Source organism: Pantoea sp. X-Soil-OKNW-556, from assembly GCF_059730695.1.
Window position 1 is genome coordinate 3,448,132 of sequence record NZ_AP035990.1, and the last position, 115,343, is coordinate 3,563,474.

Sequence of the window (115,343 nt, forward strand, 5' to 3'; positions counted from 1 at the left end):
ACATCGTTCGTGCCAACGCCGGCTGATAACGCGGGAGGCTGTTATGGCACAAAAACCGCTTGAAGGCGCGCCGTTAGTCCTGATGACCATCGCCCTGTCGCTGGCGACGTTTATGCAGGTACTCGATTCGACGATTGCCAACGTGGCGATTCCCACCATCGCCGGGAACCTGGGTGCCTCTAACTCCCAGGGCACTTGGGTGATCACCTCTTTCGGGGTGGCAAACGCCATCTCGATTCCGATCACCGGTTGGCTGGCGAAACGCGTCGGTGAAGTGAAGCTGTTTACCTGGGCGACAATCCTGTTCGCCCTCGCCTCCTTTGCCTGTGGTGTCTCCGAAAGTCTGTCGATGCTGATTTTCTTTCGTGTCATCCAGGGGGTGGTGGCAGGGCCCCTGATTCCGCTGTCGCAGAGTTTGTTGCTGAACAACTACCCCCCCGCAAAACGCAGCGTGGCGCTGTCGTTGTGGGCAATGACGGTGATCGTGGCACCGATCTGTGGACCGATTCTCGGTGGCTGGATTAGCGATAACTATCACTGGGGCTGGATCTTCTTCATCAACGTGCCGATTGGCGTGGTGGTGGTGATGCTGACGCTGCAAACCTTGCGCGGTCGGGAAACACAAACGGCCAGCCGCCCGATTGACATGGTCGGTCTGGTGCTACTGGTGGTGGGTATTGGTTGCTTGCAGGTCATGCTGGACCGTGGCCGAGAACTGGATTGGTTTAGTTCCACTGAAATCATCACGTTAACCGTTGTCGCGGTCGTAGCCCTGGCGGTGCTACTGGTATGGGAACTGACAGATGACCATCCGATTGTCGATCTATCGCTATTTAAATCGCGCAATTTCACCATCGGGTGTTTGTCGATAAGCCTTGCCTATATGCTCTACTTCGGCTCGATTGTTTTGCTGCCGCAGCTATTGCAGGAAGTGTACGGCTATACCGCAACCTGGGCCGGGCTGGCTTCCGCGCCGGTGGGGATTATTCCGGTAATCCTGTCGCCGATCATTGGTCGCTTTGCTCATAAGCTGGATATGCGCCGTCTGGTGACCTTCAGCTTTATTATGTATGCGGTGTGCTTCTATTGGCGCGCGTATACCTTTGAGCCGGGGATGGATTTTGGTGCGTCGGCGTGGCCGCAGTTTATTCAGGGCTTCGCGGTGGCATGCTTCTTTATGCCGCTGACCACCATTACGCTGTCGGGCTTGCCACCAGAACGCATGGCGGCGGCATCCAGTCTGTCGAACTTTGTGCGTACACTGGCTGGCTCCATCGGGACGTCGATTACTACCACCATGTGGACCGATCGCGAATCAATGCATCACAGCTATTTGTCGGAATCGGTGAATCCGTATAACGCCAATTCGCAGCAGATGTACGATCAGTTGGAAAGTCTTGGCATGACCCATCAGCAGGCATCAGCGTATATCGCACAGCAGATCACCAACCAGGGGCTGATTATCTCTGCCAACGAGATTTTCTGGGCCTCGGCCGGGGTGTTTCTTATTCTGTTGGTGCTGATTTGGTTCGCACGTCCACCTTTTGGGGCGGGCGGTGGCGGCGGTGGTGCACACTAAGCAAAAAAAACGGGCCATAATGGCCCGTTTTTTTATGCGTTCTGTCGCCACCATTCGGCAAGCAGGATGCCAGTTGCTACCGACACGTTGAGACTTTCTACGTTGCCGGTACCGCCAATCGACAGGCTCATGTCACCCTGTTGGAAAGCGCTGTCGGACAGCCCTTCACGCTCCTGGCCCAGCACCAGCACCATTTTGGCTGGCAGCTCAGCTTTTGCCAGCGGTGTACCTTCATGGCTGGAGGTCGTGACGATGGTGTAGCCTGCTTTGCGGAAGGCTTCCAGACCGGCGGAGAAGTTTTCACCGCTGATTGCCTGGACGTGCTCCGCGCCACCTTCTGCGGTACGCACTGCGGCACCCGATTCCAGCAGTGATGCATCATTCACCAGCAGCCCCTTCACACCAAAGTGGGCGCAGCTACGCATGATGCCGCCGAGGTTATGCGGGTTGCTGACATCTTCCAGTGCCAGTACACAATCTTTGGCTTCGGCCAGGCTTAACCACTCAGATACCGCCATCCCCATGCGTTTTTTAATGATGAAACACACGCCGCCGTGATGTTCAGTTCCTGATGCTTTCGCCAGCTCGGCATCGTCCACCACATGGTAGGCTTTGCGGTTGGCGGCGAGCCAGCGCAATGTTTCACGGAAACGCGGCGTCACGCTCTGGACAAACCAGGCGCGGACGATGCTCTCGGGACGGCTCTGGAACAACGCCTGGCAGGCATTTTCCCCGTAAACACGCGTCTCTTCCTGACGCTGGCGGCGAATCTGCTCCGGGTCGATAGCAGGCTTGCTGACGCTACCCTCTTCCAGCGCGTTGTTTTCAGCTACCGGTGGGCGTGAAACGGTGCGCCACGGTGAATCCTCGAAGCTACGTGCTTTGCGATTATCATCGCCGCGATCGCTGCGACGACCCGCACCGCGACCGCCTTCTTCATTATTACGTCCAGTGCGGGGGCCAGAACGACGATTCTCTTCCTGGCGCGCAGCAGGACGGCCGCCTTTGCCGGTACGGGGGTTTGGCGCACGCGAGCCTTTCTGGCCCTCATCCTCACCACGTACATACATCACTTTGACCTTGCCGCTTTTGCCTTTAATTTCGTCGTTCATCTGTTCCTCCAGCATTGAGAGCGCGAAGATTACCTGATGTGTCGGCGCTTAGCTATCAACTATTGAACCTATCGAGCAATCCAGATTGAGCATAGCATTCAACCCTTTCATAATGCTCGGCAATCATAAATATACAGATCCGGTTTGAGGTAACTATGAATACGGTATGTGCCTCCTGTCAGGCAACCAACCGCGTGCCCGAAGCACGCATTGCCGATGGAGCCAAATGTGGCCGCTGCGGCGGTGAGCTGTTTAACGGCGAAGTGGTGAGCGCGACTGCCGCGACGCTGGATAAATATTTGCAGGACGATTTGCCCGTGGTGGTCGATTTCTGGGCACCGTGGTGTGGGCCTTGCGTCAACTTCGCACCGGTATTTAAAGATGTCGCCGATGAGCGGCGCGGCAAGGTGCGTTTTGTGAAGGTGAATACAGAAGCCGAACCAGCGCTGAGTTCACGTTTCCGTATTCGCAGCATTCCCACCATCATGTTGTTTAAGAATGGCGAGTTGGTCGACATGATGAACGGCGCGATGCCAAAAGCACCGTTCAACGAATGGCTCGACGAGTCGCTGTGATCCCCTCCGTGGCCAGCCGGGTGCTGGCCATATTACCTTTGCACGGCATTTCCATTACAATTACGTTTTTGCTGCCCGCCTGAGTGTTATGTCTGAGAATGCCGTCCTGCGTTTGCGCACGCAACGTCTTGCCCGCGCTACCCGTCCGTTTCTGGCCCGTGGCAATCGGGTTATCCGCTGTCAGGGTTGTCTCCTGCCGCATCAACATTGCGTATGCGCCACATTACAGCCGCAAACCGCCCGCAGCCGTTTTTGTCTGGTGATGTTTGATACCGAACCGATGAAACCCAGTAATACCGGACGTCTGATCGCCGATATCCTGCCGGATACGCTGGCATTTGGCTGGTCACGTACCGAGCCCGACGCCGCATTATTACAAGCGGTGCAGATGAGCGATTATCAACCGTTGGTCGTGTTCCCCGCGTCCTATGCCGATACCGGTCGCACCGTGCTGACGGAGCCGCCACGCAGCGGCAAGCCCCCGCTGTTTATTATGCTCGACGGCACCTGGACTGAGGCACGCAAAATGTTCCGCAAAAGCCCCTGGCTGGATGCATTCCCGGTGATGTCTTTGAATGTGACCAGCCCGTCACGTTACACGCTGCGCGAAGCACATGGCGAAGGTCAGCACTGCACCGCAGAAGTTGCCGCTGCATTGCTGGAGCAGGCTGGCGACGTCGCCGCTGCCGATGCGTTACAACAGCATTTCACGCGCTTCCGTCAGGCGTATCTGGCCGGTAAACCCCATCATCCGGCACACGCGTTATGTGACGAGGATAACTAACACTGTTCTTTTTTTGCACAGCGCACTGAACTATAGTAGAGCATCGCCACGGAGCTGGCTTTCAATCATGGATGATGCGCTATGAAACTCTTCGTGTTGGTTATTTTCCTGCTGGCCGGTTGCAGTACCGCGCCAAAACATCAACAGGGCTTTCCCCTGAAATTTCAGTCTGTCAGTACCCATCCTTCTGCGTTGATCGCTGCCGATGCACTGCAACCCGGCGATCTGCTGCTCTCATCAGCCACCTCGCTGCAATCCTGGGGGATTCGTCTGTTTACCCTGACGGGCGTCAGCCACGCGGCTATTTATCTGGGTGATCAGCGAGTTGCTGAAGCGGTGGGGAGTGGGGTCAACATTATCCCCCTCGATCGCGCGATTGCCGAAAGTAATAATCTGCTGGCTTTACGCATACCGGGCATCACCGTTGAACAAACGCTGCGGCTGCGCGAGTTTTCCGACCTGCAACAGGGCAAAAAATACAACTTTAAAGGGATTGTGATGTTTATGCCCTTTATGGTGTCGCGTCGTGTGTGTGAATTACCGCTGATAAATGAACAGGTGCGCAGCAACTGCCTGACGATACTGGCTAACATACAACTGGCCGACGAGGAAAATCCTGAATCTGACCGTTTTTTCTGTTCGGAATTTGTGCTGGCGGGTTACCGCTATGCCGGAATTGAGTTGCTGGCGGGCCAGGCAAACTGGGTTAGCCCGGCGGATTTATTGCATCTGCGTGAGGGGGATGTATCCGCCTGGCACGCACAACAGCCGATCGAATATATCGGTCATCTCAAACGCTGGAATTTGAAAGAGATCCTCAGCCTGCGATCGCCAGATCGGCAAGCGCAGTAAAAAGCGTTTACAATCACGCCATCCCCCATGTCAGGAGTGCATGATGAGCCAACGCGGACTGGAAGCGCTGTTACGACCTAAATCCATTGCGGTAATCGGTGCGTCGGTAAAACCGGGGCGCGCGGGTTATTTTATGATGCGTAACCTGCTGGCGGGCGGTTTTAGTGGCCCGGTATTGCCGGTAACGCCGAAGTACAAGGCGGTGAGCGGCGTGCTCGCCTGGCCCGATATCGCCAGCCTGCCTTTTGCCCCCGATCTTGCCATCATCTGTACTCATGCCAAACGTAATCTGGCGTTGCTTCAACAACTGGGGGAGAAAGGTTGTAAAGCGTGCATCATTCTTTCCGCTCCCCCAGAACAACTGGATGAATTGAAAGCCTGCGCCAGTCAGTGGCAAATCCGCCTGCTCGGCCCCAACAGCCTTGGCCTGCTCGCCCCCTGGCAAGGACTTAACGCCAGTTTCTCCCCGGTACCCATTGCCAAAGGTCGTATCGCGTTTATTTCGCAATCGGCGGCGGTATCCAACACCATTCTCGACTGGGCGCAGCAGCGTAATCTTGGTTTCTCCTGGTTTATCGCACTGGGCGACAGCCTCGATATCGATGTCGATGACCTGCTTGATTTCCTCGCTCGTGATGGCAAAACCAGCGCCATCCTGCTCTATCTGGAACATCTTAGCGATGCGCGCCGCTTTGTCTCAGCATCGCGTAGCGCCTCGCGCAATAAACCGATTCTGGTGATCAAAAGCGGGCGTAGCCACCAGGCACAGGCAATGATTGGTACCCGCAGTGGGCTGGATGCTGCCTGGGATGCAGCCATCCAGCGTGCCGGTTTGCTGCGGGTGCAGGATACTCATGAACTGTTCTCCGCAGTGGAGTCGCTCAGCCATATGCGCCCATTACGTGGCGATCGTTTAATGATTATCAGCAATGGCGCCGCCCCGGCGGCACTGGCGCTGGACGAGTTATACGCGCGCAATGGCAAACTGGCGACGCTAAGCGAGGAAACCTTGCAGGCGCTGGCAGCACAGTTGCCGGCCGGTGTCGGGCGTGGCAATCCGCTCGATCTGAAAGATGATGCCACCCCCGAGCGCTACGTCGCCTGCATTGAGAAGTTGCTGGATAGTCATGAACTGGATGCCTTGATGATCATTCACGCCCCCAGTGCCGTGTCACCGGCCAGCGAAACTGCCGAGCAGATCATTGCGGCGATAGCGCGCCATCCACGCGGCAAGCAGGTGACATTGCTGACCAACTGGTGCGGTGAATTTTCCTCGCAGGCGGCTCGTCGCGCCTTCACCCAGGCAGGAATTCCAACCTGGCGTACGCCGGAAGGGACAGTGACAGCCTTTATGCACCAGGTGGAGTACCGCCGTAATCAGAAGCAGCTACGGGAAACGCCTGCGCTACCGTTGGGCCTGACGCAAAACAGCGCGCAGGCGCATCAGCTTATTCAGCAGGCGCTGGACCAGGGCATCACCACGCTGGACACGCATGAAGTCCAGCCGGTGTTGCAGGCTTATGGCCTGGCAACCCTATCGACCTGGATTGCCGCTGACAGCTCTGCGGCGGCCAGCATCGCTAGTCAGATCGGCTATCCGGTGGCGTTGAAGTTGCGCTCACCGGATATCCCGCACAAGTCTGAGGTGCAGGGGGTGATGCTTTATCTGCGCAGCGCCAGTGAAGTCAAACTGGCCGCCGACGCGATTTTTGACCGTGTTCGGCAAACCCATCCCGAGGCACGGATTGATGGCCTGCTGGTGCAGAGCATGGCCAACCGCGCGGGTGCACAGGAGCTGCGCATAGTGGTGGAACAGGATCCGCTGTTTGGTCCGATTATTATGTTGGGAGAAGGCGGCGTGGAATGGCAGCCAGATAAACAAGCTGCCGTAGCTTTGCCCCCCCTGAACATGACGCTGGCGCGCTATCTGGTGATCCAGGCGATGAAAAGCGGCAAAGTTCGCAGTCGCAGTGCGTTGCGACCCCTGAACATTCCTGCACTCAGTCAGTTGCTGGTTCAGGTTTCTAACCTGGTGGTTGATTGCCCGGAGATCCAGCGGCTGGATATTCATCCGCTGCTGGCCGCCGGTGACGAATTTACCCTGCTGGATGTCACGCTACAGCTCGCCCCGTTCCAGGGCGATAACGAAGCGCGGCTGGCGATTCGCCCCTATCCTCACCACCTTGAGGAGCAGGTTGAACTGAAAGATGGTCAGCATTGCCTGTTCCGCCCGATCCTGCCAGAAGATGAGCCGCTACTGCGGGACTTTATTGCGCTGGTGACGAAAGAAGATCTTTATTATCGCTATTTCAGTGAGATCAATGAGTTCACCCACGAGGATCTGGCGAATATGACGCAAATCGATTATGACCGCGAGATGGCGATTGTCGCCGTCCGTCAGCACGCGGGTCATGATGAAATTATCGGGGTGACGCGTGCAATTTCAGACGCCGACAATATTGATGCTGAGTTTTCCGTGCTGGTACGATCGGATTTGAAAGGATTGGGCATGGGCAGACGTCTGCTGGAGAAGATGATCCGCTATACCCGCGATCACGGTCTGCAACAATTGAACGGTATCACCATGCCACACAATACCGGCATGATTACCCTGGCGCGAAAACTTAACTTTCGCGTGAGTATTCAACTGGATGACGGAATTGTCAGCCTTAATTTGCCGCTTAACGATGCCATCAACTAACCTTGTAGAGAAAGGTAAAAATCCTCCCTGTAGGCTCGGTTGATGTTATCATTTAGCGTTAGGATCATGATTTGATGGCAAAAGGCCATGCGATGAACAGAGAAGAAGTGCACCGTGATGTTGTCTAAATTCAAACGTAATAAACACCAACAACACCTCGCACAGCTGCCTAAACTGTCACAATCCGTTTCGGACGTGACCACGCTCTACTCGCCTGTTGAGTTCCGTGAAACCCTGCTGACGAAAATTGCCACTGCGGAAAAACGTATCTGTATCGCTGCGCTGTATCTGGAAAATGATGATGGCGGGCGTGGAGTTATGCAGGCGTTGTATGCTGCTCGTCAGGCTCGTCCAGAGCTGGATATCAGTATTTTGGTGGACTGGCATCGTGCCCAGCGTGGCCGCATTGGCGCAGCGCGTGGTCTCACCAATGCCGACTGGTATTGTGAAATGGCCGCACAACATCCGGATATCGCGATTCCGGTTTATGGTATTCCGGTCAATACGCGTGAAGCGTTAGGTGTGCTGCATCTGAAAGGCTTTATCATTGACGATACCTTGTTGTATAGCGGTGCCAGCCTCAACGATGTTTATTTGCACCAGCATGATCGCTACCGTTATGACCGCTACCAGCTGATTCGTAACCCGCAGTTGGCAGACACCATGTATCAATGGATTTGCGCTAACCTGAAGCAATCTGATGCGGTGCATCGTCTTGACCAGACCGAACGCCCATCCAGCCCGGAAATCAAAAACGAAACCCGACAGTTCCGCCAGGATCTGCGTGGCTTTAATTATCAGTTTTCCGGAAACTCGGGCAATGAAAGTCTGACGGTGACACCGTTGGTTGGCCTGGGTAAACGCAGCCTGCTGAATAAAACCATCTTCCATTTGATGCCCTGCGCTGAGCGTAAACTCACCCTGTGCACCCCATATTTCAACCTGCCTGCCATTCTGGTACGTAATCTGATCCATTTGCTGCGTCAGGGGAAGCAAGTGGAGATCATTGTTGGGGACAAAACCGCTAACGATTTCTATATCCCACCGGAGCAACCCTTTAAGATCATTGGTGCGCTGCCTTATCTCTACGAGATTAACTTACGTCGTTTCCTGAGCCGCTTGCAGTACTACGTCAACAACGGACAACTGACTGTGCGTTTGTGGAAAGATGGCGAAAATAGCTATCACCTGAAAGGCATATGGGTTGACGATGAGTGGATGATGATCACCGGGAATAACCTTAACCCGCGCGCCTGGCGACTTGATCTGGAAAACGCGGTACTTATCCATGATCCGCTAAACCAACTGGCTGAACAGCGAGAGAAAGAATTGGCGCTGATTCGGACTCATACCACGGTGGTGCAGCATTTCCGTGAGCTGGAAAGCATCGCCGATTATCCGGCAAAAGTACGCAAGTTGATTCGCCGTCTGCGCCGTATCCGTATCGATCGTTTAATCAGCCGCTTGTTGTGATGGCGGCTTCGCCAGCCGCCCGTCAGGAGCGGCTGGCCTTCTGTTACAACGCGATGCCCTTGCCTTTACGATGCAGCATCAGCGAAACCAGAAAAGCTAATGCCCCCATCGCCGAAACATACCAGAAGAAACTGGTTTCAATTCCTTCTTTTTTCAGCAATAGCGCGACGTACTCCGCTGAACCACCAAAGATAGCATTCGCCACCGCATAAGATAACCCAACACCAAGCGCCCGCACTTCAGGTGGAAACATTTCAGCCTTCAGAATGCCGCTGATGGCGGTGTAGAAGCTGGTGATTATCAATGCCAGCATCACCAGAACAAACGCCAGCCAGCCGCTCTGCACATTTTGCAGCAACGTCAGGATAGGTACGGTACAAATGGCAGCTCCTGCACCGAAAATCATCATGGAGGATCGACGCCCAATTTTATCCGAGAGCGCCCCAATAATGGGTTGAATCAACATAAAGACCAGCAGAGCGCCAGTCATCAACCCACTCGCCGCACGCGCATCCATTCCTGCGGTATTCACCAGATACTTTTGCATGTAAGTGGTGAAGGTATAGAAGCTGAGTGAACCGCCAGCGGTAAATCCCAGCACCATCAGAAATGCACGCGAATGGTTGCGTAGCAGGCCCAGGATACTGCCGGCATCACGATGCTCACGGTGTTTTTTCTCTGAAGTTTCGTTGAGGGAGCGGCGTAACCACAGCGCAACCACCGCCAGAATGGCGCCGAGGAAGAAAGGAATACGCCAGGCCCAACTGTGCAACTGCTCATCACTGAGTAGCAGCTGCAACACCACTACCGTGAGCACGGCCAACAATTGACCACCAATCAAGGTCACGTACTGGAATGATGCGTAGAATCCTTTACGTCCCTCCAGGGCTACTTCACTCATGTAGGTCGCGCTGGTGCCATATTCGCCGCCCACGGAAAGTCCTTGAAACATCCGGGCCAGCAGCAGGATAACTGGCGCTGCAATGCCGATTTCAGCGTAACCGGGCAGGCAGGCAATCACCAGCGAACCGAAGCACATCATGCAGACCGAGATCAGCATGGAGTTTTTGCGTCCGTGACGGTCGGCAATATAACCAAATAGCCAGCCTCCGATAGGACGCATCAAAAAGCCGGCAGCAAAGACGCCTGCGGTTTGCAGAAGTTGGGTGGTGGTGTCGCCCGATGGGAAAAAGATATGGGCAAAATAGAGTGAGAAGAAGGAGTATACGTAGAAGTCGAACCATTCAACCAGATTACCGGATGAAGCCCCAACAATCGCCCAGATGCGTTGTTTGCTGATGGCCGTCGTGTCGTGATGTACCACTTTTTGTTGTAGAGAGTCTGTCATCTTTACCTCTTTTCCTTGCGAATAATAAACGCTAAAGAATTCAGTAAAGCATTTGTTGGCCTGTTACGTGAACTGGATTCACGCCTGATGGCAAAATCTACGAATTTGTCGCAGCCTGCTCGCCCCACGTTTTACCGGGTGCGATTTATCGCATCATTACCCGTTGCGGCGCGATTTATCGCGCGGGTTTTAGTGTTCCGGACGCTGAAAAATGCGCGATAAATCGCGCCGCTACGGGGATATTGACTGGTTTCCAGACGTAAAAAAGCCCTGAACTTTCGTTCAGGGCTTCTTCACTTAATTGATGCCTGGCAGTTCCCTACTCTCGCATGGGGAGACCCCACACTACCATCGGCGCTACGGCGTTTCACTTCTGAGTTCGGCATGGGGTCAGGTGGGACCACCGCGCTACAGCCGCCAGGCAAATTCTGTTTATCCGTACCGCCCTCGCAGGCCATACGAATCAATCCGTTCGAACAATGCTGAAAATTCTCGCGTCTCTCAACTCAAAACGCCTCTGGCGTTGTAAGGTTAAGCCTCACGGGTCATTAGTACCGGTTAGCTCAATGCATCGCTGCACTTACACATCCGGCCTATCAACGTCGTCGTCTTCAACGTCCCTTCAGGACTCTCAAGGAGTCAGGGAGAACTCATCTCGGGGCAAGTTTCGTGCTTAGATGCTTTCAGCACTTATCTTTTCCGCACTTAGCTACCGGGCAATGCCATTGGCATGACAACCCGAACACCAGTGGTGCGTTCACTCCGGTCCTCTCGTACTAGGAGCAACCCCCCTCAATTCTCCAGCGCCCACGGCAGATAGGGACCGAACTGTCTCACGACGTTCTAAACCCAGCTCGCGTACCACTTTAAACGGCGAACAGCCGTACCCTTGGGACCTACTTCAGCCCCAGGATGTGATGAGCCGACATCGAGGTGCCAAACACCGCCGTCGATATGAACTCTTGGGCGGTATCAGCCTGTTATCCCCGGAGTACCTTTTATCCGTTGAGCGATGGCCCTTCCATTCAGAACCACCGGATCACTATGACCTGCTTTCGCACCTGCTCGAGCCGTCACTCTCGCAGTCAAGCTGGCTTATGCCATTGCACTAACCTCCTGATGTCCGACCAGGATTAGCCAACCTTCGTGCTCCTCCGTTACACTTTGGGAGGAGACCGCCCCAGTCAAACTACCCACCAGACACTGTCCGCAGCCCGGATTACGGGCCTACGTTAGAACATCAAACATTAAAGGGTGGTATTTCAAGGTTGGCTCCATGCAGACTGGCGTCCACACTTCAAAGCCTCCCACCTATCCTACACATCAAGGCTCAATGTTCAGTGTCAAGCTATAGTAAAGGTTCACGGGGTCTTTCCGTCTTGCCGCGGGTACACTGCATCTTCACAGCGATTTCAATTTCACTGAGTCTCGGGTGGAGACAGCCTGGCCATCATTACGCCATTCGTGCAGGTCGGAACTTACCCGACAAGGAATTTCGCTACCTTAGGACCGTTATAGTTACGGCCGCCGTTTACCGGGGCTTCGATCAAGAGCTTCTCCTTACGGATAACCCCATCAATTAACCTTCCGGCACCGGGCAGGCGTCACACCGTATACGTCCACTTTCGTGTTTGCACAGTGCTGTGTTTTTAATAAACAGTTGCAGCCAGCTGGTATCTTCGACTGGCTTCAGCTCCGGGAGCAAGTCCCTTCACCTAATGCCAGCGTGCCTTCTCCCGAAGTTACGGCACCATTTTGCCTAGTTCCTTCACCCGAGTTCTCTCAAGCGCCTTGGTATTCTCTACCTGACCACCTGTGTCGGTTTGGGGTACGATTTCGTGTTACCTGGAGCTTAGAGGCTTTTCCTGGAAGCAGGGCATCAGTTACTTCATCACCGTAGTGACTCGTCATCACGCCTCAGCCTTAAAGCATTCCGGATTTGCCTGGAATGCAAGCCTACACGCTTAAACCGGGACAACCGTCGCCCGGATAACCTAGCCTTCTCCGTCCCCCCTTCGCAGTAACACCAAGTACAGGAATATTAACCTGTTTCCCATCGACTACGCTTTTCAGCCTCGCCTTAGGGGTCGACTCACCCTGCCCCGATTAACGTTGGACAGGAACCCTTGGTCTTCCGGCGAGCGGGCTTTTCACCCGCTTTATCGTTACTTATGTCAGCATTCGCACTTCTGATACCTCCAGCAGACCTCACAGTCCACCTTCAGCGGCTTACAGAACGCTCCCCTACCCAACAACACATAGTGTCGCTGCCGCAGCTTCGGTGCATGGTTTAGCCCCGTTACATCTTCCGCGCAGGCCGACTCGACCAGTGAGCTATTACGCTTTCTTTAAATGATGGCTGCTTCTAAGCCAACATCCTGGCTGTCTGGGCCTTCCCACATCGTTTCCCACTTAACCATGACTTTGGGACCTTAGCTGGCGGTCTGGGTTGTTTCCCTCTTCACGACGGACGTTAGCACCCGCCGTGTGTCTCCCGTGATAACATTCTCCGGTATTCGTAGTTTGCATCGGGTTGGTAAGCCGGGATGGCCCCCTAGCCGAAACAGTGCTCTACCCCCGGAGATGAGTTCACGAGGCGCTACCTAAATAGCTTTCGGGGAGAACCAGCTATCTCCCGGTTTGATTGGCCTTTCACCCCCAGCCACAAGTCATCCGCTAATTTTTCAACATTAGTCGGTTCGGTCCTCCAGTTAGTGTTACCCAACCTTCAACCTGCCCATGGCTAGATCACCGGGTTTCGGGTCTATACCCTGCAACTTAACGCCCAATTAAGACTCGGTTTCCCTGCGGCTCCCCTATACGGTTAACCTTGCTACAGAATATAAGTCGCTGACCCATTATACAAAAGGTACGCAGTCACACCCGAAGGTGCTCCCACTGCTTGTACGTACACGGTTTCAGGTTCTGTTTCACTCCCCTCGCCGGGGTTCTTTTCGCCTTTCCCTCACGGTACTGGTTCACTATCGGTCAGTCAGGAGTATTTAGCCTTGGAGGATGGTCCCCCCATATTCAGACAGGATACCACGTGTCCCGCCCTACTCATCGGACTCACAATCTGTGCATTTTCATGTACGGGGCTGTCACCCTGTATCGCGCGACTTTCCAGACGCTTCCATTAACACACAAACTGATTCAGGTCCTGGGCTGTTCCCCGTTCGCTCGCCGCTACTGGGGGAATCTCGGTTGATTTCTTTTCCTCGGGGTACTTAGATGTTTCAGTTCCCCCGGTTCGCCTCGTTAACCTATGTATTCAGTTAACGATAGTGCATAAATGCACTGGGTTTCCCCATTCGGACATCGTCGGCTGTTGCGGTTCATATCACCTTACCGACGCTTTTCGCAGATTAGCACGTCCTTCATCGCCTCTGACTGCCAGGGCATCCACCGTGTACGCTTAGTCGCTTAACCTCACAACCCACAGACGTTTTCACGCATGCAGACTGCAAGCATTTGAGAGACTCGAACACATCGCTTTCATTTCTTATTACGGAGAAATGAAACAACGTGTCGTTTCAAATTTTCAGCTTGTTCCGGATTGTTAAAGAGCAAATACTTCGCAGCACACCGTTTCCGGTACGCTCTGAAGTATTGAAGTACTGTAATGGTGGAGCTAAGCGGGATCGAACCGCTGACCTCCTGCGTGCAAGGCAGGCGCTCTCCCAGCTGAGCTATAGCCCCATACAGTTACTGCAGAGACCACTACTACCACTCAACCGAGTTAACATTCTTACAGGAAGAATGTAATTTCTTCTCAGGCAAGGCATGCGGAAAGGAAGTTTACGTGAATAAACGACCGCGCATAACGCAGCATGAGGAGAAATTTGGTAGGCCTGAGTGGACTTGAACCACCGACCTCACCCTTATCAGGGGTGCGCTCTAACCACCTGAGCTACAAGCCTGTAGAGGTTTTTTCTGCTCGTTACTTTTTCATCAGACAATCTGTGTGAGCACTTCGAAGGAAGGTATCTTCAGGTAAGGAGGTGATCCAACCGCAGGTTCCCCTACGGTTACCTTGTTACGACTTCACCCCAGTCATGAATCACAAAGTGGTAAGCGCCCTCCCGAAGGTTAAGCTACCTACTTCTTTTGCAACCCACTCCCATGGTGTGACGGGCGGTGTGTACAAGGCCCGGGAACGTATTCACCGTAGCATTCTGATCTACGATTACTAGCGATTCCGACTTCATGGAGTCGAGTTGCAGACTCCAATCCGGACTACGACGCACTTTATGAGGTCCGCTTGCTCTCGCGAGGTCGCTTCTCTTTGTATGCGCCATTGTAGCACGTGTGTAGCCCTGGCCGTAAGGGCCATGATGACTTGACGTCATCCCCACCTTCCTCCGGTTTATCACCGGCAGTCTCCTTTGAGTTCCCGACCGAATCGCTGGCAACAAAGGATAAGGGTTGCGCTCGTTGCGGGACTTAACCCAACATTTCACAACACGAGCTGACGACAGCCATGCAGCACCTGTCTCACGGTTCCCGAAGGCACTAAGGCATCTCTGCCAAATTCCGTGGATGTCAAGGCCAGGTAAGGTTCTTCGCGTTGCATCGAATTAAACCACATGCTCCACCGCTTGTGCGGGCCCCCGTCAATTCATTTGAGTTTTAACCTTGCGGCCGTACTCCCCAGGCGGTCGACTTAACGCGTTAGCTCCGGAAGCCACGCCTCAAGGGCACAACCTCCAAGTCGACATCGTTTACAGCGTGGACTACCAGGGTATCTAATCCTGTTTGCTCCCCACGCTTTCGCACCTGAGCGTCAGTCTTTGTCCAGGGGGCCGCCTTCGCCACCGGTATTCCTCCAGATCTCTACGCATTTCACCGCTACACCTGGAATTCTACCCCCCTCTACAAGACTCTAGCCTGCCAGTTTCGAATGCAGTTCCCAGGTTAAGCCCGGGGATTTCACATCCGACTTGACAGACCGCCTGCGTGCGCTTTACGCCCAGTAATTCCGATTAACGCTTGCACCCTCCGTATTACCGCGGCTGCTGGCACGGAGTTAGCCGGTGCTTCTTCTGCGGGTAACGTCAATGATGATGCGTATTAAACATCACCCCTTCCTCCCCGCTGAAAGTACTTTACAACCCGAAGGCCTTCTTCATACACGCGGCATGGCTGCATCAGGCTTGCGCCCATTGTGCAATATTCCCCACTGCTGCCTCCCGTAGGAGTCTGGACCGTGTCTCAGTTCCAGTGTGGCTGGTCATCCTCTCAGACCAGCTAGGGATCGTCGCCTAGGTGAGCCGTTACCCCACCTACTAGCTAATCCCATCTGGGTTCATCCGATGGTGTGAGGCCCGAAGGTCCCCCACTTTGGTCTTGCGACGTTATGCGGTATTAGCTACCGTTTCCAGTAGTTATCCCCCTCCATCGGGCAGATCCCCAGACATTACTCACCCGTCCGCCACTCGTCACCCAAGGAGCAAGCTCCTCTGTGCTACCGTTCGACTTGCATGTGTTAGGCCTGCCGCCAGCGTTCAATCTGAGCCATGATCAAACTCTTCAATTTAAAGTTTGATGCTCAAAGAATTAAACTTCGTAATGAATTACGTGTTCACTCTTGAGACTTGATATTTTTTAAGTCCGTAGACTTTTGATATCAATCCTGCGAGTGCCCACACAGATTGTCTGATAAATTGTTAAAGAGCAGTGCGAGCAGCGGGTTAACCGTCTGTCGCGAGGTGGCGTATATTACGCTTTCCTCCTTCAGAGTCAATCTCTTTTTCGAGATTTTTCTCTGGCGGGATGAATCACTTCGTCCCTCGCTGACCGTCTGCGTTGCCGCTTTGCCGTGTCAGTGGAGGCGCATTATAGGGAGATAATTCTGACTGACAAGCGCTAATTTAAACTTTTTGCGCGACCGCTCACTTTCCAGGCAAGGCGTTGCAAAATGCAGCAAAATCCTGTGCGAAAGGCATAAAAAACGGGCCCGCAGGCCCGTTATCGTCATTTTATCTATTGATGCGCGACAATCGCATCATCTTTCACATCCATCTCGATGGTTTTACCCGGGACCAGCGCACCAGAAAGAATCTGTTGTGCCAGTGGGTTTTCAATCTGCTGTTGGATAGCACGTTTCAGCGGTCGTGCACCGTAAACCGGATCGTAACCATTTTCTCCCAACAAGCGAATTGCTTCGTCCGAAATATGTAGCTGATAGCCACGCTCCTCCAGACGTTTATACAACCGCTGCAACTGAATCTGCGCGATAGATGCAATGTGTTTTTCACCCAACGGATGGAAGACCACCACTTCATCAATACGGTTAATAAACTCCGGACGGAAATGATGACCAACAACCGACATCACCAGATCCTTCATTTCAGGATAATCCAGCGCACCAAACCGTTCCTGAATCAAATCCGATCCCAGGTTCGAAGTCATGATTACTACCGTGTTACGGAAATCGACCGTGCGACCCTGCCCATCGGTTAAGCGGCCATCATCCAGCACCTGCAGCAAAATGTTGAACACATCCGGATGCGCTTTCTCTACCTCATCCAGCAAAATCACTGAATAGGGACGACGACGAACCGCTTCAGTCAGATAACCGCCCTCTTCATAGCCGACATATCCCGGAGGAGCCCCCACCAAACGCGATACCGAATGTTTTTCCATAAATTCGGACATGTCGATACGCACCATGGCGTCGTCGCTGTCGAACAGGAAGTTTGCCAGCGCTTTGCACAGCTCAGTTTTACCCACCCCGGTCGGCCCCAGGAACAGGAAGGAACCAATCGGACGATTCGGATCGGACAACCCTGCACGACTGCGTCGAATGGCATTCGACACCGCTTCAACCGCTTCATCCTGTCCGATAACACGCGCATGCAGCTCCTGCTCCATCCGCAGCAATTTATCGCGCTCCCCTTCCATCATGCGGGCCACCGGAATACCGGTCCAGCGCGCCAGCACATCGGCAATTTCCACATCCGTTACGCGGTTACGTAACAGTTTCATGGTTTTGCCTTCTGACTGGGTTGCCGCTGCCAGTTGTTTCTCCAGCGCCGGGATTTTGCCGTACTGCAATTCAGACATCTGCCCCAAATCACCCACACGACGCGCCTGCTCCAGCGACAATCGCGCCTGCTCCAGTTCAGCCTTGATATTCTGCGTCCCGGTCAGAGACGCTTTTTCTGCTTTCCACTCTTCTTCCAGCTCGGCGTATTCACGCTCTTTCTGGTCGAGTTCTGTTTCCAGCATCTCCAGACGTTTAACACTGGCATCATCAGACTCTTTCTTCAGAGCCTGCTGCTCCAGTTTAAGCTGGATAATACGGCGGTCGAGTCGATCCAGCGGTTCGGGTTTCGAATCAATTTGCAGACGAATGCTGGACGCGGCCTCATCGATCAAGTCGATGGCTTTATCCGGCAATTGACGGTCTGCAATATAACGATGCGAAAGCGTTGCCGCTGCCACAATCGCCGGGTCAGTAATCTGCACATGGTGATGCAGTTCATAACGCTCTTTCAGGCCACGCAAAATAGCGATGGTGTCTTCAACACTCGGCTCAGCAACAAAGACTTTCTGGAAACGACGCTCCAGCGCAGCGTCTTTTTCAATGTATTGACGATATTCATCCAGCGTCGTGGCACCGACACAATGAAGCTCACCGCGCGCCAGCGCAGGTTTCAGCATATTACCGGCATCCATGGCGCCATCGGCTTTACCGGCACCCACCATGGTATGCAGCTCATCAATAAACAGGATGACGTTGCCTTCCTGCTTCGCCAGGTCGTTCAACACCCCTTTCAGGCGCTCTTCAAATTCACCACGATATTTCGCGCCAGCCACCAGCGCACCCATGTCGAGTGCCAGTACCCGACGACCTTTCAGCCCTTCCGGTACTTCACCATTGATGATGCGCTGTGCCAGCCCCTCAACGATCGCGGTTTTACCCACCCCTGGCTCACCAATCAGTACCGGGTTATTTTTGGTACGGCGTTGCAACACCTGAATGGTACGACGTATTTCTTCGTCACGACCGATCACCGGATCGAGTTTGCCCATTTCGGCACGCTCGGTCAGATCGATGGTGTATTTTTTTAATGCCTGACGCTGATCTTCAGCCCCCTGGTCGTTCACGTTCTCTCCCCCTCGCAATTGCTCGATGGCCTTAGCGAGTTTTTCTGAGGTTGCGCCGGCAGATTTAAGTAAATCCGCCAACGAACCGCGTGAATCCAGGGCCGCCAGAACAAATAATTCAGATGAAATAAAGTTATCGTTGCGCTTTTGCGCCAGTTTGTCGCACAGGTTGAGCACACGCACCAAATCGGCGGACGGCTGTACATCGCCATCCGTGCCTTCAACTTGTGGTAATCGATTAATAGCCTGATCAATGCCGGTACGTAGGCCAGCCACATCGGCACCCGCGGCACTGAGCAACGGACGCACCGATCCGCCTTCCTGATTGAGCAATGCGCTCATCACATGAAGGGGTTCAATGAATTGATTATCGTGTCCCAGAGCAAGGGACTGTGCATCGGCCAGGGCCAACTGGAATTTGTTGGTAAGACGATCCAGACGCATGATTCCTCCCGTTACAGGTCAAAATGCTACTGGAGATTAAATGAGGTCATCCCTCAAATTTTTCAAGGTTAATGACCTGAGTTGTGAGCAAAAAATACGCTACTGGATCGTCTTGTGGCGTAAGGTTATCTCAGCCAAATCAAAGTTGCCATACGCCCGGTGATACGATCGCGTCGGAAGGAGAAAAAATCGTCGTTTTCATGCCAGGTACAGCGCGATGATCCACTGATGGAGTGCACACCTGCCGCCTGTAGACGCTGACGCGCCAACAGCCAGATGTCGGCAAAATATTTTTCCCCGACCGGCCGAAATGCCGCATCGGCACGAATATCATGCGCCATAAATGCCGCTCGAACTTCGGCACCCACTTCAAAAGCCTGTGGGCCAATGGCCGGCCCCAGCCACGCATAAATCTCATTGGGGGGACAGTGAAATTGCGCCAGTGTCTGTTCCAGCACACCATTACACAAGCCACGCCACCCCGCATGGGCTGCGGCGACCTCACTGCCATCACGGGCGCAAAATAACACTGGCAAACAATCCGCCGTCATCACAGCACAAACCACACCTGCTTCACGGGTGATCGCCGCATCCGCATCAGGAATCAAGTTATCATGGGGCAGACGCACCACATCCTGACCGTGCACCTGATTGAGCCATTGTGGCATAGCGGGCAATTGTGCCCGCTCAACCAGACGCTGACGATTAAGCATCACATGATCTTCACTGTCGCCGACATGACCGCCGAGATTCAGTGAGTTCCAGGGCGCCAGGCTCACTCCGCCGTGACGCGTTGTGGAACATGCCCGAACCCGAGCCGGTGCAGGCCAGTCCGGGATGATCAGGTCACTCATAACCAGTCCAGCTGATCGCGGAACATATCGGTGTCGGCTTTCAGGGCGTCGATCAAATCAACCATATCCTGCGGCAGCGGCGCGTGCCACTCCATCTCAATACCTGTGATCGGATGGTAGAGACGCAGCATAGTCGCGTGCAACGCCTGGCGATCGAAGCCACGTAACGTCGCGATAAACTCGTCGGAAGCACCTTTCGGAGGACGAGGACGACCACCATATAGCGGATCGCCTACCAGCGGATGGTTGATATGGGCCATATGCACACGAATCTGGTGGGTACGCCCCGTTTCCAGCCGCAGACGCAAACGGGTGTGCGCACGGAAATGTTCCATGATGCGATAATGCGTGGTCGCTGGTTTGCCCATCGGATGCACCGCCATATGGGTACGTTTGGTCGAGTGACGCGCCATCGGCTCATTCACCGTACCACCCGCCGTCATGGTGCCAATCGCTACCGCTTCGTACTCACGGGTAATTTCGCGCAGTTGCAGGGTTTCAACCAGATGGGTTTGTGCCGGAACGGTTTTTGCCACCACCATCAACCCGGTGGTGTCTTTATCCAGACGATGGACAATACCCGCACGCGGTACATCAGCGATCGGCGGATAATGGTAAAGCAGCGCATTCAGCACCGTCCCATCCGGATTGCCTGCACCAGGGTGCACCACCAAGTCGCGGGGTTTATTAATGACGATGATATCGTCGTCTTCATAGACGATATTCAACGGGATATTTTGCGCTTCCCAGCGTTGTTCTTCTTCGATTTCAGCGCTGATCGACACCTGCTCGCCGCCCAGAACCTTTTCTTTCGGTTTGTCGACCACGGTGCCATTGACGCTGACGCGACGCTCGAGGATCCATTCTTTTATGCGAGAACGTGAATAATCAGGGAACAATTCCGCCAAAGTCTGATCTAAGCGTTGTCCAAGTTGTGCTTCGGACACCGTTGCGGTGAGTTGAACTTGTTGTGCCATATACAGCTTCTTCGTTAACGTTGGGTTTTCACGGCGATGCCGTTTAATATAATGTGCTATCGTACTTGGTCATTACCGGGAGCTACACGGACAGCTTCCGCCATAACACTTTGAGGATAATCATTTCGTCATGACGCGTATGAAACATCTGGTGGCTGCTGCCACACTGAGCCTGGCACTGGTGGGTTGCTCCGGTTCTAAGGACACAGTACCGGACAGCCCGCCGTCTGAGATTTACGCCACAGCTCAGCAAAAACTGCAGGACGGTAACTTTAAAGCGGCGATTAAGCAACTGGAAGCGTTGGATAACCGCTATCCGTTTGGCCCGTATTCTCAGCAGGTACAGCTGGATTTGATCTACGCGTATTATAAAAATGCCGATCTGCCGCTGGCGCAAGCCGCTATCGCACGCTTTATGCGTCTCAACCCGACTCATCCGAACATCGACTACGTCATTTACATGAAAGGTCTGACGGATATGGCGCTGGATGATTCCGCACTACAGGGCTTCTTCGGTATTGATCGTTCCGATCGCGATCCGACCCATGCCCGTGATGCATTCCGCGACTTCTCCCAGCTGCTGCGCGGTTACCCGAACAGCCAATATGCCGCAGATGCACAGAAACGCCTGGTGTTCCTGAAAGAGCGCCTGGCGAAGTATGAACTTTCAGTGGCGCAATTCTATACCAAGCGCGGTGCTTATGTCGCTGTTGTTAACCGTGTAGAAGGGATGATGAGAGATTATCCGGACGCGCAAGCCACTCATGAGGCGCTGCCGCTGATGGAAAATGCCTATCGCCAGCTCCAACTGACTGCTGAGGCCGATAAAGTGGCGAAAATTATCGCCGCCAATAACGCCTGATTCGCAGCCAACAAAAAAGCAGCCTTCATTGGCTGCTTTTTTTTGGTGAAAAATCAGACAAAAATCGGATTTATCGCCCCGGTTAACTCGTCAATCTTGCCCCGTTCATCCCCGCGCTTCAAGCTTTTTCCGCCACTTTCCCGGCCTTTCTCACAATTTGTTGGCATTGACAAAAAGTGACATTTTTACGTGATATTGATCACACATTTTCCGTGTTTCCGCGGTATGCTGGACCTACCCAGACGGAAATGACAGAGAGGTTTGAATGATGATTCTGAACATTACCAGTAAACAAATGGAAATCACTGCGGCTATCCGCAACCATGTCGAAGACCGTCTCGCCAAGCTGGAAAAATGGCAAACTCACCTGATAAATCCGCACATTGTGTTATCGAAAGAGCCGAAAGAATTTGTGGCCGACGCCACGATTAACACACCAAACGGCACGCTGGTCGCCAGCGCGAAACATGATGATATGTACACCGCAATCAACGACCTGATTGCCAAGCTGGAGCGACAGCTCAATAAAGCGCAACACAAACCTGAAGCGCGTCGCGCCACCACGAGTGTTAAAGATTTTACTCCGGCGGGATAAACCCCGATTCTCTCAGCAACGCGCCTACGGGCGCGTTTTTTATTGACAGCCTTAAATCAGTGCGGTTAATCTCGGGTCACTTTATTTATGGAAACTACCATGAAACATCTGCCGTTCTTCTTCGCATTCTTTTTTACCTTCCCCTGATTGGGAGGCGATTCGTCATGTGAAAATGAATGCGAAGACGAACAACAAAGCCTCCCAACCGGGAGGCTTTTTTATTGGACAGCTTACAGGTGAGCCTTATGAACCCCGATAATCCACTGCTGGCATTACGCGACAAAATCAGCGCTGTTGATGAGAAGCTACTGACGTTACTGGCTGAGCGCCGCAGCCTGGCAGTTGAAGTGGCGCAAGCCAAACTGGCAACCCATCGCCCGATCCGCGATGTCGAACGTGAACGTGCCCTGCTGGAAAACCTGATTACTCTTGGGAAGAAACACCAGCTTGATGCACACTACATCACACGTCTTTTCCAACTGGTGATTGAGGATTCTGTGCTGACCCAGCAGGCGTTGCTGCAAAAGAATCTCAACCATCCGCATGCTCATGCCCCGCGTATTGCGTTTCTCGGTCCGAAAGGCTCCTATTCACACCTTGCGGCACGCAAATACGCCGCCCGTCACTTCGATTCGATGGTGGAAAGTGGTTGTCTTAAGTTTCAGGATATCATTCAGCAAGTGGAAAGCGGCCAGGCTGACTATGCGGTGATGCCTATTGAGAACACCTCTTCTGGTTCCATCAATGACGTTTATGACCTGCTGCAACAAACCTCGCTGTCGATTGTGGGTGAGCTGACCATTCCTATCGAACATTGCGTGTTAGTCAGTGGCAACACCGATTTACAGCAGATTGAAACCGTCTACAGCCATCCCCAACCGTTCCAACAGTGTAGCCAATTCATCAACCGTTTCCCGCAATGGAAAATTGAGTACACCGAAAGCACTGCCGCCGCGATGGAAAAAGTGGCTGCGATGAATTCACCAAAAGTCGCCGCACTCGGCAGCGAAGCCGGTGGCGAGTTGTATCAATTACAGGTGCTGGAACGTGATCTGGCTAATCAGCAGCAGAACCATACACGTTTTATTGTGCTGGCACGTAAGCCGATTGATGTCTCCGACCAGGTTCCGGCAAAGACAACGTTGATTATGGCAACGGGCCAACAGGCGGGCGCGCTGGTTGAAGCGCTGCTGGTTCTGCGTCAGCACAACCTGATCATGAGCAAGCTGGAATCGCGCCCGATTAACGGCAACCCGTGGGAAGAGATGTTTTACATCGATGTGCAAGGCAATCTGCAATCTGACAGCATGCAGCGCGCGCTGGAAGAGTTACGCGGTCTGACGCGTTCGTTGAAAGTGCTCGGCTGTTACCCGGGTGAGAATGTGGTGCCGGTAGAGCCGCGCATCTAAGCAAAAGGGCATCCTTGCGGATGCCCTTTTCTTTTATTGTCGGCTGTCGTTGGCTGAACGCAACATGCTGCGGCTCTCAACCAGGAAGCGTTTCGCGTAGTCACCAAACCAGTGTTCCACACGCTGGAAGCTCTCAATAAACGCTTGTTTATCACCATGCTCCAGTAAGGTAATCGCCTCACCAAAGCGCTGATAGTAACGCTTAATCAGCGCGATATTGCTTTCTGAAGACATAATGATATCTGCGTAAAGCTGTGGATCCTGAGCAAACAACCGCCCAACCATCGCCAACTCCAACCGATAAATCGGTGAGGACAATGCCAGCAGCTGATCCAGATTGACGTTCTCTTCCGCCAGATGCAGACCATACGCAAAGGTCGCGAAGTGACGCAGCGCCTGGATAAAGGCCATGTTTTGGTCATGTTCAACAGCACTGATGCGGTGGAGCCGTGCACCCCACACCTGAATCTGTTCAAGGAACCACTGATACGCCTCTGGCTGACGCCCGTCGCACCACACCACAACCTGTTTTGCCAGGCTACCACTGTCCGGACCAAACATCGGATGCAGCCCCAACACCGGGCCATTATGAGCCGCCAGCATCGCTTGCAATGGTCGATTCTTCACCGATGCCAGATCGACCAGAATGCAGTCTTCCGGCAACGTTGGCAGTTGCGCGATAATCTGTTCTGTCAGATGGATCGGTACACTGATAATCACCATACCGGCATCTTTCAATAACGCGTCAGCCTGGTCCCAATCCTCTTTATCGAGCAAGCGAACCTGATAACCAGACAAGGTCAGCATCTTCTCAAACAGACGCCCCATCTGACCACGGCCACCGACAATCACCACCGGACGCAGCGTCGGACACAGAGTTTTAAAGCCTTTGTCGTTTTCACTGGTGTAGGATTCCCGCATCAGACGGCGCAGCACATCCTCAATCAGATCCGGTGGTACACCGAGCGCCTCGGCTTCCTGACGACGTGAAGCCAGCATACTGGCTTCGCGTTCTGGCACATAAATCGGTAAGCCATAACGGCTTTTTACTTCACCTACTTCAGCAACCAGCTCGAGTCGCTTCGCCAGCAACCCAAGCAGGGCTTTATCTACTTCATCGATTTGATCGCGTAGCGCGGTCAGTTCAGCCACCATGACTCATTACACCTCGTGTGACAGACGCGCCGACAGCACTCCCTGCAGATCCTGATGGATTTCGCGCAGTAAGGTTTCGGTAGTATCCCAGTTGATGCAGGCATCGGTGACGGACACACCGTATTTCATCTCACTACGCGGCTGCTCAGATGACTGGTTGCCTTCATGAATATGGCTTTCCAGCATCAGGCCAATAATGGAGCGGTTTCCATCTTTAATCTGGGCAATAGCCGATTCGGCTACTCCGGGCTGACGGCGATAGTCTTTGTTAGAATTGCCATGGCTGCAATCTATCATTAAGGCCGGACGCAGTCGCGCTTTGAGCATCTCTTTTTCACACTGCGCAACATCTTCCGGGCCGTAATTGGGTGCTTTACCACCACGCAGGATCACATGACCATCCGGATTGCCCTGGGTCTGCAACAGGCAAACCTGACCGGCCTGGTTGATACCGACAAAACGGTGCGGCATCGCAGCAGCGCGCATGGCGTTAATTGCAGTGCCCAGGCTACCATCAGTACCGTTTTTAAAGCCAACCGGCATGGAAAGACCTGAAGCCATCTCGCGATGGGTCTGAGATTCGGTGGTACGCGCACCAATCGCTGACCAGCTGAACAGATCACCAAGGTATTGTGGGCTATTCGGATCGAGCGCTTCCGTCGCCAGCGGCAGTCCCATCTCCACGAGGTTCACCAGCAGCTGACGCGCAATGTGCAGCCCGGCTTCCATATCAAACGAGTTGTTCATATAGGGATCGTTGATCAACCCTTTCCAGCCGACGGTAGTACGGGGTTTCTCAAAATAGACACGCATAACGATGTACAGCTGATCCTTCAACTGTTCAGAAAGGTTTTTCAACAGACCCGCGTATTCAAGTGCAGCTTCGGTATCGTGGATTGAACAAGGACCACATACCACCAGCAGGCGCGGATCGCGGCCAGCGATGATATCGGAGATAGTCTGACGTGAAGCGGCAATTTGCGCTTCCTGAGCAGCACTCAGCGGGAATTTCGCCTTCAGTTCTCCGGGGGTAATTAAAATTTGTTCATCGGCGATATGCACATTGTTCAGCGCGTCTTTTTGCATGATAGCGATCCTTTTTACTCGTTTATGCGTGTTGGGATCCTCACTGAGGATGGCGCTCACTTTACCATAAGCCGTAAATGATGCAATCCACAGATGTACACTTTTATTACCACATCATTTCCTCACCATGATAAATATAAATTTATTATTTTAAAAACATGATGTTAAATTAAAAAAACACTCCACAAGCCAAATAGATAAGTGTAAATAATTGATTACACCAACATTCAAAACAACATAAGATTATTGCGCAGACCTGCGCTAACATTTTGTTATACGTAGCTTTTCAGGATCAGTTTTATGAGTATTCGCCATGTTGGTCTTCGACCTTTTCATTTGCAGGACGCCGCCTCTTTTGCCCAGGCAGTGAATGAATCCCTCACCAGTCTGACGCCCTGGATGGCGTGGGCACACGATAATTATTGCAGCGATGAGGCTAGCAGTTGGATCAACTTTACTCATATCCAGCGCGTCAAAGGAGAAGCCGAAGAGTTCGCGATTGTCGATGAAAACGATCAGTTGCTGGGCGGTGCCGGTATTCGTTTTGCTCAACATCCTGGAGAATTTTGCGCATTAGGTTATTGGGTCCGATCGACAGCTCAGCGTCAGGGAGTAGCAACACGCGCAGTCGCCCAACTGATTGCGTTAGGCTTTCAGTCACCCGAGGTGAAGTTGCTGGAGATTCTGGCGGCTGCCGATAACCGCGCCAGCCGCGCAGTGGCTGAGCGCAGTGGCTTCAGCTTTGTCGATTACCGCTACGGTTTAATCGTGCTGGAAAGTGGCCCGGTGAATACCGCCATTTATCATTTAAAACGCGGATAAAAAAAGGGGCTGGCAGATGCCAACCCCTTGTTTGCTATTAACTTTGAGATGTCGCTTACGCGAGCTCTTAGTTAAGACGCTCTTTGATACGAGCAGACTTACCAGTACGCTCACGCAGGTAGTACAGTTTGGCTTGACGCACAGCACCACGACGTTTAACAGCGATGCTGTCAATTACCGGAGAGTGAGTCTGGAAGACACGCTCAACGCCTTCGCCGTTAGAAATCTTGCGAACAGTGAATGCAGAGTGCAGACCGCGGTTACGAATAGCGATAACCACGCCCTCGAATGCCTGCAGACGTTTCTTAGAACCTTCAACGACCCATACTTTCACTTCCACGGTATCACCCGGACGGAAGGAAGGTACGTCCTGTTTCATCTGCTCTTGTTCAAGTTGCTTGATAATGTTGCTCATAATTAAATCTCTTATCCTGGGTAAACTGATAGTCAGGGAAGATTACTCTTCCGCCTCATCGTTTTGTTGCTGCTGATGTTCACGCTTGAACTCAGTAAGCAACCTTGCTTGCTCTTCAGTCAGAGCCAGGTTTTCCAGAAGTTCAGGTCTTCTCAGCCAGGTACGGCCTAGCGACTGTTTCAGGCGCCAACGGCGAATATCGGCATGGTTCCCCGACAGTAAAACTGCCGGTACATCCATTCCTTCTAACACTTCAGGTCGGGTATAGTGCGGGCAATCCAGCAAACCATCCGAGAACGAATCCTCATCGGCTGACGCCTGTTTTCCCAGCACGCCAGGAATAAACCGGGCGACCGAGTCAATTAACGTCATGGCTGGCAGCTCACCGCCACTGAGTACGTAATCACCGATTGACCATTCTTCATCAATTTCGGTTTGAATAACGCGCTCATCTATTCCTTCATAGCGACCACAGACCAGAATCAACTTCTGATGTGTCGCCAGTTCGCAAACGCCCTGTTGGTCGAGTTTGCGTCCCTGAGGTGAAAGATAAATCACCTTAGCACCTTCCCCCGCCGCTGCTTTCGCTGCGTGGATGGCGTCCCGCAAGGGTTGCACCATCATCAACATCCCCGGTCCGCCGCCGTAAGGACGATCGTCTACGGTACGGTGCCGGTCGTGCGCGAAGTCACGAGGACTCCAGCTCTCAATGTTGAGCAGGCCATTTTTTACTGCCCGGCCAGTTACCCCGTAATCGGTAATAGCGCGAAACATCTCTGGAAACAGGCTAATAACACCAATCCACATCGCGTTCGCCGTTGCGTTACCGGTTTGTCCGGAGATCAAAAACCAGGATCCCAATCTACTTCAATAGTGCCAGTAGCGAGATCGACTTTCTTGATAACCTGTTCATCAAGAAACGGTATTAACCGTTCCTGTGCACCGAATGCATCTTTCAGGTTTGCCTTAACGACGAGAACGTCGTTCGAGCCGGTCTCCATCAAATCAATGACTTTGCCCATTTCGTAGCCTTCGAGGTTTACTACTTTGCAACCCATCAGGTCTTTCCAGTAGTAATCACCCTCTTCCAGCGGTGGCAGCTGCGCGGAATCAACCGTAATTTCGCAATTGGTTAATTGAGCCGCGGCATCCCGATCGTCAACGCCTTTGACTTTGATGATCAGGTCCTGATTGTGGTGCTTCCAGCCTTCCAGTTCGACCAGCTGCCATTGACCGGCGTGCTGAATAAACCAGGGCTGATAGTCGAAGATACTTTCGGCTTCTTCGGTGGAAGAAAACACTTTGAGCCAGCCCCGAATGCCGTAAGCGGCACCCATCTTCCCCAGTACAACCGGGTTAGCGGGAGGCTGTGCGGCAGGTTTTCTGCTCATGCTCACCACCGTGACAGATTAAGCTGCTTTTTTTGCTTCTTTGATCAGCGCGTTAACGCGATCAGAAAGCGTTGCGCCCTGGCCAACCCAGTGCTCAATACGGTCCAGATCCAGACGCAGACCTTCAGCCTGACCAGCAGCGATCGGGTTGAAGAAACCTACGCGCTCGATGAAGCGACCGTTACGAGCATTGCGGCTGTCAGTAACGACGACCTGATAGAACGGACGCTTTTTAGCGCCGTGACGTGCCAAACGAATGGTTACCATAACATCCTCATTAGTTAATAAAACAACCGGGCCCCATCGAGGAACGGGGCCCGGGTGCAATATAAAAAGCCCGAAAATTTTACTCATTTTGGCGCAAAAAGCAACCTGAGCATCTCACTTTTCCGGCATTTAGCCGGTCACCTTAGCGACCGGGGAATCCTGGCGGCATCATGCCCTTCATACTGCGCATCATTTTCGCCATGCCGCCCTTCTTCATTTTCTTCATCATGCGCTGCATATCATCGAACTGCTTCAGCAGTCGGTTAACATCCTGCACCTGCATGCCTGAACCCAGAGCGATACGGCGTTTGCGGGAACCTTTGATGATTTCCGGCTTCTCGCGCTCTTTGCGCGTCATCGAGTTGATGATCGCTTCCATACGCACCAGCAGCTTATCGTCCATCTGCGATTTCACGTTATCCGGCAACTGTCCCATGCCCGGCAGCTTGCTCATCAAACTTGTCATGCCGCCCATGTTGCGCATCTGCTTCAGCTGATCAAGGAAGTCATTGAGGTCAAAGCCATCGCCGGTTTTCAGTTTCTTCGCCAGCTTCTCCGCCTGATCGCGGTCAACCTTGCTTTCGATATCTTCAATCAGCGACAGCACATCGCCCATGCCGAGGATACGTGAGGCGATACGATCCGGATAGAACGGCTCCAGCGCTTCAGTTTTTTCACCAACACCCATGAATTTGATGGGCTTACCGGTAATGTGGCGAATCGACAGCGCCGCACCACCACGCGCATCACCATCGACTTTGGTCAGGATCACACCGGTTAACGGCAGCGCTTCGTTGAACGCTTTCGCGGTGTTGGCAGCATCCTGGCCGGTCATCGCATCCACAACAAACAGGGTTTCTACCGGATTGATCGCGGCATGAACCTGCTTGATTTCGTCCATCATCGCTTCGTCAACGTGCAGACGACCGGCGGTATCCACTAACAGGACGTCGTAGAATTGCAGGCGCGCTTCTTTCAACGCGTTGTTGACGATATCAACAGGCTTCTGGCTCAGGTCCGACGGACAAAAATCCACGCCAACCTGCTGCGCCAATGTTTCCAGCTGACGGATCGCCGCAGGTCGATAGACGTCAGCGGAGACAACCAGCACTTTTTTCTTATGCTTCTCACGCAGGAATTTACCCAGCTTGGCGACACTGGTAGTTTTACCCGCACCTTGCAGGCCAGCCATCAGCACCACAGCCGGCGGCTGCGCGGCCAGGTTGAGTGCATTATTTTCTGCACCCATCGCCTCGACCAGTTCATTGCGAACAATTTTGATGAATTCCTGACCTGGCGTCAGGCTTTTGTTCACATCATGGCCGACCGCGCGCTCTTTAACGCGGTTAATAAATTCACGGACTACCGGCAGCGCGACATCCGCCTCCAGCAACGCCATACGTACTTCACGCAGCGTGTCCTTGATGTTGTCTTCGGTCAGCCTTCCGCGGCCGCTGATATTGCGCAGGGTTTGCGACAAACGATCGGTTAAATTATCAAACATGCTCTCTCACTTAGAAACATAGCGAGGCCGCCTGGGCGACACAATGCGGCGGATTATAACACGAAGCCAGGCCGATCTCTGCAATTGACCTTCAGATCGTTTGGAGCCTGCTGCGGCTGACGTTATACTGCTTTTTTCCTTATCTGACTGACACCTGAAAGGATCTATGTTCGTTTTCGCGATCGTGGCGTTGTTCGCCTACTCTCTCAGCCTTGCTTTGATCATCCCCAGCCTGCTGAAACGCAATGGTGGCTGGCGGCGTTTTGCTGTGCTTTCCGCCTGTGTGGCGTTAATAGCCCACGCCGTGGCGTTACAACAACGCATTTTTGCCGTCGATAACGGGCAAAATCTCAGCCTGTTAAATATTGGCTCGCTGGTCAGCCTGCTGATTTGCGCCATTATGACTATCGTCGCCTCGCGCAATCGCGGTTGGCTGCTGCTGCCGGTTGTCTATAGCTTTGCATTGATCAATCTGGCGTTTGCCACTTTCGTGCCTAACGCTTTTATTACCCATCTGGAAACCACGCCAGGCATGATGATCCACATCGGTCTGTCGCTATTTGCCTACGCGACCCTGATTATTGCCGCGCTGTATGCGCTGCAACTGGCGTGGATCGATTATCAGCTGAAAAATAAAAAGCTGGCCTTCACTCAGGATATGCCGCCGCTGCTCAGCATTGAGCGCAAAATGTTTCACATCACCCAGATTGGCGTCGTGCTGCTGACGCTGGTGCTGGTGACCGGCCTGTTCTATATGCACAATCTGTTCAGCGCCGAGAATGTGGATAAAGCGGTGCTGTCGATCATTGCCTGGTTTGTTTATATCGTTTTGCTCTGGGGACACTACCACGAGGGCTGGCGCGGTCGCCGTGTCGTCTGGTTCAATTGCAGCGGTGCAATTTTGCTGACAATGGCCTACTTTGGCAGCCGCGTACTGCAACACCTGCTCACCCAATCTTCTCACTAAAGGAATTTTTGCGTTGGAACATGTTTCAACCACCACGCTGATCATCACGCTGGTCATCATGGTGCTGGTCTCGGCCTATTTCTCCGGTTCTGAGACCGGCATGATGACGCTCAATCGCTACAAACTGCGCCATCAGGCGAAAAACGGTCAGCGCAGCGCGCGCCGCGTCGAGAAGCTGCTGCGTCGCCCTGATCGTTTGATCAGCCTGGTGTTGATCGGCAACAACCTGGTCAACATCCTGGCATCAGCGTTAGGCACCATCGTGGGTATGCGTTTATACGGCGACGCCGGAGTAGCGATTGCCACCGGTATCCTGACTTTTGTGGTGTTGGTTTTCGCCGAGGTTCTGCCTAAAACGATTGCTGCGCTCTACCCGGAGAAGGTCGCTTATCCCAGCAGTTTTCTCCTCGCCCCCCTGCAATACGTCATGCTACCGCTGGTCTGGCTGTTGAATACCATTACGCGAGTTCTGATGCGGATGGTCGGCATTAAAACCGATGGTTCAATTAGCTCAGCGTTGAGTAAAGAAGAACTACGTACCATTGTGTATGAATCGCGTAGCCTTATGTCGCGTCGCAATCAGGATATGCTGCTGTCCGTGCTGGATCTGGAAAAGGTTGGCGTAGAAGACATCATGGTGCCGCGCAACGAGATTGTCGGCATCAACGTTAACGACGACTGGAAATCGGTGGTGCGTCAGCTCAGCCATTCGCCGCATGGCCGTATTGTTTTGTTTCGCGACTCACTGGACGACTGTGTTGGCATGCTGCGTGTGCGCGAAGCCTGGCGCACGATGACCGAGAAAAAAGAGTTTAACAAAGAGACGCTACTGCGTGCTGCCGACGAAATCTACTATGTGCCTGAAGGGACACCGCTGAACGTTCAACTGGTGAAATTCCAGCGCAATAAGAAGAAGGTCGGACTGGTCGTTGATGAATACGGCGATATCAAAGGTCTGGTAACCATCGAAGATATCCTTGAAGAAATCGTCGGTGATTTCACCACCTCAATGTCTCCCACGCTGGCAGAAGAAGTGATGCCGCAGAATGACGGTTCGGTGCTGATTGAGGGGGGTGCTAACGTGCGCGAAATTAACAAAGCGTTCAACTGGTCACTGCCGGAAGAGGAAGCCCGCACCATCAACGGTATGCTGCTGGAAGTGCTGGAAGAGATTCCGCAGGTGAATACTCAGGTTCAGGTCGGCAAGTATGATATCGATATTCTCGATGTGCAGGACAACATGGTGAAGCAGGTGCGCATTACACCGCACACGCCGCTCAAATCATCAATTGGTTCCTGACATAAAAATGCCGCGATTAACGCGGCATTTTTCTTTCTGCATCAGTAGCAACTAGATGTGCAGTTCGTGCAATTTTTCTTCCGGCAGTTTCAGCTCGTCGTTATAGTTAACGCCAATCTCATGTGCCAGCACGTTGCGCGCAATCTGCTGCGCTTCGTCCAGTGAGTGCAGCTTGTAGCTACCACATTGATACTCGTTCAATTCCGGGATCTGGTTCTGCTCTTTAACTTTCAGAACGTCTTCCATCGCCCCTTTCCACGCTTTTGCCACACGCTGCTCGTCCGGCGCGCCAATCAGGCTCATGTAAAAACCCGTGCGGCAACCCATCGGTGAAATATCGACGATTTCCACGCCTTCACCATTCAGGTGGTTACGCATAAATCCGGCGAAAAGATGCTCCAGCGTATGAATACCGCGCTCGGTCAGAATCTCTTTGTTTGGTCGGCAGAAGCGCAGGTCAAAAACGGTGATGGTATCGCCATGAGGAGTTTTCATGGTTTTCGCAACACGCACTGCGGGCGCCGCCATGATGGTGTGATCTACAGTAAAACTATCCAGCAGTGGCATATTGTCACCTCCTGTTTTGAGAATTTTTTTAAAACGATGAAACTTTTCTGTTCGCCCAACGTCTGAATATATGAAAGACGCGCATTTGTTATCATCATCCCTGACAACAGAGATGTTTATTCGGCCACAGTGATGTGGCCTTTTCTTTTTTACCCTTCCCGGCTGGCGAGATAGCTGGCGAAATCCAGCGTATCACTCTGTTCCAGCGTCTCCTGCGCGAGCACGGAAGCCTGTGCCTGGCGCGTAAAATCATCCTCGCTCAGAACCTCAAGCGGCTCCTCACACAGCAGATGACGATACTGTTCAGCCAATGCCACACCGGTTCCGGTCAAACCATTTTCCTTCATCGCATGAAGGATACGCGCCGAATAGGTTAGCTCAGGATCATCAAACGATGCCACCAGTTGATCGCAAACCTGTTGATATTGCGTGCTGCCCTCGTTGCTGTCGAGCACTTCTGCCACCCGACGCAGATCCGCAAACAACGCCTTGCCCACTTCAACCAGGGTATGCTGCGTCGCGCTGCATCCCACAGCAATCATCTGGCCCGGCTTACGACCTTCCAGCACCACACGATTCCAGTTTTTGCGGCTACAGAGCAACTCATCCGCGCTCATTTCCGGCGCATCCGCCAGCGTACACCAAATCAGGAACAAGTCGAGGAAACGCACCTGATTGGCATCGACACCAATCGCGGAGAACGGATTGATGTCCAGCGAGCGAACTTCAATATATTCAATGCCGCCGCGTTGTAGCGCGTCTGAAGGTGCTTCACCGCTACGTGTCACGCGTTTCGGACGAATCGGCGCATACAACTCGTTCTCAATTTGCAGCACATTCGTGTTCAGCTGCAACCAGTTACCATCGGCATCTTTGGTGCCAATGGCAGCGTATTCTTCAGAAGGTGTTTTGATCGCCGCTTTTAATGCCGCCACATAGCCTTCCAACGAGTTAAAGGTGATACCCAGTCCACTTTGCGATTTGTTGGTATAGCCAAGATCGCTCAAACGCAATGAGGTGGCATACGGCAGCCACAACGTACCTTTATCGTTCGTTTCAAACGGCAGATTGCTTTCCCGACCTTGCAGGAAGCTGGAGCAAATGGCTGGTGATGCGCCAAACAAATACGGGATCACCCAGCCGAAACGGTAGTAGTTACGAATAAGGCGCAGATACCCGGCGGAGATGGTCTCCTTACCGCTTTCCGCGTCTTTAACATCCGCCCACTCACGCCAGAATGACAGCGGCAGTGAGAAATTGTAATGGATGCCTGAAATGGTCTGCATCAGCGCGCCATAACGGTTTTTCAAACCCTGACGATACAACGTCTTCATTTTGCCGATATTGGAGCTGCCATATTGCGCCAGCTCGATTTTATACGCATCGTCGATGATACAGGGCATGCTAAACGGCCACATGCGCTCCTGACCCAGCTCACGCGCCACATGGCGGTGAATATCGCGCAGGAAACTGAGCATGTGATCAATGTTCTGATCAACAGGCGTGATGAACTCGAGCAGCGTTTCAGCGAAATCGGTGGTAATCCAATCATGCTTCAGCGCTGACCCAAGGGACTCAGGGTGCCCGGTGGTTGCCAGGTGACCATCCGGCTCGACACGCAACGTTTCGCGTTCAATGCCACGGCCGATACCCTTTAACGCGTCGGGATGCGCTTCCAGCCAGGAAAGCGCTTTTGATACGTCCGGGATCACATTAACCTCCCGCTGTGCGAATAATTTATTTTTGTTCAGCATAATGTTAACCGTAGCCTCGAATCTGTGCGAATCAATGCCACCATTGCAAACCTTGCAAAGTGACCGTCGCGATAACGATGTAACGCAGTGTTTTACCGATGGCGAGAAACAACAACGCCGGAAGCCAGCCAACGCGCAACCAGCCTGCGAAGACGCAGAGCAGATCGCCCACCACGGGTAGCCAGCTAAACAACAGGGCTGCAGGTCCGAATCGGTGTAACCACGTCATTGCTGTGTTATGCCATCTCCCCTGCCCTTTTGGTGGCATCAGGCGACCAAGAAAAATGTTCGTCAAGCCGCCCAGCGTGTTTCCCACTGATGCAGCCAATAGCAACCCATAGACCGACCCTTTTTGGGCGATCAGTAGGGCAACCAGCATCGCTTCTGAGCTTCCCGGAAGGAGAGTGGCACTCAGAAAGCTACTGCCAAATAACGAGCCATAAGTCAGAAAGTCATTCACAGTAAACGGACATCAACCACATCCATACCTGCCGCTTTAGCGGCCTGCACGCCAAAATCAGCATCTTCAAATACCACACATCGTGCGGGAGCAACGCCCATCAGCTCGGCGCAGCGCAAAAAGGTATCAGGTTGCGGTTTATGGCGCAGGACATCATCGGCGCCGACGACTGCGGTAAAAAGATGATAAACCCCTAACTGCTTCAGCAACGCTTCCGCCAGGCTATGTTCACTGCCGGTCCCCACCGCCATCGGACGACGGCCATGATAAGCCTTGACCACTTCCATCAACGGCAACGGACGAACGCTATCCAGCAACATCGCTTTGAAGGCCACGGTCTTTTCCGCCGCCAGCTGATGTGGATCATGCGTAGCGTTGTTTTGCTCGATGATAAATTGCGCCAGCTGCCAGGTAGGCGCACCGTTTAAGCTCACCATTTTTTCGTCATCAATGGTGAAACCATAGCGGCTGAGAACCTGATGCCAGGCTTTTCGATGTGTCGGCTCGGAATCGAGAATCGTGCCGTCCATATCGAAAATCAAGGCGTCATATTGGTCGTACATTGTCACTCCGGACATCCTGCAAAGGTGCCCTTACTTTAACGTAATGCGCTCAGGTTGTCGCCAGGTGTGCTTAACAGCAAATGCTTTGAAAGCATTAGCAATTTTGGATTTAAGAAAAAGGTGAGAAAACGGTACCGCGCATAAATGACGGTTAATTCAGTGTTTTTATTTGAACGGCGAGTAAAGACGAGAGAATGGTGCATCCAGGAGGATTCGAACCTCCGACCGCTCGGTTCGTAGCCGAGTACTCTATCCAGCTGAGCTATGGATGCATTGAGAGTTTTTCTTGCGACGGACTGACTGAAGTTGATGATGAGACAAAGAATGGTGCATCCAGGAGGATTCGAACCTCCGACCGCTCGGTTCGTAGCCGAGTACTCTATCCAGCTGAGCTATGGATGCATTGAGAGATTTTCTTGCGATGGACTTACTGAAATCAACCTGGGAATGATACGAAGAATGGTGCATCCAGGAGGATTCGAACCTCCGACCGCTCGGTTCGTAGCCGAGTACTCTATCCAGCTGAGCTATGGATGCATTTCTGAAAATTCTTGTACAACGCAGGGTGCTAACAACTCACCACGAAAGGAACTGCTCGTTCACTCTTTACGACATCTTTTTCGATGGTGCATCCAGGAGGATTCGAACCTCCGACCGCTCGGTTCGTAGCCGAGTACTCTATCCAGCTGAGCTATGGATGCATCGAAAAATGGCGGTGAGGCGGGGATTCGAACCCCGGATGCAGCTTTTGACCGCATACTCCCTTAGCAGGGGAGCGCCTTCAGCCTCTCGGCCACCTCACCTTACGCGTTCTTACGAACTGTGCTGCTGAACTTTGTTTCCGCTCATCGGCACTGCGTGGCGCACATATTACTTTCCCGCACTTATAAGTCAAACAATTTTTCCCACTACAAGTTTGTTTGCACAAATGACAAACAATCCGCGCAATTTGCCGACAAAAAGAGTGATTAATCAACAGTAAAAGGTCGATACAGATAACAAAATGAGAAAGAGGAAAATAACAGGAAAAACAGAAAAGCAGGGGAAAAGCGGTAGCGCCTCGCCGCAAAGCGAGGCGCTGAATCCGTTAGTAACTCGTAGGCTGAGCTTTTTCTGCCTGGATGCGCTGATAGATCTCTTCGCGATGCACTGAAACCTCTTTAGGTGCATTGACGCCAATACGGACCTGGTTACCTTTAACTCCCAGCACCGTTACAGTCACCTCATCGCCAATCATGAGGGTTTCACCAACTCGACGAGTTAGAATAAGCATTCTTTGCTCCTTGAAAGATTAAAAGAGTCGGGCCTGTTCGGGTTCCCGGCCATATCCATCATATACTGCCGAACAATGTCTATGACAAATACACCATTGTGGTTTGTCACGCCAATACATTCTGCTGATAGTTAGTTTAGCCGAAATACACTGCCTCAACCTGACTTTGTCATTACCTGGTGCACATCGCGTTAAAAAGCGCCGGAACATCTGTTCCTGGCGCTCCTCACGATGCTTAGTTTTATTTCGTTACAGTCGATCGCTAACCCAGTCCTGCACACCTGCAAGCGCACCGGCCAGCGCCTGCGGATTAGTACCACCCGCCTGTGCCATATCCGGACGACCACCGCCTTTACCACCGACCTGTGCGGCCAGCTCACCGACCAGTTCACCCGCTTTGACACGGTCAGTCAGGTCTTTGGTTACCCCGGCAATCAATGACACTTTGCCTTCAGCAACGGTTGCCAGCACGATAATCGCGGAACCAAGCTGGTTTTTCAGGTCATCCATCATAGTACGCAACATCTTAGGCTCAACGTTGCTCAGTTCGCTCACCAGCAGCTTGGTGCCTTTCACATCCACGGCTTTACTACTGAGGGATGCGCTCTCTTGCGCTGCCTGCTGGTCACGCAGTTGCTGCAACTCTTTTTCCAGAGCACGTACGTGATCCACCAGACCACGCACTTTTTCGTTCAGATTGCTGCTGTTGGCTTTCACCAGATGCGCGATATCCTGCAACTGATGGCTTTGCGCATTGACTTGCGCCAGAGCGCCTTCACCGGTAACGGCTTCAATACGACGCACGCCTGCTGCGGTACCTGACTCAGACTGAATGCGGAACAGGCCAATATCACCGGTACGTGCTGCGTGCGTACCACCACAAAGCTCAGTGGAGAAATCACCCATGCTCAGCACGCGTACGCGCTGGTCGTATTTCTCGCCAAACAACGCCATTGCGCCCTTCGCTTTGGCTGCTTCCAGGTCCATGATATTGGTTTCAACTGCCAGGTTACGACGAATCTGGGCGTTGACGATATCTTCAACCTGACGGATTTCCTGCGGTTTCATCGCTTCAAAATGGGAGAAGTCGAAACGCAGGTATTTGTCGTTTACCAGCGAGCCTTTCTGCGCTACATGGTCACCGAGAACCTGACGCAACGCGGCATGCAGCAGGTGTGTCGCCGAGTGGTTCAGGCGAATACGTGCGCGACGCTCTTCATCAACCTGTGCATTCAGGCGATCGCCGACACGCAATTGACCTTGAGTAAGCTTACCGATATGACCAATCGCCTGACCATACTTCTGTGTATCCTGGACGCTAAATTCAGCATTATTCCCAGCCAGTACACCGGTATCACCCACCTGCCCGCCTGACTCACCGTAAAACGGCGTTTCATCCAGTATCACTACCGCGTCCTGCCCTGCGCTGACCTGATCAACCGCTTGACCGTCAACAAACAGCGCCTGCACCGTGGAAGCCAATACCAACTGGTCGTAGCCTTTAAATGCCGAGGCCGAGTCAATACGAATTACGCTGTTATAATCGGCACCAAAGCCACTGGCTTCGCGTGCGCGCTGGCGTTGCTGCTCCATCGCCACTTCGAAACCAGCTTCATCGATCTTCAGATTACGCTCACGGCAGACGTCTGCTGTCAGGTCTACCGGGAAGCCGAAGGTATCATAGAGACGGAAGACGGTTTCACCATCAAGAGTATCACCTTGCAGTTTTGCCAGCTCTTCATCCAGCAATGCCAGACCACGCTCCAGCGTTTTCGCGAACTGCTCTTCTTCTGCTTTCAGGACATTCTCTACCTGAGTCTGCTGGCGTTGCAGATCTTCACCCGCTGAACCCATCACTTCAATTAGCGGTGCAACCAGTTTGTAGAAGAAGGCATCTTTTGCGCCAAGCATATTACCGTGACGTACTGCACGACGAATGATGCGACGCAGCACATAACCACGGTTTTCATTCGAAGGGATCACACCATCAGCAATCAGGAAAGCACAGGAACGGATATGGTCAGCAATAACGCGCAGTGATTTGTTGCTGAGGTCATTCGCACCCGTCACTTCAGCCACTGATTTAATCAGTTTGGCGAACAGGTCGATTTCGTAGTTGGAGTTTACGTGCTGCAATACCGCGGCAATACGCTCCAGGCCCATGCCGGTATCCACCGAAGGTTTTGGCAGCGGCAGCATGGTACCGTCGGCCTGACGGTTGAACTGCATGAACACGATATTCCAGATTTCAATGTAACGGTCGCCATCTTCTTCCGGGCTTCCCGGCGGGCCACCCCAAATATGATCGCCATGATCGAAGAAGATTTCACTGCACGGGCCGCACGGGCCGGTATCACCCATCTGCCAGAAGTTATCAGAAGCGTAAGCGCTACCTTTGTTATCACCGATGCGAATAATACGTTCGCGCGGAATACCAATGTCATTCGCCCAGATGTCATAGGCTTCATCGTCCGTTTCATAGACGGTGACCCAAAGACGTTCTTTCGGCAGCTTAAACCACTGCTCACCCGTCAGCAGTTCCCAGGCGTATGCAATCGCGTCTTTTTTGAAATAGTCGCCAAAGCTGAAGTTGCCCAACATTTCAAAGAAGGTGTGATGGCGTGCAGTGTAGCCCACGTTTTCGAGATCGTTGTGCTTACCACCGGCACGCACACAACGCTGCGCCGTGGTCGCACGCGAGTAATCGCGCTTATCCTGACCGAGGAAAACGTCTTTAAACTGGTTCATCCCGGCGTTGGTAAACAGCAGCGTCGGGTCGTTGTTCGGTACGAGGGAGCTGCTGGCTACAACCTGATGTCCCTTGCTATGAAAAAAGTCGAGAAACGCTTGACGGATCTCAGCAGTGCTCTTGCTCATAAATTTCCTGGAATCACGCTAACGAACGTTCCCTTTCGTCTGGCAAGCCGCATGCGCCCGACCCACCGCTGACTGAGGAACAAAAAGTGGGAATAAGATAAATTTTCTTCAGTGGGAAGTAAAATCCCATCGCCTTTCAGTCATCAAAATTTCTGAAAATGGCCTGAATATCTTCCATCAAAAAGCCTTTTGTCATCAAAAAACGCTGGACCTTGCTCTTCCCTGCCCAGTCTTTTGGTAACGGATCGCCAAACTTGCGCGTTGCCAGGTTAGCGGCGCACGCCACCCAGTTGACCTCAGTATCAAACAGCGCCTGGTCAATTTCATCGCGCGCGATGCCCTTTTGTTGCAGCTCCATACGGATACGTTGTGGGCCATAACCTTTGCAACTGCGGCTCAGGATAAAACGCTCCGTGAAACGTTGATCGTTTAACCAACCGTTTTGCTGACACCAATCAACCACCTGATCCAGCAGTTCATCCGGGATCGGTTCGACCGCTTCCTGCTTCATCCAGGCTGAGCGCTGATTGGAAAGTTGTAGTTTTCCCTTCAGCTCTTCACGGCTGTGATCACGCTGAGACAGGATACGCATCGCACGATCCAGTAAGCGGGAAAACGTTGGCGCGGGTGTCGGTGATGATGACATATGATCTACCTTGTTCAGACAGTGGCGCAGGGTAAAGCAAGAATTCAAAGAGGGAAAGTGCTGGCGGGGAAAAACAAAACGGGAGCAGAACGCTCCCGTTGAGGTATCAAAAATCTTCGTTGGTTTCGCTGGCTTCTTCGTAGTCGTCAGCGGAAACATCCGCAGCAGCACCAGTGGCGGTTGCACCGGTCAGCAGCATATCGCGCAGCTTCTGATCGATTTCATTGGCAATCGCCGGGTTCTCTTTCAGGAAGTTGGTCGCGTTGGCTTTACCCTGACCAATCTTGTCGCCGTTATAGCTGTACCAGGCACCCGCTTTTTCAACCAGCTTGTGCTTCACGCCCAGATCGACCAGTTCACCGAAGGTATTGATGCCTTCACCGTACATAATCTGGAACTCAGCCTGTTTGAACGGTGCCGCAACTTTGTTTTTCACCACTTTCACGCGCGTTTCGCTACCCACGACCTCGTCACCTTCTTTAATGGCACCGATGCGGCGAATATCGAGACGTACGGAAGCATAGAATTTCAGTGCGTTACCACCGGTGGTGGTTTCCGGGTTACCGAACATCACACCAATTTTCATACGAATCTGGTTAATGAAAATCAGCAGCGTGTTGGACTGCTTCAGGTTACCGGCCAGCTTACGCATCGCCTGGCTCATCATTCGTGCAGCCAGACCCATATGGGAGTCACCAATCTCGCCTTCAATTTCGGCTTTCGGCGTCAGCGCAGCAACGGAGTCAACAATGATGACATCGACCGCACCGGAACGCGCCAGCGCGTCACAAATTTCCAGCGCCTGCTCACCGGTATCCGGCTGAGAACACAGCAGGTTATCGATATCAACACCCAGTTTTTTCGCGTAAACCGGATCCAGCGCATGTTCAGCGTCGATAAAGGCACAGGTTTTACCCTTGCGCTGTGCTGCGGCAATCACCTGCAAGGTCAGCGTGGTTTTACCTGAAGATTCCGGGCCATAAATCTCGACGATACGGCCCATTGGCAAGCCACCCGCACCCAGTGCGATATCCAGTGACAGAGAACCGGTGGAGATGGTTTCAACGTCCATCGAGCGGTCTTCACCCAGGCGCATGATGGAGCCTTTACCAAATTGTTTCTCAATCTGGCCCAGCGCGGCAGCTAAAGCCTTCTGTTTGTTTTCGTCAATCGCCATTTCCACTCCTAATCATGCCGGGTAAGCAGGCATTTCTGTATGCCAGCTCGCGTTCTGTTGCCGGTAATTATACTGTACAGTCATACAGTATCAAGTTTAATTTGTCAGAAATTCATCATGCAGCGTTTGCAACGCCCAGGCGACGGATTGACGCCGCACTGCATCACGGTCGCCATCAAAGCGTTGGCACTGCGCCACTACGCGCCCTTCCGGTCCGGCAAAGCCAAACCAGACGGTGCCAACCGGCTTATCCGGCGTGCCGCCATCCGGCCCTGCAATACCGCTGACGGCAATGGCATACTCCGCCGCTGCTTCTTTCGCGGCCCCTGCGGCCATCTCGCGCACCGTTTGCTCACTCACCGCACCAAACTGCGCCAGCGTGCTGGCCTGCACGCCAACCATCTGCTGTTTAGCCTCGTTGCTGTAGGTAACGAAACTGCGTTCAAACCAGGCAGAACTGCCGCTGATATCGGTAAATACTTTTGCAATCCAGCCGCCAGTACAGGACTCCGCCGCAGTAATGGTTGCCTTGCGCATTTTCAGCTGTTCGCCAATGTGACGACTCAACTGTTGTAACTGTGCATCGTTCATCGCCTTCTCCTTATCTGGCGCTCACGTTAACAGGAAATGGTGCAGCGAAGGGCCCTTTTCAACCCTGATGTCGCGTTTTGCGCGCGGGCTTCCACAAGTTTCAGCGGGTTTTCATCGCCACCATAAAAAGACGCGGGAAAGCCAGCAAAACCTTGCCATTGCTACGGCTCAGATAAGCAGGAATTAATCGCTGATGATATTCCGCTAAAAAGGCCTTTTGCTGGCTTTCATCCAAACCAGCGAGGAAAGGACGCAATCCCGTTGCACGCAACCAGGTAATGATGGCCTGCGCATCGGACATAACGTGGTAATAAGTGGTGCGCCAGATATCAACCTCACAGCCAGCATCGTTCAGCAAATCATAATATTGTTCGGTGGTAAGTAAGCGTTTACGATCGGCAGCCTGGGGCGAAATATGAGTTCGCCAACGCTCAGTCGCCGCCACTTCACGCATCAGGCGATGTGAGGGTTCCTCAAGGTTATCAGGCATCTGAATCGCCAGAGAACCACCGATATCGAGCTGACTGACCAGATGCGGCAGCAAAGTCTGGTGATCGCCCAACCATTGCAATGAGGCGTTGGCGTAAATCACCTGCTGCGGTTGCTCCGCCTGCCAATGACGAATATCAGCCTGCGCAAAACGGCAATCCGGAAGGCGCTCGCGTGCCTGCTCCAACATGGCCTCTGAACTGTCGATGCCGGTGACGATCGCTTCCGGCCATGCCTGTGCCAACAATTCAGTACTGTTACCCGGCCCACACCCCAAATCCGTGGCATGGCGCACATCAGGGGTTGCAATCCGTGTCAGCAACTCGCGGGCTGGCCGAGTCCTTTCTGATTCAAACTGCCGATACAGCTGTGGATTCCAGTCTTGCATTTGAACGCTCCTGTTTTACCCGAAGAACCAAACACTACCCGCTTTTTCCACTTTGCAGGGAGGAAAAGTGCGGTATCTCACCTTTTTTAACATCAGGGTCTGGTCAGTCATGACAATGGGCATTAAGTTAAAACGACGTTTCATTTTTTCATAACAAGGAGTTTGCTATGGCTACACAACCTGCACTGGCTGGTGTCTGGTGTCCGTCGGTAACCCCTTTTGATAGCCACGGTAACGTGGATGTTGATGCCCTGGGTCGCCACTTTTCCCGGCTCAATGATTCAGGAATTGATACAATTTTGTTAATGGGCAGCATTGGCGAATTTGCTTCGCTCACCCAGCCGGAAAGGCTGCGTTTGCTGCGTGAAGCCCGCCAGCTCTCGCCATTAACGATGGTCGCGAACGTGTCCAGTACCTGCGTGCCAGATATGCTGCAACTGGCTGAAAGCGCATGGCAAAACGGTTTTGATGCGGTGATGGTGCTGCCGCCTTATTACTATGGTCAGACGCAAAAACAATTGCTGAGCTACTTTAAAGCTCTCGACCGACAATTGGGTGGCAAATGGTTCGCCTATAATTTCCCAGCGCGCACTGGTTGCGATCTGACACCGACCCTGGTGGCTGAGCTGGCGGCAGAATTGCCCAATTTTATCGGGATTAAAGATACCGTCGATTGCCTGTCACACAATCGTGCGCTGATTGAAGAAACACGAAAAGTCCGTAGCGATTTTGCCGTGCTGTCGGGGTATGACGAATACTTGCTGCCTAATCTGCTGGCAGGGGGAGCTGGCGTGATTTCAGGTCTGAATAATATCGTGCCGGAATTGTTTGCGCAGGCAATGCAGGCGTGGCGCGCAGGAGATTTGCGCCAGTTAACCACCATTCAACAACGCATCGGTCAATTAATGGCGATCTATACCATTGGTGATGATTTTGTCACTACTATCAAAACTGCCGTCGCCCGCCGTTTTGAGTCAATGGCCAGTCATTCGCGCAACTACGGCGGTGAATTGAGTGCAGCGCAGTGCGCGGAAATCGATCGCCTGCTGGCATAAAGAGGAATACGGGCGGCGCTAAGCCGTCCGATCATCAGTTCTTTTTCACGAACTCAGATTTGAGCTTCATCGGCCCAAAACCATCGATTTTACAATCGATATTGTGATCGCCTTCAACCAGACGAATGCTTTTAACTTTCGTGCCGATTTTCAGGGTTGAAGAGCTACCTTTGACTTTCAGATCTTTGATAACGGTGACGCTATCACCATCCACCAGCAGGTTGCCATTTGCATCGCGCACCACCAGTCCATCAGTTGCTGCATCGTCAGCACCCAGAGACCAGATATGGCCGCAAGATGGACAGTTCAGCTTCTCGCCATCCTGCCAGGTATAGTCAGCGTGACATTCAGGACAGGCCGGTAAGGTATTCATAAGCGCTCCTCAGAGAAAAAGTCGCGGCAAAGATGGCGCCGCAAAAGGGGCGCCATCTTATCTCCTTACTAACTGTAAGGACAGCATTAAAATATCGCACCCTGCCGCGCTTTGCTGACAGCTTCACCCAGTTGCCACACCGCCATAGCATAATGCGTGCTGTGATTGTAGCGAGTTATGACATAGAAATTGGGCAGCCCGTACCAGTATTGATAACTGGTGCCGAGATCGAGGCGCAACAAACTGGCCTGCTGGTTACCGTCAAGCGAACCTTGAGGCGTCAAACCACTCGCTGCCAGCATGCTGACCGGGTACATGGTTTTAAAACCATTTTCCAGTGCAGGTGCCTGGCCACTGGCGGGGACGGCAACCGTCTCGCCAGCCCGCCAGCCATGCGCTTTGAAGTAATTAGCGACGCTGCCGATGGCATCAACCGGATCCCACAAATTGATATGTCCGTCGCCGTTGAAGTCGACCGCATACTGCTTATACGAAGAAGGCATAAACTGGCCGTACCCCATCGCCCCGGCAAAAGAACCACGGAGATCCAGCGGGTCATCCTGTTCGGTACGCGCCATCAGCAGGAAGGTTTCCAGCTCACTGCTAAAGTAGGCTGCACGGCGTGGATAGCTGAACGAAAGGGTTGCCAGCGCATCCAGCAAACGGGTTTTACCCATTACCCGGCCCCAGCGCGTCTCTACGCCAATAATGCCGACAATAATTTCCGGCGGCACGCCATATACCTGCTGGGCACGTTGCAGCGCATCCTGGTATTGATTCCAGAAGGCAACGCCGTTTTGCACATTATCAGGGGTGATAAATTTATTGCGATAACGAATCCAGGCACCGTTAGGCCCAGTGGGTGGTGTGTAGCTTGGTGCCTGTTGGTCCATCAAACGCAGCACGTAATCCAACCGCTTTGCCTGACCAATTACCGCATGCAATTGTTGGCGGTCAAAACCATGCTTCGCCACCATCTCGTCAATAAATTTTTCAGCAGCGGGATTACCGGCAAAATCGCCAAACATGGGCTGATTTGCATGGGATGCATCCAGTAAAAAGCCCCCCTGCGGGGCAGAAACAACAGCGGGCTGCTGAGATGTATGAGGCTTACTGCTACAGGCAGCAAGCAGAGCAATAAGCGGGAGAAAAGCAACCTTAAAACGCATCGGATATCCATAAACCAGACGAAACTAAAGCACACATATTAATCGTTCAGATACCCGACTTACAGGGCAATATCTTAAATTTACGTCAGTTATCTCTGCCATCGTACTGTCAGACAAAATTTGCGACCCATCTCCATACTTTACTCTTTTCCCGTTTTTTTATTTTTTCCTGACACAGCAATTTGTTATGGTCGGCAACCGAAAAGCCCGTGGGCGGATGAAGGAGATGCCGTAAAAATGGTAACATCCCCTCTTTCGTTGTTGCCCCATCGTGATGACGACATCTTCCCCTGTGGCAACCATGCGCCGCAGGTCATCAAAGAGTAAATATAAAGTGAGAAAGAGATGAAAGGAGCAGAGCAAATGGACTTCAGCGCCCATACGCCCATGATGCAGCAATACCTGCGTCTGAAGGCCGATCATCCTGACATTCTGTTGTTCTATCGCATGGGCGATTTTTATGAGCTTTTTTACGATGACGCAAAACGCGCCTCGCAGCTGCTGGAAATCTCTCTCACCAAACGTGGTGCGTCAGCAGGCGAACCCATTCCGATGGCAGGTGTCCCCTATCACGCCGTTGAAGGTTATCTGGCGAAACTGGTCCAGTTAGGAGAATCGGTCGCAATTTGCGAGCAAATTGGCGATCCCGCGTTGAGCAAAGGTCCGGTCGAACGCAAAGTCGTACGTATTGTCACCCCAGGAACCATCAGCGATGAAGCGCTGCTACAGGAGCGTCAGGACAACCTGCTGGCCGCCATTTTCCAGAGCCAGCGTGGTTTTGGCTACGCCACGCTGGATATCAGTTCAGGACGTTTTCGCCTGAGCGAACCCGGTGATCAGGAAACGATGGCTGCCGAGTTGCAGCGTACTAACCCGGCCGAATTACTCTATCCCGAAGATTTTCAGGCGATGTCGCTTATCGACCAACGACGCGGCCTGCGTCGTCGCCCACTTTGGGAATATGAAATCGATACTGCACGCCAGCAGTTAAACCTACAATTTGGCACGCGCGACCTCAACGGTTTTGGCGTTGAACAGGCGCATCTGGCGCTGCGCGCGGCGGGATGTCTGCTGCAATATGTCAAAGATACCCAACGCACCTCACTGCCGCATATCCGCTCGCTCAGTATGGAACGCCAGCAGGATAGCGTGATCATGGATGCTGCCACGCGTCGCAATCTGGAAATCACGCAAAATCTCGCCGGTGGCACCGACAATACCCTGGCCGCCGTGCTGGATAAAACCGTCACGCCGATGGGCAGTCGTATGCTGAAACGCTGGTTACATATGCCATTGCGTGATGTCGACACCATCGCACGCCGTCAGGAAGCGATTGCGGAATTACAGGTGCACAGCGAAGAGCTACAACCGGTTTTACGTCAGATTGGTGATCTGGAACGTATCCTTGCCCGTCTGGCGTTGCGCACCGCACGCCCGCGCGACCTGGCGCGTATGCGCCATGCCTTCCAGCAGTTGCCGGAGCTGAATACCCTACTGCAAACAGTGAACGCGCCACAACTCACGCAGTTGCGTAGCCAGATGGGCGAGTTCAGCGAACTGCGCGAATTGCTGGAAAATGCCATTATTGAATCACCGCCAGTTCTGGTGCGTGATGGCGGGGTGATTGCTCCAGGTTATAACGCCGAACTGGATGAGTGGCGCGCGCTGGCCGACGGTGCCAGCGATTACCTTGACCGCCTGGAAATTCGTGAGCGGGAAAAACTGGGGCTGGATACGCTTAAAGTTGGCTTTAACGCAATTCATGGTTACTACATTCAGGTTAGCCGTGGTCAAAGCCATCTGGTGCCCATTCATTATGTGCGCCGCCAGACGCTTAAGAATGCCGAGCGCTATATCATTCCTGAGCTGAAAGAGTACGAAGACAAGGTGCTGACCTCAAAAGGGAAAGCGCTGGCTCTGGAAAAAGGCCTGTACGACGAGCTGTTTGACCGCCTGCTGCCACATCTTGAAGCCCTGCAATTAAGCGCGGCGGCGCTGGCCGAACTCGATGTACTGAGTAACCTGGCGGAGCGCGCCTGGACCCTCAACTATTGCCGTCCGGTGCTTCAGGAGAAAGCGGGGATCCGCATCACGGGAGGTCGACACCCGGTGGTGGAGCAGGTTCTGAAAGAACCCTTTATCGCCAACCCGCTTTCGCTGTCGGCACAGCGACGCATGCTGATTATTACCGGCCCCAACATGGGCGGTAAAAGTACTTACATGCGTCAGGCGGCATTGATTGCGCTGATGGCCTGGATCGGCAGCTTCGTGCCTGCTGAAGAGACGGTGATCGGCCCTATCGATCGCATCTTTACCCGCGTGGGGGCGGCTGACGATTTGGCGTCCGGGCGTTCTACCTTTATGGTGGAAATGACCGAAACGGCCAATATTCTGCATAACGCCACCGAGCATAGCCTGGTGTTGATGGATGAAATCGGTCGCGGCACTTCAACCTATGATGGTCTGTCGCTGGCGTGGGCCTGCGCCGAAAGCCTGGCTAACCGTATCAAAGCCATGACGCTATTCGCCACCCACTATTTCGAGCTGACAACGCTACCGGAAAAAATGGAAGGCGTGGTCAACGTGCACCTGGATGCCGTGGAGCACGGTGACACCATCGCGTTTATGCACAGCGTGCAGGATGGCGCGGCCAGCAAAAGTTATGGCCTTGCCGTAGCGGCGCTGGCGGGTGTACCGAAAGAAGTGATCAAACGAGCCCGTCACAAGTTGAAGGAGCTGGAAGCGCTGTCGGGGAGCACTGCCGCCTCGACGGTGGAAGGTTCTCAGTTACCATTACTGGTAGCGGACACCTCACCGGCAGTGGAAGCGCTGGAAGCATTGGATCCCGATACCTTGACGCCACGTCAGGCGCTGGAGTGGATATATCGCCTAAAAACGCTGTTATGACAATGAGTTAGAAGTAGCGGTGCGATTTATCGCGCCGCTACTGAATGTACATCAGCACCAGGGTCTACAACCCTGCTTAAGGGATCGTGTGTCAATCACCATCCTGAATCGCAGGCATAAAAAAACGGTGACCAGGTGGTCACCGTTTTTATGTAGCGATTACGGTTTATTCACGAAACAGCGCTTCAATATTCAGGCCCTGAGTCTGCAAAATTTCACGCAGACGACGCAGCCCTTCCACCTGAATCTGACGAACACGCTCACGGGTCAAACCGATTTCGCGGCCCACATCTTCAAGCGTTGCCGCTTCATAGCCCAACAGGCCGAAACGACGCGCCAGCACTTCACGCTGCTTGGCATTCAGTTCAAACAACCACTTAACGATGCTTTGTTTCATATCATCGTCCTGCGTGGTGTCTTCCGGGCCGTTATCTTTTTCATCGGCCAGGATATCCAGCAGCGCTTTTTCGGAATCACCACCCAACGGTGTGTCAACCGAGGTAATACGCTCGTTGAGACGTAGCATACGGCTTACATCATCAACCGGTTTGTCCAGCTGTTCGGCAATCTCTTCGGCACTCGGCTCATGATCGAGTTTGTGCGAAAGTTCACGCGCGGTACGCAGATAGACATTTAACTCTTTAACAATGTGGATAGGCAGACGAATAGTACGGGTTTGGTTCATGATTGCCCGTTCAATGGTCTGACGAATCCACCATGTGGCGTAAGTCGAGAAGCGGAATCCACGTTCCGGATCAAACTTCTCTACAGCACGAATGAGGCCGAGATTACCCTCTTCAATCAGATCCAGCAGCGCCAGACCACGATTGCTGTAACGACGGGCAATTTTCACCACCAGACGTAAGTTACTTTCAATCATGCGGCGACGAGAAGGAATGTCGCCTCGTAATGCGCGGCGGGCAAAGAACACCTCTTCTTCCGCCGTTAACAATGGAGAATAACCAATCTCTCCGAGGTAGAGCTGCGTCGCATCCAAAACGCGTTGCGTCGCACCCTGTGACAACAACTCTTCTTCCGCTACATCGTTATCACCAGGTTCGTTCTCAACGAGAGCCTTCTCATCAAAAACCTCAGCTCCGTTCTCCTCGAATTCCGCATCTTCGTGTAACTCGTTAACTTTCAGCGTATTCTGGCTCATAAGCGGCTCCTACCCGTGATCCAAGGGCAGAACACCTGGGTTCTGCCGGATTATCGTTGCGGTAAGTAACGCAACGGATTTACGGATTTCCCCTTGTAACGAATTTCAAAATGCAATCGTACTGAACTGGTTCCGGTGCTACCCATCGTAGCTATTTTTTGCCCAGCTTTAACTTCCTGTTGTTCCCGGACCAGCATTGTGTCGTTATGGGCGTAGGCACTCAGGTAGTCATCATTGTGTTTGATGATGATTAAATTACCGTACCCACGGAGCGCGTTGCCTGCGTATACCACCCTACCCGAAGCAGTGGCGACAACAGGTTGTCCACGCGAACCGGCGATATCGATCCCTTTGTTTCCGCCTTCCGCAGCGGAGAAGTTATCGATAATCTTCCCATCAGTCGGCCAACGCCAGCTTCCCACCGGGGTTGTGCTATCCGTCGTGCTGCTGACTGTGGGTGGTGCGATAACCGGAGCTGTGGTCGTTGCCACATTATTTGCCCCTTTCGACGGCAACAATTTGCTGCCTGAAGAATTACCCGAATCATCAGAATACGTAATAACAGGTTGCTGTGCAACCGGGGCAGATTTAATTTGCGAAGAACCCGGTGTGACAGGTACGCCACCCTGAGTTGCATCAGCGGCAGTGATAGCGTTACCACCGGTAATTGACTGTCCGGCACCGTTCCCAACCTGCAACGTTTGCCCGGCGTTCAGGCTATACGGGGCGGGGATGTTGTTACGTTGCGCCAGGTCGCGATAATCATTGCCGGTAATCCACGCAATATAGAACAAGGTGTCGCCACGTTTAACGGTGTAAGTTTCGCCACCATAGCTACCTTTCGGAATATTCCCATAATTGCGGTTGTACACAATGCGACCATTTTGCGTCGTCACATTATTATTACCACTAATCATTCCGCCCGATGGCGGTGCAGAAGGTACGCCACCGCTTAACATTCCGCCGTGCGGCATCGTAGGTACGCCGCCACCCGAGGTATCGCTCATACCACCGTTGCCACCGATCTGGCTGATGGGTGCTTGTGTATTATCGCTGGAGCTACAGCCTGTCAGCCAAAATCCGACCAGTGTCAGTGCCGCCAGACGGCGTAATTGAAATGTTGTGCTTCCCGTGCTCATTGATCCCCCGTGATGGCAATCCTGGATATGACTGTGTCTGCGTAACCGCATTTTACACTGCATAATGCAGGTGAAACGGCCTTTAGCATTGATTAACAAGGATAGTAACAAGATCAACTGCGCCGTGCCATGTAACAGTTGTGAACAAGTACGAAGAGCTTCAGGCCAGGTCGCCCTGTACTAAAGGCACAAAGCGGACGGGTTCGATAATCTCTTCGATCATCTCATCCCCCTGACGGCGCAGACGTTTTAACACTTGTTGATCTTCCCCAACCGGCAGCACCATTCTGCCGCCGTCACGCAATTGTGCTATCAGCGCAGTCGGAATTTCAGGAGGTGCCGCCGTAACGATAATGGCATCGAACGGACCGCGTGCGGCCCAGCCCTGCCAGCCGTCACCGTGGCGAGTTGAAACATTATGCAGGTCGAGTTGCTTCAGGCGGCGTTTCGCCTGCCACTGCAACCCTTTGATGCGTTCTACGGAATAAACGTGATTGACCAGATGGGCCAGAATCGCCGTCTGATAGCCTGAACCAGTGCCAATTTCCAGCACGCGCGCGTCAGCATTGAGTTCCAGCAATGCCGTCATGCGCGCCACCATATAGGGCTGTGAAATGGTCTGCCCACTACCGATCGGCAACGCGACATTGTCCCAGGCTTTGTGTTCGAAGGCTTCGTCGATAAAACGCTCACGCGGCACATCGGCGATGGCTTTCAGCAGATGTTCATCATGGATACCCTGGGCGCGCAGTTGCGCCAACAAGGTTTCAACGCGCCGGTTCACCATGCCAAATCCACCTCCGCCTGGGTCAACCAATCGCTTAACACCACCTGCGCCGCCGGGGCGGTCAGGTCAACATGCAACGCGGTGATCGAGACATAACCCGCATCCACCGCGGCAAAATCGGTATCCGGGCCAGCATCCAGTTTCTCTCCCGGCGGCCCAATCCAGTACAGGGTGTTGCCACGCGGATCTTGCTGGCAGATGACCTGGTCGGCAGGATGACGGCTGCCACAACGCGTCACGCGGAAGCCTTTCACTTCCTCCAGCGGGAGATCAGGCACATTGATATTGAGAATACGACCGGTGCGCAGCGGTTCACGCGTTAACGCCCGCAACAACGCGCAGGTAACAGCGGCAGCCGTGGCATAATGTTGATGCCCATTCAGTGATACCGCCAGCGCCGGTAAGCCAAGATGGCGACCTTCCATCGCGGCGGCCACGGTGCCGGAATAAATCACATCATCACCGAGATTGGGACCGGCATTGATACCGGAGACCACAATATCCGGACGCGGTTGCATCAGGGCATTCACCCCCAGAAACACGCAGTCGGTCGGGGTGCCCATCTGCACGGCGATATCACCATTTTCATGGGTAAAGGTACGAAGCGGTGTCTCGAGCGTCAGCGAGTTTGACGCGCCGCTGCGATTGCGATCGGGTGCGACCACCTGGACTTCAGCAAACTGGCGCAGTGCGCGCGCCAGGGTCTGAATGCCCGGAGCATGAATGCCGTCATCATTACTCAGCAATATCCGCATCGTTACCTTCTTGTTGGAGAAGCTCACGCACGACGCTGGTAGCAAAGCTGCCCGCAGGCAGCCAGAACGCCATCTCCAGCGTCACATCATCCCACCAGTTCCAGTGCAAGTCCTTTGGCACCACACGCATCGCGCGGCGTGCCGCATCAACACGTTCACGCTCAAGCAGTGTAATCAATTCTGCCGCACCTGCCAGGCTGTGCTGTTCAAATTCAAGCGCTTCCACCTGGGTGCCCCAGTCGCCACGACCAGGCAACGGCGCAGTGATCCGCAGTTCATCCTGATTCACGCGCTGTTGCAGTTCAGTCAATTCTTCTGTCTGCGCGACGAACCAGCTACCACGCCCGGTCAGTTGCAAGGCATCGCCGCTCATCACCGCGTCGAGATTGCCGTCTCGCTGCAAACGCGCGCTGGTGACCTGATTAAACAGATGACTGCGGGTGGCCGAGAGCAACAAGCCTTTTTTGTTGCGATCGCGTGGGCGGAATCGATCCTGCGCCCACTGCTGTGCCTGGGTCAGATTATTACCCTCACGGCCAAAACGCTGCTCACCAAAATAGTTCGGCACACCGCTTTTCTGAATTTTCTGTAAACGCTGTTCCACCACAGTCTGATCCGAGATTTGACGGATCACCAGACGAAACGCATTCCCCGCCAGCGCACCGGTACGTAGTTTACGCTTGTGGCGCACCACCTGCAGGATTTCTACGCCTTCCAGCTTAAATTCAGACAGATCAGGCATCGCGTTGCCCGGTAAACGGAAACACAGCGTCTGCTCGGTCACCGCATGGCGGTCTTTCATCCCGGCATAGCTGAGATCACGCACATGCACGCCGAGAAATTTCGCCAGCGCTTCGGCGACAAAGCGGGTATTGCAACCGATTTTACGGATGCGTACCAGCAACTGTTCACCTTCGCCGTCATAGGGATAACCAAGATCCTCAATGACAACAAAATCTTCTGGATTGGCTTTAATCACGCCGGTGGCGCGCGGCTTACCGTGCAGGTACAGCAGTTCACTCATGCGCCAGCCACCTTCACCAGCAGTGCCACAGCTTCACAGGCAATACCTTCGCCACGCCCGGTAAAACCCAGTTTTTCCGTGGTGGTCGCTTTAACATTCACCTGATCCATATGACAGCCAAGAACTTCAGCGATATTCACACGCATCTGCGGTACATGCGGCAGCATTTTCGGCGCCTGGGCGATGATGGTGACGTCAACGTTACCGATCTGGTAACCCTTCTGCTGAATACGGCGCCAGGCTTCGCCCAGCAAACCACGGCTATCCGCCCCTTTATAAGCCGGATCGGTATCAGGGAACAGTTTACCGATATCTCCCATCGCCACTGCGCCCAGCAGCGCATCGGTCAACGCGTGCAGTGCCACGTCGCCATCAGAATGAGCAATAAAACCGTGTTCGAAGGGAATACGCACCCCACCAATCACCAGAGGACCCTCGCCTCCAAAGGCGTGGACGTCGAAACCGTGACCGATACGCATCATGCGCTCTCCTTTAACTGAATCTGGGTAAGATAAAAGGCCGCCAGCGCCAGGTCTTCTGGCCGCGTCACCTTAATGTTATCACTGCGGCCGCTCACCAGTTCGGGATGGTAACCGCAGTATTCCAGCGCCGAGGCCTCATCAGTGATGGTCGCGCCCTCATTCAGGGCACGCGTCAGGCAGGCCATCAGCAGCGCATGGGGGAAAAATTGTGGCGTCAGCGCGTGCCATAAATCTTCACGCTCAACGGTGTGCGCAATGGCGGCTTTACCCGGTTCGGCGCGCTTCATGGTATCGCGCACCGGTGCCGCCAGAATCGCGCCCACTTTGCTGTGCTGACGCACCGCCAGCAGACGCGCTAAATCATCAGGATGCAGACACGGCCGCGCCGCATCATGCACCAACACCCACTCCCCGTGCGTCACCGCTTGCAAACCGGCCAGCACCGACTCGGCGCGTGTCTCACCGCCGGTGACGCGCAGCACGCGTGTGTCCTGCGCCAATGGCAGCGAATCAAACCAGCCATCATCGGGACTGATAGCAACAATCACTTGTTTAACCGCAGGATGTGCCAGCAAACGAGCAACGCTATGTTCAAGAAGGGTAAGTTGACCGATGGTCAGATACTGTTTCGGGCAGGCAGCCTGCATGCGGCTGCCAATACCGGCAGCGGGCACTACGGCGATCACATCCGCAGAGGAAGAGTGGTTGTTCATGGTTTATCGTTGTTGATTTTGCGCAGCTTGTTGCGCGTTACGTTTGCTCTGGTCTGGCACCAGACGATAGAAGGTTTCACCAGGCTTGATCATGCCCAGCTCATTACGTGCGCGCTCCTCAATAGCCTCAGAGCCGCCGTTGAGATCGTCAATTTCGGCGAACAGCTGATCGTTACGCGCTTTTAGTTTGGCGTTATTCGCCTGTTGTGACGCAACATCATCATTGACGCGCGTATAGTCATGGATCCCGTTTTTGCCCAGCCACAACGAATACTGAAGCCAGCCGAGCAAAACGAGTAGTAATAGCGTCAGTTTTCCCATCCCAGCCCCCTGAAAAACGGCTCAATCATCCCATAACTTCGCGCCGGACTCCACTCCAGCAGCGAAAATGCCGTTTACGGACGATTGTCCGTACAAATATTGATTCACTGGTGCGGCGATTGGCAGGTAAAGTTTTGTAACCTGCCGACGCGTTTGCACATCAGGCACGGCCTACCAGCCGGAGAGAAATGAGAAGAGTAGCCAGAACAGGCATACCACCACGATCGCCGTCACCACCCCACTCCAGAACAGATGACCACGCATCATCAGGCTGAGGACAATACCAATCAGCACCGATACTGGCAGCAGAGCAAGGAAGAACGGCCAGGTATAGAGGAAGAAAAACAACGTATTGGAACCGTAGAGCAGGAACGGAATTGCCAGCGCACACCAATACGAGAGAAAACCAATCACACCACCCGGTAGCGACGAGCGAGGCTCATCCTGGGTGCGTTCATCTTTGCGTGCCAGCATAGGGGTAACGTTCTGCATAGAGTTCCTGTTGACGCTAATCGCGGCAAATCGTGGTGATTTGCCGCTGTCTATTCAGGATCTGATGATATCGCGGTGACGCAGCAGGTCTAACAATTGGGCGGTGAGTTTTGTAACCAATTGTTCACCATCGAGGTGGATTTCCGGCGCCTCTGGCGCCTCATAAACACTGTCGATACCGGTGAAATTGCGCAGTTCTCCGGCTCGCGCTTTTTTATACAATCCTTTCGGATCGCGCGCTTCACACACCGATAGCGGCGTGTCGACAAACACTTCCACAAACTGCCCATCCGCCAGCAGGTCACGCACCATCTGACGTTCAGCGCGATGCGGCGAAATAAAGGCCGTCAGCACCACCAGCCCGGCATCCACCATCAGTTTGGCCACTTCACCGACGCGACGAATGTTCTCTTTACGATCGTCATCACTGAAGCCGAGGTCACGGCACAGGCCGTGACGCACGTTGTCACCATCCAGCAGATAGGTACTGACGCCAAGCCGATGCAGCGCCTGCTCCAGCGCCCCGGCCACCGTGGATTTGCCCGAGCCAGACAGCCCGGTAAACCACAGCACCACACCCTGATGGCCGTGCTGCTGCTCACGCTCAGCACGGGTCACTGGATGATCGTGCCACACCACGTTTTCATCGTGTTGCGCCATTACTGACCACCCAACAGGTCGCGTGCATTCCAGTGCGGGAAATGACGACGAATCAACGCATTCAGCTCCAGCTCGAATTCGCTGAACTGGCTTGCCTGGGCGTGGTTAGCGCTCTGCGGTTCTTCAATCAATCCGGCACCCACGGTAACGTTGCTCAGGCGATCGATAAAAATCATGCCGCCCGTTACCGGGTTGTCGCGATATTTGTCCAGCACCATCGGCTCATCAAAAGTGACTTCCACCAGACCAATGCCGTTAAGCGGCAGACTGTCGGCGCTGCGTTTTTCCAGCGTGTTGATGTCGAACTGATGGATCACTTTTTCCACCCGGCCACGCGCTTTCTTACCGGCGATCTTCACGTCATAGCTCTGGCCCGGCTGTAGCGGCTGCTCGGCCATCCACACCACGTTAACGGTGGCGGATTGCACCGATTTCAGCTCGGCTCCCGCATCAACCAGCAGGTCACCACGGCTGATGTCGATCTCGTCTTCCAGCACCAGGGTAATGGCTTCTCCGGCAGCAGCTTCCTGCAAATCGCCATCAAAGGTCACGATGCGCGCAATCGTCGATTCCACGCCCGATGGCAGCACCTTCACGCGTTGGCCGACCTTGACCACACCCGACGCCAGCGTACCGGCATAGCCACGGAAATCGAGGTTTGGACGATTCACGTACTGCACCGGGAAACGCATCGGCTGATGATCCACCACGCGCTTCAGTTCCACCGTTTCCAGCACGTCGAGCAGGGTCGGGCCGCTGTACCACGGCATGGTTTCGCTCGGCGATGCCACGTTATCCCCTTCCAGCGCCGACATCGGTACAAAGCGAATATCGAGGTCTTCAGGCAACTGCGCGGCGAAATCGAGGTAGTCCTGCTTGATCTGTTCAAACACGTCCTGTTTGTACGCCACCAGATCCATTTTGTTGATCGCCACCACCAGATGCTTGATGCCGAGCAGTGTGGAGATAAAGCTGTGACGGCGGGTCTGATCCAGCACGCCTTTACGCGCATCGATCAACAGGATCGCCAGATCACAGGTGGACGCACCGGTCGCCATATTACGGGTGTACTGCTCATGTCCCGGCGTGTCGGCGATGATAAATTTGCGCTTCTCGGTCGAGAAATAACGATAGGCCACATCAATGGTGATGCCCTGCTCGCGCTCGGCCTGCAAACCATCCACCAGCAGCGCCAGATCGAGTTTCTCGCCCTGGGTGCCATGACGCTTGCTGTCATTGTGCAGCGAAGAGAGCTGATCTTCATAAATCTGGCGGGTATCGTGCAGCAGACGGCCAATCAGCGTACTTTTGCCATCGTCAACGCTACCGCAAGTCAGGAAACGCAGCAGGCTTTTATGTTGTTGCGCGGTCAGCCAGGCTTCCACGCCGCCCTGATCGGCAATCTGTTGTGCAATAACGGTATTCATCTGCGTCTCCTTAGAAATAACCCTGACGTTTCTTCAGTTCCATCGAACCGGCCTGGTCGCGGTCAATCACACGGCCCTGGCGTTCGCTGGTAGTGGAGACCAGCATCTCTTCAATAATTTCCGGCAACGTTTGTGCTTCGGACTCCACCGCACCGGTCAGCGGCCAGCAGCCGAGGGTACGGAAACGCACCATACGCTGTTTGATTACTTCGCCCGGTTGCAGGTCGATGCGGTCATCATCCACCATCATCAACATGCCATCGCGCTCCAGTACCGGACGTGGTGCCGCGAGATACAGTGGCACAATCTCGATGTTTTCGAGGAAGATGTACTGCCAGATATCCAGTTCGGTCCAGTTGGAAAGCGGGAACACGCGGATGCTCTCACCTTTGTTAATCTGGCCGTTGTAGTTGTGCCACAGTTCCGGGCGCTGGTTTTTCGGATCCCAACGGTGGAAGCGGTCGCGAAACGAATAGATACGTTCTTTGGCGCGGGATTTCTCCTCATCGCGACGCGCGCCACCAAAGGCCGCATCGAAGCCATATTTATTCAGCGCCTGCTTCAGGCCCTCGGTTTTCATGATGTCGGTGTGCTTAGCGCTGCCATGCACAAACGGGTTGATGCCCATAGCGACCCCTTCCGGGTTACGGTGCACCAGCAGTTCTGCACCCATCGCCTTGACGGTGCGATCGCGAAACTCGTACATTTCGCGAAATTTCCAGCCGGTATCAACATGCAGCAGCGGAAATGGCAGCGTACCCGGATAGAAGGCTTTACGCGCCAGATGCAGCATCACCGAGGAGTCTTTGCCGATGGAGTACATCATCACCGGATTACTGAACTCGGCCGCCACCTCGCGGATGATATGGATACTCTCTGCCTCCAGTTGGCGCAGATGAGTGAGTCGGTTTTGGTCCATAATTTTTCCTCAAGCCAAATTGACAACGGCGGACTCGCGAGTCCCCTGCTGTGCTGAATGTTGAAACCAGGCGAGTTGCCCGTGCAAATTCACAACTTCACCAATCACCAGCAAGGCTGGCGTCGGCGCGACGGCGGCCAGCGCCTCCAACTGATCTAAGGTGCCGGTCAGCACCTGTTGATCCTGACGCGTACCGCGACCAATCACCGCGACAGGTGTCGCCGGATCGCGCCCATGTTCTATCAGTCCGGTGGCTATTTCCGCCGCCTTCACCGTGCCCATATAGATCGCCAGCGTCTGACGTGCGCGTGCCAGTGACGGCCAGTCGATGCCGTTGCTGTCTGCGCGGCACTGACCGGTAATAAACATCACGCTTTGCGCATGGTCACGGTGAGTTAAAGGGATACCGGCATAGGCAGTTGCGCCTGCGGCTGCGGTAATACCCGGCACCACCTGAAACGGGATACCGGCAGCTTTGGCGGCCTGTAACTCTTCGCCGCCACGGCCAAAAATAAAGGGATCGCCACCTTTCAGGCGCACCACGCGTTTACCTTGCTGCGCCAGTTGCACCAGCAGGCGATTCGTCTCTTCCTGTGGGACAGAATGAGCACCGGCGCGTTTGCCAACACAAATCCGGTCAGCATCACGACGCACCAGTTCCAGCACCTCGTCACTGACCAGATGGTCATACAGCACCACATCGGCCAGTTGCATGACCTGCAAGCCACGGAGCGTCAGCAAACCACTGTCGCCAGGGCCTGCACCCACCAGGGTAATTTCGCCCTGATTGTCACTGTCGTTTTCCAGCTCGCGATCCAGGGTGCGACGCGCTTCATTGACGTTACCCGCTGCCATCTGGCTGGCAAACAGGCCGTTAAAGGCTCGTTCCCAGAAACGGCGGCGTTCTGACATCTGACGGTAACGCTGTTTCACTTTGTCACGCCATTGCCCGGCAACCTCGGCCATTTGCCCAAGGTTGGCCGGCAGCAGCGCTTCAATTTTTTCGCGCAGCAGGCGAGCCAACACCGGCGCGGTGCCACTGGAGGAGATCGCCACCACCAGCGGCGAACGATCGACAATCGAGGGAAAGATAAAGCTGCATTTCGGCTGGTCGTCCACCACGTTCACCAGCTTGTGACGCGCGTTGGCTGCTTCAAATACCTGGCTGTTGAGGGCGTTGTCATCGGTGGCGGCAATCACCAGAAACACGCCATCCAACTGCGCCTCATCAAAGGTCTGTGCAATCCACTCAATCGCCGCAATCTCATGCAGCGCCTGCAACTCATGGCCCAGCTCACGCGCAGCGACCAGCACGCGTGCCCCGGCGCGTCGCAGCAGCTCGATTTTGCGCGCAGCAATGTCGCCACCGCCGACAACCAGCACCGGACGGTTTTTGAGATCGGCAAAAAGAGGCAGATAATCCACGTTAACCTTGTCAGTTTTACAATAAGTTAACGCGACTATACGTCCCTGCCTTCTGGCAGATGAAATTACGAATTGGAATGAGTAGTTACCGAATGGAATAACGGGCCGGGATTGTTGAGAACATTTTGTGCTTAGCAAATGATATTGCTGGCGTTTCGGAGCAATTCAAATTGTGTAATACCGGTCACAGTTTCATACTAAAGCAGATTTTTTTTAGCATGACGGGATGTCAGAAAAGGACACATTATGTTTGCCACCCTCCGCCGCGCCCTGCTGGCAGCAGTGATAGCGGGCGGTTTTCCTCTCCTTGCTCAGGCCACAGACAGCGTACCCGGGCAGTTTGCCGAACAACAATTGCGCCATATCGCAACCTATTTTCCAGGCCGGATGAGTGGTAGCCCGGCAGAGCTGATGACGGCGGATTACCTGCGTCAGCAGTTCACTCAGCTAGGTTATCAGAGCAATACCCGTCAGTTTAATACCGGTTATAACTGGCGCGAAAAACAGGGTCAGATGCGCTGGCACAAAGTCACTGCCACTTCAGTGATCGCCGCGCGTGCCGGTAGCGCGCCACAGGAGATCCTGATCGTGGCGCATCTTGATACCTGGACGCCACTCAGCAGCCGTGAAACCGACAACAACCTTGGCGGTCTGCGTTTACAGGGCGTGGATGACAACGCCTCCGGCCTTGGCGTAATGCTGGAGCTGGCGCAACAGTTAAGCAAAACGCCGTTGCATTATGGCGTGCGCTTTGTGGCGCTGAGTGCCGGTGAAACCGGGCTGCACGGGATGGATGATTATCTGTCGCGTATGGATGCCAAAGAGAAGAAAAACACCCTGTTGGTGATTGATCTGAACAGTTTGATCGTGGGTGATCATCTCTACTTTAATAGCGGGATCAATACCCCCTCCGCCGTGCGTAAGCAAACCAGCGGCCGTGCCGTGCAACTGGCGCACCGTCTGGGGATATCTGCTGTGACCCATACCTTAACCGCACGGGATTATCCGGGTGTGAATCCCTTCGATAAAGCCGGGTTGCCGCTGCTGGACGTGACGGCCAGCAACTGGGCGCTGGGTAATAAAGATGGCCAACAGCAGCGCGCACGCAGCCGCCACTTCCCGGATGGCAGCGTACGCCACCAAACCGAACGTGATAGTTTGAACTATCTCGACCACTGGCTACCGGGGCGTATCACGCAACGCACGCGTGATAGCGTGAAAATTCTGTTGCCACTGCTCACCGAGCTGGCGAATCCAACAACCTGAGGATCTGATATGTACGTAGTTTATCTGAACTATTTCCGCCCGGTGGCCGAAGTGGAAACGCTGCTCGCGCCACATATTGAGTGGCTGGATCGCTATTTCGCCAGCGGCGCGTTTATTGCGGCTGGACGTAAAGATCCGCGTACCGGCGGCATGGTGCTGGTGAAGGATATGGAACGTGCTGAGTTGGATGCGATCCTGGCGGAAGACCCCTTTGTCGCGGTGGCGAATTACGACGTAACCAAGGTGAATGTGACGCGTGCCAGTGAGGCATTTGCGGCATTAACTGGAATTTAATCACTGAACCGTAGCGGCGCGATAAATCGCGCGTCTTTTAAACACCGCGCGATAAATCGCGCCGCTACGGTGAGAAGATTAACCTTCGTGAAGGCCGCACTCGCGCTTCAGCCCAAAGAAACGTGTTTCCTCTTCCGCCATCCCCGGCTCCCACTTCTTGGTGGTATGCGTATCTCCGACAGACAGATAGCCTTCGTCCCACAATGGATGGTATTTCAGGCCATGCTGTTTCAGGTACTGATGTACCTGGCGGTTATCCCAGTCGATAATCGGCAGCACTTTAAATACGCCACGCTGAATCGCCAGCACCGGCAAATGCGCGCGGCTGCCGGACTGATCGCGCCGCAGACCCGCAAACCAGGTTTGCGCTCCTAACGTTTCCAGCGCGCGGTTCATCGGTTCCACTTTGTTGATTTGGTTGTATTTCTCGATCCCTTCGACGCCCTGCTCCCACAACTTGCCGTAGCGTGCTTCCTGCCAGGCCGGTGAGGTTTCCGCACGGAACACCTGGAGATTCAGGTTGAGCTTATCGGTCAGTTCATCGATAAAGCGATAGGTTTCCGGGAACAGATAACCGGTATCCGTGAGGATCACCGGAATATCCGGCTGTTGTTGCGTCACCATATGCAGCAACACCGCCGCCTGAATACCAAAGCTGGAGGACAGCACAAACGCGCCAGGCAACTGCTTCAGTGCCCAGCCCAGACGCTCTTCTGCCGATTGTTTTTCCAGCTGCGCGTTGGTTTCCGCCAGCGCCATCACACGATCAATTTTGGGTAAATCATTCAGTGCTGCGAGATCGAGTACCGTCATACTGCCTCCGGGTCCCAAAAATCACGGGCGGGGTCAACCACTGGCTTCACGATGCCCGCGCGAATCACGAAGTCGCCAAAACCTTCTTCACCGTTACGCTCTTTCGCCCAGCGTCCAACCAGCTCATCAATGCTGGCGAGGATCTCCCCTTCGGTGATGTTCTCTCGATACATGCGCGGAATACGGGTGCCGATGCGGTTGCCGCCAATATGCAGGTTGTAACGACCTGGTGCTTTACCCACCAGACCGATTTCGGCCAGCATGGCACGGCCACAGCCGTTAGGACAACCGGTAACGCGTAACACTATGTGCTCATCACCCACGCCGTGGCCGTGCATGATCTCTTCGACCCTGGTCACAAATGAAGGCAGGAAACGCTCGGCTTCAGCCATCGCCAGCGGACAAGTTGGGAAAGATACACAGGCCATCGAGTTTTCACGCTGCGGCGTCACCTGCTCCATCAAACCGTGTTCACGAGCAATGGCTTCAATCTGCGCTTTCTGTTTCTCCGGCACGCCCGCCACAATCAGGTTTTGGTTAGCGGTGAGGCGGAAATCGCCCTGATGTACTTTGGCGATTTCGGCAATGCCGCGCTTCAGTGGACGGCCCGGATAATCCAGCAGACGGCCGTTTTCAATAAACAGCGTCAGGTGCCACTTCTTATCGACGCCTTTGATCCAGCCAATACGATCGCCACGGCTAGTGAATTCGTACGGACGCGTCGGACCGAAAGTGATACCGGCACGTTTTTCCACTTCAGCTTTAAAGGTTTCCACGCCCACGCGCTCCAGCGTGTATTTGGTTTTGGCGTTTTTACGATCGGTACGATTGCCCCAGTCACGCTGGGTGGTCACCACCGCCGCCGCGACATCAAGGATCTTCTCCACCGGCAGGAAACCAAACTCGCTGGCGGTGCGCGCATAGGTGGCTTTGTTACCGTGATCGATCGACAGGCCACCGCCCACCAGCAGGTTAAAGCCCACCAGTTTGCCCTTCTCGGCGATGGCGATGAAGTTGAGATCGTTAGCGTGCAGATCCACGTCGTTATGCGGCGGGATCACCACCGTGGTTTTGAACTTACGTGGTAGGTAAGTTTCACCGAGGATCGGCTCCTCATCGGTGGTGGCAACCTTCTCCTGATCCCACCAGATCTCAGCATAGGCGCGCGTTTTCGGCAGCAGATGCTCCGACAGTTTTTTCGCCCACTCGTAAGCTTCCTGATGCAGCGCCGACTCCACCGGGTTCGAGGTACAGAGCACGTTACGGTTTACGTCGTTGGCCGTTGCTAACGCATCGAGACCCACTTCATGCAGCATCTGATGCGTCGGTTTCACGTTCTTCTTCAGAATGCCGTGGAACTGGAACGTCTGGCGGTTGGTCAGGCGGATGCTGCCATAAATGGTTTTTTCGGTGGCAAACTTATCAATCGCCAGCCACTGGGTTGGCGTGATGATGCCGCCCGGCAGGCGGCAGCGCAGCATCATGGCATGACGCGGTTCGAGTTTCTGCGCCGCACGTTCCGCACGGATATCACGATCATCCTGCTGGTACATGCCGTGGAAACGGATCAGCAGGAAGTTATCGCCGTTAAAGCCACCGGTCAGGCCATCGTCGAGATCTTCGAGAATGGTGCCGCGCAGATAGTTGCTTTGTTTTTTCAGACGCTCGGCGTCAACAAGCTTGCCTTCAACGACCAGCGGTCCAGGGTGTTTTTCACTCATTAGTAAACGTCTCGCTGATAACGGCGCTCAATGCGCAGCTCACTTAAAAACTCGTCAGCCGTTTCACGATCCATTGCACCGTGCTCGACCACCACATCCAGTAATGCCTGCTCAACGTCTTTCGCCATGCGATTGGCGTCGCCGCAGACGTAAAGGTGTGCGCCCTCTTCGATCCAGCGCCACACTTCCGCACCTTTAGCGCGGATCTTATCTTGTACGTAAATCTTCTCCGCCTGATCGCGCGACCAGGCAAGGTCGATATTGGTCAGCAAGCCGTCTTTGACATACTTCTGCCATTCAACCTGATACAGGAAATCGTCGGTGAAGTGTGGGTTGCCGAAGAACAACCAGTTTTTACCGCCTGCACCCTCATTATCGCGCTGCTGCATAAAAGCGCGGAACGGCGCAATACCGGTGCCCGGACCGATCATAATCACCGGGGTTTCCGGGTTGGCAGGCAGACGGAAGTTATCGTTATGTTCGATAAACACCCGGATGTCACTGTCTTCTTCCAGACGATCCGCCAGCCAGGTGGAAGCACCGCCACCACGCTGACGTCCCTCAATCTCGTAGCGCACCGCACCCACCGTGATATGCACTTCAGTCTCGTTCTCGGCCTGCGAAGAGGCGATGGAGTAGAGGCGTGGCGTCAAAGGACGCAACAGGCTGGTCAACTGTTCTGCATTCAATTCAGTCGGAGCCTGACGCACCATATCGACAATCGGCAGGCTCTGTGCGTAGTGCTGGAGTTTCGGCTTATCACCAACCAGCGCCAGCAGCGCGTCGTTACGTGACAACGCGGCGTAGTGTTCAACGATCTGCGGTGTATTAACCGTCAGCTCAAAATGACGTTGCAGTGCCTCCGCCAGCGGCAAGGTCTCACCGTGGATCGTCACCGGCTCATCGCCTTTCAGCCACAACAATTCCAGCAACTCTTTAACCAGCGCCGGATCGTTTTCAAACCAGACACCGAGGGCATCGCCCGGCTGGTAACGCAGACCGGAATCACCGAGATCGATTTCGATATGACGTACATCTTTATCGGAATCACGGCCAGTAATTTTCTGGTTTACGGCAAAGCTGGCAGTCAGCGGAGCTTCTTTGCTGTAGGGGCTGCTGTGGATTTCATTAATGCTACCCGCAGCGGTTACTGCTGCCACGGCTGGCGCTTCGCTCGGCACTCGCGCTTTGAGGATGTCGGTGAGCTGCTTACGCCAGGCGCTTGCCTGCTCCGCATATTCCACATCGGCATCGACGCGATCCAGCAAACGTTCTGCGCCCAGTTCAGCCAGACGGCTGTCGAAATCCTTACCGGCTTTGCTGAAGAATTCGTAGGAGGTGTCGCCCAGGCCGAATACGGCAAAGGCGGCGCCGTTCAGGGTCGGCGCTTTTTTCGACATCAGGAATTTATGTAACGCCACTGCTTCTTCAGGTGGCTCACCTTCGCCCTGGGTGGAGGTCACCACCACCAGCAGTTTTTCCTGGCCGATTTGTTTAAATTTGTAGTCACCGGCATTGACCAGATTGACGTTCAGTTTTGCCGCCAGCAGGTCATCACGCAGATGTTCCGCCAGGCGACGGGCATTGCCGGTTTGCGATGCGGAGATCAACAGGATGGTCGGCGCCTCGGCCTGCACCGGTGCCGGTGTGGCAACGGCACCAGGCGTCTGGTTGACCATGCCCCAGAAATAACCCGAAAGCCATGCCATTTGGGTGGTAGAGAAATCGGTAGTCGCTGCCTGTAAGCGCGCGAGTTGCTCCGGGGTTAGCGGCAGCAGTGAACCTGGGGGTGCCTGAGTCGTCATCGCGTTAAAAATTCCAGTATCAGAAGTCCGGACCGTAAAATGGCGGAAGAGTGAATAGGTTACCGGCCCGTATATTAACGATTAAATAAAGCTTCGACATAATAAATAACCAAAATGACTAAGTGGTTTTTCGGGTAATGCTAACCAGCAAAAGTGGTAAATAAAGCAATTTATATTCAACGAGTTAATTTATCGCTTCGTCAGGCTGAGTGCGTAAAATGCCCTGTTCAGCGGTAACGGGTGCTAAAAATCTGTATTTCAGGTAGACTTCAGCGGATTTTATGTTGAGGCCATTATGTCTACCACGTTGTTTAAAGAGTTCCAGTTTGAAGCGGCGCACCGCTTACCTCATGTACCTGAGGGGCATAAATGCGGTCGTTTGCACGGCCACTCCTTTCTGGTGCGGCTGGAAATTACCGGGGAAGTGGATGCTTATACCGGTTGGGTTATGGATTTTGCAGAATTGAAAGCGGCCTTTGCACCGCTCTATGATCGCCTCGATCATCACTATCTGAATGACATTCCCGGTCTGGAGAATCCCACCAGTGAAGTGCTGGCAAAATGGATTTGGGATGAGATGAAACCGATTCTGCCAGAATTGAGCGCTGTGATGATCAAAGAAACCTGCACCGCAGGTTGTGTCTATCGCGGCTAGAAATCGTAGCGGCGCGATTTATCGCGCTTTTGCATTGGCGCTGCGGCCCAAAGATGCGCGATAAATCGCGCCGCTACGGGTGTCATCAGGCAATATTGAGATATTTGTGAGTCTGCATCGACAAACGCCAGTTACGGGCGATGCAGGTTTCAATGCACAGTTTGGTCGCCGCATCACCCCGGCTGATCGGCTGTAACGCGATAATACGCGGTTTCTCGTCATGCAATCCCGCCAGCAGCGCATCCAGCGCTTCAATATCCCGCACGCGCGCCACCGGATGTTTAATTTCATCAGCCCGCTGCATCGCCTGCGGCAGCACATCATAGCCACCGCGCATATTCACCTTAGGTGAAACCGTCACCCAGGTAGCGTCGGAACAACGAATTTCATGGGTACCACTGGTTTCAATCTGGCAGGCAAAGCCCGCTGCTTCCAGTGCGCTGGTCAGTGGGCGTAAATCGTAGATGGCCGGTTCACCACCGGTGATCACAATGTGGCGTGCCGTCCAACCCTGGCGCTGAATCGTCTCCAGCAGCATCGCCGGGTCAGCGTTGCCCCAGGCGTCGCTTTCCACTGTTTTGACCAGAATGTCACCAAGCGAGGTCTCCCGATCTGCCAGCTTATCCCAGGTATGTTTGGTATCACACCAGCTACAGCCGACCGGACATCCCTGCAAACGGATGAACAGCGCCGGAACGCCCGTGTAAAAACCTTCGCCCTGTAGTGTCTGGAACATTTCGTTAATCGGGTAGTACATTTTTTACTCACTTCACTCATTCAAGGCGCAGATTATGGCAGATCTGTCACCGGTAACAACAGCGGCTTTACGTCAAAAATGCAAAAGCCCCGCCGAAGCGGGGCTTAGCAACAGGCGACACTGCCTTACGGCAGCATCAGCAGGCGATTACGCCTGGCCTTTAACTTCTTTCAGACCGTTGAAAGGTGCTTTAGCACCCAGCGCTTCTTCGATACGAATCAGCTGGTTGTATTTAGCAACGCGGTCAGAACGGCTCATTGAACCGGTTTTGATCTGGCCAGCCGCAGTACCTACCGCCAGGTCAGCGATGGTTGCATCTTCGGTTTCACCTGAACGGTGAGAGATCACCGCGGTGTAGCCTGCGTCTTTTGCCATCTTGATAGCAGCCAGAGTTTCGGTCAGAGAACCGATCTGGTTGAATTTGATCAGGATGGAGTTAGCGATGCCTTTCTCGATACCTTCTTTCAGGATCTTGGTGTTGGTTACGAACAGGTCGTCACCAACCAGCTGGATTTTGTCGCCCAGTACTTTGGTCTGGTAAGCAAAGCCCGCCCAGTCAGACTCGTCCAGACCGTCTTCGATAGAGACGATCGGGTACTGTTTGGTCAGATCTTCCAGGAAGTGAGTGAACTCTTCAGAGGTGAATGCTTTACCACCTTCACCGGCCAGCACGTATTTACCGTCTTTGTAGAATTCAGATGCCGCGCAGTCCATCGCCAGGGTGATGTCTTTGCCCAGCTCATAGCCTGCTGCTTTTACCGCTTCCGCGATAACAGCCAGGGCTTCGGCGTTAGAACCCAGGTTCGGCGCGTAGCCACCTTCGTCACCCACTGCGGTGTTCATGCCTTTGCTTTTCAGCACTTTCGCCAGGTGATGGAAAACTTCAGAACCCATACGGATGGCTTCTTTTACAGTCTTCGCGCCAACCGGCTGAATCATGAATTCCTGGATGTCGACGTTGTTGTCAGCGTGCTCACCACCGTTGATGATGTTCATCATTGGCAGCGGCATAGAGTATTTGCCCGGGGTGCCGTTCAGTTCAGCGATGTGCTCATACAGCGGCTGACCTTTAGAAGCCGCAGCCGCTTTTGCCGCAGCCAGAGAAACGGCCAGAATGGCGTTTGCACCGAAGTTGGATTTGTTCTCAGTACCGTCCAGCTCGATCATGATCTTATCGATGTTCGCCTGGTCTTTGGCATCTTTGCCTTTTACCGCGTCAGCGATCGGACCGTTAACCGCCGCAACCGCTTTGGTCACGCCTTTGCCCAGGAAACGAGATTTGTCACCGTCACGCAGCTCCAGCGCTTCGCGAGAACCGGTTGATGCACCTGACGGGGCAGCAGCCAGACCAACGAAACCACCTTCCAGATGCACTTCTGCTTCTACAGTCGGGTTGCCACGGGAGTCGATAATTTCGCGACCGATGACTTTTACGATTTTGGACATTCGATTTTCCTCAGTACAAGTTAGTCAATCCTAAGACAAACAACGCGCGAAAACTTCGCGCGCTGCTCGTGAAACTTACTTCGCTAACCGCTTCTGGTATTCCTGCGCCGCTTTAACAAAGCCAGCAAACAGTGGATGACCATCGCGCGGGGTCGACGTGAATTCCGGGTGGAACTGACAGGCCACAAACCACGGGTGGTTTGGAATCTCAATGATTTCGACCAGTTGATCGTCACCGGAACGGCCCGCAATGCGCAGACCCGCCGCTTCAATCTGCTTCAACAGCATATTGTTTACTTCATAACGGTGGCGGTGACGTTCAGTGATCACGTCTGAGCCGTACAGCTGGCGTACTTTGCTTTCCGGCGTAAGCTGACACTGCTGGCTACCCAGACGCATGGTGCCGCCCAGATCGCTCTGCTCGCTACGCACTTCGACGTTGCCTTCTTCGTCACGCCATTCGGTGATCAGCGCAACCACCGGGTACTTACAGTCTGGCACAAATTCAGTTGAGTTGGCGCCAGCCATACCCGCCACATTGCGGGCAAATTCCATCAGTGCAACCTGCATTCCCAAGCAGATACCGAGGTAAGGCACGTTGTTTTCACGCGCGTATTGCGCGGTCATCAGTTTGCCTTCCACCCCACGGTAGCCAAAGCCACCCGGAATCAGGATAGCATCCAGATCTTTCAGTAATTCGACACCACGCGTTTCAACATCCTGCGAATCGATCAGCTTGATGTTAACGGTGACGCGGTTTTTCAGGCCGCCGTGTTTCAGCGCTTCAATCACGGATTTGTAGGCATCCGGCAGTTCGACATATTTGCCGACCATACCGATGGTCACTTCGCCGCCCGGATTAGCTTCTTCGTAAATCACCTGCTCCCACTCGGCCAGGTTGGCTTCCGGGGCATTCAGGTTGAAGCGTTTGCAGATGTAGTCATCCAGACCCTGTGATTTCAACAAACCCGGGATCTTGTAGATGGAGTCGACATCTTTCAGTGAAATAACCGCTTTTTCCGGAACGTTACAGAACAGCGCGATTTTGGCGCGTTCGTTAGCCGGTACGGCGCGGTCAGAACGGCAGATCAACACATCCGGCTGAATCCCGATGGAGAGCAGTTCTTTTACCGAGTGCTGCGTTGGCTTGGTTTTTACTTCGCCTGCGGCAGCCATGTACGGCACCAGCGTCAGGTGCATATACATGGTGTGTTCACGGCCCACATCGACCGCCATCTGGCGAATCGCTTCGAGGAACGGCAGTGACTCGATATCCCCCACGGTGCCGCCGATTTCCACCAGAACGACGTCGTGACCTTCGCCACCTTCAATGATGCGTTCTTTGATGGCGTTGGTGATGTGTGGGATAACCTGAATGGTCGCGCCCAGATAGTCGCCACGACGCTCTTTGCGCAGCACTTCTGAGTAGATACGACCGGTCGTAAAGTTGTTGCGACGCGTCATTTTGGTACGAATGAAGCGCTCATAGTGACCCAAATCCAGATCGGTTTCGGCCCCGTCATCGGTGACAAAAACTTCACCGTGCTGAGTTGGGCTCATGGTACCCGGATCGACGTTGATATACGGATCGAGTTTCATGATGGTCACATTCAGACCACGCGCTTCAAGGATGGCTGCGAGGGAGGCTGCGGCAATGCCTTTCCCCAGAGAGGAAACGACCCCGCCGGTCACAAAAATATAGTTCGTTGTCATGCTGAACCTGAGAGTTTAGGTTTAAAGACGGTGGAATAACCAGGACGGGAAAACAGTATACCTGAAGTCGTCACCTGCCACAATTGATCAATCACCACCCTCTCCTCCTACGCAGTGCAGCGGGTAACATAGCGGATAGCCAGGGTTGAAATGTTGACGCACGTCACAAAGTCACCGCATGGCTGAATCGAGTAAGCTCAAGCGGCGATTTTATGCACAACGCTGGAATAATCAACAAATCGCAGCGGATCATGTTACTCCTTGTTCTCACTGAGTTTCACCTGTTGCCAGGCTTCTTCCATCTGCTCCAGCGTGGCGTCACTCATCGCCATCCCCTGCGCGCCAATCAACGTTTCCACCTGGCGAAAACGGCGTTCAAATTTGTCGTTGGCCTTCTGTAGCGCCACTTCCGCTTTGCTGCCAAGATGGCGAGAAAGATTTACCGTAGCGAATAATAAATCGCCGATTTCTTCCTCAAGTTTGTCACTGTCGACCACCGCCTGCTGCGCTTCATGCATCACTTCGTCAATCTCTTCATGCACTTTATCCAGCACCGGCCCCAGGCTATTCCAGTCGAAACCGACGTTGCTGCAACGTTTCTGGATTTTGTGCGCACGCATCAACGCGGGCAGCGCTTTAGGGATATCATCCAGCGCCGAATGCTGTGCTTTTTCCGCACGCTCGCTATGTTTGATGGCTTCCCAGTTTTTCAGCACCTCCTGCGCGTCCTCCGCTTTGACATCGCCAAAGATGTGCGGATGACGGCGTTCGAGTTTATCGCTGATAGCGTTGCAGATATCTTCAAAATCAAAGCGCTGCTGCTCGTTGGCCATTTGCGCGTAAAACACCACCTGGAACAGCAGGTCGCCTAATTCTCCACGCAGATCATCAAAATCTTCACGCTGGATGGCATCGAGTACTTCGTAGGTTTCTTCCAGCGTATAAGGCGCGATAGAGGCGAACGTTTGCTGACGATCCCACGGGCAGCCTTGCTGCGGATCGCGCAGGGTTTGCATGATGGTGAGCAGGCGTTGGAGGGCATTCATGGGCGGATCCTTTAAGAATAAGTTGGGTGCGGTCGGTTACCCTCACCCCGGCCCTCTCCCATAAGGGAGAGGGAGATATGCGGCTGATCGGTTCCCTCTTCCATAAGGGAAAGGGAGATATGCGGCTGATCGGTTCCCTCTCCCATAAGGGAGAGGGAGATGTGCGGCTCGATCAGTTCCCTCTCCCGCTTGCGGGAGAGGGTTAGGGTGAGGGTTAAGGTGAGGAGAAAAATTAGTGTAACCGCCGTGCGTCGATAATATCCGGCACCTGGTTCAGTCGAGCCAGTACGCGGCCCAGCACCTGCTGGTTATAGATCTCGATATCCATATCAATGGTTGCCAGTTGCTTGCGGGTATCGCTGCGGCTGGAGACGCCCAGCACGTTCACCTTCTCATTCGCCAGAATCGTGGTGATATCACGCAGCAGACCGCTACGGTCGTTCGCTGTGACACGCACCACCAGCGAATAACCACTGGAATAACTTTCGCCCCACACCGCATCGACAATGCGCTCCGGCGCATGGGAGATCAGCTCAGCCAACTGGTCACAATCGGCACGGTGGATCGAGATGCCACGTCCCTGAGTAATAAAGCCGACGATATCGTCGCCCGGAATGGGCTGACAGCAACGAGCGATGTGGTGCAGCAGGTTGCCGACCCCTTCCACCACCACGCGGCCGCTCTCTTTACGCGCTGACGGCGTATACGATTTCTGCGTCAGTTGGCGCAGTGCTTCGCGATCTTCCTCTTCCGCGCTCGGCTTATTCAGCTTGCCTTGCAGGAAGTTAACCATCTGATTAAGGCGAATATCGCCACCGCCAATCGCCGCCAGCAACTCATCCAACGAGGTGACGTTATAGCGCGGCAGCAGCAGTTTCTCCGCCTCACGCAGGCTGATATCCAGCTGCGTCAACTCCGTATCCAGTATCTGGCGACCAGCAATAATATTCTTGTCGCGATCCTGCTTACGGAACCAGTTGTGAATCTTCGAACGACCACGGCTGGTCGTGATATAGCCGAGGTTCGGGTTAAGCCAGTCGCGACTCGGGTTTGGCTGCTTCTGGGTGATCACCTCAACCTGGTCGCCCATCTGCAACTGATAGGTGAACGGCACGATGCGCCCACCAATTTTCGCGCCGATGCAGCGGTGGCCGATATCGCTGTGGATGTGGTAGGCGAAATCGAGCGGGGTTGAACCGGCAGGCAAGTCCACCACATCCCCTTTCGGGGTAAAGACATAAACGCGATCGTCAAACACCTGACTGCGCACTTCTTCCAGCATCTCGCCAGAGTCCGCCATCTCTTCCTGCCAGGTGATTAACTTACGCAGCCAGGCGATACGTTCTTCATGGCCCGCCGCACCGCGTGTATTGCTGCTGGTCGGCCCTTCTTTGTATTTCCAGTGCGCCGCAACACCCAGCTCGGCATCTTCATGCATCTGACGGGTACGAATCTGGATTTCTACCGTTTTGCCCTGCGGCCCCAGCACCACGGTGTGGATGGACTGATAACCATTAGGCTTCGGGTTGGCGACGTAGTCGTCAAACTCGCTGGGCAGGTGACGATACAGGGTATGCACCGTACCCAGCGCACCGTAGCAGTCCTGCAAACGTTCCGCGACGATACGCACCGCGCGCACGTCGAACAACTCATCAAACGCCAGCGATTTTTTCTGCATCTTGCGCCAGATGCTATAGATGTGTTTCGGACGGCCATACACCTCAGCACGCACGCCCTCTTTCTGCATCTCTTTACGCAGGTTATCGACAAAGTTTTCGATGTACTGTTCACGATCGATACGCCGCTCATGCAGCAGCTTAGCAATACGTTTGTATTCATCGGGATGGAGATAGCGGAAGCAGTAATCTTCCAGCTCCCATTTGAGCTGGCCGATACCGAGGCGGTTAGCCAGCGGCGCATAGATATTGGTGCTTTCTTTCGCGGCGAGGACGCGCTCATCTTCCGGCGCGTCTTTCATTTCACGCAGGTGAGCGATACGTTCCGCCAGCTTGATGACGACGCAGCGGAAATCTTCCACCATCGCCAGCAGCATACGGCGCACGTTATCGACCTGTTCAGAGGCCATCGAGTCGTTATGGATCGCTTTCAGCTGACGGATTGCATCCATATCGCGCACGCCATGCACCAGCGAAACAATGCCTTTGCCGACGGTTTGCTCCAGCTCTTCTTCGCTGACCACGTCGGCATTCGCCAGCGGGAAAATCAGCGCGGCACGCAGGCTGTCGATATCCATACTCAGCATCGAGAGAATTTCCACCATCTCGATACCGCGCCACAACAGCAGAGCTTGATCAGGATGGTCGTGCGTTTCGGCTTCACAGTAGCGCCAGGTGTCAGCCAGACGCTGACAGGATTGCGGGTTAGCAATACCCAAACTGGCAATCCACTGGTCGAGGGCAAACTCCCCCGCCGTATTTAAATGCGCACTTCTAACCGCAACCATATCCTCTCCTGCCACAGCGACTTAGGTGTCGCTTATGTTTTGCTGAACAGCACCATGGATTCGAGATGGCTGGTATGAGGGAACATATCCAGCATCGCGACCCTTTCCAAATGGTAACCCGCTGACAGTAATGTCTGACTGTCGCGGGCAAGTGTTGTCGGGTTACAAGAAACATAGACCACGCGTTCCGGCGCAAGTTTAACAATGTGCGACATCACACCCGCCGCCCCGGCACGCGCCGGGTCCAGTAACACCTTATTAAATCCCTGCGCAGCCCATGCCTGGCGCGCAACGTCTTCCTCCAGGTTATGCTGGAAAAAACGGACATTTTTCAGATTATTCAGGTCTGCATTATACGCTGCCTGCCGTACTAATGCTGCAACGCCCTCCACACCAACGGCATTTTCTACGAACTTTCCTATAGGCAATGTGAAGTTGCCCATGCCGCAAAACAGATCCAGCACCCGGTCCTGTGGCTTCAGGTCGAGCCAGTCGATGGCTTTCGCTACCATTTGCTGATTCACCCCATCATTCACCTGAATAAAATCCTGTGGGCTGAAGGTCAGTTGCAGGTTGAATGAGCGATAAAACGGCGTATCAGGCTTCAGGGCTGTCAGATCATCGCTACCATCAGCGAGATACAGCATCAAATCATGTTCATGCGAAAAGCGTTCCAGTTTTGCACGATCGTCTGAGGACAATGCATCAAGATGGCGCAGCACCATCAGCGGGCCATTATCCGCCAGCACCAGTTCAACATGGCCCAGACGTTTCACCGCATTTAAGCCACTGAGGCAGTGGTGCAGAGGCCGCAATAACGCTTCAAGTTCGGGCGCCAGAATGGGGCATTGCGTCAACTCCACCAAATCATTGCTGGCCGCCTGGCGAAACCCCATCTGCAAACGCTGCTGTTTTGGGTGCCACTGCAACCCCAAGCGCGCGCGACGACGATAACCCCAGGCGTGGCCGCTGATAATTTCATCGACGCGCACCGGCAAAGGGGCGTCACGACTCAGCATCCTTGCCAGCGCCTTGGCTTTGCTTTGTTCCTGCAACGCCACCGAGACATGCTGTTGCTGGCAACCGCCACACACGCCAAAGTGCGGGCAGCGCGGTGCCACTCGCTCTGCACTGGGATTGGTGATACGCGTAGCTTTTGCGCGCGCGTACTGGCGTTTATCTTCCAACAGCGTCACTTCAGCCTGCTCGCCGGGTAGCGCACCGCTGACAAACATCGCTTTGCCATTATGGCGCGCAACACCTTGTCCAAAGGGATCAAGGTCTTCGATAGTGACGGTAATACGTTGCCTGGTCGTCACCCGCTGTTTTGCGGAGTAAAATTGCGCCATAGTGTTGTAAATTCTCTATTCTGATTGGGTTGTGCAGTTTGCACAGGGATAAACTTGCCAGGAGTCGCCAGGCCTTAATTATGACCAAATACAGCCTGCGGGCGCGAATGATGATCCTGATACTGGCGCCAACGCTGATGATTGGCCTGTTGCTCAGTACTTTTTTCGTGGTTCACCGCTATAACGAATTGCAGCATCAGGTCCAGGATGCGGGTGCGAACATTATCGAGCCGCTGGCGGTTTCCGCCGAATATGGCATGACATGGCACAACCGCGATGCGATACGCGAACTGGTCAGCCTGCTGCATCGCCGACATTCCGATATTGTCCGTGCGATTACCGTTTTCGACAACAACAATCACATCTACGTCACCTCAAATAACAACCAGAACCTCAGTCTGGTGCAGAAAGAGGATATCTCCACGCTGGAAGATGGCGTCTCGGTTGAACGTCGTGGCAACCTGATGGTGCTCCGCACGCCGATCGTGTCGGAGCGCTATTCCGTCGATGAACTGCCGCGCGAAGATGCAAAGCCCACCGGCAATCCGCTGGGTTATGTGGCGATCGAGCTGGATCTGCAATCAGTACGTCTTGAGCAATACAAAGAGGTGTTTGTCGCCACCCTGCTGCTGCTGTTTTGCCTGTGTATCGCCATGCTGTTCGCCTACCGCCTGATGCGCGACGTCACTGGTCCGATTCGTAATATGGTCACCACCGTGGACCGCATTCGCCGGGGACAGCTCGACAGCCGTGTCGAAGGCTACATGCTGGGCGAGCTGAGCATTCTGAAGAACGGTATCAACGCGATGGCGATGTCGCTGACCGCCTACCATGAAGAGATGCAGCAGAATATTGACCAGGCAACGTACGACCTGCGGGAGACGCTGGAGCAGTTGGAGATCCAAAACGTCGAGCTGGATCTGGCGAAAAAACGCGCCCAGGAAGCGGCGCGCATCAAATCCGAATTCCTGGCTAATATGTCGCATGAACTCCGCACGCCGTTGAACGGGGTGATTGGCTTCACCCGCCAGATGCTGAAAACCGGCCTTAGCACCAACCAGCGCGATTATATGAGCACCATTGAGCGCTCCGCCGCCAACCTGTTGAGCATCATCAATGACGTTCTTGATTTCTCCAAGCTGGAAGCGGGCAAACTGGTGCTGGAGTCGATCCCCTTCCCCCTGCGCGCCACGCTGGATGAAACCCTGGTGTTGCTGGCGCCTTCTGCTCACGAGAAAGGGCTGGAAATCACCGTTTGCCTGGAACAACAGGTGCCGGACAATGTCATTGGCGATCCCCTGCGCCTGCAACAGATTCTGATTAACCTGATCGGCAACGCCATCAAGTTTACCGAACAAGGGCATATCGACCTGCGCGTTGAACTGCGCAATACCAACACCACGCGTGTCGCACTGGAAATTCAGGTGCACGACACCGGCATTGGTATTTCCGATCAACAACAAACGCAGCTATTCCAGGCATTCCGTCAGGCGGATGCCAGCATCTCGCGCCGTCACGGCGGCACCGGACTGGGTCTGGTGATCACCCAGAAGTTGGTACATGAAATGGGTGGCGAAATCGCTTTCCACAGCCGCCAGGGCGAAGGGTCGACCTTTTGGGTTCATATCCAACTGGATCTCAATCCGAATGCGCCCCCGCATCCGCGTGCGCTGGAGGATTTGCGTCCCTCCCTGTTGGCCTACATCGAGCCGCATCCGGCGGTGGCAAAAGCGGTACTGGAGATGCTGAGCGGCACCCCGTTGCAGGTACATCATGCCGCCACGCTGGAAGAATTGGGCGATGCCCACTTCCCGCTCTTGTTGATGGGGCTTCCGGTTGACGGCAAAACCACATCGGCCTTACCGGATGACCTGATCACGCACCTGTTAAGCCGCGCCGATTCGGTGTTGCTGGCGCTCCCCAGTGAAATGATGTTGCATGCCGATGAACTGCGTGCCCGCGGCGTTGCCGGTTGCCTGACCAAACCGGTATCGCTGACACGCCTGTTACCGATGCTGCTCGACTTCCACAGCCGACAACGCGAAGCCCTGCCGCGTGGGGCACGCCAACCGTTGACGGTGATGGCGGTAGATGACAATCCGGCCAACCTGAAGTTGATCGGTGCCCTGCTGGAGGAACAGGTCGAACACATCATTCTGTGCGACAACGCCGAACAGGCGATTCGCCAGGCACGTCTGCGCCCGCTGGATGTGATTCTCATGGACATTCAAATGCCGGAGATTGACGGTATCCGCGCCAGTGAGATTATCCGCAGCCTGCCGTTGCATGCAGCAACGCCGATTGTGGCGGTCACTGCCCATGCGCTGGATGGCGAACGCGAGCAGTTGATCAATGCCGGGATGAACGATTATCTGGCGAAGCCGATTGATGAGGATAAACTCAGCCAACTGCTGCAACGTTATGCGCCGCGTAACGTCGCTCTCAGCTCACCCGCCCCGGCGGTGGCCCCTTCACTGGATTGGGCGTTGGCATTACGCCAGGCAGCACATAAAGAGGATCTCGCACGCGATCTGTTGCAGATGCTGCTGGATTTCCTGCCAGAAGTGGCGCAGCGCGTGGAAGAGTGTATGGAAAATAACGATGTGACCGGGCTGCGCGAAATCATTCACAAGCTACATGGCAGCGCCAGCTACAGTGGCGTACCGCGTTTGAAGGAACTGTGTCGGCAACTGGAAAAGAGTCTGCATCAGGAAAGTGATATTGCTGCGCTGGAGCCGGAATTGCTGGAGTTGAGCGACGAGATGGAAAACGTGGCACGCGAAGCGCGCACGTTGTTGCAGGTATAATTCCCCCGTATCACGCAATTTCATGCGCGATACGGGAAAAACCGGCGCGATAAATGGCGCCGCTACAGGCTGTTGCCAACCTTAATCGTTGCCGCCACGTTACGAGCCGTCAGACGCACATTCTGCGCGGCATTCGTCAGCGCTTCTTCCAGCGAGCAGATACCAAACAACACGCTGAACACGGCATCCAGCCCATGTTCATGTACTACGCCCACATCGGCCGTCAAACTGCCCGCAATGCCGATGACCGGCTTATTAAATCGTTTTGCCACCTGCGCCACACCAATCGGCACTTTGCCGTTGATGGTCTGGCTGTCGATGCGACCTTCACCGGTAATCACCAGATCGGCATCATGCACCTGCTCGGCAAGGCCCAGCGCTTCGGTAACAATCTCGATACCGCGACGCAGGTCAGCCTGGCAAAACGCATGCAGCGCCGCACCCATGCCGCCTGCCGCACCGCCCCCCGCAATATGCAGTACATCAATATCCAGGTCGCGATGAATAATATCGGCGTAATGCGCCAACGCCCGATCCAATTGCTGTACCAGCTCAGGTGTCGCCCCCTTCTGCGGGCCAAACACCGCCGAAGCCCCTTGTTCTCCGGTGAGCGGATTGGTCACATCACATGCGACTTCGAAACGACACTGCCGAATGCGCGCATCGAGGCCAGCGATTTCAATGCGGGCTAACTGTGGCAAGGCCCCGCCGCCGTAGGCAATCTCGTTGCCCTGCTGATCCAGCAAACGCGCGCCAAGCGCCTGCATCATGCCCGAGCCGCCATCGTTGGTGGCGCTACCGCCAATACCAATGATGATATGTCCCACCCCACGATCCAGCGCGTTCTTGATCAGTTCGCCAGTACCAAAGGAGGTGGTAATCAGTGGGTCACGATGTGAGGTTGGCACCAGTTCCAGGCCGCTGGCCGCCGCCATTTCGATAAACGCGGTGCGGGCATCACCCGACAAACCGTAAAACGCATCAACAGGCTCACCCAGCGGTCCGGTGACCGTCAGCCTGACAATGCTTCCCTGCGTTGCCGCCACCATCGCTTCTACCGTGCCTTCACCACCGTCGGCGACCGGTATTTTTACGTAGTCAGCTTCAGGGAAGATGTCGCGGAATCCCGCTTCTATCGCTGAAGCCACTTCCAGGGCGGATAAACTCTCTTTATACGAATCCGGTGCGATAACGATTTTCATAGGCAATCCGAGCGCGGTTGATGACGGAAATCCGTCCTGCTAAGGCAACCTGGCTGTCCGGTATCAGCGATACCGGACGCGCGAGCTACCGGGTAATCTCAACTTTCGCTAATTTTTCATAATAGCAGGCCAGCGCACTGTGGTCGGCGGTACCCAGACCGTCGGCCTTCAGCGCCTGCATCATCTCCATCACCGCAGCGGTCAGCGGCAATTGCGCACCCACGCCATGCGAGGTGTCCAGCGCATTAGCCAGATCCTTGATGTGCAGATCGATGCGGAAGCCCGGCTTGAAGTTGCGGTCCAGCACCATCGGCGCTTTGGCATCCAGCACCGTGCTGCCTGCCAGACCACCACGAATCGCCTGATAGACCAGTTCCGGGTTTACACCCGCTTTGGTCGCCAGCGACAGCGCTTCAGACATTGCGGCAATATTCAGCGCCACAATCACCTGGTTTGCCAGCTTGGTAACGTTGCCCGCACCGATATCACCGGTGTGGACCACCGAACCCGCCATCGCTTTCATGATGTCGTAGCACTGATCAAACACCGCTTTATCGCCGCCAACCATCACCGACAGCGTGCCTTCAATTGCTTTCGGCTCACCGCCGCTGACCGGCGCATCCAGCATCTTGATGCCTTTCACTGCCAGTGCGTCGTGGACTTCACGGCTGGCCAGTGGCGCAATGGAGCTCATATCAATCACGATCAGGCCGGGTTTCGCACCATCAATGATGCCGTTCTCGCCCAGACACACTTCTTTCACCTGCGGTGAGTTTGGCACCATGGTGATCACCACATCTACCAGCTGCGCCACCTCTTTCGCGCTTTTCGCGACTGTAGCCCCCAGCTCAACCAGCTCGGCTTCACTTGCTGCGTTGTTGTCACGTACCACCAGCGAATAGCCCGCTTTCAGCAGGTTTTTACTCATCGGTTTGCCCATGATGCCCAGGCCGATAAATCCAATTTTCATTACGTTGCCCCTTGGTCAGTTACTTCTTAAATTTGTCGCACAGCGCCTGTGTGGCGTTGCGGAAAACACCCAGATCGCTGCCAACGGCAACAAAACTGGCTCCCCATTCCAGATAACGACGGGCGTCGGCTTCTACCGGAGCCAGAATGCCGCTCGGCTTACCCGCCGCTTTGGCGCGTTCAAAAATGTATTTAATGACTTTCAGTACTTCCGGATGAGCAGGCTGGCCGAGATAACCCAGCGCAGCAGAGAGATCGCCCGGTCCCACGAAAATGCCATCCACACCTTCCACCGCAGCAATGGCGTCAATGTTGTCCACCGCCAACTGGGATTCGATCTGCACCAGCACCGTGATGTTGTCGTTGATGGTGGCGTTGTAATCCGGCAGCGTGCCGTACATGTTGCTACGGTGCGATACCGACACACCGCGAATACCGGCTCCCGGATAGCGGGTGGAGGCGACGGCGCGCGTTGCTTCTTCCGCCGTCTCAACAAACGGAATCAGGAAGTTATAGAAACCGATATCCAACAGACGCTTGATGATGATCGGTTCGTTGCAGGGTGGACGAACCACCGGTGCGCTGTGGCTGCCTTTCAGCGCCATCAGTTGCGGAATAAAAGTGGTGATGTCATTCGGCGCGTGTTCGCCATCCAGCACCAGCCAGTCAAAACCCGCCAGCCCCAGGACTTCGGTGGTGATTGGGTTGGCCAGCGCACACCAGCTACCAATCAGGGTTTCTCCTGCCAGCAAACGGCGACGAAACGCATTCGGCCAGGCTGTATTGCTCATTATCTTGACTCCTGTAACGGAAAAAATTAGCGCACCAGGCACGGACGTTTGTTATCAAAAGTCCAGTTGGGCACAAGGAATTGCATCGCCTGAGCGTCATCGCGCGCGCCCAGCCCGTGTTTCTGATACAGCGCATTGGCCTGCATCACCTGATCCATATCCAGCTCAACACCCAGACCTGGTTTCTGCGGCACCTGAACCATGCCGCCTTTGATCTGGAACGGTTCTTTGGTCAGGCGTTGGTTACCTTCCTGCCAAATCCAATGGGTATCGATGGCGGTAATCGCGCCCGGCGCCGCCGCCGCGACATGCGTAAACATCGCCAGCGACACATCGAAATGGTTGTTGGAGTGCGAGCCCCAGGTCAGGCCAAAGTCGTGGCACATTTGCGCCACGCGCACCGAGCCTTGCATGGTCCAGAAGTGAGGATCGGCCAGCGGGATATCGACGGATTGCAGTGACAGGGTGTGGCCCATCTGACGCCAGTCGGTGGCGATCATATTGGTGGCGGTAGGCAGCCCGGTGGCACGACGGAATTCCGCCATCACCTCGCGTCCGGAATAGCCCTGTTCAGCCCCACACGGGTCTTCAGCATAGGCCAACACGCCCTTCAGCTGTTTCCCCAGCAGGATCGCTTCATTCAGCGACCAGGCACCGTTCGGATCGAGGGTGACGCGCGCCTGTGGGAAACGCTTCGCCAGTGCGGTAACCGCCTCGGCCTCTTCACCACCACGCAGCACACCCCCTTTCAGTTTGAAATCATTGAAGCCGTATTTTTCATACGCCGCTTCCGCGAGACGCACCACGGTATCCGGCGTCAGCGTTTCTTCATGGCGCAGGCGATACCAGTCGCATTTGTCATTTTCCTGGCTCTGGTACGGCAGCGAGGTTTTCTTGCGATCGCCGACGTAGAACAGATAACCCAGCATTTCTACCCGGTCGCGTTGCTGACCATCACCCAGCAACGACGCCACATTGACGCCCAGATGCTGGCCGAGCAGATCGAGCAGAGCCGCTTCAATCCCGGTCACCACATGGATGGTGGTGCGCAGGTCAAACGTCTGGGTGCCACGCCCGCCAGCATCACGGTCGGCAAAGGTACTGCGCACCAGGTTAAGAATGTTTTTGTACTCGCCAACGGTTTTATGTACTACCAGCGCTGCCGCATCTTCCAACGTCTGACGAATCTTCTCGCCGCCCGGAATCTCCCCAACTCCGGTATGGCCCGCATTGTCTTTAATGATGACGATGTTACGGGTGAAGAAAGGGGCATGTGCGCCGCTCAGGTTGAGCAACATGCTGTCATAACCGGCCACCGGGATGACCTGCATGGATGTAATTTTCGGTGTCTGACTCATTTCCTGCTCCTTAAACTTTGCTGCGACCGAAGGCCGGACGCTTACGGTCGAACGACCAACCGGGAACCAGATATTGCATCGCCGTGGCGTCGTTGCGCGCGCCTGCCGGCAGAGATTTGTACAGCGCATTGGCTTGTTGCAGACGATCCCAGTCCAGTTCAATGCCGAGGCCGGGTTTGTCCGGTACGGCGATTTTGCCGTTGCGGATTTGCAGCGGCTCTTTGGTCAGACGCTGGTCGCCTTCCTGCCAGATCCAGTGGGTATCAATGGCGGTGGGTTTACCGGGTACGGCCGCGCCAACATGGGTGAACATCGCCAGCGAAATGTCGAAATGGTTGTTGGAGTGGCAACCCCAGGTCAGGCCCCAATCGTCACACAACTGCGCCACGCGCACCGCGCCACTCAGCGTCCAGAAATGCGGGTCAGCCAACGGGATATCGACAGCATTCAACATCACCGCATGGTTCATTTCACGCCAGTTGGTGGCGATCATGTTGGTGGCCACCGGCAGGCCGGTGGCGCGACGGAACTCCGCCATCACTTCGCGACCAGAGTAGCCTTGCTCAGCCCCACAAGGGTCTTCCGCATAGGTCAGGACATCCCCCATGCCTTTACACAGGCTGATGGCCTCATCAAGCAACCAAGCCCCGTTGGGATCGACGGTGATACGCGCATCCGGGAAACGTTTTTTCAACGCCACCGCAGAAGCAATTTCCTGCTCACCCGGCAGCACGCCGCCTTTCAGTTTGAAATCTTTGAAACCGTATTTGTCCTGCGCTGCCTCCGCCAGACGCACTACCGCGTCCGGCGTTAATGCTTCCTGATGGCGCAGGTGATACCAGTCATGGCTGGCAGCTTCGCCGCCCAGATACGGCAGATCGGTTTTACGTCGATCACCAATGTAGAACAGATAACCGAGGACCACGACTTCATCACGCTGTTGACCCGGGCCAAGCAGCTCCGCCACCGGAACCCCCAGGCACTGACCAAGCAAATCCAGCAGCGCGGCTTCCAGCGCAGCCACCGCGTTGACGCGCAGTTCAAACGTCCACGCACCTTTGCCGAAGGTATCGAAATCCGCCGACTGGTTGCCTTTGTGCACCTGCTGCACCAGGCGATTCATACGCGCCACCTGCTGGCCTTTCACCTGCGGAATCGCATCCACCAACGTCTGATAAATGGTTTCGCCACCCGGCGCTTCACCGACACCGGTATGCCCGGCGCTATCGGTCAGCACCACAATGTTGCGGGTAAAACAAGCGCTGTGTGCGCCGCCGATGTTGAGCAGCATGCTGTCGTAACCGGCAACCGGAATCACCTGCATATCGGTGATAACCGGGGTACTTTGCGTATTCATGCTCTGTCCTTATGCCCGATGTTTCAATTCGACACGTTTGATGTCCCCGGCAATCACCAGGAAGCTGAACGCTGCGACGAAGGCGTGGATACCGACATAAATCAGCGCACCTTCAAAAGAACCGCTGGTGGCAATGATGTAGCCAATGGCGATCGGGGTGACGATGCCGGAGAAGTTACCGAACATGTTGAACAGACCGCCGCTCAGGCCGCTGATCTCTTTCGGCGCAGTATCCGCCATCACTGCCCAGCCCAGCGCCCCGATGCCTTTACCAAAGAACGCCAGTGCCATAAAGAACACCACCACCCACTCAGTTTGGGTGTAGTTACACATCACCATACTGATGGACATCAGCATGCCGACCACAATCGGGGTTTTACGCGCAATGTTCAAAGAACCGGTTTTACGCATCAGGTAATCGGAGATCACCCCGCCCAATACGCCACCAAGGAAGCCGCATATCGCTGGTACTGAAGCGACAATCCCTGCTTTCAGAATTGACATGCCACGCGCCTGCACCAGATAAACCGGGAACCAGGTAATAAAGAAGTAGGTTAAGGCGTTTACACAGTATTGACCGAGGTAAATACCCAGCATCATGCGGGAGGTCAGCAGTTGTTTGATTTGATAAAACTTTTCACTCCAGCTGACCTTATGCTCGGCCTTTTTAGCATCCATATTGATCAGCGCACCACCCTGCTCCATATATTCCAACTCGGCTTTATTAACGCCAGGATGGTCATTGGGATCGTGGATGACTTTCAGCCAAACGAAGCTGATGATGATGCCCAGTCCCCCCATAAACCAGAACACATGCGCCCAGCCCACTTCCGCCGTCAGCCAGCCCATAATCGGCGCGAAAATTACCGTGGCGAAGTATTGGGCGGAGTTAAAGATAGCCACGGCAGTGCCGCGCTCTTGCGCAGGGAACCAGGCAGCAACGATACGGCTGTTACCAGGGAACGACGGTGCTTCAGCCAGCCCCACGAGGAAGCGCAACATAAACAACGAAGCCACAATGCCGAAGCCGCTGAACAGGTCGACGAATCCTTGCAGGAAGGTAAACAGCGACCAGGTGAAGATGCTCCAGAAGTAAACGCGTTTGGAGCCGAAGCGGTCGAGCAGCCAACCGCCGGGTATTTGGCCGATAACATAAGCCCATGAGAATGCTGAGAAAATATATCCTAAACCGACCGAGTCAAGGCCGATATCCTTGGACATAGCAGAACCGGCAATCGAAATCGTTGCACGGTCCCCGTAGTTGAAAGAGGTGACGATAAACAACATCACCACAATCCAGTAACGGGCGTTGGTGCGCTTTTGCACCGCTTCCGCTGTCTGGCTAAAACTATTCATGATGCACTCCTGAAATATAGCGGTAGCTACATTCACTCTGACTGCATACACATCGCGTTGGGTATCAGAATGATGTTTGGTTAAACACGGCGATTTTTATATTGGCAATACGATGATGCGTCGTGACGAATAACCTAACGTTGGATAACGAGAGCCAGTATAGGAACAGGCGGAGAGCGAAACACTGGAAGAAAGCCCGATGATTTCATCACCTGGATACATATTTTATGGCGTTTGCACATAACGCTGCGGCATGGCTCACGGAACCATCAAAATCAACCCAACAATGGTTAATTAACGTACAGCCTTATGACGCTTTGTGAGTCCCTTCACTTGTGTTTGGTGAAACGTCTCAAACTGACGCAATAAAACCGCTAAAAGCCAGTCAGTTGCACAATGTATTGGGTAATACCCCTGCATATACTAAGGCTGGCAAAAAAAAGATGGCGTGACGGAAGTAATCAATGACACCGCGTTGCCATGTACAGCGCGGCAGAATGGAAGGTGAGCAATGAACCGACCTCTAAGCGAGAAACCGCTTTATATTAAAGTGCACGATAGCGATAACGTCGCCATCGTGGTGAATAACCAGGGGCTGCCTGCGGGCACCCGCTTTGACGATGGGCTGCAACTGACTGAGCATGTGCCGCAGGGCCACAAAGTCGCGCTGGCTGATATTCCTGAGCAGGGCGCGATTGTGCGCTACGGCGAAGTGATCGGCTATGCGCTACGTCCGATTGCTCAGGGCAGCTGGATTGAAGAGTCGCTGGTGGCGCTGCCCGAAGCGCCCCCTCTCGCCAGCCTGCCGCTGGCGAATAATGTCCCACCGGATTTACCGCCACTTGAGGGTTATACCTTCGAAGGCTACCGCAATGCCGATGGCAGCGTGGGAACCCGTAATCTTCTCGGCATCACCACCAGCGTGCATTGTGTCGCGGGCGTGGTGGATTACGTGGTGAAAATTATCGAGCGGGATCTGTTGCCGCGTTATCCCAATGTTGATGGCGTAGTGGCGCTGAATCACCTGTATGGTTGTGGTGTGGCGATCAACGCGCCGGCGGCAGTGGTACCGATTCGCACCATTCATAACCTGGCGCTGAACCCCAATTTTGGCGGCGAAGTGATGGTGGTTAGCCTCGGTTGCGAGAAATTACAGCCGGAACGCCTGCTCACCGGCACGCCCGATGTACAGGCCATTTCGCTGGACGATAACGACATTGTGCGTTTGCAGGATGAGCGTCTGGTCGGCTTCGGCGCGATGGTGGATGAGATTTTGCAGGTCGCTGAGCGCCACCTGAAGCGACTGAATCAACGCAAGCGCGAAACCTGCCCGGCTTCTGAGTTAGTCATCGGCATGCAATGTGGCGGCAGCGATGCGTTTTCCGGTGTCACCGCTAACCCGGCGGTGGGTTTTGCTTCTGATTTGCTGGTACGTTGCGGCGCGACAGTGATGTTTTCTGAAGTGACTGAAGTGCGCGATGCAATCCATCTGCTGACGCCGCGCGTGGTCGATGAGGCGACCGGCAAACGTCTGCTGGAAGAGATGGCATGGTATGACGACTACCTCAGCCTCGGTCAAACCGACCGGAGCGCCAACCCCTCGCCCGGCAACAAAAAAGGCGGCCTGGCAAATGTGGTAGAAAAAGCGCTGGGATCGATTGCCAAATCAGGCCGCAGCCCGATCGTTGAAGTGCTGTCTCCAGGACAGCGACCTACCAGGCGCGGTTTGATCTATGCGGCGACCCCCGCCAGCGATTTTGTCTGCGGTACACAGCAGATGGCATCCGGCATTACGTTGCAGGTATTTACCACCGGTCGCGGTACGCCGTATGGTCTGGCGGCAATTCCGGTGATCAAGATGGCTACGCGCAGCGCACTGGCTGAACGCTGGCATGATCTGATGGACATCAATGCGGGCACCATCGCCACCGGCGAGGAGAGTATCGAGCAGGTGGGTTGGCGGTTGTTTGAACTGATTCTGGATATTGCCAGCGCACGTAAGCAGACATGGTCAGATCGCTGGGGCATTCGCAATCAGTTGGCGGTGTTCAATCCGGCACCCGTGACCTGATAAAATCTGGTACGCATTAACACGTAGCGGCGCGATTTATCGCGCGGATTTTTGGCGATAAATCGCGCCGCTACGGAATTACAACAATTTACCCCAGTTTTCCACCCAGGGTGTCGTCACGGATTCCGGCTCCGGATCTTCTGTCGCATCTACCGTTAACAGGTCACCGACACGTTTGGCGCTCTGCTCCTGCAACAGCGCATCAAAGGTTTTACCCGCGCCGCAAAAGTTATCGTAGCTGCTGTCGCCCAGCGCAATTACGCCGTAACGCAAGTCAGGTTGATAGCCCAGTTGATCTTTCACCGCATGGTACAGCCCGGCGATACTATCGGGAAAATCGCCTTGTCCAGTGGTGGAGGTGATAATCAACACCACATCCTGCTGATAATCCTGCCACTGCGCCAGCGATGGGTCTTCAAAGACTTTCACTTCATGACCCTGCGCCTGCAACACCGGCTCCGCCTCTTCCGCAACCAACAACGCATTGCCGTAAACCGTACCTACAAAAATGCCAATCTTTGCCATCAAGCCGCTCCTTATTCTGTTGGCTTATCCTGGACTGCCTCATCGGCAAACTCAACCCTGGGAACATCAGGGATCTGATCCTGCCAGCCAAACTGATGCAGCATCTGCTGCCAGACGGCATCCAACCCGGCACGAATCACCAACGGCTCCCCTGTCACCGGATGATTCAGACTCAGCGCACTGGCATGCAACATCAGGCGATCAAGACCAAAATTTGCTGCCGCACCACGATTCTGGCGCAGATCGCCGTGCGTGGTATCACCAATAATGGGATGGCGCAGATGCGCCATATGGCGTCGCAGCTGATGCTTACGCCCGGTGCGCGGTTGCATCTCCACCAGACTGTAACGCGCGCTGGCATAGCGGCCAATCGCCACAGGCATCTCGGTGTGGGCCAGCATCTGAAAGTCGGTGACGGCCGGTTGCGGGCCACGCGGTTCGGTGGCGAATTTATCGGCGATTTTGTCGAGTTCCTCGACCAACGGATAATCCAGCGTGCCGCTTTCCGTCAGCCAGCCACGCAGCACGGCATGGTAGGTTTTGCGGATTTGATGTTGCTCAAATTGTTGAGCCAGCAGCCGGCCAACCTCGCTCGACAGTCCCATCAACAATACGCCGGAAGTGGGGCGATCGAGCCGGTGTGCGGTAAAGACGTGCTGACCGATCTGATCGCGCACAGTCTGCATCACCACCACTTTTTCTTTGCGGTCGAGCCAGCTTCGGTGCACCAGCCAACCCGCAGGTTTATTGACCGCGACCAGCCACTCGTCCTGATAAATAATTTCCAACATCAGGCTGTGGGTTCCGAAAATAAGGCATCAAGCTGGCGTAAGGTCAGCAACAGCATGGGATGGCCCGGCGTGCCGGGAGGAAGCGCCATTTCATAATAATGCGCTACGGCGAAGTTTTGCGGCAAGGGTGCACCGGCGTCAATCAGCGCCTGCATACGCGGGATCAACACCCACTGTAACCACTCAAGAGGTGCTAGCGTATCAAGGCAAAAGGGCTGGGTACTGGCAAACGCTGCCGCATCGGGGGATTGCGTCTGCCAGTGGTCGTGCTCGCGCATCACCGCTTCGACCTGCTGTAGCCGCTGCAAAATAAGTTGTTGCGACGACATGCGCCACCTCCAGAGAAAAATCGGGCGGCAAGCATATCACTTGTCGGGCGATGCTCAAAAAACGCATAAAAAAAGGGGAGCACTGTAATTACAGTGCTCCCGGTTCGTTTGCAGCAATCCCGCCACCGCTGTGCTCCCTGCTCATCCGTGACAACTTTTCCTGTGCTGTCCTTCGCTTGTCATCCTGACATTGGTCCTTAGCATCCTGGCCCGCCACATCCCGCGTGGCTCTCATTCTCCGTCCTGGAGGTGTCCCTGACTCACTCCTGAGTGTCCTGCTTCATCATGAAGCCTTCCGTGTGCCGTAAACTCCGTTACGCTCCAGCCCCCTGGCTGACATTCTCCTGAACATCGCTTAATCCGTGGCTTCCTGCCAGTGGTGACTATTCTGGCAGAAACTATCGCGTAAACAAGGTACTAAAAGCCGTTACATCAGTCAGTTATCGAATTATTTTCGGACTGCTGCCATAAACTCATGATTCACAATATTTTTACAAGCCTGGCTTCCTGAATTCTTCAGTACAATTTGCCGATCTCTCACACGCTACGTGAGAGATCTCTTACACAGATACAGGCCAATGTCTGCAATTTACTCGCTAACTGGTTGTAAGTTATTAAGAAACATCTTAATTTCTGGGGATAATACTTCGCGCTTTTTGCTACCAGGATGCTCAAGAATAACTTCACCGGTAAGATTGCACAGGGAGATGACATCCTGTTCGGAATCAGTGGTGGCGATAAATAAAGTGGGGCTTTGCTTCAGGCGACGCTTCATGACCAGATGACCAATCAAATTCTCCTGTAGCCGCGTGAAGTCGTCCTCACTCCATACCTGTAGCAAGGTCATATCCTGCTGCTGAAAACGGGCGGTCATATCACCGGCAAACTGAGTGGTGTAAAACGCGGTGATTTCGGGCCGAAGCTCAATCTCCAGTGCGCGCTCAACCGCAGCCAGCGTGGCAGGCAAGGTAAAAGGCTGTGGCTGCCACAACACACGACCATTCACCGTGCTCTGTATACAAGGGGAAGGTACGCCAAACAGTTCACTGCTTGCAGGTAAATGCCCGGTGCGCTGCTGCCATTCGTCACAATATCGGGCGGTAAAATCGCGCAGAGCATCCACGGTTTGCTGCATCATTCATCTTCTCGCTTCTGATAGGTTACACTTAGCCACTTTGATGGATTTTAGTGGTAACCGTTATGTCTACTGAACAACAGGATCAGGTATTAAGCGGCCTGACCTTGGGTAAACCCACGGCGTATGTCGATCATTACGACCGTTCGCTGTTACAGGCTGTGCCACGCAGTCTCAATCGCGAACCGCTGGGGCTGTTTCCCGACAACCTGCCTTTTCACGGCGCAGATATCTGGACGCTGTACGAACTCTCCTGGCTTAACAGCAAAGGCGTACCACAGGTGGCGGTAGGCGAAGTGGTACTCAACGCTGCGAGCCGCAATCTTATCGAGTCCAAGAGTTTCAAGCTCTATCTTAACAGTTTTAATCAGACGATTTTCGCCGACTGGGGGGAAGTTCGCCAAACGCTGGAGCGTGATCTCAGCGCCTGTGCTGAAGGTGAAGTTAGCGTGGCGCTGTTCCGCCTCGGTGAAATCGAAGGCCAACCGATCGGTCATTTTACCGGTGAACTGATCGATGAACAGGACATTGAGATTCACGACTATGCGTTTAATGCCGATCACCTGGCGCAGGCCGCTGGCCACGACATTATTGAAGAAACGCTGGTCAGCCATGTTCTGAAATCTAACTGTCTCATCACCCACCAGCCTGACTGGGGTTCGGTGATGATTCGCTATAAAGGCCCACGGATCGATCGTGAAGCACTGCTACGTTATCTGGTGTCTTTCCGTCAGCACAATGAGTTTCATGAACAGTGCGTTGAGCGCATTTTCAATGACATTCAACGCTTTTGCCAACCGGAAGCGCTGACGGTCTATGCCCGTTACACCCGCCGTGGTGGGCTGGATATCAACCCGTGGCGTAGCAATGTGCCCTTCTCACCGGGATTTTCCCGCCTGGTTCGCCAGTAACAGATTGCGAGATACCTCGCAGGCCGCGGCACGGATGCGCGGTTCCACTTGAGCATTGACCGCAGACAAGGCTACTCTGTCCAAGGCGCGGGCGGCTAACCGTGCGCGACCAGGGATATTCGTCACTGTGCTCAGGAAGTTAAGCACAGCGTCATCAGTCACGCGCTTGCGTGTAAAGGAGTTCTCTTGATTACTCATATTAGCCCTCTTGGCTCGATGGATCTGCTCTCCCAGTTGGAAGTCGATATGCTGAAACGCACCGCCAGCAGCGACCTGTACCAACTGTTTCGCAACTGTTCACTCGCGGTGCTCAATTCTGGTAGTCAGACCGACAGTAGTCATGAACTGCTTTCCCGCTTTGAAAGCTTTGATATCAACGTATTACGCCGTGAGCGTGGCGTTAAACTTGAACTGATCAACCCACCGGAAGAAGCCTTTGTCGATGGCCGGATTATCCGCTCATTACAGGCGAACCTGTTTGCCGTACTGCGCGACATTCTGTTTGTGAATGGCCAGCTTTCCGCTGCCGAACGCTTTCAGAATCTGGATGCTGAAGACTCGGCACATATCACCAACCTGGTCTTTTCTATCCTGCGTAACGCCCGTGCGCTGCACGTCGGTGAGTATCCCAATACCGTGGTGTGCTGGGGTGGTCACTCGATTAACGCTGTGGAATATCAGTATTGTCGTAACGTCGGCACACAACTTGGCCTGCGCGAACTCAATATCTGTACCGGCTGTGGTCCGGGGGTGATGGAAGCGCCGATGAAAGGTGCCGCAGTGGGTCATGCACAGCAACGCTATCGCGACAGTCGTTTTATTGGCCTGACTGAGCCTTCAATCATTGCCGCTGAACCACCGAACCCGCTGGTCAATGAATTGATTATCATGCCGGATATCGAAAAACGTCTCGAAGCCTTCGTGCGTATTGCCCACGGCATCGTGATCTTCCCTGGTGGCGTTGGCACCGCGGAAGAATTGCTGTATCTGCTTGGCATTCTGATGAACCCGCAGAATAGCGATCAGGTACTGCCGTTGATTCTGACCGGCCCGCAGGAGAGCGCTGATTACTTCCGCGTTCTGGATGATTTTATTGTCAGCACGCTGGGCGAAAGTGCGCGCAAACATTACAAAATTATTATTGATGATGCTGCCGAAGTGGCCCGCCTGATGAAGCACGCAATGCCGCAGGTGAAAGAGTATCGTCGTGAAACCGGTGATGCATACAGCTTTAACTGGTCAATTCGTATCGTGCCGGACCTGCAACTGCCGTTCCTGCCTACCCACGAAAATATGGCTAACCTGAACCTGTATACCAATCAACCCGCAGAAAAACTGGCGGCAGACCTGCGTCGAGCCTTCTCTGGCATTGTCGCCGGTAACGTGAAAGAAGTGGGTATTCGCGAGATCCGCGAAAAAGGTCCGTACAAACTTCATGGCGATCAGGACATCATGCACCGCATGGATGAACTGCTACAGGGCTTCGTCGCCCAACACCGCATGAAACTGCCGGGCACCGCGTATATCCCCTGCTACGAAATCATCAAATAACTCAGGAAGGCAGCCTGCGGGCTGCCGCTATCATCATGTCTTTCCATCTTCTTATTGTTGATGCCCTGAACCTGATCCGTCGTTTACATGCCGTTCAGGGCTCACCATGCCGCGATGCCTGCGTGGCAGCATTACATCAGTTGTTGGGCCATACCCGCCCGACACATGTGGTTGCGGTGTTTGATAGTGCCACACGCCAGCCTGGCTGGCGTCATACGTTATTGCCGGATTACAAGGCGGGCCGTCCACCGATGCCGGATGATTTGCAGTCGGAAATGCCTGCCATCCAACAAGCGTTTCAGGCGGCAGGGGTCAGTTGCTGGATCGCCGATTTGGACGAAGCCGATGATCTGGCCGCCACACTGGCGGTCAAAATGGCTTATGCCGGACATCAGGCAACCATCGTTTCGACAGACAAAGGTTATTGCCAACTGCTGGCCCCGAATATCCGCATTCGCGATTACTTCCAGAAACGCTGGCTGGACGTCCCCTTTATCGAACAAGAGTTCGGCGTCACACCCGGTCAATTGGCGGATTACTGGGGATTGTGTGGCATCAGCAGCAGCAAGATTCCCGGTGTGGCGGGCATCGGCCCGAAAAGTGCGCGGGAACTGATTGCGCAATTTGGTTCGCTGGAAGCGATTTACCAGCAGTGGGATCAAGTGCCAACAAAGTGGCAGGGGAAATTGCAGGCACAGCGTGATATGGCGGAGATTTGCCGCCAGGTCTCGACATTGAAGCGGGACCTGGTATTGCAGGGCAATCTGAATACGCTGCGGTATAACCACCAATAATGTTGCTCATTAACACGAATTCGTAGCGGCGCGACTTTCAACATCAGCGCGATAATCGCGCCGCTACGTATATAGCAAAATTAGCGTTCGTCGCGGCGACCACCGACGGCGGCCCAGATACGGCGCACATGCACCGTCACTTCTTCGCGATCATGATAGAGCTGACGCGCCTGAATCTGCGCATTGATACCATGCTCTTTCAGGGTGGCATCGATCATTGCCAGATTTTGCGTCACCTCTTCGTAGCGCTTTTTCATCGGCAGCTTGAGGTTAAAGATCGCCTCGCGGCACCAACCATTGACCAGCCATTCGCTCATCAGGCTGGCAACGCGCACTGGTTTTTCCACCATGTCGCACACCAGCCAACTGATGTTGTTACGCGGTGGGCGGAAACGGAAACCATCTTCACGGCAATGCGTAACCTGCCCGGTATCCATCAGGCTCGGAGCCATCGGGCCATTATCAACCGCATACACCATCATGCTGCGTTTCACCAACTGATAAGTCCAGCCGCCGGGGCATGCCCCCAGGTCAACCGCCCACATCCCACTGCCCAAACGTTCATCCCATTCGTCAGCCGGGATAAAGACGTGAAACGCCTCTTCCAGTTTTAAAGTGGAACGGCTCGGCGCATCGGCCGGGAACTTCAGACGCGGAATGCCCATATAGAACGGCGAGTTATTCTGCGGCAATGAGTAGCCGACATAACAGGTGCCGGGCGCAATAAAGAACACATGCACCACTGGACGCTTCGGGCTTTCGTAGTTGAGCAGAATTTTATTTTCACGCAGGCTGGCACGCAGCGGCACGGTAAATTTGCGGCAGAATTTGGTCAGCTCTTTGGCTTCATTCGTGTCCGGCACTTCAACACGCAATTCACCGCCCTTCTCCACCACGCCCGTCAGCATACCGACAATCGGTGAAATACGATCTTCTGGCGGCAAATCACGCAGCAACTCACCCACCACCACCATCTGGCGGGCAAAAATCAGTTCAGCAAACGGCAACTGGCTGATCAGTTTTTCTGCATCTTCCTGTTGGTAGCACTCAAATAACACATAACCGGCATCATCTTTTACGCGCGGGAAACCATAGATCTCACGCTCAGCCGCTTTCGCACTGATCTCTGCCGCACACTCTTTCTCAAAGCCGGGACGGCAATAGAGTAAAACTTTATTCATGGCGTTCTGCCTTTCGTTTCAGACGCAGTGCGCCAATCAACATCAAAAACCAGCCAATCAGGAAGCCAAAGCCACCGACTGGCGTTACAAATACCCAAAACTTCAGATGCGACAGCGCCAGGCAATAGAGGCTGCCGCTGAACAACACGGTGCCCAAGGCTAACGCCGCGCTGCTCCAGTAAAACCAGATATTGGCACGGCGCAACATCGCCGATGCAAGACCGATAATCGCCAGCGTATGATAGGCCTGATACTCAAGGCCGGTATGAATCCACGCCATCTCAGCTGGGCCAAGGGATTTACTCAACACATGGGCACCAAAAGCACCAAAAGCCACCAGCGTGAAACCGCTAATGGCTGCAAAAATAAACATCGCACGACTGGACATCAAACAATCCTCAGAGTGAATACGCACGTCACTGTGCAACAATCAACGCGTTAGTGATCGTAACGAAAACGAAATTTCTCTTGTTCGGTTGCGGCTTTGGCCAGGATCCACTGTCGAAAGGCGGCTATTTTACCCAGTTCTGCCTGACTGTCATGACAAACCAGATAAAAAGCATTTTTACTGACCAATACGTCATTAAAAGGACAGACCAGACGACCCGCTTCAATTTCGCTCTGCGCCATCACATTATTCGCCAGCGCCACGCCCTGACCGTGAATCGCCGCCTGCAACACCATCGCGCTGTGACTGAAAATCGGTCCCTGCTGCACGTTAATGTGCTGCAAGCCTAGCTGGCGGATATAGGATTGCCAGTCACGGCGTGAGGCATCGTGCAGCAGAGTGAAGTGCGCCAGATCAGCCGGTGACTTCAGAGGATGGTCCCCGGTCAGCAATAACGGTGAACAAACCGGCAACAGATATTCCGCGTAGAGTTTCTCCACGCGTAACCCCGGCCAGTTGCCACGACCATAGAAAATCGCCACATCCACATCATCCGCCAGTTTCTCTTCATCGCGGTCAACGGCCTGGATGCGAACATCAATACCCGGATAAGCTGTATTAAAGCTGGAAAGACGTGGCACCAGCCACTGAATGGCAAAGCTCGGCAGCAGGCTAACCGTCAGCGCCCCTTTGGCGCTGCGTGCCTGTAGTTTACGCGTCGCATCGTTTAGCGCGGAGAAAATTTCCTTGATATCCAGATAGTAGCTTTGCCCTTCTTCCGTCAGCAAAAGCGAACGATTCCTCCGGCGAAATAGCTTAAGACCGAGAAAATCTTCCAGAGATTTAATCTGATGGCTGACAGCTGCCTGGGTAACAAACAGCTCCTCAGCAGCTTTGGTAAAGCTTAAATGGCGTGCCGCAGCATCAAAGACGCGTAAAGCATTCAGCGGGGGAAGGCGTTTTGACATGGTTTTCCGTATCCGGATCAACAGAGTAATACTGCAACTTATAACAAGTCATACGGTATTAGTTTTTTTAATCCGAGACATTATAAATTGTCCGTTGAGGAAGCTCCAGCAAATACCTATAGTTGCCGCACTTCCTAAGCCGGAACGAAAAGATTTCTGGAAATGTGCGTTAGTTCGCAGACTTTTGGAGAGCTTTTGGCTTTTGGTCGTGATGTTGTGTTTGCATTTTGATCTGACGATTGCAGATCAAGCTTTTAATTCCTGTAGATTTACCCTGTCTGTCCAAAGTGATTTACATAGCACCGCAAATTGCGGTGCTTTTTTTTATCTGTCGATTACTGCCCCATCTCAACCATCTCTTTGACATCTGAGCGGTTAATCTGCTGCTGGTTGCCATTGGCATCTTTATAGCTGATCATACCGGTATCATCGTCTACTTTAGGTTTGCCAGAAGCAACAATGGTGCGGCCATCATTGGTATGCATCACGTAGTTGCTGGAACAGGCAGCCAGGGTAAAGGCCATGGTACACACGGCCAGCACTGCGGCGAGTTTTTTCATTTTCTATCTCCTTGCAGATTGATTGCATCAAACCACCCGCGAGACGCTGACCAGAGGCAGCTGAAAAAGTGAAATCGACTGGTAAAGGTCGATTTCTAATGCGGGTTTTGGTTTAAACCTTGCAATAATTAGCATAACGCACTTTCCCAGCTTTGCCAGGTTACAGACCGACTTTCAGTCTGGTCCTAAAAACTCATCACAACAGGCCGGATATGACCATTTTTACGCCCACCGCTTTTCGCCAGCAATTCCCCGCGCTGGCTGATGCTGGTGTCTATCTCGACAGCGCCGCCACCGCCCTGAAACCGCTGGCGGTGATTGAGGCCACGCAACAATTCTATTCCCTGAGCGCCGGGACGGTACATCGCAGCCAGTTTGCCGCCGCGCGTGCCTTGACAGAACAATATGAACAGGCACGCGGCCTGGTCGCACGCTGGCTGAATGCTGCCGATGACCGACAAATTATCTGGACGCGTGGGACCACTGAAGCCATCAACCTGGTGGCAAACAGCTGGCTGGCTCCGCGTCTGCAACCTGGCGATGAAATTGTGGTGAGTGAGGCGGAGCACCACGCCAATCTGGTGCCCTGGTTGATGGTGGCGCAAGCAAAAGGCGCAAAAGTGGTGAAATGGCCGCTGGGGGCCAATCGCCTGCCCGATATTCAGCAGTTGCCTCACTTACTGAACTCACGTACCCGTCTGCTGGCTATCGGTCAGATGTCGAATGTCACCGGTGGTTGCCCGGACCTGGCGCAGGCGATTCAGCTGGCACATGCCGTGGGTGCCAAAGTGATGGTCGATGGCGCACAGGGTGTGGTGCATTGCGCACCGGATGTGCAGGCTGAAGATATCGATTTTTATGCGTTCTCCGGCCATAAGTTGTACGGGCCGATGGGTATTGGCGTGCTGTATGGCAAGGCGGAATTACTCGAAGCCATGTCCCCCTGGCAAGGTGGCGGCAAAATGTTGACGCAGGTGGATTTCAGCGGTTTCACCCCACAACCGGTGCCGTGGCGTTTTGAGGCGGGTACACCGAATGTGGCAGGGGTGATTGGCTTAAGCGCTGCGCTGCGGTGGCTCAGCCAGCACAACGCGGAAAAGATGGAGATGTGGAGCCAGCAACTGGCAAGCCTCGCCGAAGAACAGCTGAGCGCCCTGCCCGGTTTCCGCAGTTTCCGCTGCGGCAGCAGCAGCCTGCTGGCGTTCGATATCGCGGGTATCCATCATAGCGATATCGTCACACTGCTGGCAGAACATGGCATCGCGTTGCGCGCCGGTCAACATTGCGCCCAGCCCCTGATGGCGGCACTGGGTGTCAGCGGCACGCTGCGTGTCTCGTTCGCCCCCTATAATAACTTGCAGGACGTGGACGCGCTGGTGCGCGCCATGCATAGCGCCGTGGATTTACTGAGTGAATAATACAATGAGCACAGCCCTTCTCGCCCCGCACCCGTTTGGTGATCTGATTACCGAGGCCAGCCTGACGGAGAAATTCAGCCATTTTCATCAGTGGGAAGACCGTTATCGTCAGTTGATTCAGTTGAGTCGTCAGTTGCCTGCTTTACCGGAGGATTTAAAATCCGCTGAAATCGAACTGACTGGCTGTGAGAATCGCGTCTGGCTGAGTAGCCAGCTACAAAGCAATGGCACCTTACATTTCTATGGCGACAGTGAAGGTCGCATCGTGCGTGGCTTGCTGGCGGTGCTACTCACCGCGGTCGAAGGGAAAACGCCAGCCGCCCTGCTGCAACAGGACCCACTGGCGCTGTTTGATACGCTTGGCCTTCGCGCTCAGCTCAGCGCCTCTCGCAGCAGCGGATTGCAGGCACTGGCCGACGCAGTGCAACGTGCCGCACGCCAGCATATTTAATGTTGCCGCGCTGCTCGCGCGAGGAATTTCTTCAACGCGTGTGAAACCGCGATAAAACCAAAGGTCGCGGTCACCATCGTCGCCGCGCCAAATCCGGCGGCGCAATCCATCCGCTTCGGACCTTCTGCGGTGCTGCGGGATGCACAGACGCTGCCGTCTGGTTGCGGATAGACCAGTGCCTCCGTCGAAAACACGCAATCGATGCCCAGCTTACCTTTGCTGTTCTTCTTCACACCAAAATCGTTTTTCAAACGCTCACGGAGTTTCGCCGCCAGCGGATCCTGAATGGTCTTCGCCAGATCGCTTACCTGGATCTGCGTCGGATCAATCTGTCCACCGGCACCACCGGTGGTGATCAACGGAATCTTGTTGCGCCGACACCAGGCAATCAGCGCCGCTTTGGGCCGTACGCTATCGATCGCATCGATCACATAATCGAAGCCGACCGGCAGCAGTTCTGCGCTGTTTTCCGGCGTGATGAAATCATCGATACAGATGACCTCACATTCCGGGTTAATCGCGCGGATACGCTCCGCCATCACCTCAGTTTTTGCCTGGCCCACTTTGCCCTGCAACGCATGAATCTGCCGGTTAGTATTGGTGATACAGACATCGTCCATATCAATCAGGGTGATTTTACCGATCCCAGTACGCGCCAGTGCCTCTGCCGCCCAGGAACCCACACCGCCAATGCCAATCACGCAAAAATGGGCGTCGGCAAAACGCTGCAACGCATCCTGCCCATACAGACGCGCCGTGCCGCCAAAGCGTTGCCGCCAGGCGTCGCTAACCACTGTCATAACAAACCTTACTGATCGTGCGGGCGATAACGCCCGCAGAGGAAAATTTAATTGGAACCTAACAACAACGAACCATTATTGCCGCTTTGTGCGGTGCTGAACAGCGGTTGACCGGCTCCCGGTGCCGCTTTAAGCACCCAGACACGACCATAATGGTTGTAGAAACCAGCCAAATGAGCGGCATCCGGGCCGACGCCCTGATAGATGTCAAAATGCTGGCCTTTAATCGCACCACCGACATCCAGCGCCACCATCAGACGCATTTCATACTTACCGTTAAACTTGCCCTTCTCGTTTAACTGCGGCACTTCCGCCAGCAGCGCCGTCCCGGCAGGGATCAGCGAACGGTCAGAGGCCACCGAAGCCTTGGCTATCAGCGGCACGGCGCTGGCACCACGTACCGGTACATACTCTTCCGGTTTGAAGAACACGAAAGATTGGTTGGTTTCCAGCAGTGCACGCACCTCTTCTGGTGAATGTGTCTGCGCCCACTGACGAATCGCCTGCATCGACATATCTTCGCGTTTCACTTCACCACGATCGATCAGCTCCTTCCCAATGCTATGGTAAGCCCAGCCGTTTTTACCGCCGTAACCAAAGAAGCGCAGTGGCCGCCCATCGCCGAAGTCGACATAGCCGCTGCCCTGAACATCCATCATAAAGTTGTCGATCAGCGAGTTGCTGTAAGCAATAACATAACGGTCATCGAGGCCACCGCTATAGATAGAAGCGCGGCTGGGTAATTTTTGCCCACTGCGGCGAGGCGGCATACGATAAATCGGGTACTGGAATTCGCCCTGACGGGTATAACGTGCTTCGACCACCGGGGTGTAGTAACCGGTGAACTGCACGTTGCCGTAGTTATCCGTCCCTTCCATCTGATAAGCGTTAAGGCCGAATTGACGCAACTGACGGGTATCACCGCCTGACATCAGCCAGTTTTCAATCGCGCTGTAGGTACCGGTGTTGCGGCCATACAACCCGGAGGACGCAGACTGAATCTGACGAACCTGATCGCCAAAGTCCCGGCCATTGACCGGACGCCCTTTCGCATTCGGCTGGTTCACCAGGCCCAGCGGCTGATCCAACTTGCCATCTATATATTGCTGGCCACGATCCGTAGGTTTGGAGCTACAACCCGCCAACAGCGCGAGAAATGCGCCAGTAAGTGCATACTTCACACGATTTGCTTTCATGACCTTCTCTTTTTATCGATAGTTTGCATGGCGACGATAGCAAAGGGGCCGACAGAATGAAATCCGCCACCCAGTGCGACCTTGATATACGTACAATAAATAACCTATTGGAGGTTTTATTCACCAACTGGCTGTAAATTTTGTGCTTTCTGTCAAAAAGGGGTTGCATCGCGGCGCGTGCGGAGTATAGTGCGCATCCACGGACGCGGGGTGGAGCAGCCTGGTAGCTCGTCGGGCTCATAACCCGAAGGTCGTCGGTTCAAATCCGGCCCCCGCAACCAACTCTTCTTAGATGAAGAGAGACAATGTGAAAAGTCGAACAGCGACAGACGGACGCGGGGTGGAGCAGCCTGGTAGCTCGTCGGGCTCATAACCCGAAGGTCGTCGGTTCAAATCCGGCCCCCGCAACCAATACAAATAAGCACCTTAACGGGTGTTTTTTTGTTTTTATCGTCTGGAGAATCGCGGCATCCTTGCCACAACCATCAGCGATGCGCCAGCACCGCCCCCTTCTCGAAATACGCTTTGATGCCATGCAGAATAGCTTCCGCTACCTGATGCTGGTAACGCGCTGTACGTAGCTTCCTTTCTTCTTCCACATTACTGATAAACGCCGTCTCTACCAGAATCGACGGGATATCAGGCGCTTTTAACACCGCAAAACCGGCCTGATCCACCGTACGTTTATGCAAATGGTTGATGTGCCCCATGCGCGACAACACCTCTTTACCAAACTTCAGGCTGTCATGGATGGTCTGCCGCTGCACCATGTCGAACATGGTGTGGTCGAGATAACGGTCGCCGCTCATGCTGACGCCACCAATCAAGTCTGATTCATTCTGGGTTTGTGCCAGAAAGCGTGCCGCGGCAGAGGTTGCGCCGCTGGTGGAAAGCGCAAACACCGACGAACCGCGCGCCGCGCGGCTGGTAAAGGCATCGGCGTGAATTGACACAAACAAATCCGCACGCTGCTTGCGCGCTTTTGCCACCCGGACACGCAACGGGATAAATACATCTTCGTTGCGCGTCATATAGGCTTTCATATTGGGTTGTTTGTCGATCAGCGCCTTCAGATAACGCCCCATCTTCAACACAATATCTTTTTCACGCGTTTTGTATTTGCCATGTGCGCCCGGATCTTCCCCGCCATGCCCTGGATCGATCATGATGATAATCGGGCGGTCCCGTCCGGCTTTACCCGGTAACGGGGCCTGCGCAGGTTGATCGCGATCCAGATCTCCCTGATTGTAATCCTGGAGTAACGCCAGTAAGGGATCCTCTTCCGGCTGACGCTGGCTGGGATAAAGATCGACCACCAACCGGTGCTTAATCCCCGCAACCGGATCGAGGGTGAAGCTGCGTGGTGCCACGCTGCGCTTCAGTTCCAGTACAATACGCACCGTATTCGGATCGAACTGCCCCACGCGGGCTGTTTTGATATAGGGATCATCAACGCGCACCAGTTTATCGACGCCTTTCAGCACCGGATTGATATGCAGATTGTTGATGTCGATAACCAGACGGTCGGGATGACTCAGCGTGAATTGTTTGTATTGCAGGGGAACATTGGATTCCAGCGTAACGCGCGAGTACGTCGACGAAGGCCAGATGCGCACGGCCACAATATGCTGGCTGGCCGCCAGCCCGCTGCGCGTCACGCTCAGCAACCATAGCGCGCCCGCTCCCTGCAATAATCGTCGGCGTGAAAAAAAAGGATTTACGTCAAACATGCCTCTCCAGCTACTGCGTAATGTCTAAAATATCGCCAGTTGAGTAAAAGAAGATGAAAACTTTAGCCAGTCCCTGGTGCCTTCCCACTCAGGAAAAGCCAGATAATGCAGGCTGTTAGCACAGGTTGCATCAGAAAATTCGTAAAGTAACGTCAGGCTGGCCGCTTGCATTACGGCGCAATAAAGCATAAAAATACAAAAATTTCGAATAACCATTCACAGAGGGTTTGCCGTGAAGGAACGTAGTACTGAACTGGTTCAGGGTTTTCGCCATACCGTTCCCTATATAAATGCCCACCGTGGCAAGACCTTTGTCATCATGCTGGGTGGCGAGGCCATCGAGCATGATAACTTCTCCAGCATCGTTAACGACATCGGTCTGTTGCATAGCCTTGGCATCCGCCTGGTGGTGGTTTACGGCGCCCGTCCGCAGATTGATGCCAGCATGGCACAGCATCAACTGGAGCCGACTTATCATAAACATACGCGTGTTACCGATGCGCAATCGCTGGAGCTGGTGAAACAGGCGGCAGGTCGTTTACAGCTGGATATCACCGCGCGTCTGTCGATGAGCCTGAACAACACCCCTTTGCAGGGCGCGCATATTAACGTGGTCAGCGGCAACTTCATCATCGCCCAACCTCTTGGCGTCGATGATGGCGTGGATTACTGCCACAGTGGACGCATTCGTCGTATCGACGAAGAGGCAATCCATCGTCAGCTGGATAACGGGGCGATTGTGCTGCTTGGTCCGGTTGCTGTTTCCGTTACCGGTGAGAGTTTTAACCTGACTTCAGAAGAAGTCGCTACCCAACTGGCGATCAAACTGAAAGCGGAAAAAATGATCGGCTTCTGTTCTGAACAGGGCGTGACCAACCGCGATGGCAATATCATTTCCGAACTGTTCCCGAACGACGCCCAGGCGCGTATTGATGAAATGGAAAAGGAAGGTGATTTCCTCTCTGGCACGGTGCGTTTTCTGCGTGGCGCAGTCAAAGCCTGCCGCAGCGGCGTGCGTCGCAGCCATTTAATCAGCTATCAGGAAGATGGCGCGCTGTTGCAGGAGTTGTTCTCGCGTGACGGTATCGGCACACAGATTGTCATGGAGTCTGCCGAACAGATTCGTCGTGCCACCATCAATGATATTGGTGGCATTCTGGAGCTGATTCGCCCGCTGGAACAACAAGGGATTCTGGTACGTCGGTCACGCGAGCAACTGGAAATGGAGATCGACAAGTTCACCATCATCGAACGCGATAACCTGACCATTGCCTGCGCGGCACTCTACCCGTTCCCGGACGAACAAATTGGCGAGATGGCCTGTGTGGCCGTTCATCCGGATTATCGTAGCTCGTCACGCGGCGAAGCACTGCTGCAACGTGTGGCATTGCAGGCACGGCAGATGGGTCTGAAAAAGCTGTTCGTGCTCACCACCCGCAGCATTCATTGGTTCCAGGAACGCGGTTTCACACCGGTGGACATTGAATCGCTGCCGGAGAGCAAGAAAAAGATGTACAACTATCAGCGCCGTTCTAAAGTGTTGATGGCAGATTTGCGCTAACTGTTCCGCCTGCCGTAGCGGCGCGATTCATCGCGCGATTTCGTGCGCGATGCCAATAAAAACCCGCGCGATAAATCCCGCCGCTACGAAACCAATCTCTCCAGCAATCCACTTCTGCGCTGCGTGCGCAGTTGTACCGCACGGCGGAATACCCCTTCATCGCTGAACAACGTCAATTGATGGCGTGCACGGGTAATGGCGGTATAAATCAGTTCACGGGTCAGCACCGGCAGAAACTGCGCCGGCATGACCAGCGCGGTATGATCAAACTCCGATCCCTGGGATTTATGCACCGTCATCACCCAAGCCGTATCATGCGTCGGTAAGCGGCTGGGCTGAACGGCTTTGATGGTGCCATCCGGTAACGGGAAGAAGACTTTCAGCAGTCCCTCTTCGTCCAGTAAGGTAATGCCAATGTCGCCATTGAACAGCCCCAATGCGCTGTCGTTGCGCGTCACCATCACCGGTCGCCCCTGATACCAGCGACTGCCCCCAGTCGGACGACGCAGCAATTGCAACTGAATCAGTTTCTGTTCAATACGCTGATTAAGCCCCTGAACACCAAAAGGCCCTTCACGTAACGCACACAACAGCTGATAACGGCCAAAAGCATGAATAGTCGTGGCGGGGTCGGCTCGTTCGGCAACCAGGTTCAGGTAGGGTCGATATCCCTCTGCGACCTGTGTCAGCATCGTCTGATACGCCTCAGTATCGCTCAACGGCTGGCGAGAGATATCGCTGAAGCCCGCACCAAACACCCGTTCGACCGCAACCACATCACCCTGATTAACGGCGGCTGCTAACTGACCGATACCGGATTGTGCGTCGAAGCGGTAACTTTTGCGTAGCAGGCAAATGGCATCACGTACCTGTGGAGCCTGGGGATCTTCCCTGCCCGTCAGATGACATCCGGTCAGTTGACTCAGCAGTGCTGCACGTACCGGACTATAACCCGCCTCCGCACAGCGACAGATATCCCCCAACACCGCCCCGGCCTCTACCGATGCAAGCTGATCGCGATCGCCGAGGAAGATGACGCGAGCCTGTGGCGGCAACGCGGCAATCAGATTCGCCATCATGCCAAGGTCAACCATTGAGGCCTCATCCACGACCAGCACGTCCAGATGCAGAGGATTACCGGCATGATAGCGCAGGCGTTGTGTCTCCGGCTGCGCCCCCAATAAACGATGTAACGTGGTGGCTTCTGCCGGGAAGCAGAGGCGTTCTTCCTCGCTGACGTCAAGTTGCCGTAACGCCTTACCGAGCGATTCCGTCAGGCGTGCCGCCGCTTTGCCGGTCGGTGCGGCCAGTTGAATGCGCAGTGGGTCCTTACTCAGCCGGATTAACGCCGCCAACAATTTTGCCACCGTGGTGGTTTTCCCGGTGCCTGGCCCACCAGAAATCACCGCGGTTTTCTGCGTTAACGCCACCGCAGCGGCAATTTTCTGCCAGTCTTCTGCCTGGGTACCAAACAACACATCCAGCACCGAGCGCACCACTTCTGGCGCGAATTGCTGTGGTGCAGCATCCACACGGAAAAAGCGTGCGACCTGACCTTCGTTCTGCCATAAGCGATGCAGGTAGAGCCGCTGTTGCGTCAGTACCATCGGGGTAGCCTGTGAGCCATCACTCAGCGCGGGCCAATCGTGAAACGCCGCTTGCCAGTCTTGCGGGGCACCCGCAGCCTGCCACATCGCCTGGGCCAGCTCAGGATGTCGGCCATTAAATAATTGCTCCGCCGTCAATTGTGTCAAAGGCAGGCAAACGTGCCCCTCACCGGCCTCCGCGCTCAGACAGGCCGCCGCCAGCAAACGTGCCGGTTGAGTGTCATCTGCCAACAGGCAGGCAAACTGGATATCGAGCGGGCGCAACAAACGCAACGCCATCGCCTGAGTCAGCAGCGCAGTCATGCTACTCATGATGTCGCTCCTTCGCCGCGAAACAGGTTATCCAGTTGGGTAATGAATGCGTGGGAGGGGCGGGTATGGAACACCCCATTGGCAGGCGAGCTGCCATCCATGCCGCGCAAAAACAGATAGAATACGCCACCGAAATGCTGTTCATAGTCGTAATCCACCAGGCGATGCTCCAGATAACGGTGTAGTGCCAGGCTGTAGAGTTGGTACTGCAAATCGTAACGGTGGTCGATCATCGCCTGGGCCATCGCCTGCGGCGTGTAAGCGTCATGACTGTCACCCAACCAGTTAGATTTGTAATCCAGCAAATAATATTTCCCCTGCCAGCGAAACACTAAATCGATAAAGCCTTTCAGCATGCCCTGCACCTGACGAAAATCGAGAGCTGGCGCCTGGCGGGATAATTCGTCATGGCTTTTGACCAACTTATCCATTTTTTCGGCCAGCAACATGCCCTCAATCGGCAGATAAAACGCCATCTCTACCAGGCGATCTTTTGTCTGCACTCCTGCCAGCTGAATACCCTGCTCATCAAGCGGTGTACTGACGACCCTGGCAATCCATGCGCTCAACATCGGCTGCCAGTGCAGCGGATAACCATTCTGTTGCAGATGCTGCTCCAGCACCGCATCCGTTGGCGGTTGAGTGAAATCCAGCGACTCAAACAATTCATGCAGAAAGGTGCCGGGGGCGGCACCACGCGGGAAATGGTGGGGCGTCAACGCTGATGGTTGAGGTTCACCCGACTCATCGCCAGATGCTTCCACATCAAACCCAGGCATGACCTCCAGCAAACGACTGCTGCCATGCTGCTGCAAGCCTGAATAGCTGGTAACGCGCCAAGGTTCGGCCAGCACACGCGTGACCTCCCGTGCGCTTAATGTCTCTTCACTGACGGTCTGCGCTTGCCAGCGCGTGGCATCGGACTCCCCGGCCAGCACCACTTCGGTACCGTCAGCGTTCATCTCCGCCAGCAACGCCGCCAACTGCTCCGCTGTTGCCGCCTCACCGCGTTGCAGTAGATAACCCAACGCGCTTTTATGCAGATCGCTGGCTCCCTCTTTCTTTCGCGTGCCACGGAACAGGGGGGCCACGCCAACGCTACAGTGATACACCGAACGCGTCAGCGCCACATATAACAGGCGCAAATCCTCCGCCAGACGCTCCTGTTCTGCCAGCTCAAGGCTGGCCTCATCATTTTGCAGATCAAGCACCGCCCCGAAGTTTTCCCGGTCGTGATACAACGCGCTATCGGCCTCGCGATAACCGGCGGCAAATGGCAGCCAAACAAGGGGATACTGCAACCCTTTCGATTTGTGGATGGTGACGATCTGCACCAGATGGCGATCGCTTTCCAGACGCAATTGCTGACTGGCCGCCTGACTGTCCGGGCGGGCAATCTGCTGCGCCAGATGACGCACCAGGGCATGAGGACTGTCAAGCTGGCTGGCCGCCTCCTGCAACAGCTCGCCAAGATGCAGCAAGTCAGTCAGACGACGCTCACCGTTTTCGGAAGCCAGCAGGTTTTCCGCCAGTTGACGCTCCAGCATCATCTCCCGCAGCATGGGCAATACACCACGTTGCTGCCACACCAACTGCCAGCGGGCAAAAGTATCCACCAGTTGATCCCATCCGCGCGCATCCTGGTCAAGCGCATCCAGTTGCGCCGCATCAAAGGCAAACAATGAGGTTGCCAGGGCGGTACGCAGCATACGCTCCTGTTCCGGTGCCAAAACCGCCTGTAGCAGCCACAGCAGTTCACGCGCTTCCGGCGTGGTATACACGCTATCGCGGTTCGACAGGTATACCGACGGGATCGCCAGCTGATTCAATGCCTCACGAATAAGATTGGCTTCGTTGCGGCTACGGACCAGCACGGTGATGTCGGATGCCTGCACCGGTCGCAAAGCCGGGGCTTTTCCTAACAACGCACGTTGCTGCTGACCAGCCTGCAACCAGCGGCTGATATCCGCCGCACACTGCTGCGCCATCAACTGTTGATAATCCCCCACGCTGCATCCTTCGCCGGGTTGTAACCAAAAACGCAATGCCGCCTGGGGTTGTTGGTCAAGACTCAGGGTCAACGTCTGGTTCGGTACGGCAAAGTTCACTGGCAGAAAAGGAATATCGGCAAACAGAAACGGGGCTTTGAGCCTGGAGAATAGCTGGTTGACGCTTGTCACCATTGATGGTGAGGAGCGCCAGTTGGTATCGAGCGTATAGTGAGCGCTCACATCATTACGGGCGCGGATATAGGTAAAAATATCAGCCCCACGGAAGGCATAAATTGCCTGCTTGGGATCGCCGATCAACAGCAAAGCATGCTCTGGTTGATTAACATACAGCGTGCTGAAAATACGGTATTGCAGCGGATCGGTATCCTGAAATTCATCAATCAGCGCCACCGGGAAACGCTGGCGGATGGCCTGTGCCAACTGTGCCCCGCCGGGTTGTTGCAGCGCTTCATCCAGACGACTCAACAGGTCATCAAAGCCAAGCAGCGCACGCAGACGTTTCTCTTTACGCACCGCCTCACGAACTTCGCTCAGCGCCCGGGCAATCACCAAATCACGCAGAGAAATCGGCTGCGCCAGGAACTGGTCAATCGCGACAAACAATGCGTGACGCGGGGCCTCCCCTTTTTTGGTTTTCTCGTCCAGCACCTGCTGACCAAAACGGGCCAGTTCCGGGGGCACCTGATAGTCCAGCGTCTCGCTGTGCACCCAGAGCGACACTTTGTTAACCCATACCGGCAGATTTTTACTGCTGTAGCTGCGCTTATCGACCCCGGAATCGCTAATCAGGCTAACAATGTCTTCGCCCACCGCAGCCCAGCGCGCTTTAATATCTGCAATACGTGCCAGATTCTGCGCATGTCGCGTAGCCAAAGTTTCATCAGCCGCCGGGGGAGATTGCAGGGTAGGCGTTTCTCCCTGTAACCAGGGACGCAGGGTTGCCAGCAACTGCTCCGGGCCACTCCACTCCGCCACGATGGCTCGCGCCACGTCCAGCGTCAGCGGATAACAGTGACGTCGCCAGAAATCGGCAGAGGCCTGCTTCAGCAGCTGTTGTTCATCTTCAATCAACTGCTGCTCAAACAACATGCCGGATTCAAAGGCATTAAGGTTGAGCATACGCTGACAGAAGCCGTGGATAGTAAAGATTGCCGCTTCGTCCATCTGCCGTTCCGCTGCCAGCAGCAGGGACGCTGCATCCGCTGGTTGCGGCATCTCCGTCAGCAGTTGAGCCAACATCGGGTTGTGGCTGTGACCACGAATACAAGCCAGCCGCAGTTCGTGGATATTTGCGCGAATGCGCCCACGCAATTCTGCGGTCGCGGCTTCCGTGAAAGTCACCACCAGAATCTCTTCCACCGAGAGTGGGCGGGTATAGGCTCGTTCGCCTCCCAACCCTAACAACAACCGCAGGTAAAGCAGACCGATAGTGAAGGTTTTCCCCGTTCCTGCGGATGCCTCAATTAACCGCTCGCCACGCAACGGCAGCGTTAACGGATTGAGCGATTCTGGCTGCAAACTCATTGGGCGTCACTCTTAACCGGCAGCGACTGTTGCAACTGCGAAAGCTCCTGCCAGGTGGTCCAGCCCGGCAACTGAGCATAATCGTCTTTCACCGTGCCATCGTGGCTGCCGCCGATTTGCGAAATCATTGCCATGCCTTGCTGAGCCAGCACCGCCTGATGGAAGAAATCCGCCAGTCCGACGGGGGTCAGTTGTTGAATCTGAGCAATCACTTTTTCACGCGTATCAAAGGCAAAATTCTGCCGGTTGAAATCACGATTGTAGCGATTTGCTTCCTCATCGAGCGTTTGCGGGCGTTGTTGCAGATCGTTGATCATCGCCTGTTGATACTGGGCAAACTCTTCCGGTTTCATGCTGCGCAAACGCTGCTCCGCCTGTGGATAGAAAGCCTGGAAACGTTGCAGCAGGAAAGCGGGTTGTTTGCTGTTGCTTTGCAACAGGAAGCCGATACCCCACTGGCGGCCTACCGGCATCTGGAAAGCAAACACCGCATAACCCAATTGCTCTACGGTGCGCAGTTGGTTGTAGAACCAGGGCTGCACGATTTGGCTCAGCATTGAGCTGTTTGCCATGCTTTGATATTCGCTGTAACCCAGCGGGACATAGAGCGCTGCCAGTGCCGAATCGGTGCTGCTGCCCGCTTTTTGCAGATTGGCTTTAATCGGTTTCTCAATCGACACATAGTCGCTATGCCAGTAACGATGGCCATCGCTTTGCAACTGCTGTTTCAGGTCCTCCCCCAACTGTTTAACCCGGTCAGCAGGGAGATTCCCGACCACGATCATTTCTGGCGTGGCGTGGTGGATCAGTGCATCACGGTAGTCCGTTACCTGCTTCAGGGTGATCTCTTTCACCAGCTTACGGCGCACCTCGCGTTGGGTATAAGGCAACTGCGACAGCATCTGCATTGGCTGAATCGCCAGCTCAAAGGCTTTGCCTTTGTCGGCGGATTCCAGCTGATCAAGGTACCAGGATTTCGCCTGTTCCAGTTGCTGCTCAGTCGGCGTGAAAGTGGCATAGCCTTCCACCAGCTTTTTCAGCAACTCAGGCAAACGCTGAGTGAAGCCACTGGCGTTGAACTCTAGCCCATCGTTTTCTCCGGTGGAGAAACTGATACCGCCAACCGAGGCCTGAGAGTTCAGCTGATCCAGCGCGAGGCTGGAGAGATAGTCATTGAGGCCAAACAACACTTGTTGCTGAGCATCACTGATCGCCGCTTTGTTACGCAGCGCCAGGGTGATGGCAGCTTTAGGTTCACTGGCGTAGAACTGGCTTGGCATCCAGAAAATACGCATGCTGTCGCCCGTAGTCAGCGCCACCGGATGGGTATAGGTTTTGCCATCAGACGGCATAATCGAGAAATCTGACGGGATATAAGGGTTAAGCGTCGGCATTGACAGTTGGATGGCAGCCGCGCGCTGTTGCCAGTCACTGAACTGGGCATCGCTGATTTTATCCACCTGATAGGGCGCATTCACAAAGTAGGCTTCTTTGTTGTGCGGCTCCTGCGGGCTGATATACCAGATGCGCGCATTCTGCGGTGTCATCTCCGCCAGACGCGCTTTGATGGCGGCAGGATCATAATCATCCGCCAGGTATGGGGCATCCAACGCGTGCTCAATTGGCACGCGCAGCATGGTATCAACCAGCCATTCGATGTAATCCATATCGCGGGTGATGGAGGGATAACGGAAATCCAGCGCCAGCACATGGGAAACTTCATCGAAATAGGCTTTGTCGATGCCTTTATTCCGCAGCATATCGAGGTAACTGAAGATCGCCGCGACCACTTCATCACGCTGCGCCAGACCTTTATCAGTCAGGGACACGGTAATGGCAAACACGCCGCTGGTGCGTTCGGTCATCGGATCGGCTCCGGCGTTAACACCGTCCGCCAGCCCCTGGCGCTGTAGCCAGTCATTCAGGGTGTTTTTGCTGCGATTACCGAGTAAATAGCTGATCAATGTATCCGTTTTGCTACGGAAACGGTCACTATTGTTGGCAATGCGGAACTCAATTTTCAGCTGTTTGCGCGGCTGAGCAGGCACATAATGAATAATGATGCCTTTCTGTGCATCAGTCACCACCGGCACACTGATATCCGGCACTTTAGCCTGATGATTGGTCACGCGGCCAAACGTTTTCGCGGCGATATCCGCCATTTCCGGCAACGGTTTGTTACTGTAAATCACCGCTTTCATCAGGTTAGCCGAGTAGTGGCTGTGATAGAAATCGAGCAATGCCTGATGCAGTTTGCTATCAGGTTTATCCTTAAGCGTATCGAGGTTGCCGCCCGAAAAACGCGCACCGGGATGTGCCGGGTTGAGAGTTTCCGCGCCCACCTGCGCCATGCGCAAACCATCGCGCGATCGCGCCATCGTCAATTCCGCATTAACCGCATGACGCTCACGATCGGCATTGACCGGATCCAGCAACGGCTCAGCAATAGCATCGGCCAGACGATCCACCGCCGGTTGCAGTGCATCATTTTCCACTTCCAGATAGAACGCCGTGCGATAAGACGCGGTGCTGGCATTGTGGCTGCCGCCATGTTTTTTCAGGAATTCTGCGAGGTTATCCGGCTGCGGATACAGCTTCGACCCCATCAGCACCATATGTTCCAGATAGTGCGCCAGCCCCAGCTGTTGATTGGGATCATCGAGGGATCCTATCGGTAAGGTCAGTGCTGCCAGCGACTTCGGTGCGGCGGGATCGGAGACTAACAATACGGTCATACCGTTTGTCAGCGTAATGGCCTGGTAGGCGCGTGGATCATGATCGCTCTTACGAATGGTTTCATTGACTGGCTGCCAGCCACGTTGCTCATCAGCCACAGCAACCAATGCCGTGACGCTCAGCAGCAGCGCCGCTATCCAGCGTGCGTAAATCCGCATTTAAACCCCTTACGTTACCCTTTACCGCTGGCTGTGCACCCGGCGGTCAAAAAATGACTTTTTTATTGTGGTGGGGACGACATCCTGTCACACCGTCACCCGATTGCTATTCATCATCCTGATGCGCCAGACGTACTGGCAAATACCAGCGTCGTGCCGCCTCAGTGATTGCCTGTAATGCCGTGTCATCAAGCACACGGCTCAGACGCTGGAGGTAAGGATCACTGCCCTCACCTTCCAGTTGGAAACCACCCTGCCAGGCCTGTAACAGCCGACTGCGCGCTTTTTTCTGCGTCGCCTCGTCATCCAGTAACTGGCGGGTTTTGGCATCAAAACTCGCTTCCAGCCAGGCTCCGCCGGATTTATTCAACAGCATCAGTGGCTGTGCTAATCCTGCCTGATACCCGGCCACATACTCCTGCAACAAACTCAGCGCCTGGTCACAAGGAAGTGCGTTAAAACGCCAGTGGCTCTGTTTACGCCCATACATCCGGCTTTCGCCACTGCCTCCCAGCGCGCAATACACCAGATGCTCCAGCCACAACAGTAAGCCATCATTCATATTGAGTACGCCGGGACGCCAGCGCAGCAGTCCATCAGCTTGCACCTGCGTAAGCCAGCCGGTCAACTGCACATCACCAAGCCGTAGATTCACTTCCCAGCTTTCCGATATCTGACGTTGTCCACTGACCTCAGCGGCCACTTCCTGCATCTCTTCGGTCTGGCTTTGCCAGAAAAGTTCCCCAAAAGCGCCATAAGGCAGGTTACCCGCCGCGCGATGACGGGCATATAACTGTGCAGGATCCTCTCCGGCAACCAGGGTATTCAGCAACTGCGCGTTGATCTGATAACGTTCGAGGCTGTCAGGGGCGAAAGGTTCGCTGTCAGGCAACTCACTCTCCTCCATCCAGAAAGCCACCCCCAGCCGTTGCTGAAACCAGGCACGTACCGGATGACGCCAGAAACGCAAAAGTTGCTCCAGCGACAATGTGGTGAGTGGCAGCGCATCCAATGGCTGGACAAAATCAGGCTGCGCCTCACCCTGCCCTGCAGCGGCAGGTAACCACTCAGCGGCAAAACTTTGCCCATTACGCCCCGGCAAATAGTTTTCAGGGGCAAATGGCATACGGCTGTGCAGCGTCTGCAAATGTTCGCGCACGCGCTGCTCGCTGACATCCGGTTCACAGGCTTCATCCCCCGGCAGACAGAAGCTCTGACCGAGATAGTCAACCAACTCCGTGACCAATACCGAGGGATAGCGCTCGGTATTATCCTGAATGGCACGGCCGATGTAGCTGATATACAGCTGCTGCTGCGCGGAAATTAACGCTTCAAGGAACAGATAGCGGTCATCATCACGGCGGCTACGATCGCCTTTGCGCATCTGCTGTTGCATCAGATCAAAGCCAAGCGGTGCCAGAGTGCGGGGGTAAACACCATCGTTCATCCCTAACAAACACACCACCTTAAACGGGATCGAACGCATCGGCATCAGCGTACAGAAATTAACCGGGCCTGCAAGGAAACGTTGACTGATGCGTTGCTGATCGAGCCGTGAACGTAACTCATCGCGCAGTAACGTCACAGGAATCGCCTGTTGATAAGAGGCCTGCATGCCCTGCTCAATGATCTGTTTCCACTGGGTTTCCACCAGCATTAGCGCCACTTCGCTTTCACTATCACCGCTGAAGAAACTCTCGATCATTTCACGGCATAGCGGCAACCAGTCATTAAGGGTACGCTCCTGCGCCAGTCGCGTACGCCAGTCATCGAGTTTTGCCAGCAACTCCGCCAGATGCCCCGCCAGTTCGGCAATTAATCCGGTGGATTCGTCATAAGGCAGGATGCCTTGCCAGTCGCCGTTGCGACTTTCCAGCGCATAGCCCAGTAGCATACGCTGCAAACCAAAACGCCAGGTGTGCTGCCCGGTGACCGGGAGTGCCAGTGCTTCCACGCTGGCATCATCCAGCCCCCAACGAATCCCGGATTCCATCACCCAACGGCGCAGCAGGCGTAATCCGCTTTCATCCACCGAGAAGCGCTGCGCCAGTGCCGGAACCTCCAACAGCGCCAGCACTTCTTCCGAAGCGAAGCGACTCTCCGGCAGTGCGAGTAAACTCAGCAACGCCAGGATCGCCGGATGTGCCTGGCTGGCACGGCGGTCAGAGATGGCGAACGGCAAATAACGCGATGATGGTGCGCTGGCGAACACCGCCTGGATAAAGGGAGCGTAGCTGTCGATATCTGCCACCATCACGATGATATCGCGCGGCTTCAGGTTTGGATCGGCTTCCATCAGCGCCAATAAATGGTCCTGCAAAATTTCCACTTCACGCTGGGCGCTATGGCACACCTGAATGGTCAGCGAATGATCCTGCGGATCCAGCAAACGCTTCCCCTGGCTGTTTGCCAGTTCCCCGGCGTTGACACCAATTACCGCATTATCTTCCAGGTCAAGTAAATCCGCCTGCAACGCATGCAGCAAAGTATCTGTGGGGATGTCGACAAAAGCATCAATATCGTTTGTAGCCGCGTCCATCTGACTGAGCAGGAAAAGATTATCGCGCCCTAACTTGCCCCACGATGCGAGCAGCGGATTCGTTAATTGTTGTTCACCCGCGTCATTAAACAGCGACGAGGCCAACGCAGGATCGCGAAACAGCGATTGCTGTTCATTGGAATGAAGTCGGCGGCGCTGACGGCTCTGGAGCTTAGCCAGAAATGCGTAATCCTGAATGTCCCCCCAGTAATGACGACAGGGATTGGTGAACAGCAGATGAATATCGATGTGGCGCCCCAACGCCTCCAGCGCCTGCAAATAAACCGGCGGCAGTGCCGAAATCCCGCAAATAAATACGCGCTGCGGCAAGCCTGGCGGCGGGCTGTCTGCCTGCTCCAGTGTCCGGATAAAGCGCGCATATAAATTGGCACGGTGCCAGAGCGGCTGACCAAGGCTTTCGGTGAAGCTGACCAGGTCGCGCCATAATGCTGCCTGCCACTGTTGCGAATCACCCAACCCTTCAATCAGCTCGCCGCGCTCCCAGCTATTGAGCCAGTCCGATCGGTAGACCAGATACTGGTCAAACAGGTCTGCAACGCGAGCACTGAGCTGATACAGCTTACGCTTATCATCGTCGTCGTTCAGGTAGTGACGCAGCGGCAGAAATGCTTCCTGCTCCAACAGGGCGGGCAGGCGATGCATCAGTTTCCAGCTCATGCTGGCTTTCGTGAAGGCGCTTTCCTGCGGAATATCTGGCAGCACCTGCACAAACATGTTCCAGATAAAGCT

General features: G+C 54.2%; 94 protein-coding genes, 9 tRNA genes, 3 rRNA genes and 1 other annotated feature (2 of these 107 only partly in view). Of the genes, 29 read left to right on the top strand and 77 right to left on the bottom strand.

Annotated elements, in window-relative coordinates; genetic code table 11:
- Positions 1 to 26 carry the final stretch of a multidrug efflux MFS transporter periplasmic adaptor subunit EmrA gene (gene emrA, locus AC6I8T_RS16120; protein ID WP_021184441.1) on the top strand. Its footprint begins 1,147 nt before the window's first position, so only the last 26 of its 1,173 coding nucleotides appear in the window; the start codon falls outside the window, past its left edge; it ends in the stop codon at positions 24 to 26.
- A gap of 17 nt (positions 27 to 43) precedes the next feature.
- Positions 44 to 1,579: a multidrug efflux MFS transporter permease subunit EmrB gene (gene emrB / locus AC6I8T_RS16125; protein ID WP_021184442.1), complete on the top strand. Its 1,536-nt coding sequence runs from the start codon at positions 44 to 46 to the stop codon at positions 1,577 to 1,579.
- Between the two features lie 32 nt (positions 1,580 to 1,611).
- On the opposite strand, the gene AC6I8T_RS16130 is transcribed toward emrB, so the two are convergent.
- Entirely contained in the window at positions 1,612 to 2,691 is a 1,080-nt protein-coding gene (locus tag AC6I8T_RS16130; protein WP_208723754.1) for a tRNA/rRNA methyltransferase, read from the bottom strand.
- Positions 2,692 to 2,846: 155 nt separating this feature from the next.
- Between AC6I8T_RS16130 and trxC the strand changes: the two genes are divergently transcribed.
- The 5 genes from trxC (at position 2,847) to pssA (ending at position 9,076) form a co-directional block, all read left to right on the top strand.
- The gene (gene trxC / locus AC6I8T_RS16135) at positions 2,847 to 3,266 is read left to right on the top strand and encodes a thioredoxin TrxC (RefSeq protein WP_497834139.1); all 420 of its coding nucleotides are present in this window, start codon (positions 2,847 to 2,849) and stop codon (positions 3,264 to 3,266) included.
- 88 nt (positions 3,267 to 3,354) lie between these two features.
- Positions 3,355 to 4,050 carry a tRNA-uridine aminocarboxypropyltransferase gene (locus AC6I8T_RS16140; protein ID WP_208723753.1) on the top strand — a complete coding sequence of 232 codons (696 nt, stop codon included), beginning with the start codon at positions 3,355 to 3,357 and terminating at the stop codon, positions 4,048 to 4,050.
- A gap of 81 nt (positions 4,051 to 4,131) precedes the next feature.
- Positions 4,132 to 4,902 carry a YaeF family permuted papain-like enzyme gene (locus tag AC6I8T_RS16145; RefSeq protein WP_497834140.1) on the top strand — a complete coding sequence of 257 codons (771 nt, stop codon included), beginning with the start codon at positions 4,132 to 4,134 and terminating at the stop codon, positions 4,900 to 4,902.
- 43 nt (positions 4,903 to 4,945) lie between these two features.
- Entirely contained in the window at positions 4,946 to 7,603 is a 2,658-nt protein-coding gene (locus AC6I8T_RS16150) for a bifunctional acetate--CoA ligase family protein/GNAT family N-acetyltransferase (protein ID WP_208725555.1), read from the top strand.
- Positions 7,604 to 7,720: 117 nt separating this feature from the next.
- Positions 7,721 to 9,076, top strand: coding sequence for a CDP-diacylglycerol--serine O-phosphatidyltransferase (gene pssA / locus AC6I8T_RS16155; protein ID WP_497834308.1), 1,356 nt, complete (start codon positions 7,721 to 7,723; stop codon positions 9,074 to 9,076).
- A 43-nt stretch (positions 9,077 to 9,119) separates the two neighbouring features.
- Here pssA and AC6I8T_RS16160 read toward each other — a convergent pair whose 3' ends face one another.
- The 9 genes from AC6I8T_RS16160 to rluD form a co-directional block, all read right to left on the bottom strand.
- Positions 9,120 to 10,424: an MFS family transporter gene (locus tag AC6I8T_RS16160; RefSeq protein WP_208723751.1), complete on the bottom strand. Its 1,305-nt coding sequence runs from the start codon at positions 10,422 to 10,424 to the stop codon at positions 9,120 to 9,122.
- Between the two features lie 306 nt (positions 10,425 to 10,730).
- Positions 10,731 to 10,846: ribosomal RNA gene (rrf, locus tag AC6I8T_RS16165) — 5S ribosomal RNA — on the bottom strand.
- A gap of 105 nt (positions 10,847 to 10,951) precedes the next feature.
- Positions 10,952 to 13,853, bottom strand: a 23S ribosomal RNA gene (locus AC6I8T_RS16170).
- 194 nt (positions 13,854 to 14,047) lie between these two features.
- Positions 14,048 to 14,123: transfer RNA gene (locus AC6I8T_RS16175), tRNA-Ala, on the bottom strand.
- A gap of 144 nt (positions 14,124 to 14,267) precedes the next feature.
- Positions 14,268 to 14,344 (bottom strand) — tRNA-Ile (locus tag AC6I8T_RS16180).
- Between the two features lie 74 nt (positions 14,345 to 14,418).
- Positions 14,419 to 15,960: ribosomal RNA gene (locus AC6I8T_RS16185) — 16S ribosomal RNA — on the bottom strand.
- Together the 16S, 23S and 5S rRNA genes with 2 tRNA genes alongside form the textbook arrangement of a ribosomal RNA operon.
- Before the next feature lie 446 nt (positions 15,961 to 16,406).
- The gene (gene clpB / locus AC6I8T_RS16190) at positions 16,407 to 18,980 is read right to left on the bottom strand and encodes an ATP-dependent chaperone ClpB (RefSeq protein ID WP_021184450.1); all 2,574 of its coding nucleotides are present in this window, start codon (positions 18,978 to 18,980) and stop codon (positions 16,407 to 16,409) included.
- 125 nt (positions 18,981 to 19,105) lie between these two features.
- Positions 19,106 to 19,834, bottom strand: a complete 729-nt coding sequence (gene yfiH / locus AC6I8T_RS16195) for a purine nucleoside phosphorylase YfiH (protein WP_208723749.1) — start codon at positions 19,832 to 19,834, stop codon at positions 19,106 to 19,108.
- A complete protein-coding gene (rluD, locus tag AC6I8T_RS16200) occupies positions 19,831 to 20,811 on the bottom strand; it encodes a 23S rRNA pseudouridine(1911/1915/1917) synthase RluD (protein ID WP_021184452.1) in 981 nt (326 codons plus the stop codon). The genes yfiH and rluD overlap by 4 nt, the downstream gene beginning before the upstream one ends.
- Before the next feature lie 130 nt (positions 20,812 to 20,941).
- Between rluD and bamD the strand changes: the two genes are divergently transcribed.
- The 4 genes from bamD to pheA all read left to right on the top strand — a co-directional run bounded on the left by bamD (position 20,942) and on the right by pheA (position 23,677).
- Positions 20,942 to 21,673 (top strand): outer membrane protein assembly factor BamD, encoded by a 732-nt coding sequence (bamD, locus tag AC6I8T_RS16205; RefSeq protein ID WP_021184453.1) that lies wholly within the window; start codon positions 20,942 to 20,944, stop codon positions 21,671 to 21,673.
- A 268-nt stretch (positions 21,674 to 21,941) separates the two neighbouring features.
- Complete coding sequence (gene raiA, locus AC6I8T_RS16210; RefSeq protein ID WP_013510195.1) at positions 21,942 to 22,268, top strand: ribosome-associated translation inhibitor RaiA; 327 nt, start codon at positions 21,942 to 21,944, stop codon at positions 22,266 to 22,268.
- A gap of 98 nt (positions 22,269 to 22,366) precedes the next feature.
- Positions 22,367 to 22,491, top strand: a sequence feature (Phe leader region).
- The gene (gene pheL / locus AC6I8T_RS16215; RefSeq protein WP_100703679.1) at positions 22,368 to 22,415 is read left to right on the top strand and encodes a pheA operon leader peptide PheL; all 48 of its coding nucleotides are present in this window, start codon (positions 22,368 to 22,370) and stop codon (positions 22,413 to 22,415) included. Its footprint overlaps the feature before it by 48 nt.
- Before the next feature lie 22 nt (positions 22,492 to 22,513).
- Positions 22,514 to 23,677: a bifunctional chorismate mutase/prephenate dehydratase gene (gene pheA / locus AC6I8T_RS16220; protein ID WP_021184455.1), complete on the top strand. Its 1,164-nt coding sequence runs from the start codon at positions 22,514 to 22,516 to the stop codon at positions 23,675 to 23,677.
- Between the two features lie 33 nt (positions 23,678 to 23,710).
- On the opposite strand, the gene tyrA is transcribed toward pheA, so the two are convergent.
- Together tyrA and AC6I8T_RS16230 are read right to left on the bottom strand one after the other, a co-directional pair.
- The gene (tyrA, locus tag AC6I8T_RS16225) at positions 23,711 to 24,832 is read right to left on the bottom strand and encodes a bifunctional chorismate mutase/prephenate dehydrogenase (RefSeq protein ID WP_021184456.1); all 1,122 of its coding nucleotides are present in this window, start codon (positions 24,830 to 24,832) and stop codon (positions 23,711 to 23,713) included.
- A gap of 6 nt (positions 24,833 to 24,838) precedes the next feature.
- A complete protein-coding gene (locus AC6I8T_RS16230) occupies positions 24,839 to 25,918 on the bottom strand; it encodes a 3-deoxy-7-phosphoheptulonate synthase (RefSeq protein ID WP_497834141.1) in 1,080 nt (359 codons plus the stop codon).
- Between the two features lie 300 nt (positions 25,919 to 26,218).
- On the opposite strand from AC6I8T_RS16230, the gene AC6I8T_RS16235 reads away from it, so the two are divergent.
- Positions 26,219 to 26,740 carry a GNAT family N-acetyltransferase gene (locus tag AC6I8T_RS16235; protein WP_497834142.1) on the top strand — a complete coding sequence of 174 codons (522 nt, stop codon included), beginning with the start codon at positions 26,219 to 26,221 and terminating at the stop codon, positions 26,738 to 26,740.
- A gap of 67 nt (positions 26,741 to 26,807) precedes the next feature.
- Here the strand turns inward: AC6I8T_RS16235 and rplS are convergent, their stop codons facing one another.
- From rplS to ffh, 5 genes are all read right to left on the bottom strand, one after another.
- Positions 26,808 to 27,155, bottom strand: coding sequence for a 50S ribosomal protein L19 (gene rplS, locus AC6I8T_RS16240; protein ID WP_013510201.1), 348 nt, complete (start codon positions 27,153 to 27,155; stop codon positions 26,808 to 26,810).
- 42 nt (positions 27,156 to 27,197) lie between these two features.
- On the bottom strand, positions 27,198 to 27,962 hold the full coding sequence (trmD, locus tag AC6I8T_RS16245; protein ID WP_021184497.1) for a tRNA (guanosine(37)-N1)-methyltransferase TrmD: 765 nt from the start codon (positions 27,960 to 27,962) through the stop codon (positions 27,198 to 27,200).
- Between the two features lie 35 nt (positions 27,963 to 27,997).
- Complete coding sequence (gene rimM / locus AC6I8T_RS16250; protein WP_021184498.1) at positions 27,998 to 28,546, bottom strand: ribosome maturation factor RimM; 549 nt, start codon at positions 28,544 to 28,546, stop codon at positions 27,998 to 28,000.
- Between the two features lie 18 nt (positions 28,547 to 28,564).
- The gene (rpsP, locus tag AC6I8T_RS16255) at positions 28,565 to 28,813 is read right to left on the bottom strand and encodes a 30S ribosomal protein S16 (RefSeq protein WP_013510204.1); all 249 of its coding nucleotides are present in this window, start codon (positions 28,811 to 28,813) and stop codon (positions 28,565 to 28,567) included.
- Between the two features lie 142 nt (positions 28,814 to 28,955).
- The gene (ffh, locus tag AC6I8T_RS16260) at positions 28,956 to 30,317 is read right to left on the bottom strand and encodes a signal recognition particle protein (RefSeq protein WP_036626542.1); all 1,362 of its coding nucleotides are present in this window, start codon (positions 30,315 to 30,317) and stop codon (positions 28,956 to 28,958) included.
- 166 nt (positions 30,318 to 30,483) lie between these two features.
- On the opposite strand from ffh, the gene AC6I8T_RS16265 reads away from it, so the two are divergent.
- Together AC6I8T_RS16265 and AC6I8T_RS16270 are read left to right on the top strand one after the other, a co-directional pair.
- Positions 30,484 to 31,284: a cytochrome C assembly family protein gene (locus tag AC6I8T_RS16265; RefSeq protein ID WP_013510206.1), complete on the top strand. Its 801-nt coding sequence runs from the start codon at positions 30,484 to 30,486 to the stop codon at positions 31,282 to 31,284.
- Positions 31,285 to 31,297: 13 nt separating this feature from the next.
- Positions 31,298 to 32,584 (top strand): HlyC/CorC family transporter, encoded by a 1,287-nt coding sequence (locus AC6I8T_RS16270; RefSeq protein WP_208723746.1) that lies wholly within the window; start codon positions 31,298 to 31,300, stop codon positions 32,582 to 32,584.
- 51 nt (positions 32,585 to 32,635) lie between these two features.
- Here AC6I8T_RS16270 and luxS read toward each other — a convergent pair whose 3' ends face one another.
- The 15 genes from luxS to tam form a co-directional block, all read right to left on the bottom strand.
- Positions 32,636 to 33,151, bottom strand: a complete 516-nt coding sequence (gene luxS, locus AC6I8T_RS16275) for an S-ribosylhomocysteine lyase (protein WP_036626543.1) — start codon at positions 33,149 to 33,151, stop codon at positions 32,636 to 32,638.
- Between the two features lie 149 nt (positions 33,152 to 33,300).
- The gene (gene gshA / locus AC6I8T_RS16280) at positions 33,301 to 34,905 is read right to left on the bottom strand and encodes a glutamate--cysteine ligase (RefSeq protein WP_497834143.1); all 1,605 of its coding nucleotides are present in this window, start codon (positions 34,903 to 34,905) and stop codon (positions 33,301 to 33,303) included.
- A 31-nt stretch (positions 34,906 to 34,936) separates the two neighbouring features.
- Positions 34,937 to 35,365, bottom strand: coding sequence for a YqaA family protein (locus AC6I8T_RS16285; RefSeq protein ID WP_013510210.1), 429 nt, complete (start codon positions 35,363 to 35,365; stop codon positions 34,937 to 34,939).
- Entirely contained in the window at positions 35,362 to 35,928 is a 567-nt protein-coding gene (yqaB, locus tag AC6I8T_RS16290; protein WP_208723744.1) for a fructose-1-phosphate/6-phosphogluconate phosphatase, read from the bottom strand. Before yqaB ends, AC6I8T_RS16285 begins: the two co-directional genes overlap by 4 nt.
- Positions 35,929 to 36,123: 195 nt before the next feature.
- Positions 36,124 to 36,200: transfer RNA gene (locus AC6I8T_RS16295), tRNA-Arg, on the bottom strand.
- A gap of 53 nt (positions 36,201 to 36,253) precedes the next feature.
- Positions 36,254 to 36,330 (bottom strand) — tRNA-Arg (locus AC6I8T_RS16300).
- Between the two features lie 58 nt (positions 36,331 to 36,388).
- Positions 36,389 to 36,465, bottom strand: a tRNA-Arg gene (locus tag AC6I8T_RS16305).
- 87 nt (positions 36,466 to 36,552) lie between these two features.
- Positions 36,553 to 36,629 (bottom strand) — tRNA-Arg (locus tag AC6I8T_RS16310).
- Positions 36,630 to 36,638: 9 nt separating this feature from the next.
- Positions 36,639 to 36,731 (bottom strand) — tRNA-Ser (locus tag AC6I8T_RS16315).
- A 284-nt stretch (positions 36,732 to 37,015) separates the two neighbouring features.
- Positions 37,016 to 37,201 (bottom strand): carbon storage regulator CsrA, encoded by a 186-nt coding sequence (csrA, locus tag AC6I8T_RS16320; protein ID WP_013510212.1) that lies wholly within the window; start codon positions 37,199 to 37,201, stop codon positions 37,016 to 37,018.
- Between the two features lie 249 nt (positions 37,202 to 37,450).
- Positions 37,451 to 40,078, bottom strand: a complete 2,628-nt coding sequence (gene alaS, locus AC6I8T_RS16325; RefSeq protein ID WP_208723743.1) for an alanine--tRNA ligase — start codon at positions 40,076 to 40,078, stop codon at positions 37,451 to 37,453.
- Between the two features lie 136 nt (positions 40,079 to 40,214).
- Complete coding sequence (locus AC6I8T_RS16330; protein WP_497834144.1) at positions 40,215 to 40,724, bottom strand: regulatory protein RecX; 510 nt, start codon at positions 40,722 to 40,724, stop codon at positions 40,215 to 40,217.
- A 106-nt stretch (positions 40,725 to 40,830) separates the two neighbouring features.
- The gene (gene recA, locus AC6I8T_RS16335; RefSeq protein WP_021184507.1) at positions 40,831 to 41,901 is read right to left on the bottom strand and encodes a recombinase RecA; all 1,071 of its coding nucleotides are present in this window, start codon (positions 41,899 to 41,901) and stop codon (positions 40,831 to 40,833) included.
- A gap of 96 nt (positions 41,902 to 41,997) precedes the next feature.
- Complete coding sequence (gene pncC, locus AC6I8T_RS16340) at positions 41,998 to 42,492, bottom strand: nicotinamide-nucleotide amidase (RefSeq protein ID WP_208723742.1); 495 nt, start codon at positions 42,490 to 42,492, stop codon at positions 41,998 to 42,000.
- 100 nt (positions 42,493 to 42,592) lie between these two features.
- Entirely contained in the window at positions 42,593 to 43,369 is a 777-nt protein-coding gene (gene tam / locus AC6I8T_RS16345) for a trans-aconitate 2-methyltransferase (protein ID WP_497834145.1), read from the bottom strand.
- A 167-nt stretch (positions 43,370 to 43,536) separates the two neighbouring features.
- Between tam and AC6I8T_RS16350 the strand changes: the two genes are divergently transcribed.
- Positions 43,537 to 44,424: a dihydrodipicolinate synthase family protein gene (locus AC6I8T_RS16350; protein ID WP_021184511.1), complete on the top strand. Its 888-nt coding sequence runs from the start codon at positions 43,537 to 43,539 to the stop codon at positions 44,422 to 44,424.
- A 34-nt stretch (positions 44,425 to 44,458) separates the two neighbouring features.
- Here the strand turns inward: AC6I8T_RS16350 and AC6I8T_RS16355 are convergent, their stop codons facing one another.
- Positions 44,459 to 44,797 (bottom strand): zinc ribbon domain-containing protein YjdM, encoded by a 339-nt coding sequence (locus AC6I8T_RS16355; RefSeq protein WP_497829437.1) that lies wholly within the window; start codon positions 44,795 to 44,797, stop codon positions 44,459 to 44,461.
- A gap of 86 nt (positions 44,798 to 44,883) precedes the next feature.
- Positions 44,884 to 45,966 (bottom strand): lytic murein transglycosylase B, encoded by a 1,083-nt coding sequence (gene mltB / locus AC6I8T_RS16360; RefSeq protein WP_021184513.1) that lies wholly within the window; start codon positions 45,964 to 45,966, stop codon positions 44,884 to 44,886.
- A gap of 345 nt (positions 45,967 to 46,311) precedes the next feature.
- Between mltB and mutS the strand changes: the two genes are divergently transcribed.
- A complete protein-coding gene (gene mutS / locus AC6I8T_RS16365; protein ID WP_497834146.1) occupies positions 46,312 to 48,873 on the top strand; it encodes a DNA mismatch repair protein MutS in 2,562 nt (853 codons plus the stop codon).
- Positions 48,874 to 49,039: 166 nt separating this feature from the next.
- Here mutS and rpoS read toward each other — a convergent pair whose 3' ends face one another.
- From rpoS to cysG, 13 genes are all read right to left on the bottom strand, one after another.
- Positions 49,040 to 50,032: an RNA polymerase sigma factor RpoS gene (gene rpoS, locus AC6I8T_RS16370; RefSeq protein ID WP_013510222.1), complete on the bottom strand. Its 993-nt coding sequence runs from the start codon at positions 50,030 to 50,032 to the stop codon at positions 49,040 to 49,042.
- 50 nt (positions 50,033 to 50,082) lie between these two features.
- Positions 50,083 to 51,171 carry a murein hydrolase activator NlpD gene (nlpD, locus tag AC6I8T_RS16375; RefSeq protein WP_208723738.1) on the bottom strand — a complete coding sequence of 363 codons (1,089 nt, stop codon included), beginning with the start codon at positions 51,169 to 51,171 and terminating at the stop codon, positions 50,083 to 50,085.
- Between the two features lie 160 nt (positions 51,172 to 51,331).
- Entirely contained in the window at positions 51,332 to 51,958 is a 627-nt protein-coding gene (locus AC6I8T_RS16380) for a protein-L-isoaspartate(D-aspartate) O-methyltransferase (RefSeq protein ID WP_021184516.1), read from the bottom strand.
- Positions 51,952 to 52,713 (bottom strand): 5'/3'-nucleotidase SurE, encoded by a 762-nt coding sequence (gene surE, locus AC6I8T_RS16385; RefSeq protein WP_036626555.1) that lies wholly within the window; start codon positions 52,711 to 52,713, stop codon positions 51,952 to 51,954. The genes AC6I8T_RS16380 and surE overlap by 7 nt, the downstream gene beginning before the upstream one ends.
- A complete protein-coding gene (gene truD, locus AC6I8T_RS16390) occupies positions 52,694 to 53,737 on the bottom strand; it encodes a tRNA pseudouridine(13) synthase TruD (protein WP_021184518.1) in 1,044 nt (347 codons plus the stop codon). The genes surE and truD overlap by 20 nt, the downstream gene beginning before the upstream one ends.
- The gene (gene ispF / locus AC6I8T_RS16395) at positions 53,734 to 54,216 is read right to left on the bottom strand and encodes a 2-C-methyl-D-erythritol 2,4-cyclodiphosphate synthase (RefSeq protein ID WP_302474912.1); all 483 of its coding nucleotides are present in this window, start codon (positions 54,214 to 54,216) and stop codon (positions 53,734 to 53,736) included. Before ispF ends, truD begins: the two co-directional genes overlap by 4 nt.
- Complete coding sequence (gene ispD, locus AC6I8T_RS16400; protein ID WP_021184520.1) at positions 54,216 to 54,932, bottom strand: 2-C-methyl-D-erythritol 4-phosphate cytidylyltransferase; 717 nt, start codon at positions 54,930 to 54,932, stop codon at positions 54,216 to 54,218. The genes ispF and ispD overlap by 1 nt, the downstream gene beginning before the upstream one ends.
- Before the next feature lie 3 nt (positions 54,933 to 54,935).
- Positions 54,936 to 55,253 (bottom strand): cell division protein FtsB, encoded by a 318-nt coding sequence (ftsB, locus tag AC6I8T_RS16405; protein WP_036626556.1) that lies wholly within the window; start codon positions 55,251 to 55,253, stop codon positions 54,936 to 54,938.
- 171 nt (positions 55,254 to 55,424) lie between these two features.
- On the bottom strand, positions 55,425 to 55,745 hold the full coding sequence (locus tag AC6I8T_RS16410) for a DUF3561 family protein (RefSeq protein WP_021184523.1): 321 nt from the start codon (positions 55,743 to 55,745) through the stop codon (positions 55,425 to 55,427).
- Positions 55,746 to 55,799: 54 nt separating this feature from the next.
- Positions 55,800 to 56,405 (bottom strand): adenylyl-sulfate kinase, encoded by a 606-nt coding sequence (gene cysC / locus AC6I8T_RS16415; RefSeq protein WP_021184524.1) that lies wholly within the window; start codon positions 56,403 to 56,405, stop codon positions 55,800 to 55,802.
- Complete coding sequence (gene cysN, locus AC6I8T_RS16420; RefSeq protein WP_208723735.1) at positions 56,405 to 57,832, bottom strand: sulfate adenylyltransferase subunit CysN; 1,428 nt, start codon at positions 57,830 to 57,832, stop codon at positions 56,405 to 56,407. Before cysN ends, cysC begins: the two co-directional genes overlap by 1 nt.
- Positions 57,833 to 57,842: 10 nt before the next feature.
- Complete coding sequence (gene cysD, locus AC6I8T_RS16425) at positions 57,843 to 58,751, bottom strand: sulfate adenylyltransferase subunit CysD (RefSeq protein ID WP_021184526.1); 909 nt, start codon at positions 58,749 to 58,751, stop codon at positions 57,843 to 57,845.
- Between the two features lie 9 nt (positions 58,752 to 58,760).
- Positions 58,761 to 60,176: a siroheme synthase CysG gene (gene cysG, locus AC6I8T_RS16430; protein WP_497834147.1), complete on the bottom strand. Its 1,416-nt coding sequence runs from the start codon at positions 60,174 to 60,176 to the stop codon at positions 58,761 to 58,763.
- A 246-nt stretch (positions 60,177 to 60,422) separates the two neighbouring features.
- Between cysG and AC6I8T_RS16435 the strand changes: the two genes are divergently transcribed.
- Positions 60,423 to 61,442: an aminopeptidase gene (locus AC6I8T_RS16435; protein ID WP_021184528.1), complete on the top strand. Its 1,020-nt coding sequence runs from the start codon at positions 60,423 to 60,425 to the stop codon at positions 61,440 to 61,442.
- Positions 61,443 to 61,451: 9 nt separating this feature from the next.
- A complete protein-coding gene (locus tag AC6I8T_RS16440) occupies positions 61,452 to 61,736 on the top strand; it encodes a YciI family protein (RefSeq protein ID WP_208723732.1) in 285 nt (94 codons plus the stop codon).
- Positions 61,737 to 61,814: 78 nt separating this feature from the next.
- Here AC6I8T_RS16440 and AC6I8T_RS16445 read toward each other — a convergent pair whose 3' ends face one another.
- Genes AC6I8T_RS16445 through cysJ form a run of 3 tightly spaced genes read right to left on the bottom strand, consistent with a single transcriptional unit; the run spans position 61,815 to position 66,075 of the window.
- Positions 61,815 to 62,549 carry a phosphoadenylyl-sulfate reductase gene (locus AC6I8T_RS16445; protein WP_021184530.1) on the bottom strand — a complete coding sequence of 245 codons (735 nt, stop codon included), beginning with the start codon at positions 62,547 to 62,549 and terminating at the stop codon, positions 61,815 to 61,817.
- Positions 62,546 to 64,270 (bottom strand): assimilatory sulfite reductase (NADPH) hemoprotein subunit, encoded by a 1,725-nt coding sequence (cysI, locus tag AC6I8T_RS16450; RefSeq protein ID WP_208723731.1) that lies wholly within the window; start codon positions 64,268 to 64,270, stop codon positions 62,546 to 62,548. Before cysI ends, AC6I8T_RS16445 begins: the two co-directional genes overlap by 4 nt.
- Positions 64,270 to 66,075 carry an NADPH-dependent assimilatory sulfite reductase flavoprotein subunit gene (cysJ, locus tag AC6I8T_RS16455; protein WP_208723730.1) on the bottom strand — a complete coding sequence of 602 codons (1,806 nt, stop codon included), beginning with the start codon at positions 66,073 to 66,075 and terminating at the stop codon, positions 64,270 to 64,272. Before cysJ ends, cysI begins: the two co-directional genes overlap by 1 nt.
- A 292-nt stretch (positions 66,076 to 66,367) precedes the next feature.
- Here cysJ and queD point away from each other — a divergent pair, with 292 nt between their 5' ends.
- The gene (queD, locus tag AC6I8T_RS16460) at positions 66,368 to 66,730 is read left to right on the top strand and encodes a 6-carboxytetrahydropterin synthase QueD (protein WP_190274667.1); all 363 of its coding nucleotides are present in this window, start codon (positions 66,368 to 66,370) and stop codon (positions 66,728 to 66,730) included.
- 85 nt (positions 66,731 to 66,815) lie between these two features.
- Here the strand turns inward: queD and queE are convergent, their stop codons facing one another.
- From queE to rlmD, 6 genes are all read right to left on the bottom strand, one after another.
- Positions 66,816 to 67,487: a 7-carboxy-7-deazaguanine synthase QueE gene (gene queE, locus AC6I8T_RS16465; RefSeq protein ID WP_208723729.1), complete on the bottom strand. Its 672-nt coding sequence runs from the start codon at positions 67,485 to 67,487 to the stop codon at positions 66,816 to 66,818.
- Between the two features lie 147 nt (positions 67,488 to 67,634).
- Positions 67,635 to 68,933: a phosphopyruvate hydratase gene (gene eno, locus AC6I8T_RS16470; protein WP_013510243.1), complete on the bottom strand. Its 1,299-nt coding sequence runs from the start codon at positions 68,931 to 68,933 to the stop codon at positions 67,635 to 67,637.
- A gap of 75 nt (positions 68,934 to 69,008) precedes the next feature.
- On the bottom strand, positions 69,009 to 70,646 hold the full coding sequence (pyrG, locus tag AC6I8T_RS16475; protein WP_036626558.1) for a glutamine hydrolyzing CTP synthase: 1,638 nt from the start codon (positions 70,644 to 70,646) through the stop codon (positions 69,009 to 69,011).
- Positions 70,647 to 70,900: 254 nt separating this feature from the next.
- Positions 70,901 to 71,692 (bottom strand): nucleoside triphosphate pyrophosphohydrolase, encoded by a 792-nt coding sequence (gene mazG / locus AC6I8T_RS16480; protein ID WP_208723728.1) that lies wholly within the window; start codon positions 71,690 to 71,692, stop codon positions 70,901 to 70,903.
- Between the two features lie 232 nt (positions 71,693 to 71,924).
- A complete protein-coding gene (gene relA, locus AC6I8T_RS16485) occupies positions 71,925 to 74,156 on the bottom strand; it encodes a GTP diphosphokinase (RefSeq protein WP_021184537.1) in 2,232 nt (743 codons plus the stop codon).
- Positions 74,157 to 74,188: 32 nt separating this feature from the next.
- Positions 74,189 to 75,505 (bottom strand): 23S rRNA (uracil(1939)-C(5))-methyltransferase RlmD, encoded by a 1,317-nt coding sequence (gene rlmD / locus AC6I8T_RS16490; RefSeq protein ID WP_208723727.1) that lies wholly within the window; start codon positions 75,503 to 75,505, stop codon positions 74,189 to 74,191.
- A gap of 80 nt (positions 75,506 to 75,585) precedes the next feature.
- Between rlmD and barA the strand changes: the two genes are divergently transcribed.
- Positions 75,586 to 78,312: a two-component sensor histidine kinase BarA gene (gene barA / locus AC6I8T_RS16495; RefSeq protein WP_497834148.1), complete on the top strand. Its 2,727-nt coding sequence runs from the start codon at positions 75,586 to 75,588 to the stop codon at positions 78,310 to 78,312.
- 62 nt (positions 78,313 to 78,374) lie between these two features.
- On the opposite strand, the gene AC6I8T_RS16500 is transcribed toward barA, so the two are convergent.
- From AC6I8T_RS16500 to AC6I8T_RS16525, 6 genes are all read right to left on the bottom strand, one after another.
- Positions 78,375 to 79,514 carry a glycerate kinase gene (locus AC6I8T_RS16500; RefSeq protein WP_208723725.1) on the bottom strand — a complete coding sequence of 380 codons (1,140 nt, stop codon included), beginning with the start codon at positions 79,512 to 79,514 and terminating at the stop codon, positions 78,375 to 78,377.
- 85 nt (positions 79,515 to 79,599) lie between these two features.
- The gene (gene garR, locus AC6I8T_RS16505; protein WP_021184541.1) at positions 79,600 to 80,484 is read right to left on the bottom strand and encodes a 2-hydroxy-3-oxopropionate reductase; all 885 of its coding nucleotides are present in this window, start codon (positions 80,482 to 80,484) and stop codon (positions 79,600 to 79,602) included.
- Between the two features lie 19 nt (positions 80,485 to 80,503).
- Positions 80,504 to 81,274: a 2-dehydro-3-deoxyglucarate aldolase gene (garL, locus tag AC6I8T_RS16510; RefSeq protein WP_021184542.1), complete on the bottom strand. Its 771-nt coding sequence runs from the start codon at positions 81,272 to 81,274 to the stop codon at positions 80,504 to 80,506.
- 26 nt (positions 81,275 to 81,300) lie between these two features.
- On the bottom strand, positions 81,301 to 82,632 hold the full coding sequence (gene gudD / locus AC6I8T_RS16515) for a glucarate dehydratase (RefSeq protein ID WP_497834149.1): 1,332 nt from the start codon (positions 82,630 to 82,632) through the stop codon (positions 81,301 to 81,303).
- 10 nt (positions 82,633 to 82,642) lie between these two features.
- The gene (locus AC6I8T_RS16520) at positions 82,643 to 83,989 is read right to left on the bottom strand and encodes an enolase C-terminal domain-like protein (protein WP_208723724.1); all 1,347 of its coding nucleotides are present in this window, start codon (positions 83,987 to 83,989) and stop codon (positions 82,643 to 82,645) included.
- 9 nt (positions 83,990 to 83,998) lie between these two features.
- Entirely contained in the window at positions 83,999 to 85,345 is a 1,347-nt protein-coding gene (locus AC6I8T_RS16525) for an MFS transporter (protein WP_497834150.1), read from the bottom strand.
- Positions 85,346 to 85,856: 511 nt separating this feature from the next.
- Between AC6I8T_RS16525 and garD the strand changes: the two genes are divergently transcribed.
- Positions 85,857 to 87,416: a galactarate dehydratase gene (gene garD, locus AC6I8T_RS16530; RefSeq protein ID WP_021184547.1), complete on the top strand. Its 1,560-nt coding sequence runs from the start codon at positions 85,857 to 85,859 to the stop codon at positions 87,414 to 87,416.
- A 78-nt stretch (positions 87,417 to 87,494) separates the two neighbouring features.
- Here the strand turns inward: garD and AC6I8T_RS16535 are convergent, their stop codons facing one another.
- The 4 genes from AC6I8T_RS16535 to syd form a co-directional block, all read right to left on the bottom strand.
- On the bottom strand, positions 87,495 to 87,941 hold the full coding sequence (locus tag AC6I8T_RS16535; RefSeq protein ID WP_208723723.1) for a flavodoxin: 447 nt from the start codon (positions 87,939 to 87,941) through the stop codon (positions 87,495 to 87,497).
- A gap of 11 nt (positions 87,942 to 87,952) precedes the next feature.
- Entirely contained in the window at positions 87,953 to 88,732 is a 780-nt protein-coding gene (truC, locus tag AC6I8T_RS16540) for a tRNA pseudouridine(65) synthase TruC (RefSeq protein ID WP_021184549.1), read from the bottom strand.
- A complete protein-coding gene (locus AC6I8T_RS16545) occupies positions 88,732 to 89,061 on the bottom strand; it encodes a YqcC family protein (RefSeq protein WP_208723722.1) in 330 nt (109 codons plus the stop codon). The genes truC and AC6I8T_RS16545 overlap by 1 nt, the downstream gene beginning before the upstream one ends.
- Before the next feature lie 589 nt (positions 89,062 to 89,650).
- The gene (gene syd / locus AC6I8T_RS16550; protein ID WP_208723721.1) at positions 89,651 to 90,199 is read right to left on the bottom strand and encodes a SecY-interacting protein; all 549 of its coding nucleotides are present in this window, start codon (positions 90,197 to 90,199) and stop codon (positions 89,651 to 89,653) included.
- Positions 90,200 to 90,261: 62 nt separating this feature from the next.
- Between syd and queF the strand changes: the two genes are divergently transcribed.
- From queF to xni, 3 genes are all read left to right on the top strand, one after another.
- Positions 90,262 to 91,107, top strand: a complete 846-nt coding sequence (gene queF / locus AC6I8T_RS16555; protein ID WP_021184551.1) for an NADPH-dependent 7-cyano-7-deazaguanine reductase QueF — start codon at positions 90,262 to 90,264, stop codon at positions 91,105 to 91,107.
- A gap of 186 nt (positions 91,108 to 91,293) precedes the next feature.
- The gene (gene ppnN / locus AC6I8T_RS16560; protein WP_021184552.1) at positions 91,294 to 92,658 is read left to right on the top strand and encodes a nucleotide 5'-monophosphate nucleosidase PpnN; all 1,365 of its coding nucleotides are present in this window, start codon (positions 91,294 to 91,296) and stop codon (positions 92,656 to 92,658) included.
- Between the two features lie 35 nt (positions 92,659 to 92,693).
- Entirely contained in the window at positions 92,694 to 93,452 is a 759-nt protein-coding gene (gene xni, locus AC6I8T_RS16565; protein ID WP_497834151.1) for a flap endonuclease Xni, read from the top strand.
- Between the two features lie 80 nt (positions 93,453 to 93,532).
- Here the strand turns inward: xni and rlmM are convergent, their stop codons facing one another.
- From rlmM to AC6I8T_RS16585, 4 genes are all read right to left on the bottom strand, one after another.
- Positions 93,533 to 94,633, bottom strand: coding sequence for a 23S rRNA (cytidine(2498)-2'-O)-methyltransferase RlmM (gene rlmM / locus AC6I8T_RS16570; RefSeq protein WP_021184554.1), 1,101 nt, complete (start codon positions 94,631 to 94,633; stop codon positions 93,533 to 93,535).
- Complete coding sequence (locus AC6I8T_RS16575; RefSeq protein ID WP_021184555.1) at positions 94,626 to 95,021, bottom strand: DUF423 domain-containing protein; 396 nt, start codon at positions 95,019 to 95,021, stop codon at positions 94,626 to 94,628. The genes rlmM and AC6I8T_RS16575 overlap by 8 nt, the downstream gene beginning before the upstream one ends.
- A 50-nt stretch (positions 95,022 to 95,071) precedes the next feature.
- Entirely contained in the window at positions 95,072 to 95,989 is a 918-nt protein-coding gene (locus AC6I8T_RS16580) for a transcriptional regulator GcvA (protein WP_013510265.1), read from the bottom strand.
- Positions 95,990 to 96,324: 335 nt separating this feature from the next.
- A complete protein-coding gene (locus AC6I8T_RS16585) occupies positions 96,325 to 96,549 on the bottom strand; it encodes a YgdI/YgdR family lipoprotein (RefSeq protein ID WP_013510266.1) in 225 nt (74 codons plus the stop codon).
- Between the two features lie 212 nt (positions 96,550 to 96,761).
- Here AC6I8T_RS16585 and csdA point away from each other — a divergent pair, with 212 nt between their 5' ends.
- Together csdA and csdE are read left to right on the top strand one after the other, a co-directional pair.
- Positions 96,762 to 97,967: a cysteine desulfurase CsdA gene (csdA, locus tag AC6I8T_RS16590; protein WP_208723717.1), complete on the top strand. Its 1,206-nt coding sequence runs from the start codon at positions 96,762 to 96,764 to the stop codon at positions 97,965 to 97,967.
- 4 nt (positions 97,968 to 97,971) lie between these two features.
- Positions 97,972 to 98,418 (top strand): cysteine desulfurase sulfur acceptor subunit CsdE, encoded by a 447-nt coding sequence (gene csdE / locus AC6I8T_RS16595; RefSeq protein WP_415173277.1) that lies wholly within the window; start codon positions 97,972 to 97,974, stop codon positions 98,416 to 98,418.
- Here the strand turns inward: csdE and tcdA are convergent.
- Positions 98,415 to 99,218, bottom strand: coding sequence for a tRNA cyclic N6-threonylcarbamoyladenosine(37) synthase TcdA (gene tcdA, locus AC6I8T_RS16600; protein WP_208723715.1), 804 nt, complete (start codon positions 99,216 to 99,218; stop codon positions 98,415 to 98,417). The genes csdE and tcdA overlap by 4 nt on opposite strands.
- Positions 99,219 to 99,265: 47 nt before the next feature.
- Positions 99,266 to 100,414 carry a murein transglycosylase A gene (gene mltA / locus AC6I8T_RS16605; protein ID WP_021184559.1) on the bottom strand — a complete coding sequence of 383 codons (1,149 nt, stop codon included), beginning with the start codon at positions 100,412 to 100,414 and terminating at the stop codon, positions 99,266 to 99,268.
- Positions 100,415 to 100,618: 204 nt separating this feature from the next.
- On the opposite strand from mltA, the gene AC6I8T_RS16610 reads away from it, so the two are divergent.
- Positions 100,619 to 100,695, top strand: a tRNA-Met gene (locus AC6I8T_RS16610).
- A 53-nt stretch (positions 100,696 to 100,748) separates the two neighbouring features.
- Positions 100,749 to 100,825 (top strand) — tRNA-Met (locus AC6I8T_RS16615).
- Positions 100,826 to 100,899: 74 nt separating this feature from the next.
- On the opposite strand, the gene amiC is transcribed toward AC6I8T_RS16615, so the two are convergent.
- Entirely contained in the window at positions 100,900 to 102,144 is a 1,245-nt protein-coding gene (amiC, locus tag AC6I8T_RS16620) for an N-acetylmuramoyl-L-alanine amidase AmiC (RefSeq protein WP_021184560.1), read from the bottom strand.
- 232 nt (positions 102,145 to 102,376) lie between these two features.
- On the opposite strand from amiC, the gene argA reads away from it, so the two are divergent.
- A complete protein-coding gene (gene argA, locus AC6I8T_RS16625) occupies positions 102,377 to 103,705 on the top strand; it encodes an amino-acid N-acetyltransferase (RefSeq protein WP_208723714.1) in 1,329 nt (442 codons plus the stop codon).
- 83 nt (positions 103,706 to 103,788) lie between these two features.
- Here the strand turns inward: argA and recD are convergent, their stop codons facing one another.
- The 4 genes from recD to recC form a co-directional block, all read right to left on the bottom strand.
- Entirely contained in the window at positions 103,789 to 105,624 is a 1,836-nt protein-coding gene (gene recD, locus AC6I8T_RS16630; protein WP_497834152.1) for an exodeoxyribonuclease V subunit alpha, read from the bottom strand.
- Entirely contained in the window at positions 105,621 to 109,160 is a 3,540-nt protein-coding gene (gene recB / locus AC6I8T_RS16635) for an exodeoxyribonuclease V subunit beta (protein ID WP_497834153.1), read from the bottom strand. The genes recD and recB overlap by 4 nt, the downstream gene beginning before the upstream one ends.
- On the bottom strand, positions 109,157 to 112,054 hold the full coding sequence (ptrA, locus tag AC6I8T_RS16640) for a pitrilysin (RefSeq protein WP_497834154.1): 2,898 nt from the start codon (positions 112,052 to 112,054) through the stop codon (positions 109,157 to 109,159). The genes recB and ptrA overlap by 4 nt, the downstream gene beginning before the upstream one ends.
- A gap of 106 nt (positions 112,055 to 112,160) precedes the next feature.
- Positions 112,161 to 115,343, bottom strand: the 3' portion of a protein-coding gene (gene recC, locus AC6I8T_RS16645) for an exodeoxyribonuclease V subunit gamma (protein ID WP_497834155.1). The gene runs 198 nt beyond the window's last position; 3,183 of the gene's 3,381 nt are visible here — the last part of the coding sequence; its start codon lies beyond the right edge, outside the window; it ends in the stop codon at positions 112,161 to 112,163.

Coding starts and splice junctions, on each gene's coding strand:
- csdA (WP_208723717.1), top strand. CDS start 96,762: ATGACCATTTTTACGCCCACCGCTTTTCGCCAGCAATTCCCCGCGCTG.
- garD (WP_021184547.1), top strand. CDS start 85,857: ATGAACCGACCTCTAAGCGAGAAACCGCTTTATATTAAAGTGCACGAT.
- relA (WP_021184537.1), bottom strand. CDS start 74,156: ATGGTTGCGGTTAGAAGTGCGCATTTAAATACGGCGGGGGAGTTTGCC.
- AC6I8T_RS16380 (WP_021184516.1), bottom strand. CDS start 51,958: ATGGTGAACCGGCGCGTTGAAACCTTGTTGGCGCAACTGCGCGCCCAG.
- tam (WP_497834145.1), bottom strand. CDS start 43,369: ATGCAAGACTGGAATCCACAGCTGTATCGGCAGTTTGAATCAGAAAGG.
- ispF (WP_302474912.1), bottom strand. CDS start 54,216: ATGCGTATCGGTCACGGTTTCGACGTCCACGCCTTTGGAGGCGAGGGT.
- garR (WP_021184541.1), bottom strand. CDS start 80,484: ATGAAAATTGGATTTATCGGCCTGGGCATCATGGGCAAACCGATGAGT.
- AC6I8T_RS16130 (WP_208723754.1), bottom strand. CDS start 2,691: ATGAACGACGAAATTAAAGGCAAAAGCGGCAAGGTCAAAGTGATGTAT.
- rimM (WP_021184498.1), bottom strand. CDS start 28,546: ATGAGCAGAAAACCTGCCGCACAGCCTCCCGCTAACCCGGTTGTACTG.
- cysD (WP_021184526.1), bottom strand. CDS start 58,751: ATGGACCAAAACCGACTCACTCATCTGCGCCAACTGGAGGCAGAGAGT.
- AC6I8T_RS16145 (WP_497834140.1), top strand. CDS start 4,132: ATGAAACTCTTCGTGTTGGTTATTTTCCTGCTGGCCGGTTGCAGTACC.
- mazG (WP_208723728.1), bottom strand. CDS start 71,692: ATGAATGCCCTCCAACGCCTGCTCACCATCATGCAAACCCTGCGCGAT.
- rpsP (WP_013510204.1), bottom strand. CDS start 28,813: ATGGTAACCATTCGTTTGGCACGTCACGGCGCTAAAAAGCGTCCGTTC.
- syd (WP_208723721.1), bottom strand. CDS start 90,199: ATGATGCAGCAAACCGTGGATGCTCTGCGCGATTTTACCGCCCGATAT.
- AC6I8T_RS16525 (WP_497834150.1), bottom strand. CDS start 85,345: ATGAATAGTTTTAGCCAGACAGCGGAAGCGGTGCAAAAGCGCACCAAC.
- cysI (WP_208723731.1), bottom strand. CDS start 64,270: ATGAGTGAAAAACACCCTGGACCGCTGGTCGTTGAAGGCAAGCTTGTT.
- AC6I8T_RS16150 (WP_208725555.1), top strand. CDS start 4,946: ATGAGCCAACGCGGACTGGAAGCGCTGTTACGACCTAAATCCATTGCG.
- emrB (WP_021184442.1), top strand. CDS start 44: ATGGCACAAAAACCGCTTGAAGGCGCGCCGTTAGTCCTGATGACCATC.
- mutS (WP_497834146.1), top strand. CDS start 46,312: ATGAAAGGAGCAGAGCAAATGGACTTCAGCGCCCATACGCCCATGATG.
- yfiH (WP_208723749.1), bottom strand. CDS start 19,834: ATGAGTGACCTGATCATCCCGGACTGGCCTGCACCGGCTCGGGTTCGG.
- bamD (WP_021184453.1), top strand. CDS start 20,942: ATGACGCGTATGAAACATCTGGTGGCTGCTGCCACACTGAGCCTGGCA.
- ptrA (WP_497834154.1), bottom strand. CDS start 112,054: ATGCGGATTTACGCACGCTGGATAGCGGCGCTGCTGCTGAGCGTCACG.
- tyrA (WP_021184456.1), bottom strand. CDS start 24,832: ATGGTGGCTGAACTGACCGCGCTACGCGATCAAATCGATGAAGTAGAT.
- csdE (WP_415173277.1), top strand. CDS start 97,972: ATGAGCACAGCCCTTCTCGCCCCGCACCCGTTTGGTGATCTGATTACC.
- yqaB (WP_208723744.1), bottom strand. CDS start 35,928: ATGTACGACCAATATGACGCCTTGATTTTCGATATGGACGGCACGATT.
- gudD (WP_497834149.1), bottom strand. CDS start 82,632: ATGAGTCAGACACCGAAAATTACATCCATGCAGGTCATCCCGGTGGCC.
- trmD (WP_021184497.1), bottom strand. CDS start 27,962: ATGTGGATTGGTGTTATTAGCCTGTTTCCAGAGATGTTTCGCGCTATT.
- AC6I8T_RS16160 (WP_208723751.1), bottom strand. CDS start 10,424: ATGACAGACTCTCTACAACAAAAAGTGGTACATCACGACACGACGGCC.
- truC (WP_021184549.1), bottom strand. CDS start 88,732: ATGTTGGAAATTATTTATCAGGACGAGTGGCTGGTCGCGGTCAATAAA.
- alaS (WP_208723743.1), bottom strand. CDS start 40,078: ATGAGCAAGAGCACTGCTGAGATCCGTCAAGCGTTTCTCGACTTTTTT.
- recA (WP_021184507.1), bottom strand. CDS start 41,901: ATGGCGATTGACGAAAACAAACAGAAGGCTTTAGCTGCCGCGCTGGGC.
- AC6I8T_RS16140 (WP_208723753.1), top strand. CDS start 3,355: ATGTCTGAGAATGCCGTCCTGCGTTTGCGCACGCAACGTCTTGCCCGC.
- AC6I8T_RS16265 (WP_013510206.1), top strand. CDS start 30,484: ATGTTCGTTTTCGCGATCGTGGCGTTGTTCGCCTACTCTCTCAGCCTT.
- AC6I8T_RS16500 (WP_208723725.1), bottom strand. CDS start 79,514: ATGAAAATCGTTATCGCACCGGATTCGTATAAAGAGAGTTTATCCGCC.
- ispD (WP_021184520.1), bottom strand. CDS start 54,932: ATGAACAACCACTCTTCCTCTGCGGATGTGATCGCCGTAGTGCCCGCT.
- AC6I8T_RS16350 (WP_021184511.1), top strand. CDS start 43,537: ATGGCTACACAACCTGCACTGGCTGGTGTCTGGTGTCCGTCGGTAACC.
- AC6I8T_RS16575 (WP_021184555.1), bottom strand. CDS start 95,021: ATGTCCAGTCGTGCGATGTTTATTTTTGCAGCCATTAGCGGTTTCACG.
- csrA (WP_013510212.1), bottom strand. CDS start 37,201: ATGCTTATTCTAACTCGTCGAGTTGGTGAAACCCTCATGATTGGCGAT.
- recD (WP_497834152.1), bottom strand. CDS start 105,624: ATGAGTAGCATGACTGCGCTGCTGACTCAGGCGATGGCGTTGCGTTTG.
- rplS (WP_013510201.1), bottom strand. CDS start 27,155: ATGAGCAACATTATCAAGCAACTTGAACAAGAGCAGATGAAACAGGAC.
- AC6I8T_RS16520 (WP_208723724.1), bottom strand. CDS start 83,989: ATGAATACGCAAAGTACCCCGGTTATCACCGATATGCAGGTGATTCCG.
- barA (WP_497834148.1), top strand. CDS start 75,586: ATGACCAAATACAGCCTGCGGGCGCGAATGATGATCCTGATACTGGCG.
- truD (WP_021184518.1), bottom strand. CDS start 53,737: ATGAGTGAACTGCTGTACCTGCACGGTAAGCCGCGCGCCACCGGCGTG.
- AC6I8T_RS16410 (WP_021184523.1), bottom strand. CDS start 55,745: ATGCAGAACGTTACCCCTATGCTGGCACGCAAAGATGAACGCACCCAG.
- queF (WP_021184551.1), top strand. CDS start 90,262: ATGTCTACTGAACAACAGGATCAGGTATTAAGCGGCCTGACCTTGGGT.
- ffh (WP_036626542.1), bottom strand. CDS start 30,317: ATGTTTGATAATTTAACCGATCGTTTGTCGCAAACCCTGCGCAATATC.
- pssA (WP_497834308.1), top strand. CDS start 7,721: ATGTTGTCTAAATTCAAACGTAATAAACACCAACAACACCTCGCACAG.
- trxC (WP_497834139.1), top strand. CDS start 2,847: ATGAATACGGTATGTGCCTCCTGTCAGGCAACCAACCGCGTGCCCGAA.
- nlpD (WP_208723738.1), bottom strand. CDS start 51,171: ATGAGCACGGGAAGCACAACATTTCAATTACGCCGTCTGGCGGCACTG.
- cysJ (WP_208723730.1), bottom strand. CDS start 66,075: ATGACGACTCAGGCACCCCCAGGTTCACTGCTGCCGCTAACCCCGGAG.
- rluD (WP_021184452.1), bottom strand. CDS start 20,811: ATGGCACAACAAGTTCAACTCACCGCAACGGTGTCCGAAGCACAACTT.
- gshA (WP_497834143.1), bottom strand. CDS start 34,905: ATGCTGAACAAAAATAAATTATTCGCACAGCGGGAGGTTAATGTGATC.
- cysC (WP_021184524.1), bottom strand. CDS start 56,405: ATGGCGCAACACGATGAAAACGTGGTGTGGCACGATCATCCAGTGACC.
- pncC (WP_208723742.1), bottom strand. CDS start 42,492: ATGAACGATGCACAGTTACAACAGTTGAGTCGTCACATTGGCGAACAG.
- AC6I8T_RS16435 (WP_021184528.1), top strand. CDS start 60,423: ATGTTTGCCACCCTCCGCCGCGCCCTGCTGGCAGCAGTGATAGCGGGC.
- tcdA (WP_208723715.1), bottom strand. CDS start 99,218: ATGACAGTGGTTAGCGACGCCTGGCGGCAACGCTTTGGCGGCACGGCG.
- garL (WP_021184542.1), bottom strand. CDS start 81,274: ATGAGCAATACAGCCTGGCCGAATGCGTTTCGTCGCCGTTTGCTGGCA.
- AC6I8T_RS16585 (WP_013510266.1), bottom strand. CDS start 96,549: ATGAAAAAACTCGCCGCAGTGCTGGCCGTGTGTACCATGGCCTTTACC.
- AC6I8T_RS16230 (WP_497834141.1), bottom strand. CDS start 25,918: ATGCAAAAAGACGCGCTGAACAATGTGCATATCGCCGATGAACAAATT.
- eno (WP_013510243.1), bottom strand. CDS start 68,933: ATGTCCAAAATCGTAAAAGTCATCGGTCGCGAAATTATCGACTCCCGT.
- cysN (WP_208723735.1), bottom strand. CDS start 57,832: ATGAATACCGTTATTGCACAACAGATTGCCGATCAGGGCGGCGTGGAA.
- mltB (WP_021184513.1), bottom strand. CDS start 45,966: ATGCGTTTTAAGGTTGCTTTTCTCCCGCTTATTGCTCTGCTTGCTGCC.
- AC6I8T_RS16235 (WP_497834142.1), top strand. CDS start 26,219: ATGAGTATTCGCCATGTTGGTCTTCGACCTTTTCATTTGCAGGACGCC.
- AC6I8T_RS16440 (WP_208723732.1), top strand. CDS start 61,452: ATGTACGTAGTTTATCTGAACTATTTCCGCCCGGTGGCCGAAGTGGAA.
- AC6I8T_RS16355 (WP_497829437.1), bottom strand. CDS start 44,797: ATGAATACCTTACCGGCCTGTCCTGAATGTCACGCTGACTATACCTGG.
- AC6I8T_RS16535 (WP_208723723.1), bottom strand. CDS start 87,941: ATGGCAAAGATTGGCATTTTTGTAGGTACGGTTTACGGCAATGCGTTG.
- pheA (WP_021184455.1), top strand. CDS start 22,514: ATGAACCCCGATAATCCACTGCTGGCATTACGCGACAAAATCAGCGCT.
- rlmM (WP_021184554.1), bottom strand. CDS start 94,633: ATGAATAAAGTTTTACTCTATTGCCGTCCCGGCTTTGAGAAAGAGTGT.
- amiC (WP_021184560.1), bottom strand. CDS start 102,144: ATGTTTGACGTAAATCCTTTTTTTTCACGCCGACGATTATTGCAGGGA.
- AC6I8T_RS16545 (WP_208723722.1), bottom strand. CDS start 89,061: ATGTCGTCGCAACAACTTATTTTGCAGCGGCTACAGCAGGTCGAAGCG.
- mltA (WP_021184559.1), bottom strand. CDS start 100,414: ATGAAAGCAAATCGTGTGAAGTATGCACTTACTGGCGCATTTCTCGCG.
- AC6I8T_RS16580 (WP_013510265.1), bottom strand. CDS start 95,989: ATGTCAAAACGCCTTCCCCCGCTGAATGCTTTACGCGTCTTTGATGCT.
- rpoS (WP_013510222.1), bottom strand. CDS start 50,032: ATGAGCCAGAATACGCTGAAAGTTAACGAGTTACACGAAGATGCGGAA.
- rlmD (WP_208723727.1), bottom strand. CDS start 75,505: ATGGCGCAATTTTACTCCGCAAAACAGCGGGTGACGACCAGGCAACGT.
- surE (WP_036626555.1), bottom strand. CDS start 52,713: ATGCGGATATTGCTGAGTAATGATGACGGCATTCATGCTCCGGGCATT.
- queE (WP_208723729.1), bottom strand. CDS start 67,487: ATGTACTACCCGATTAACGAAATGTTCCAGACACTACAGGGCGAAGGT.
- luxS (WP_036626543.1), bottom strand. CDS start 33,151: ATGCCACTGCTGGATAGTTTTACTGTAGATCACACCATCATGGCGGCG.
- xni (WP_497834151.1), top strand. CDS start 92,694: ATGTCTTTCCATCTTCTTATTGTTGATGCCCTGAACCTGATCCGTCGT.
- AC6I8T_RS16445 (WP_021184530.1), bottom strand. CDS start 62,549: ATGACGGTACTCGATCTCGCAGCACTGAATGATTTACCCAAAATTGAT.
- ftsB (WP_036626556.1), bottom strand. CDS start 55,253: ATGGGAAAACTGACGCTATTACTACTCGTTTTGCTCGGCTGGCTTCAG.
- recB (WP_497834153.1), bottom strand. CDS start 109,160: ATGAGTTTGCAGCCAGAATCGCTCAATCCGTTAACGCTGCCGTTGCGT.
- AC6I8T_RS16330 (WP_497834144.1), bottom strand. CDS start 40,724: ATGTCATCATCACCGACACCCGCGCCAACGTTTTCCCGCTTACTGGAT.
- pyrG (WP_036626558.1), bottom strand. CDS start 70,646: ATGACAACGAACTATATTTTTGTGACCGGCGGGGTCGTTTCCTCTCTG.
- clpB (WP_021184450.1), bottom strand. CDS start 18,980: ATGCGTCTGGATCGTCTTACCAACAAATTCCAGTTGGCCCTGGCCGAT.
- raiA (WP_013510195.1), top strand. CDS start 21,942: ATGATTCTGAACATTACCAGTAAACAAATGGAAATCACTGCGGCTATC.